The organism is Streptomyces tyrfis, assembly GCF_037034285.1.
Taxonomy (GTDB): Bacteria; Actinomycetota; Actinomycetes; order Streptomycetales; family Streptomycetaceae; genus Streptomyces.
The window spans coordinates 57384-172726 of sequence record NZ_JBAGJZ010000001.1; the positions used below are offsets into that span (position 1 = coordinate 57384).

Below are 115343 nucleotides of genomic sequence, written 5' to 3' on the forward strand. Positions count from 1 at the left end.
GCTGGAGCGGCGCCATCCGGAAGACCCGCTTGCCGGTCATCTTGAAGGAACCGACCTGGATGACCACGGACATGGTGATCATCACGAACAGGCCGCCGAGGATGGCCATCAGGAACTCCGTGCGGGAGCAGATCGCCAGACCGGCCAGCGCGCCGCCGAGGGCGAGCGAGCCGGTGTCGCCCATGAAGATCTTGGCGGGCGAGGTGTTCCACCACAGGAAGCCGAAGCAGGCTCCCATCAGCGCGGAGGCGACGACGGCGAGGTCGAGCGGATCGCGCACCTGGAAACAGGCGTCGGGGTTGGTCAGGGTCTGCGCGTTGACGCAGGACTCCTGGAACTGCCACAGCCCGATGAAGGTGTACGCGCCGAAGACCATCACCGACGCGCCGGTGGCCAGGCCGTCCAGACCGTCCGTCAGGTTCACGCCGTTGGACATGGCGAGGATCATGAACAGGGCCCAGACGACGAACAGCACCGGGCCGATCGACCAGCCGAAGTCCGTGACGAACGACAGCTTGGTGGAGGCCGGGGTGTTGCCGCGGGAGTCCGCGAACTGGAGCGAGAGCACCGCGAAGGCGATGCCGACGATCAGCTGGCCCGCCATCTTCGCCTTGGCCCGCAGGCCCAGCGAACGCTGCTTGACGATCTTGATGTAGTCGTCGAGGAAGCCGACGAGCCCCATGCCCGTCATGAGGAAGAGCACCAGCACGCCGGAGAAGGTCATCGGCTCGCCGGTGATCACCTTCGCCAGGAGGTACGCGATGATCGTGGCCAGGATGAAGGCGATGCCGCCCATGGTGGGCGTGCCCTTCTTCGACCCGTGGGTGCGCGGGCCGTCGTCCCGGATGAACTGACCGTATCCCTTGCGGGCCAGCAGCTTGATCAGCAGCGGAGTTCCGACCAGGGACAGGAAGAGCCCGATGGCCCCCGCGAAGAGGATCTGCCTCATCGGCCGGCGACCTCGCCCTCGGACGCGTTCTCCAGCAGTGCCATGGCGACCTGCTCCAGGCCGACCGACCGGGACGCCTTCACCAGCACCACGTCTCCCGGGCGCAGTTCACTGCGCAGCAGATCGACCGCGGCCTGTGCGTCGGACACGTGCACCGACTCCTCACCCCACGAACCCTCGTTGTATGCGCCCAGTTGCAGCCAGGAGGCCTCTTTGCCCCCGACCGCGACGAGCTTGCTGACGTTGAGCCGGACGGCCAGCCGTCCGACCGCGTCGTGTTCGACGAGCGAGGCGTCGCCCAGCTCGGCCATGGGGCCGAGCACCGCCCACGTGCGTCCGCCCTTCCCCATGGCTGCCAGCGCACGCAGCGCCGCTCGCATGGATTCGGGGTTCGCGTTGTAGGCGTCGTTGACGATCGTCACGCCGTCCGGCCGCTCGGTGACCTCCATGCGCCAGCGGGAGAGGGTGCCCGCCTCGGAGAGCCCTTCGGCGATCTCGTCTGCGGACAGGCCCAGCTCATGGGCGACGGCGGCCGCGGCGAGCGCGTTCGACACGTGGTGCTCACCGTACAGGCGCATGGTCACATCGCTGCACCCGGTGGGTGTGTGGAGGGTGAAAGCGGGGCGGCCGTCGTCGGTGAGACGTACGTTCTCGCCCCGTACGTCCGCTTCCGCGGCCTCGCCGAAGAGCAGGACCCGGGCCCGCGTGCGGGAGCTCATGGCGCGCACGAGCGGGTCGTCGGCGTTGAGCACGGCGACGCCGTCCTCGGGCAGTGACTCGACCATCTCGCCCTTGGCCTGGGCGATCTGCTCCCGGCCGCCGAACTCGCCGATGTGGGCGGTGCCGACGTTGAGGACGAGGCCGACCCGCGGCGGGACGAGCCCGGTGAGGTAGCGGATGTCGCCGATGTACCGCGCGCCCATCTCCAGGACGAGGTGGCGGGTGTCCCCGGTGGCGCGCAGCGCGGTGAGCGGCAGGCCGATCTCGTTGTTGAGGTTGCCCGCCGGGTAGACGGTGGGCCCCTTGCGTTCGAGGAGCTGGGCGATCAGGTCCTTGGTGGAGGTCTTGCCCGCGGAGCCGGTGAGGGCGACGACGGTGGCGCCGAGGCGGCCGACGACGGCGCGGGCGAGGGCGCCGAGGGCGGACACGACGTCGTCGACGACGATCGCCGGAACGCCGACGGGGCGGGCGGCCAGCACGGCTGCCGCGCCCGCCTCGACGGCGCGCTGCGCGTAGTCGTGGCCGTCGGCCCGTTCACCGGCGAAGGCGGCGAACAGGCTGCCGTGCTCCACCTCCCGGGAGTCGATGACGACGGGCCCGCTGACGACTGCTGCCGGATCGGGTATGTCGTGCGGCTGCCCGCCGACGATTTCGGCGATCTCGGCGAGGGAAAGGGCGATCACTTGGTCATCCCTGACTTTTGTTCTCGTGGGTGTGGGCGCGGTCGGCGGCGTTCTCGGCGCCGCCGTGTCCCAGGGAGTGTTCGATGGCCGCGCGCAGGACCACGCGGTCGTCGAAGGGGCGTACCACGCCATGGACGTCCTGCCCCTGCTCGTGGCCCTTGCCGGCGACCAGCACGGTGTCACCGGGCTCGGCACGGGCGACCGCGGCGGCGATGGCGGCGGCCCGGTCGGCGTCGACCAGGACGTCGCCCCGCTCGTGGACGGGCACCTCGGCGGCGCCCGCGAGCATGGCGGCGAGGATTCCGAGGGGGTCCTCGGAACGGGGGTTGTCTGAGGTCAGCACGGCGGTGTCGGCGAGCCGCGCGGCGGCGGCGCCCATCGGGCCGCGTTTGGTGGTGTCGCGGTCGCCGCCGCAGCCGAGGACGATGTGCAGCCTGCCGCGGGTGACCTTGCGCAGCGAACGCAGCACGGATTCGACGGCGTCGGTCTTGTGCGCGTAGTCGACGACGGCGAGGTAGTCCTGGCCCGCGTCGACGCGCTCCAGCCGGCCGGGGACGCCCGGGACGGCGGCGACGCCGTCGGCCGCGATCCGGGGGTCGACGCCCGCGACGGCGAGCGTGACGATCGCGGCGAGGGCGTTGGCCACGTTGAAGGGGCCGGGGAGCGGGGCCCGGGCGGCGATCCGCTCGTCCTCGGGGCCGACGACGGTGAAGGCGGAGCCGAGCGGCCCGACCTCGACGTCCTCGGCGCGCCAGTCGGCGTCCGGGTGGCCCTCGGCGGAGAAGGTGACGACGGGGACCGTCGCCTCGGTGACCAGCCTGCGGCCGTAGGCGTCGTCGAAGTTGACGACGCCCCGCCGGCTGCGGAGCGGGGTGAAGAGCCGCGCCTTGGCCTGGAAGTAGTCCTCCATCCCGGAGTGGAACTCCATGTGCTCCGGGCTGAGGTTGTTGAAGACCGCGACGTCGAAGACGCATCCGTCGACCCGGCCCAGCACCAGCGCGTGGCTGGAGACCTCCATGGTCACCGCCTCGACCCCGCGTTCGCGCATCACGGCGAGCAGGGCCTGGAGGTCGGTGGCCTCGGGGGTGGTGCGCTCGGACTTGACGCGCTCGTCGCCGATCCGGGTCTCCACCGTGCCGATCAGTCCGGTGGCCCGTCCGGCGCCGCGCAGGCCGCCCTCGACGAGGTACGCGGTGGTGGTCTTGCCGGAGGTTCCGGTGATGCCGATCCGCAGCAGGCCGTCGCCGGGCCGGCCGTAGATCTCGGCGGCGAGTTCGCCCATCCGGCCGCGCGGGTCCTCGGTGACCAGGACCGGCAGCCCGGTGGCGGCGGCGCGCGCGGCGCCGTCCGGATCGGTGAGGACCGCCGCCGCGCCGAGGCCGGCCGCCTGGGCGGCGAAGTCGGCGCCGTGGAAGCGGGCCCCCGGCAGGGCCGCGTAGACGTCGCCGGGGCGGACCGCCCGGGAGTCGTGGGTGATGCCGGTGACCTCGCCGGTCCCCGGTGGTTCGACTCCGAGCCGGGCTGCCAGCTCACCGAGGGGTGTCGGCCTGAGCCGATCCGGGCGGGGCGCTCCCGGGTAGTTCACGGGCGCGTCCTTCTGGGTGGTTTGGAACTGATCAGCGTGGGGCACGGCGGTGAGCGTACCGGGCTCACCGGGCCTCTCGCGAAGTGAGGGGCCCGGGTCCCGGTGGTTCCCGTTCCGGTTCCCGGGATCGGGGGTGATGGTCGTCACTGGTCGGCTCCCCGTGTTCACTCGCCGGGATCGAAGGAGACCGGCAGCCTGGCCGGGGGACTGCCGGACGGTGGCGTCTGGAGGGTCTTCAGCGCGAACTCCATGACCTGCTTGTAGATCGGCCCGCAGATCTGGCCGCCGAAGTAGCTGCCCGAGGTGGGGTTCTGGATCGCACAGTAGACCGTGATCTGCGGGTCGTCCGCCGGAGCGAAGCCCGCGAAGGACGCGGTGTAGCCGTGGTAGCCGCCGCGCACCGGGTCGACCCGGTTGGCCGTGCCGGTCTTGCCCGCCACCCGGTAGCCGGGGATCTTGGCCTTCGTCCCGGTGCCCTCCTCGTCGCCGACCACCGATTCCAGCATGGCGGCGAGCGTCTTGGCGGTCTTCTCGCTGACGACCCTCGTCCGTTCGGGTGCGGGGGCGGGCTCGAAGCGGCCGTCGGGCCCCTTGGCGCCGCGGACCAGCGTCGGCGCGATCCGGACGCCGCCGTTGGCGATCGTCGAGTAGATGGAGGCGGCCTGCATCGCGTTGAGCGAGAGGCCCTGGCCGAACGGGATCGTGTACTGCTGCGAGGTGGACCAGTCCCCCGGCTTGGCGAGGATGCCGGGCGTCTCGCCGGGATAGCCGAGGCCGGTCGGCGAGCCGATCCCGAACTTGCGCAGGTAGGAGTAGAGGACCCGGTTGGCCTCGGGCTGCGTCTTGCCGAGTTCGCCGGTGGCCAGGATGGTGCCGATGTTGCTCGACTTGGCGAGCACGCCGTTGAGCGTCAGGTACCAGGTGGCGTGGTCGATGTCGTCCTTGAAGAGCCGGTCGCCGCGGTGCAGCCGGTTGGGGACGGTGACCCGGGTGGCGGGGGTGGCGACCCCCTCCTCCAGCACCGCGGCCATGGACATGACCTTGCTGGTGGAGCCGGGTTCGTAGGCGTCCTGGAGCGCCGCGTTGCCCAGCGACGCCGCGTCGGCCTTCGAGAGGTCGTTGGGGTCGAAGCCGGGCGCGTTGGCCATCGCGAGGACCTCGCCGGTCCTGGTGTTCTGCACGACGACGTAGCCGCGGTCCGCCTTGGACTTCTTCACCTGGGCGGTGATGGCCTGCTGGGCGGCCCACTGGATGTCGCGGTCGATGGTCAGCTCGATGTCGGAGCCGGGGACGGCCGGCACCTCCTTGGTGCCCGCGGTGGGCACCCGGCGGCCGCCGGACTGGGCGTAGCTGATGGTGCCGTCCTCGCCGGCGAGCTGCTTGTTCAGCTGCGCCTCCAGGCCGCCCGCGCCCTTGCCCTCGGCGTTGACGTAGCCGAGTATCCCGGCGGCGAGTCCGCCGTTGGGGTAGACCCGTCTGGTGGTCGCCTCCTGGAAGACGCCCGCCAGCACGTTGCCCCCGGAACCGCCGGCCGCCTTGTCCCTGGCGGCCTTCTCCGCGAAGACGGACTTGAGGTCCCTGATCTGGTTCCAGACCTGCGGGGTCTGCCGGCGGGCCAGCACGGCGTAGCGGCCCTTTCCGGTCAGCTTCGCGGTCAGTTCGGCGACATCGGCGCCGAGGATCGGGGCGAGGAGCTCGGCCGCCTGCCGGGGCGCGTCGGGGATCTTGCTGAACTCGGGGGTGAACATCGACGGGTCGGCGGTGATGTCGTACGCGTCGACGCTGGTGGCCAGCGCGATCCCGCTGCGGTCGGTGATCTGGCCGCGCTCGGCGGAGACGGTGTGCTTGAGGTAGCGGTTCACCTTGGCTTTGGCCGCGTACGCCTCGGCGTCGACGGCCTGCACCTGGAGGAGCCGTACGACGAACACCAGCATGATGAGCGTCAGGGTGAAGCTGACCATGCGGAGGCGGGGGCGCGGGCTGCCGAGGCGGAGGCGGCTCGTGGAGCGGCCGCGGGGCGCCCGGGAGCGCGGCGCCGGGGGCGCGGACCGGCGTACGGCGGGCCGGGAGCGCCCCTGCCCGCCGGAGCCGCGGGGGCGCGCGGGGCCGGGGACCCGGCGGCGCGGTGGTTCCTTGGGGGGCACTGCGTCACCTGCCGGGGCTCGTCGGGGCCGGGCCGGCCGGGGTGCTCGGCCCGGTGGGCGGGGCGGTGGCGGCGCCCGTGGGGAGGGACGTCGCCGAGGGGGAGGCCGGGGCGCCGGTGGACGGCGGAGCCTGGGTCGTCGGAGCCTGCTGGGCGGCGGGCGGGCGCGGCGGCTCGGGGGTCGGTTCGGCGCTGGCCTCGTCGGGCACGCCCCGGACCTTGCCGTCCGGGCCGAGGAAGGCGGGGCTGCCGCCGGGCACCATGCCCAGTTCGCGGGCGCGCCGCTCCAGGGCGTCCGGTCGCGAGAGGCCGTCCACGTCGCGCTGGAGGGCCTGCTGCTCGTCGGTGAGCTCGGTGGTCCGCTTCTTCAGCTCGCTCAGCCTGAACGAGCCCTCGTTGAGGGACGAGTTGAGCACCAGCAGGGTGATGAGGCCCCCGCCGAGGAGCACCACCACCAGCAGGACGAAGGGGGTGCGGGCCGCGCCGGCGGGCCCGGACGGCATCAGCCGGGCGAGCCGCGCGGCCCGTCCCCTCAGCTGCCGGGCCGCTCCGCTCACCGTGCCGCCCCGGTCGTCGCGGCCGTCATGGTCGTCACGGCCGTCGCGTCCGTCCGGACGCCCGGACGCCGGGTGCTCATCGCTCGTCCTCGCGGATCCGCTCGGCGCCGCGCAGCCGGGCGGGGGCGGCGCGGCGGTTCTCCGCGATCTCCTCCTCCGTGGGCAGCTCCGCGCCGCGGGTCAGCAGCTTCAGCCGGGGCTGGTAGCGCTCGGGCACCACGGGCAGTCCGGGCGGCGCCGTGGTGGCGGCGCCCGCCGCGAAGACCTGCTTGACCAGCCGGTCCTCCAGCGAGTGGTACGAGAGGACGGCGATGCGGCCGCCCACCGCGAGGCTCCGCACCGCGGCCGGGATCGCCCGTTCCAGGACGGCGAGCTCGCCGTTCACCTCGATGCGCAGGGCCTGGAAGGTGCGCTTGGCCGGGTTGCCGCCGGTGCGCTTGGCGGCCTGCGGCAGCGCGTCGCGGATCAGCTCGACGAGCCGGGCGCTGTTGCTGAACGGCTCCTTCTCGCGCTCGCGCACGATCGCCGAGACGATCCGCTTGGCCTGCTTCTCCTCGCCGTACGCGCGCAGGATCCGGACCAGTTCGCCCGGCGGATAGGTGTTGAGCACCTCGGCGGCGCCGATCCCCGTGGTCTGGTCCATGCGCATGTCGAGCGGGGCGTCCTGGGCGTAGGCGAACCCTCGGTCGGCCTCGTCCAGCTGCATGGAGGACACGCCGAGGTCGAACAGCACGCCCTGGACCTTGGGGATGCCGAGCCGGTCGAGCACCTCGGGCAGCTCGTCGTAGACCGCGTGGACCAGGGTGGCGCGGTCGCCGTACGGGGCGAGCCGTTCGCCGGAGAGCCGCAGCGCCTCCTTGTCCCGGTCCAGCGCGACCAGCCTCGCCGAGGGGAAGGCGGAGAGCAGCGCCTCGCTGTGCCCGCCGAGACCGAGGGTGCAGTCGACGACCACGGGGTGGGGCGGCTCCGGCGCCTCCAGAGCCGGGGCCAACAGGTCCAGGCACCGCTGGAGCATCACCGGGACGTGTCGGGTCTGGCTCATGCGCCCTCTCAGGCTCAGGTCCCGTGCGGCGGACGTGCGGCCCGGTCCCCGCCCGCTCGACAGGGGAGGCCGACCGGCGCCGGGGAAGGGGGCGTCGGCCGGCCTCCCCTGCGAGCGGGAGAGGGCCGGGCCGTACGTACGCGGCGCACGGGGAAATTCCACGGAATGTGCGGGGTGTCGTAACTTCCCGTCACTTTAGTCCACCCTGCCATTCGATCGATTCCCGATCAATCAGCCGGACTGCGCGTCGCCGGGAGCCTCGCCCGCCCGGTTGTTCACTCGTCCGAAGGAACGGCTGTGAGACTTGTGGGTTAGCTCACAACAGAACTCGTTGACGTTCTTTGTCCCCTTCCACAGCACGACGCGGCCGACCTCGGGAGATAACGTCATAGCCATGTCGACTTCCGCGCACTCCCCCGCCGGGTCCTCCGCACCGGCCGCCGCCCCGGACCGCACCGGGGGCACGGTCACCGACCGCCTGGTCGAGGCGAACATCCGGTACGCCGCCGAATTCCGGGACCCGGGCATGGACGCCAAGCCGGTGCTGCGCGTCGCCGTGGTCGCCTGCATGGACGCCAGGCTCGACCTGCACGACGCGCTCGGTCTGTCGCTCGGCGACTGCCACACCATTCGCAACGCGGGCGGAGTGGTCACCGACGACGTCATCCGTTCCCTGACCATCAGCCAGCGCGCCCTCGGCACCCGCAGCGTCATACTGATCCACCACACGAATTGCGGTCTGGAATCGATCACCGAGGAATTCCGTCAGGAACTCGAGGTGGAGGTCGGACAGCGTCCGGTCTGGGCGGTCGAAGCTTACAAGGACGCCGACCAGGACGTGCGGCAGTCGATGCAGCGCGTGCGCACCTCCCCCTTCCTGCTGCACACGGACGACGTCCGCGGTTTCGTCTTCGACGTGACCACCGGGCTGCTGCGCGAGGTGTTCCCCGCCTCCTGAGGGCGCTCCCGCCGGTCCTGCCCCGGCGACGCACCTCCGCCCGGCCCCGCCCCGACAGCGCCCCGCCGGTCCCGGTCTCCCGGTCGCGTCCCGGCGGTCACGCGGCCCTCTTCCGGCTCCCCGGCGCCCTCGCGCGCCCGCCCCGGTCCGCGCCCGGCCGCCCGTGCGGCCTTCCCCGGTGCGCCCGGCGATCGCGTCGAATCCGACATACCGCCGCCAGTTGTCCACAGGCGAGTGACACGAAGCGTCACGGCAACAAGAATGCGCGTGTGACACCCCGCCGGAGTTCCGGCGAGGTGTCCGTGTTTCGGGGTGGGCCGGGCCGCGGTGCGCGCATTCGGTCCGTGACTGGGGTATCCCCTGCTCTGGCGAGCGTGGGGCAGGGCCGAGGAGGGCCGGGTGACGACCTATGACGATCGAGCGAGCCTCACAGATCTGACCGCGATCACGGAGCGGGTGCGCGGGTCGGTGGAGAGCGTGATCGAGGGCAAGCCCGAGGTCGTGCGGCTCGCGCTGACCGTGCTGCTGGCGGAGGGGCATCTCCTGATCGAGGACGTCCCCGGGGTCGGCAAGACGATGCTGGCCAAGGCGCTGGCCCGGTCCGTCGACTGCTCGGTGCGGCGCGTCCAGTTCACGCCGGACCTGCTGCCCTCGGACATCACGGGGGTGTCCGTCTTCGACCAGCGGCGGCGCGACTTCGAGTTCAAGCCGGGCGCGGTCTTCGCGCAGATCGTGATCGGCGACGAGATCAACCGCGCCTCGCCGAAGACGCAGTCCGCGCTGCTGGAGTCGATGGAGGAGCGTCAGGTCACCATCGACGGCCGCACGTACGAGCTGCCCGAGCCGTTCATGGTGGTGGCCACCCAGAACCCGGTGGAGATGGAGGGCACCTATCCGCTGCCGGAGGCCCAGCGCGACCGGTTCATGGCCCGGGTGTCGATGGGGTATCCGAGCGTGGACGCCGAGCTCCGGATGCTCGACACGCACGGCGGGACCTCTCCGCTCGACGGTCTGCGGCCGGTGGCGCACGCCCATGAGATCGCGAAGCTGATCGAGGCGGTACGGACCGTGCACGTCTCCGACCCCGTGCGGCGGTACGCCGTGGAACTCGTCGCGGCCACCCGCGACCACCCCGATCTCGGGCTGGGCGCGTCGCCGCGGGCCACCCTGCATCTGCTGCGCGCGGCGCGGGCCTCGGCGGCGCTGGCCGGGCGCGACTACTGCCTGCCGGACGACGTGCAGTCGCTGGCGGTCGCGGTGCTCGCGCACCGGCTGCTGCCGACGGCGCAGGCCCAGCTGAACCGCCGTACCGCCGAGCAGATCGTGCGGGAGATCCTCGGGCGGACGCCCGTGCCGGCGGCCGACGGCGGGGTGCGGATGCCCCGGCCCCAGCCGGGCCGTCCGGCGTACGACCGGGCGCGGCGGGTGTGATGGTCCCCGGGGAGCGGGACCCGTCGAAGGACGGCGAGGACCGCGGCGGGGGCGGCGGCCCGTGGGCGGCCCTGAGCGGGCTGACGACCCGCGGGCGGTCCTTCCTCGCGGCCGGTGTCGCCGCGGTGGCCTGCGCGTATGTGCTGGGTCAGCCGGATCTGCTGCGGGTCGGGCTGCTGCTCGCCGTGCTGCCGCTGGTGTGCGTGGTGGCGCTGGTGCGGACGCGTCACCGGGTCGTGGCCACGCGGTGGCTCACGCCGTCCCGGGTGGGCGCGGGCGCGGAGGCCCGGGTCGGGCTGCGGATGGAGAACGTCTCGCGGCTGCCGACCGGGCTGCTGATGCTCCAGGACCAGGTGTCGTACGTGCTGGGGCCGAGGCCCCGGTTCGTGCTGGACCGGATGGAGCCGGGCGGGCGCCGCGAGGTGACCTATCGGGTGCGCTCGGACCTGCGCGGAAGCTATCCGCTGGGGCCGTTGCAGCTGCGGCTGAGCGACCCGTTCGGCATGTGCGAGCTCGTCCGCTCGTTCCACGCGTACGACACGCTCGTCGTCCTGCCCCGGACCGAGCCGCTGCCGCCGGTGCGGCTGGCGGGCGAGGCCCCGGGATACGGCGAGGGGCGGCGGCGTTCGCCCGCCCTCACCGGTGACGACGACGTGATTCCGCGCGGCTACCGGCACGGCGACGACCTGCGCCGGGTGCACTGGCGGTCGACCGCCCGCCACGGGGAGCTGATGGTGCGCCGCGAGGAGCAGCCGCAGCGCCCGCAGTGCACGGTGCTGCTGGACACCCGGCGGTCCGCCTACCGGGGGGCCGGGCCGGACTCGGCCTTCGAGTGGGCGGTGTCGGGGGCGGCGTCCGTGCTGACGCACATGCTGGAGCGGGGGTTCTCCGTCCGGCTGCTGCTGGACGACGGGACGGCCGTGCCGGGCGGGACCGCGGGCGGTTTCGCGGGCGCGGCGCACGAGTCCGCCGAGACGGCGGGGCTGATGCTGGACACCCTGGCGGTGGTCGGCCACTCCGGCGAGGAGGGTCTGTCGCGCGCGTACGACGCGTTGCGCGACGGCGGCGGGCTGCTGATCGCGTTCTTCGGCGAGCTGGACGAGGAGCAGACGGCGGTGGCGGCCCGGATGCGGCGGCGCGGTGCGGGCGCCGTCGCGTTCGTGCCGGACGCCGCGGTCTGGGATCCGGAGGACGCCGCGCCCGCGGGCGTGCGGGAGGCGTTCGAGCGGCGGCTGCGGCTGCTGCGCGAGGCGGGGTGGACGGCGGTCGCGGTGGAGCCGGGGGTGGGTCTGGCCCGGTACTGGCGGCAGGCGGGACGGGCGGGGGCGGGCGACGGGCCCGCCGTCGTTGGCGGCACGGCGGGTTTCTCCGGGGGATGGTCATGAGCGGTCGTGGTCGGCTGACGTGGTGCGCCTTCGCGGCGACGCCGATGGCGGCGGCCGCCCTGCTGCCGTTGGTGGAACCGGCGGTGTGGTTCCCGCAGGCCGTGCTTCTGCTGGCCGCGCAGTCGGGGGCGGGGGCGGCGGCCCGCCGGGCGCCCGTGCCCCGGATCCTGGTGGTGGTCGCGCAGGCGCTGGTGTCGCTGCTGCTGCTGACGCTCGTGTTCGCCCGGGACCGGGCGGTGGCCGGTGTGCTGCCGGGGCCGGAGGCGCTCCAGCGGCTCGCGCATCTGCTGGGGTCGGGCGCCGAGGACGTCGCGAGGTACGCCACTCCGGCGCCGGCGACGGACGGCATCCGGCTGATGCTGATCGGCGGCGTGCTGCTGATCGGTCTGGTGGTGGACGCGCTGGCCGTGACGTTCCGCAGCGCGGCGGCGGCCGGTCTGCCGCTGCTCGCGCTGTTCTCGGTGGCGGCGGGGCTGTCCGACGGCGGGGCGGACTGGCTGTGGTTCCCGCCGGCCGCGGGCAGCTATCTGCTGCTTCTGCTGGCCGAGGGCCGGGACCGGGTCTCCCAGTGGGGGCGGGTGTTCAGCGGCGCCGGGGCCCGGGGCCGGCCGGGCGGCACGGGCCCGACCGGCGGCCGTCCGGCGGCCACGGTCCGCGCCGGGCGCCGCATCGGAGCGGTGGCGCTGGGGGTCGCCCTGGTAGCCCCGGCGGCGCTGCCCGCGCTCGACGGCGGTCTGCTGGCCGAGGCCCGGGCCGGCGGCGGCAAGGGCGGCGGGACCGTCTCCGCGGTGAACCCTCTGGTGTCGATGCAGGACAACCTGACCCAGCCGGACAACCGGCAGGTGATCTCCTATCGCACCGATTCCCGGGACCCGCAGGACTTCTATCTGCGGATCCTGGCCCTGGACACGTTCGACGGCAGCGCGTGGCGGCCCGCCACGCGCCGGCTGCGGGACGTGCCCGGACGGCTTCCGGCTCCGGAGGGTCTGGGCCCGGACGTCGCGGTCACCGAGATCAAGTCGAGCATCTCCGCCTCCCGTGCCTACCGGCAGACCTATCTGCCGCTCCCCTATCCCGCGACCGAGGTCAGGATCAGCGGATCCTGGCGGTACGAACCGGTGGGGCGGACGCTCGTCGGCGACGGCGGCGAGACGACGGGCGGCGCGCGGTACCAGGTCTCCAGCCTGACGGTCCGGCCGACCGCCGCCCAGCTGGCCGCGGCGGGTCCCGCGCCGTCCGCGCTGCGGCGGGAGTACACCGGCGTCCCGCGCTCGCTGCCCCGGGTGGTCGGCGACACCGCGTCCGAGGTGACCCGGGGCGCCCGCAACGACTACGAGCGCGCGGTGAAGCTCCAGGACTACTTCGCCTCGGACGGCGGCTTCGCCTACGACACCTCGGTCGACTCGGGCACCGGGAGCACCGCGATCGCCCGGTTCCTGGAGAAAAAACAGGGTTTCTGCGTCCACTTCTCGTTCACGATGGCCGCGATGGCCCGGACGCTGGGCATTCCGGCGCGGGTCGCGGTGGGCTTCACGCCCGGCACCGCGCAGTCCGACGGTTCGATGTCGGTGGGGCTGCGCGACGCCCATGCCTGGCCGGAGCTGTACTTCGAGGGCATCGGCTGGACGCGTTTCGAGCCGACGCCCACCCGGGGCACCGCCCCGTCCTACACGCGGCCGGACGCGCCCACCGACGACGCGTCCGCCCCGGCCGCGCCGGAGCAGGGCGCCTCGGCCGCCCCCGGCCCCGTGCCGTCCGCGACGGACAGCTGCCCGCCCCGGACGCGCGAGCAGGGCGGGTGCGACGATCCGGCGGCGCCGCAGGCGGCGGCTCCGACGGATTCCGGATCGTCCGGGGGCGCCGCTCCCGCCCTGACCGCGCTCGCCCTGGCGGTCCTGGCGCTGTCGGCGCTGCCCCTGCTCTGGCGGCTCCGCCTGCGCAGACGGCGGCTGGGGGTCGCGGTGGGCCGCACACCGGCGGACGCCGCCGGCACGCTGGCGGTCTGGCGGGAGGTCCTGGACACCGCCTGGGATCACGGGATCGAGCCGGACGAGTCCCGGACGCCGCGCGGCACGGCCGACCGCCTGGTGCGGCTGGGGCGGCTGGGGCCCGAGGCGGCCGCCGCGACGCACCGGATCGCGGGGGCGGTGGAGCGGGTGCTCTACGCCCCGGCGCCCCGGCCGGAAGCCGGGCTCGCCGAGGACGCGGAGACGGTACGGGCGGGCCTGCGGGAGTCGGCCGGCCGGGCGGCGCGGATCCGCGCCGTGGTGGCGCCGCGCTCTGCCGTTCGGGTGATCTGGGCGGCGTCGGAACGGTGGACGGCGTTCGCCGGGGAATGGGCGGCGCGCCGGGACCGCGTACGCCGGGCGAGCCGGCCGCGCGGACCGTCCCGGCAACGGGGCTGAGGCCGCGCCGGAACGGGCGGGGCGGGCCCGGCGCGTGCGCCTCCTCCCCGCCCCGCCGACCCCGCCGTGAGGCGCTCCGCGGGAGCCCGCGACAACCGTCGGGCGGCCTCGGGCCGCGGGTCCGTCGGCTGCCGGACGTCCCGACGGACCCGCGGACGCGCAGAACTGCGGACCCGCAGACCTGCTGCCAGACGTTCCGTCGGTCCGGGCCGACGGAACGGGGAACGGCCGGTCCGCCGCCGTTTCCCCGTGGACACCGTGCGCCGCGCGTCGCGCCGGGCGGACCCGCCCGGCGGGCACGCACGGGGGACGGCGGACACGCACGAGGGGCGACCGCGTGCGCGCGGTCGCCCCTCGTGCCAAGCGTGTTCCAGGCGCTAACGGCCCTGTTCGTCGCGGCGGCGCTGCCACCGCTGCTCGATCCGGTCCATCACCGTTCGGCGCTGCCTGGGTCGGCGGTTGGCACCGCCGGCTCCGGCCGCCGGTTGCTCCCCCGGCTTGGGCGCCTTGCGCCAACTGGTGACCGCGAGGACCGCGCAGCCCAGCATGACGAGGAATCCCACCACGCCGATCCAGATCTGCTGTGCGACCATCCCGGCCATGAGGAGCGCGATACCCACAAGGAAGCCTGCGACCGCCTGGTAGACCCGTCGCCGGGTGTACGTGCGCAGCCCGCTTCCCTCGAGCGCTGTCGCGAACTTGGGATCTTCGGCGTACAGCGCTCGCTCCATCTGCTCGAGCATTCGCTGCTCGTGCTCCGAGAGCGGCACGGAGTCCTCCTCGTCGTCGGCCGCAGGGGGGCGGCCGGTTTGCGGCCCTTCCAGGATAGGCAGGGAATCACCCCCGTGAAACCCGCCCTCTTACCAAACAGCCAGTCCGGGCCGCCACGATGGATCAGCTGTCGAGGCGTAGATTCCCCAACCGCCGATCCGTCATGCCGGATGCTGTCCTCCGATCATACGGGGCGAAGCCTCCGATCGGGCCTCCCAGGGCGTACTCCGTCTGCGGCTGCGTCCCTGATCAACCCCGCTGCCGGGGGAACCGCCCACCGGCCCGGACCGGCATCCCGTCGCCCCTCGGGTGGCGGTCAGGCGCGCTTCGTGCCCAGGACGTGCAGCTGCGTCGCCACCGAGTGGAACGCGGGCAGCTCGGCCGCCGCCGCCTCCAGCCTCAGCAGCGCCTCCATGGCGCCGGGCTCGGTGTCCACCAGGACGCCCGGCACCAGGTCGGCGAAGACCCGTACGCCGTGGACCGCGCCGACCTCCACGTCCGCGGCGGAGACCAGCTCGGTGAGCTGCTCGGCGGTGTAGCGCCGGGGGACCGGGTCCCCCGCGCCCCAGCGGCCCGCCGGGTCGCTCAGGGCCTGCCTCGCCTCCGTGAAGTGACCGGCCAGCGCCCGGGCCAGGACCGCGCCGCCGAGCCCGGCGGCGAGCAGGCTGAGCGCCCCGGACGGGCGGAGCGCGTCGACGGCGTTGCGGACGCCCTCGGCGGGGTCCTCCACGTACTCCAGGACCCCGTGGCACAGAACCGTGTCGAAGCCGCCGCGCTCGACCACGTCGAACAGGCCGTGGATGTCGCCCTGGACGCCGTGGACGCGGTCGGCGACCCCGGCCTCGGCGGCGCGGCGCTCCAGGGCGAACAGCGCGTTGGGGCTGGGGTCGACGACGGTGACCCGGTGGCCGAGGCGGGCGACCGGCACCGCGAAGTTCCCGGTGCCGCCGCCGGTGTCCAGGACGTCCAGGGCGTCCCTGCCGGTCGCCTTGACCTGGTGGTCGAGGGCGTCCTTCAGGACCTCCCAGACCACGGCGGTACGGAGGGAGGCGCGGGGGCGCAGCTGGTCCGACACGGCAGTTGACTCCTCGGCACGGTGCCGCCGGTGACGGCGGAGCGTGAACAGTGCAGGTGATTCAGGTGCTGTCCACCCTATTGCCTCGCGCCGCCGTCGCCGTCACCCCGCCTCGGCCCGGCCCTCGCGGGCCTGCGGAAGGACCGGCTGGAGCACCAGCATCCGCTCGACCAGGCGCAGGAACATCGCCGCGTCCCGCAGCAGGTCGTCCGCGTCGCGGCGGCCGGCCGCGCCCGGTATGCCGGCTTCCGCGCGGGCCCTGCGGCGGGCGCCGGAGGCGAAGAGGGCGCTCCATTCGGTCAGCTCGGGGGCCATTTCGGGCAGCACCTCCCAGGCGCTGCGGATCCGCGCCCGGCGGCGCGGGGAGGTCTCGGGGCGGCCCCGCGCGGCGAGCACCGCGGCGGCGGTGCGCAGGGCGGCCAGGTGGGCGGTCGCGTAGCGCTCGTTCGGCGCGTCGAGGAGGGCGGCCTCGTCGAGCCCGGCCCGGGCCTGGGCGAGCAGGTCGAGGGCGGCCGGGGGCGCCGAGGCGCGGCGCGGGACGGGATGGACGTCGCCGGCCGGACCGGTCGGCGAGGGGGCCGGGCCGGCTGCGCGACGTCGAGGCGTGGACGCCGCGGACGAGTGGGCCATGACGGAACCTCCTTGTCTCGTGCAACGAATCCATGGCCGTACGCCTCCATCGTGGCGGGCACCACTGACAATCGGCCCGATCCGGGCATCCACCTGGGCTTTTGCCTCGGTCCCGAGTTCCCGTTAATCTTTTTGCACTGACTAGTCAGTTCAAAAACGAGGAGAGCCTGTGGACAGTCCGCACGGGGCGGCCGTCGCCGCCGAGGGCTTCGGTCTGAAGGGGCCGCGCGGCTGGGTCTTCCGGGGCGTGGACATCGACGCCGGGCCCGGGTCGCTGGTGGCGGTCGAGGGGCCGTCCGGCTCCGGCCGCACCTGCCTGCTGCTGGCGCTCACCGGCCGGATGCGCCCCACCGAGGGCTGCGCGGAGGTCGGCGGGCTGCGCCTGCCGCGCAAGATGGCCGCCGTGCGCCGCCTCAGCGCGCTGGGCCAGGTGGCGGGGGTCAACGAGCTCGACCCCGCCTTCACCGTCGCCGAGCACCTGCGCGAACGGGCCCTGCTGCAGCACCGCTTCGACGGCGCGCTCCGCGCCCTGCTGCGCCCGCGCGCCGATCGCGTCGCCGCCGCGCGGGGACGGATCGACGCGGCGCTGGAGGCCGCCGGGCTCGACCTCGACGCCCTGCCCAAGGGCGAGCGGACCTCCGTGCGGGACCTCGAACGGCTGGAGGCGCTGCGGCTGTCCATCGCCCTCGCGCTGATCGGCCGGCCCCGGCTGCTCGCGGTGGACGACACCGACCTCAAGCTCTCCGACGCCGAGCGCGAACGGGCCTGGGAGCTGCTGCGGTCCATCGCCGACGCGGGCACCACCGTGCTCGCGGTGTGCAGTCAGGCGCCCGAGGGCGCCGTCACGGTGCGCACCGCGACCACGGTCACCCCGGCGCACGCCCGCACCTCCCCGGCGCGTCCCCGGGACGGCGCGGCCTCCCCGGCCCACGCCCGCAGGCGCGTCCCCGTCCCGGCCGTCCGCGCCCGGAGCGCCGCGGACGGCCCGGTCCGGCCCCGCGAGGCCGCGTCCGACGGGACGCCCGCGCCCGGGCGGCCCGCGGAGCCCGCGCCTCCCGCGCCCGCGACCCACGCGACCACGCCCGCCCCGGCCCGCCCGCGGGACGCCGGGGCCGACCAGACCACGACCCGGAAGGGACCGGCCGATGCGTACGCCGAAACTCGCCGCGCTTGAGCTGAAGCGTTTCGGCAGGGGAAAGCTGCCGGTCGCCGCGCTCATCGCGCTGCTGCTTCTGCCTCTGCTCTACGGCGCCCTGTACCTCTGCTCCTTCTGGGACCCGTACGGTCGGCTGGACAGGATCCCCGTCGCGCTGGTCAACGACGACAAGGGCGCCACCGTCGCCGGGAAGCGCGTCTCGGCCGGTGACGAGCTCACCGGCAAGCTCCTCGACTCCAAGACCTTCGAGTGGCACGAGGTGAGCTCCGCCGAGGCCCACAAGGGCGTGGAGAACGGCACGTTCTACCTCTCGCTCACCATGCCGTCGGACTTCAGCGAGCGGATCGCCTCCAGTTCGGGCTCCTCCCCCGAGACCGGCGCGCTCCAGGTGCGGACGAACGACGCCAACAACTACATCGTCGGACAGATCTCCCGGTCGGTCTTCTCCGAGGTGCGCACCGCCGCGTCCACCAACGCCTCCCGCACCTTCTACGACCGGATCTTCATCGACTTCTCCGATCTGCACGACGCGACGGCGAAGGCCGCCAAGGGCGCCGACGACCTCAAGGGCGGCATCGGCAAGGCGAAGAAGGGCTCGCAGGACCTCGCGGACGGGCTGCGGAACGCCAAGCACGGCAGCAGCGACCTGGCGGGCGGCATCGTCAGGCTGAACAAGGGCGCGGGCGACCTGGAGGCCGGCTCCCGGCAGGTCGCGAACGGCACCCAGGCGCTGGCCGACAAGGTCAACGGGGTGGCGGCCGACGTGCGCCCGTTCCTGAAGGACAACGGGAGGTCGATCGGCGACACCGCCCGGCTGGTCGCGGATTCCGCGCGGACCGTGCGCGACAACCTCGACCTGCTGGTGAAGGCGGCGCCCACCGCGGCCGCCGACGCCCGCACGGCCTCCGACGACCTGGCCGAGGTCCACCGCACCACCTGTACGGAACAGACGCCCGCCGACCCCGACGTCTGCCCGGCGCTGAAGCGCGCCAGGACCGCGGCGGCCGACGTCGCGAAGGTCGCCGCCGACGTCGAGGCGCTGGTCACGAACCAGAACGGGGACCTCAAGAAGCTGCGCTCCCAGCTGACTTCGCTCCAGGGACAGGCCGAGGAGCTGGCCAGGAGCGCGCCGCGCCTCGACGAGGACCTGAAGTCCGCCGTGGCGAAGGTCGACGCGCTCAACACCGGGGCCCACAAGGTCGCCGAGGGAGCGAACGAGCTGCACGCCGGCCTGATCACGGCCCGGACCGGCTCCGCCGACCTGGACACCGGCGTCGGCAACCTCAAGAAGGGCGCCACCGACCTGGACAGCGGCCTGGTCCGGCTCGGCGACGGCTCGACCAGCCTCGCCCAGGGCCTCAACGACGGCGTCGGCAAGATCCCCGACTACGACGAGAAGGACCGCGACGCCCGTACCGAGGTCATGGCCGACCCGGTGCGGCTGGCCTCCGAGTCGCTGCACGCCGCGCCCAATTACGGCACCGGCTTCGCCCCCTACTTCATCCCGCTCTCCCTCTGGGTCGGTTCGATGGTGGCGTACATGCTCATCCAGCCGCTGAACCGGCGGGCGCTCGCGGCCGGGGCCTCCGCCTGGCGGATCGCCTTCGCCGGCTGGCTGCCGGTGGCCGCGATCGGCCTGCTCCAGGTCGCCGCCCTGATGTCTGTGCTGCACTGGGGGCTTGGGCTGGAGATGACCAGGGCCGCCGGGACGATCGGCTTCCTCGCGCTGGTGACGTGCTGCTTCGCCGCGATCGTGCAGTGGCTCAACGCCCGGTTCGGGGCCGCCGGACGCATCCTGGTGCTGGCCGTGCTGATGCTCCAGCTGACCTCGGCCGGAGGCACCTATCCCGTCCAGACCAGCCCCGGGTTCTTCAACGCCATCCACCCCTATCTGCCGATGAGTTACATCGTCGACGGGCTGCGCAGGCTGATCACCGGCGGCGGGCTCGGCCCGGTCTGGCAGGGCTCCGCGGTGCTGCTCGCCTTCACGGCGGGATCGCTCGCCCTGACCGCGCTGGCCGCACGCCGCAAGCAGGTGTGGACCCTGGACCGGCTCCACCCGGAGCTGAGTCTGTGAGCGCGCCGGAACCTGTGAGAATCAAGGGCATGGAAAGCAGCAGCGGCACGCGCCGCCAGGCCACCCGGCAGAGGCTCTACGAGGCGGCTGTGACCCTCATCGCGGAGAAGGGCTTCTCGGCGACCACGGTGGACGAGATCGCCGAGCGCGCCGGGGTCGCCAAGGGCACGGTCTACTACAACTTCAAGAGCAAGACCGAGCTCTTCGAGGAGCTGCTGCGTCACGGCGTCGGGCTGCTCACGGCCTCGCTGCGCACCGCGGCCGAGGAGACGGAGGAGCGCGGCGGCACCCGGGTCGAGGCCCTGGACGCCATGATCCGGGCGGGCCTGGTCTTCATCGACCGCTACCCGGCCTTCACCCAGCTGTACGTCGCGGAGCTGTGGCGCACCAACCGGGCCTGGCAGTCGACCCTCCTGGTGGTGCGTCAGGAGGCCGTGACCGTGGTCGAGGAGGTGTTGCGCGAAGGGGTGGAGCGCGGTGAGCTCAGCGAGGAGATCGACATCCAGCTGACGGCCGCCGCGCTGGTCGGCATGGTGCTGGTGGCGGCCCTGGACTGGCAGGCGTTCCAGCCCGGGCGGTCGATCGACGACGTGCACTCGGCGCTGTCGCTGCTGCTGCACGGGCGGGTCAGCGGGCGCTGACCGGGCTCTCGCCGTACCGGTGCGCAAGAGCGCCGCACCGGTGCGCGAGGGCGTCCGGCCGGTGCGCAGGAACGTCTGACGGCGGAAGAGCGTCCGGCCGGCGGGCGAGAACGCGGGACCGGTACGCGAGGGCGCCGGTCCGGTGAGGCCCGATCCCCCGGGCCCGCGCCGGACCGGCGCTCCTTCGCTGCCGGAGAGCCTCCCCCGCGCCTCGTTCCCCCGTGGCGCCGGGCTCTCCGTCGTACTTCCCCCGTTCCGGAAGGGGTGCCGCGCCGGTTCCGCCGCCCCGTGTCGGCGGTGCCGTGCGCCGCGCCCCTGTCCGTGCCCTCCACTCTTCCGTCCGCGCCGACGGGAACCCATCCGCGTACCTACTCATCTCCCCGCCTAGGTACGGATACTCAGGCCTTCGCCCGGGATCCCGCCCGGCGGCGCGCGGCGTGTGGTTACGATCGCCCCGTGTCCGTACTCCCCCTGGTCTTCACGAGCGGCTGGGCGAGCGGGATCAACGCGTACGCGGTGGTCCTGCTGCTCGGCGTCTTCGGCGCGACCGGCCTCTCCGACGAGGTGCCCGCGTCGCTGCAGCGCACCGACGTCCTGATCGTGGCCGGCGTGCTGTTCCTGTGCGAGATGGTGGCGGACAAGATCCCGTACGTGGACACGGCCTGGGACGCGCTGCAAACCGCCGTCCGGCCGGTCGCCGGGGCGGTCGTGGCGGCGCTGCTGGCCGGGGAGAGCGGCTCGCTGCCGGAGCTCGCGGCGGCCGCCGTCGGCGGTTCCACCGCGCTCGTCAGCCATCTGGTGAAGGCCGGCGCCAGGATGGCGGTCAACTCGTCCCCCGAGCCGTTCAGCAACTTCGTGGTGAGCACCGCCGAGGACCTGGGCGTCGCGGGCATCGTCGTCTTCGCGATGTTCCATCCGGTGGCGGCCGCGGTCATCGCTGGGGCGCTGTTGCTGCTGGGTCTGGTGACCGTGGCCTTCCTGGCCTCCCGCATCCGCCGCTATCTGCGCCGCCGGGCCCGGCGGCGCGAGGAGAGGCGCCTGGCCGCGGCGGGTGTGCCCCAGCCGCCGGAGTGACTGTCGCAGGCGGCCGTTAAGGTCGCTGCCATGGCACGTATTGCGGTGATCGGCGCCGGAATGGGCGCGATGGCGGCGGCCGCCCGGCTCGCCGTGGCAGGCCACCGGGTGACGGTGTGCGAACGATCGGAGACCTTCGGCGGCTCGGTCGGCCGGTATGCCCATGAGGGCTTCTCGTTCGACACCGGGCCCGCCCTGCTGCACCTGCCCGCGGTCTACCGCGACCTGTTCGTGAAGACCGGCAGGGAGCCGCTGGAGCGGTGCGTCACGCTGACTCAGGTCGATCCGGCGAGCCGCCATGTCTTCGCGGACGGCACGGCCTTCTCGCTGCCGAACGCCTCGCGGGCCGGGGTGGTCTCCGCCCTGGACGCGGCGTTGGGCGGCGGCGCGGGCGCGGCCTGGGGCGCCTTCCTCGACCGGGCGCGGGACGCCTGGGACCGGTCGAGACGTCCGCTGCTGGAGGAGCCGCTGCGCCCCGACTGGCAGGTGCTCGGCCGTGATCCGTATCCCGCGCCGTCGCGGCGCAGGCTGCTGCGGCCGGCCCGCCGGGCGGGCACGGTGGCGGAGGTCGGCGCCTGGGAGCTGCCGGACCCCCGGCTGGCCGCCCTGCTCGACGGGTACGCCCTGTCGTACGGTCTGGACCCGCGGCGCGCACCGGCGGCCGCCGCCCTGCTGCCGTATCTCCAGGAGACCTTCGGCAGCTGGTACGTCGAGGGCGGGATCCGGGCCCTGGCCCGGGCGGTGTACGAGCGATGCCTGGCCCGGAAGGTGGAGTTCGCCTTCAGCGCCGAGGTCGTCCGGGTGATCGAGAAGGACGGCCGGGCGGCGGGCGTCGAGATGGCGGACGGCACGGCCGTCGAGGCCGATCACGTGGTGCTGGGGGTCCGGCCGCGTCCCGGTCTGGTGCCCGGCGGGGAGCTGTGGCGCGACGGCGACGTGACGGTGCAGCCGCGCCCCGGGGAGGCGCGGGGGCAGTCGCTGGCGCCGGGCCGCTTCCTGGTCATGCTCGCGCTGCGCGGCGCCCGGTCCGCGGACGCCGCGCACCGGACCCTGGTGCACCCGGCGGACGGCGCGGCGGAGTGCGAGGCGGTGTTCGCCGGGCGGGTGGCCGAGCGGCCGACGGTGACGGTGCTGCGCCCGGACGACCCGGCGACCCGCCCCGACGACGCCCACGAGGCGGTGACGCTGACGGCGACGGTCGCCCCGCAAGGGGCGGTGGACTGGACGGACGCCGCGGTCCGCGCGCGTTTCGCGGAGACCCTGATCGAGACGGCCGGAGCGGTCGTGCCCGGCGTCCGGGAGCGGTTGCTCCACGCCGAGGTACGGACCCCGGCCGAGACGGCGGCGGACACCGGAGCCGAGGGCGGTTCGGTGCCCGCGCCCGCGCTGGCGGGGGCCGAGGGGGCGTATCTGCATCCGGCCAACCGCACCCGGCTGCCGGGGCTTCTTCTCGCGGGCGGCTGGTCGCACCCGGGCGGCGGGCTCGCGCACGCCGGGATGTCGGGGGCGCTGGTCGCCGGGCTGATCGTGGAGGGCGACGGGTTCCGGGGCTCCCAGTGACCTCGCCCGGGCCGCGGCTCCGCCGGCCCGAGCGGCTCCGGGCCGGCCCCCCGGCCGGACGACGGCGGTGTCCTCCGGCCGGAGGACGGCACCTCGGAGACACCCCCTAGCGGTACCGCTCCCCGTCGTAGCCGCTGCCGTCGTGGTAACCGTTCGGGTACGGGGCGGGCTGTGCGGGCCGCTGCTCCGGGGGCGCGGCCGGGTACTGCTCGCCCTCGCGCTGCTGCGGCACCCAGACGCCGCCGGGCGGGGTGTCGGCGTACTGCTGCTGGGCGTACGGGTCGGGGGCGGTGTACTGCTGCTGCCGTCCGCCGAAGGCGTCGTAGCCGTCGCCGTAGCCGTCGTACGGGGCGGGGCCGCCCGCGGTGCCGGTCCCGACGTAGGGGTCGGAGTACGCGGCGTACTGCTGGTGTCCGCCGGCGCCGTAGTCGTACGTCCCGGCGGCGAAGGGATCCTGGCCGCCCGGGAAGTCCTGGCCGCCGGCCGACGGGGCGTGGCCGGCGAAGGGGTCCTGGCCGGGCGCCGCGTGGGCGGCGGGGTCGGCGTAGGCGTCGTACGCGGCGTACTGCGGCCGGTCGTCCCGGCCGTTCTCCCCCGCCGCGTGCCGGTGGCCGGAGTAGACGCCGTACTGGCCGGTGTCGTCGGGCAGCGGCTCCGGCGCGTAGACCGCCGTCGGGGGCTCGGTATCCGGCAGTGCGGGAGCCTGGGCCCGCCCGTCGTAGTCGTACGCGTGCCCCTGCTCCGCCGGTTCCGGAGATTCCGCCGGTCCCGCGGTGTCCGTCGTACCGGCGGACGGGGCGTCGGGGCCGGAAGCCCCGGCCGCCGCCCTGCGGCCGGCGCGGCCGCTCCCGCCGCGGCCCTTTCCGCCGCGGCGGCGCCGGCTCTCGCCGGGGCGTCCCCCCAGGGCCCAGCCGGTGGAGAAGCCCCGCCGGAACGACAGCGTGACGTAGGTCTGGCCGGTCGCGAACGCGATCGCGCCGACAGTGATCACGAACACGGACGGCGTCAGCACGCCGACGACCACGCCGAGGAAGCCGACGAAGGCGAGCAGTCTCCAGCGGAGGCGCGCCTTGTACTGCAGGAGCACCTCGCCGAGCAGCCACAGCGCGACGATTCCGAACGCGATGTAGAGGACTGTCCAGCCCATGCCCGCCCCCTCCTACGGCCTCCGCCGCGGGAGGGGGCGGGTACGGCCGGTCACAACTGCTTGTGCAGTCCGAGATTTTCGTGGATCTCGAGCGTCGCCGTCGAGTTGTTGAGCGTGATGAAGTGCAGTCCGGGCACGCCTTCGGAAAGCAGCCTCGCGCAGAACTCCGTTGCGAAGTCGATACCAATGGAGCGTACAGCGGCGGGATCGTCCTTGACCGCGAGGATGCGTTCCTTCAGGGCGGAAGGGAAAGCGGCGTTGCTCAGCTGGGCGAACCGTTCGAGCTGTTTGACGCTGGTCAGCGGCATGACCTCGGGAATGATGGGCGTTTCGCAACCCGCAGCGACTACCCGGTCACGCATGCGCACATAGTCGTCGGGATTGAAGAACATCTGAGTGATCGCATAATCGGCCCCGGCGCGGCACTTGTCCACGAAATGTCGGATGTCGGCGTCCCAGTCGGTCGAACGCGGGTGCATCTCGGGAAATGCCGCGACGCCGACGCAGAAATCGCCGGATTCCTTGATCAGGCGGACGAGGTCGGCCGCGTACCGCACGCCCCGGGGGTGCTCGACCCACTCGCCCATCGGGTCGCCGGGCGGGTCGCCGCGCACCGCGAGGATGTTCCGGATCCCGGCGTCGGCGTACTGCCCGACCATGTTGCGCAGCTCGGCGACCGAGTGGTTGACCGCGGTGAGGTGGGCGACCGGGGTGAGGGTGGTGTCGGCGGCGATCTCCTGGGTGGCCTTGACCGTCCCGGCCCGGGTGGAGCCCCCGGCGCCGTAGGTCACGGAGACGAAACTCGGCCGCACCGCCTCGACGCGGCGCAGGGCGTTCCAGAGGTTCCGCTCGCCCTTCTCGGTCTTGGGCGCCCAGAACTCGAAGGAGTACGAGGGCTCGCCGGTCGCGAGGAGCTCACGCACCGTGGGCGCGTGATCCGTCCTGGTGGTAGGTGTGCCAAGGGCCATACGGGCAGGTTAACCAGACGGCACGGGCCGTAGGACCAGACCAACCTCAAATGTCCGGATTGCGCGTTTGTTTGTCCATTCCTCGGACACTCGGTCGGACGTCCGGCCGATCACGCCCCGGTGCGGGCCCGGATTCTGCCGGCGAGCTCGGCGGCGGCCGCGGCGGGGTCGTCGGCCTCGGTGATCGCCCGGACGACGACCACCCGGCGCGCCCCCGCGTCCAGCACCTCGTCGAGGTTGCCCGCGTCGATCCCGCCGATGGCGAACCAGGGGCGCCGGACGCCGAGCGAGGCGGCGTACCGCACGAGGCCGAGCCCCGGGGCGGGGCGGCCGGGCTTGGTCGGGGTGGGCCAGCAGGGGCCGGTGCAGAAGTAGTCCACGCCGGGCTGGGCGACGGCCGCGTCGACCTCGGACGCGGCGTGGGTGGAGCGGCCGATCAGCACCTGGTCGCCGAGGACGGCGCGGGCCGCGGGGACCGGCAGGTCGCCCTGGCCGAGGTGGAGCACATCGGAGCCGATGGCGTGGGCGACGTCGGCCCGGTCGTTCACCGCGAGGAGCTTGCCGTGCCGCCGGCACGCGTCGGCGAGGACCGCGAGGTGTTCGAGCTCCTCGGCGGCCTCCATGCCCTTGTCCCGCAGCTGGACGATGTCCACCCCGGCGGCGAGGACGGCGTCGAGGAAGGCCGGGAGGTCTCCCTGGCGCCTGCGGGCGTCCGTGCACAGGTAGAGCCGGGCGTCGGACAGCTGCGCGCGAGGCGTGGGCATGGTGTGGTTCCCCCCGGGAGAGCGTTGGCGGAGCGGCGGCCGGGACGAGGACGGGGCACGGACCGCGCGGTCCGTGCCGCCGCCTCGCGGTCACCGGTTCAGACGGCGAGCGCCTGGGCGCGGCGCTTCACCTCCGTGCCGCGATTCTCGCTCAGCGCCTGGGCGGGGGTGCCCGGCAGGGTCGGGTCGGGAGTGAAGAGCCACTCCAGCATCTCTTCGTCGTCGAAGCCGTCGTCCCTCAGGAGGGTCAGGGTGCCGGAGAGGCCCTTGACCACCTTGTCGCCCGCGATGAAGGCGGCCGGCACCTGGAGCGCCCGGTTCTCACCGCGGCGCACGGCGATGAGCTGGCCCTCCTTGACCAGCTGCCGCACACGTGTCACCTCGACGCCGAGCATGTCGGCGATGTCGGGGAGGTGGAGCCAGGCGGGGACGAGAGCATCGATCTTTGCGTCAATCTCGGTCACAGGACAAGCGTGCCATCCCGGACCGACAGCCGGTAGCCGGGCCGACCGTACGAGGGGCGCCGGTACGCCGTCAGAGGGGCGTCGACTTCAGGGGCACGGAGGGATCGACGACCCGCGCCGGGTCCAGCGGCGTCCCCGCCTCGATGAGTCTGCGGCCCTGCGCCAGGTCGCGGGGGCGGCCGACGGCGAGGACGGCGACCAGGACGCCGTCGCGCAGCCAGCACACCGACCAGGCGGGTTCGGCGGGGTCGCCGCGCCACAGCAGGGTGTCGGCGGCCGCGTGGTGCCCCGCGTACTGCACGAACCGGTCGAACTGCTCGGACCAGAAGTACGGGACGGGGTCGTAGGCGGGCGGCGCCGGGCGGTCCCCGGCCGCGGCGACGATGTCGGCGGCGACCGTCCGGGGGCCCTGGAGGGCGTTGTCCCAGTGGTGGACGAGCAGGCGTTCGCCGTACCGGGCGGAGGGGAACGAGGCGCAGTCGCCGACCGCGTACACGTCGGGCAGCGAGGTGCGCAGCAGGCTGTCGGCGGTCACCGATCCGTCGGGGCCCAGCTCGACGCCCGAGCCGGCCAGCCAGCCGGTGGCGGGCCGGGCGCCGATGCCGACGACGACGGCCCCGGCCGGGATCTCCCGGCCGTCGGCGAGGACCACCCTGCCCGGTTCGACGCGGTCGACGCGGGCGCCGGTGAGGAGTTCGGCGCCGCTCTCGGCGTACCAGGCGGCCATCGGGGCGGCGACCTCGGCGGGCAGCGCCCCGGCGAGCGGCCGGTCGGCGGCCTCCAGGACGGTGACCGCGCAGCCGGCGGCGCGGGCGGCGGTGGCGAACTCGGCTCCGATCCAGCCCGCCCCGACCACCACCACGTCGTGCCGCCGGTCGAGGACGGGCCGCAGCCGGGCCGCGTCGTCGAGGGTGCGCAGCAGATGGACGCCGGGGACGCCCTCGGTGCCGGGCAGGACGACCGGCTCGGCGCCGGTCGCGAGCACCAGCACGTCGTAGGGGACGGGGCCCGAGGCCGTGTCCAGCTCGTGCGCCGCGGCCCGCAGGCCGGTGACGTCGAGGCCCAGCCGCAGCTCGACGTCCAGCGCCTCGAAGTCGATGTCGAAGGCGGAGTCCTCGGCCTTGCCGAGCAGCACCGCCTTGGACAGCGGGGGCCGGTCGTAGGGCTGGTGGGGTTCGGCGCCGATCACCGTGACGGGGCCGGTGAAGCCCTGTTCCCGCAGGGCCACGGCCGTCTGCACGCCGGCCATGCCCGCGCCTGCGATGACCACGCGGCGTCCCGTGTCCGGGTCCGGGCGTTCCGACTGCTGCTGATCGCTCACCCGTACACCTTAAACACCTGACGACACGTCAGGACAGGGGGAGTTGCTCCACGGCGCCGGCGCCGCCGCCCTCCCGCGGCTCCCGCTCCCCTGGCCCGTCCGGCCCGGTCCGGCCGTCCGGGAGTGCCACGACGGCGAACGGGCCTCGGCCGCCGCTCCCTTACCGGGCCGCGGGGGCGGGGTTTAGGGTGGCCACGGTAAGACACTCGCGGGAGCCCGCACGGAGCGGGCTGAGAGGGAGGCTGGGCGGCCTCCGACCGTACGAACCTGATCCGGGTCATGCCGGCGAAGGGAGGGGCTGGACGCCCATGCGTGTTTCTCGGAACGAGGAGCGGTCCGACGTTCCCGACGAAGGTCCCGGCGCGCCCGGCCGCGGTCCCGGCGCAGGTCCGGGCGTGCCCGCCCGCGGTCCCGGCGCGCCCGGCTCGGGTCGCGGCGTGCTCCGTGAGGCTCCCGGCCGGGCCGGCGCCGGTTCCGGCGGCTGCGACGTCCTCGTCGTCGGGGGCGGCGTCATCGGCCTGGTGACCGCCTGGCGCGCCGCGCAACGCGGTCTGCGCACCGCGGTCGTCGACCCCGAACCGGGCGGCGGGGCCGCGCTGACGGCGGCCGGGATGCTGGCCGCCGTCACCGAACTCCACTACGGCGAGGAGCTGTTGCTGGGGCTGAACCTGGCCTCCGCCGCCCGCTACCCGGACTTCGTGGCGGAGCTGGAGGAGGCGAGCGGCCGGGACACGGGCTTTCGCGCCTGCGGCACGCTGGCCGTCGCGCTGGACTCCGACGACCGCGCCCATCTGCGGGAACTGCACGCCCTGCAGCGGCGTTCGGGCCTGGAGTCGGAGTGGCTGACGGGCCGCGAGTGCCGCCGTCTGGAGCCGATGCTCGCGCCCGGGGTGCGGGGCGGGCTGCGGGTGGACGGCGACCACCAGGTCGATCCGCGCCGGCTGGCCGCCGCGCTGCTGGCCGCGTGCGAGCGGGCCGGGGTGGTCTTCCACCGCGCCCGGGCGGAGCGGCTGAGGGTGGTACGCGACCGGGCCGTCGGGGTCGTGCTCGCCGGGGGCGCGGAGCGCGCCGCCGACCAGGTGGTGCTCGCCGCCGGCAGTCTCAGCGGCCGGCTGGCGGGCCTGCCGCCCGGGGTCGCGCCGCCGGTGCGGCCGGTGAAGGGGCAGGTGCTGCGGCTGACCGTGCCCGCCCGGTACGCGCCCTTCCTCTCCCGGACGGTCCGGGCCCTGGTCCGGGGCGGCCACCTCTATCTCGTGCCGCGGGAGAACGGCGAACTGGTCGTCGGCGCCACCAGCGAGGAGATGGGCTGGGACACCACCGTCACCGCGGGCGGCGTCTACGAGCTGCTGCGGGACGCCCACGAGCTGGTGCCCGGCATCACCGAGCTGCCGCTCACCGAGGCCCGGGCCGGTCTGCGCCCCGGCTCCCCCGACAACGCCCCGCTGCTGGGCCCCACCGCGCTGCCCGGCCTCCATCTCGCGACCGGCCACCACCGCAACGGGGTGCTGCTCACGCCCGTCACCGGCGACATCATGGCGGCGCTGCTGGCCGACGGCGAACTGCCCGAGGAAGCCCGCCCCTTCACCCCGCACCGCTTCTCGCCCGCCGCCGACTCCGAAGTACGTCAGGAGCAGCCCGCATGACCGAGTCCGCGCCCGTCCCCGACTCCGCGACCGCCGCCGACCCCTCCCCCGGCCCGTCCCGCGCCCCCGTGCGCGTGACCGTGAACGGCGAGGTCCGTCTCCTCGACCCGGGCACCGCCCTGGACGTCCTCGTCGCCGGTCTGACCGCGGCCCGGTCCGGGGTCGCGGCCGCCGTGAACGAGAGCGTCGTGCCGCGCGGACAGTGGACGGCCACCGCGCTCCGCGACGGCGACCGGGTCGAGATCCTGACCGCGGTCCAGGGAGGCTGACCGTGTCCGACGACCTCTTCGCCCTCGGCGACGCCGTGTTCGGCTCCCGGCTGATCATGGGCACGGGCGGGGCGCCCAGCCTCGACGTGCTGGAACGCGCCCTCGTCGCCTCCGGCACCGAGCTGACCACCGTCGCGATGCGCCGCCTGGACCCGACCGTGCAGGGCTCGGTGCTGTCCGTGCTGCGGCGGCTCGGCATCCGCGTCCTGCCGAACACGGCGGGCTGCTTCACCGCGGGCGAGGCCGTGCTGACCGCCCGGCTGGCCCGGGAGGCCCTGGGCGCCGACTGGGTCAAGCTGGAGGTGGTGGCCGACGAGCGGACCCTGCTGCCCGACCCGGTCGAGCTGCTGGACGCCGCCGAGACCCTGGTGGACGACGGTTTCACGGTGCTGCCGTACACCAACGACGACCCGGTGCTGGCCCGCCGGCTCCAGGACGTGGGCTGCGCGGCGGTGATGCCGCTCGGCTCCCCCATCGGCTCCGGGCTCGGCATCCGCAACCCGCACAACTTCCAGCTGATCGTCGAGCAGGCCCGGGTGCCGGTGATCCTCGACGCGGGCGCCGGGACGGCCTCGGACGCGGCGCTGGCGATGGAGCTGGGGTGTGCGGCGGTGATGCTGGCGTCCGCCGTGACCAGGGCCCAGGAGCCGGAGCTGATGGCGTCCGCGATGCGGCACGCGGTGGCGGGCGGCCGGCTGGCCTACCGGGCGGGCCGGATCCCGCGCCGCCACTTCGCCGAGGCGTCGTCGCCGGTGGCGGGGCGCGCGGTGCTGGACCCGGAACGCCCGGCCTTCTGAACCGGCGCGCGACCGGCGCGCGGAGCCGCCGGGGCGGGCGCGCGCATCGTGTCCCTGTCACGGCTCGGCCGTGGTTCGGCCCCGGGGCCGTCCGGACCGTCGGAGGGGGTCCCCGGCTGCTCGTAGACTCGCTTGCGTGGATACGACCCTCCAGGACCCGCTCGTCGGGCAGCTGCTCGACGGCCGCTACCGCGTCGATGCCCGCATCGCCGCGGGCGGCATGGCCACGGTCTACCGGGCCGTAGACACCCGGCTGGACCGGGTGCTCGCCCTCAAGGTGATGCATCCGGCGCTCGCCACCGACGCCTCCTTCGTGGAGCGGTTCATACGCGAGGCCAAGTCCGTGGCCCGGCTCGCGCACCCCAATGTGGTCGCGGTCTTCGACCAGGGCGCCCAGGGGCAGTACGTCTACCTCGCGATGGAGTACGTCCCGGGGTGCACCCTGCGCGACGTGCTGCGCGACCGGGGCGCCCTGCAGCCGAGGGCCGCGCTGGACATCCTGGAGCCGGTGCTGGCCGCGCTCGGCTCCGCGCACCGGGCCGGTTTCGTGCACCGCGACATGAAGCCGGAGAACGTCCTGATAGGGGACGACGGCCGGGTCAAGGTGGCCGACTTCGGGCTGGTGCGGGCGGTGGGCTCCGCCACCGCCACCACCGGGTCGGTGCTGGGCACGGTCTCGTACCTCGCCCCCGAGCAGATAGAACACGGCACGGCGGACACCCGGACCGACGTGTACGCCTGCGGCGTCGTCCTGTACGAGATGCTGACCGGCGCCAAGCCGCACGCGGGCGACACCCCCGCCCAGGTGATCTACCGGCATCTCAACGAGGACGTCCCGGCCCCGTCGGCCCTGGTCCCGGACCTTCCGGTGGAGCTGGACGACCTGGTGGCGAGCGCCACCGCGCGCGATCCCGAGGTCCGCCCGTCCGACGCGGTGGCGCTGCTGGCCGAGACCCGCCGGGCCCGGTCCGCGCTCTCCGACGCCCAGCTGGACGCGGTGCCGCCGCAGGCCCTGGCCGAGGAGCGCGACGCCGCCGAGGACCGCACCAGCGTGATCCCGCGACCGGTCCCGTCCGGTCACGAGGTCACCGCGCAGCACACCAGCCGGCTGGCGCTGCCGCCGCGGGAGCCGTCCGGTCCGGCGGCCGGGCCGGACGCCGGACCGGGGCGTTTCCGGCGGCCCCGGCGCTCCGTCGTCACCGTGGTGGCGGCCGTGCTGCTGGCGCTGGGCATCGGCTCGGGCGTCTGGTACATCAACTCCGGGCAGTTCACCCGGGTCCCCTCGCTGCTGGGGCAGAGCGAGCAGAACGCCCGGCAGCGGATCGCGGACGCCGGTCTGGACGTCAAGGGCGTCGACGGCGCCTACAGCGACACCGTGGCGCGCGGCAAGGTGATCGACAGCGATCCGGCGTCCGGGGCGCGCATCCGGAGGAACGACGGGGTGCGGCTGGTCGTCTCGCGCGGTCCCGAGATCGTGAAGGTGCCCGACGTCCGGGGCCTCTCCCTCACGGAGGCCCGGCGCGAGCTGAAGAAGGCCGGTCTGGCGCCCGGCATGATCACCCGGGAGTTCAGCGAGGACACCGGTCGCGGCGACGTGATCCGGACCGAGCCCGGGGCGGGCGCCGGACGGCACCCGGACACCGCGGTCGCCCTCGTCGTCAGCAAGGGCGCCCCGGTCGAGGTCCCCGACGTCACCGGCCTGTCGGTCCAGGACGCCACGGACGCGCTGGACGAGCACGGGCTGAAGGCCGAGGTGCTGCCCGGCCGGATCAACGCGCCCGAGGTCTCCGGCGACATCGCCCGTCAGTCCCCGGCGAAGGGCGCGCGGGCCGCCGAGGGGGACACCGTCAGGCTCACGGTCTCCAAGGGGCCGCGGATGCTCACCGTCCCGGACGTGACCGGGAAGGACGTCGACGCCGCGAAGCGCGAACTGAAGGGCGCGGGCTTCGAGGTCGAGGTCAAGCGTCCGTTCCTGTCCTTCAGCGACACCGTGGCGGACCAGTCCGTCGAGGGCGGCGGGCAGGCTCCCGAGGGCAGCACCATCACCATCAGGATCAAGGGGCTCTAGTTCCACATGCGCAACCCAGTCGGCGGCCACGTTCCCGTGGCCGGCGGTCTCGCCAAGGTCGGCCTCGCCTACGCCCGGGAGATGGGCGCGGAGGCCGTGCAGGTCTTCGTCGCCAACCCGCGCGGCTGGGCGACGCCCGCGGGGAACCCCGCCGAGGACGAGCGGTTCCGCGCCGAGTGCGCCGCCGCGTCGCTGCCGGTGTACGTCCACGCGCCGTACCTGATCAACTTCGGCTCGCACACCGAGGCCACCGCGGAGAAGTCGGTGGAGTCGCTGCGGCACTCGCTGCGCCGGGCCCGGGCGATCGGCGCCCTGGGCGTGGTGGTGCACACCGGCTCCGCGACCGGCGGCCGGGCGCGCGAGCGGGCCCTCGCGCAGGTGCGCACGCGTCTGCGGCCGCTGCTGGACGAGCTGACGCACGAGGACGACCCGTGGCTGCTGCTGGAGTCCACGGCCGGTCAGGGGTCCTCGCTCTGTTCGCGCACCTGGGACTTCGGCCCGTACTTCGAGGCGCTGGACTCCCACCCCAGGCTCGGCGTGTGCCTGGACACCTGCCACATCCACGCGGCCGGCCACGACCTGGCGGCCCCCTCGGGCGTACGGCGGACCCTGGACCTGCTGGTGGACACGGTCGGGGCGGGCCGGCTGAAGCTGATCCACGCCAACGACTCCAAGGACGTGGCGGGCGCCCACAAGGACCGGCACGCGAACATCGGCGCCGGGCACATCGGCGAGGAGCCGTTCCGGGAGCTGTTCTCCCACCCTGCGACGGAGGGCGTGCCGCTGGTCATCGAGACCCCGGGCGGCAAGGAGGGCCATGCGGCGGACGTGGCCCGGCTGAAGGCGCTGCGCGACGGGGGCTGAGCGGGCGGGGCCGGGCGGCGGGGGCCGGGCCCCGCCGCGCGCGGCGGCCGTCCGCGTTCGATGCCGATCCCCCGTTGAGGAATACCCCTGGGGGGTATACGATTCCTGCTGTCCGAAGGAACCGCCACTCGGCATGGGGGATGATCATGCGGCACGAGACGGAGCACGAGCGGAGCGAGCACGACGGGCACGGCGAGCGGCCCGGACCGGGCGGGACGAACGCCCCGGACCGGCATCGGGACCACCACGCACACCGCACCGCGCACAGCGGGCACACCGGACACGGAGGCCGCTCCGCGCACTCCGGTCACCACGGAGCCCATCCGGGCCACGGCGGGGACGGCTCCGGCCACCCCGCCCGCCACGGCCGCGCCCACGGCGGGTCCGGCTGGGCCATGGCCGCCCGGGCCACCCTGCACTGCCTCACCGGATGCGCCGTCGGGGAGGTCCTCGGCATGGTGATCGGCACGGCGTTCGGCTGGGGCGGCTCGGCGACGATGGCGCTCGCGATCGTCCTGGCCTTCTTCTTCGGCTACACGCTGACGCTGCGCTCCGTCCGGAAGGCCGGCGTCGACTTCCGCACGGCCCTCCGGGTGGCCCTCGCCGCCGACACGCTCTCCATCGCCGCGATGGAGCTGATCGACAACGGCCTGATCGCGCTGTGGCCGGGAGCCATGGACGCCACGCTCTCCGAGGCGCTGTTCTGGGGAACGCTCGCGCTCTCGCTCGTCGTGGCCTTCGTGGTGACGACACCGGTCAACAAGTGGATGATCGGCCGGGGCAAGGGGCACGCGGTGGTGCACCCGTACCACTGAGACCGGCCGGGAGGACCGGCCGCCCGCCGGGTCAGAGCTCGGGGCCGTCCCCGAGCTCCTCCTGGTACGAGTAGCGCTGCTCACGCCACGGGTCACCGATGTTGTGGTAGCCGCGCTCCTCCCAGAAGCCGCGGCGATCCGCCGTCATGTACTCGACACCGCGGACCCACTTGGGCCCCTTCCAGGCGTAGAGGTGCGGCACGACGAGCCGGAGCGGGAAGCCGTGCTCGGCGGTGAGCAGTTCGCCGTCCTTGTGGGTGGCGAAAATCGTTCGCTCCGAGGCGAAGTCGGCGAGCCTCATGTTCGAGCTGAAGCCGTACTCGGCCCAGACCATGACATGCGTGACGTCCGGCGCGGGCGGCGCGAGCTCCAGGACCGTGCGGGCGAGGACCCCGCCCCATTCCGCGCCGAGCATGCTGTATTTGGTGACGCAGTGCAGGTCGGCGACGACCGTGGCGAACGGCAGCACCGAGAACTCCCGATGGTTCCAGCAGTGCTTCGCGCCGTCCGCCGTGGCGCCGAAGACCCGGAACTCCCAGCGGTCCGGCTTGAACTTGGGCACCGGGCCGTAATGGGTGACCGGCCAGCCTCGCTGGAGCCGCTGTCCCGGCGGAAGCTCCGACTGCTCCGACGCGCGATTTTCCCGGCTTTCCGGCTGACCCATGCCTCCATGGTGACAGACAGGCAGGGGTGGTTCCGACCAGGGTGTCGATAATTCCGGCAAATACCACTAAGCGTGTACTTACTGGACGATTACTGGGCGCGATGCGAGGATTCGGCCAACTTGCCGTATTCATTGACATTGACCGGCATTCACTGACATACGCCGACACTCACCCGTATTGGCCGGTACTCACCAGCCGGAAGGAGCCTCTCCGATGCAGGGCGATCCCGAGGTCATCGAGTTCCTGAACGAGCAGCTGACCGCCGAACTGACCGCGATCAACCAGTACTTCCTGCACTCGAAGATGCAGGAGCACCATGGCTGGCTGAAGCTCGCGAAGTACACCCGCGCCGAGTCGTTCGACGAGATGCGGCACGCCGAGATCCTCACGCACCGGATCCTCTACCTCGACGGACTCCCCAACTACCAGCGGCTGTTCCATGTACGGGTGGGGCAGACCGTCACGGAGATGTTCCAGGCCGACCTCCAGATCGAGGTGGAGGCGATCGACCGGCTCAGGCGCGGGATCGACCTGATGCGCGGGAAGGACGACATCACCTCCGCGAACGTCTTCGAGGCGATCCTCGACGACGAGGAGCACCACGTCGACTATCTGGAGGCCCAGTTGGCGCTCGTCGAGAAGCTCGGGGAGCCGCTCTACATCGCCCAGCAGATCGAGCAGCCGCACGACGAGGGGCACGGCGGACAGATGGGGCCGAAGGGGAAGACGGGCCGCGAGGGCTACTGAGTTCCCGGGAAGGCCGCTCCGGGAGCGGTCAGGCCGCTTCGGAGAACCGGACGCCCGGGGCGGCCGCCGGGACGGCCGTCGGCGTGTCCCCGTCGGCGCTCGGAGCGGCGCCCGGCGCGGCCCCGGGGACGGGGGCGGCGGAACCGGGCGCGTCGGCGCCGGATCCGGCCGTCCGCTTCCGGTCGAGCAGTTCACGGCGCGGGCAGGCGCCCCGGCCGAGCACGGCCTGGATGGCGCGGACGCAGCCGCCGCAGTCCGTGCCCGCCTTGCTGACGGAGGCGATCTTCCGGGGGGTGCAGGCCCCGGCTTCCGCATGCTCCCTGACCTGCTGCTCCGTGACGCCGAAGCACGAGCAGACGTACACGCGGTTCACCTCCCGACGGGTTCGGTCGTTGCTGCCAGACCGTCCCCCTACCCGGTGAGGCAAACCTAACCTTACCCGGCACGCAAGGCGCCGGGAACCTCCGGAAGGCGTGTGGGGCACGGATCACAGCGATCCGTGCCCCACCGTCGTACGCGTGTCACCTGCGGTGACGCCTACTGGTCCCGGTACATCTCGGCGACCAGGAACGCCAGGTCGAGGGACTGGCTCCGGTTGAGCCGCGGGTCGCAGGCCGTCTCGTAGCGCTGGTGCAGGTCGTCCACGAAGATCTCGTGTCCGCCGCCGACGCACTCGGTGACGTCGTCGCCGGTGAGCTCGACGTGGATGCCGCCCGGGTGGGTCCCGAGGCCCTTGTGCACCTCGAAGAAGCCCTTGACCTCGTCCAGGACGTCGTCGAACCGGCGGGTCTTGTGGCCGGAGGCGGCCTCGAAGGTGTTGCCGTGCATCGGGTCGGTCACCCACGCCACGGTGGCGCCGGAGGCCGTGACCTTCTCCACCAGCTCGGGGAGCTTGTCGCGGACCTTGTCCGCGCCCATGCGGACGATGAAGGTCAGCCGGCCGGGCTCCCGGTCCGGGTCCAGGCGCTCGATGTACTGGAGCGCCTCCTCCGCCGTCGTGGTCGGGCCGAGCTTGATGCCGATCGGATTGCGGATCTTCGAGGCGAACTCGATGTGCGCGTGGTCCAGCTGCCGGGTGCGCTCGCCGATCCAGACCATGTGGCCGGAGACGTCGTAGAGCTGCCCGGTGCGCGAGTCGACGCGGGTCAGCGCCGACTCGTAGTCCAGCAGCAGGGCCTCGTGCGAGGCGTAGAACTCGACGGCCTTGAACTCCGCCGGGTCCGTGCCGCACGCCTTCATGAAGTTCAGCGCGTTGTCGATCTCGCGGGCGAGCGCCTCGTAGCGCTGGCCGGAGGGCGACGACTTCACGAAGTCCTGGTTCCAGGCGTGCACCTGGCGCAGGTCGGCGTAGCCGCCGGTGGTGAAGGCGCGCACCAGGTTCAGCGTGGAGGCGGACGCGTGGTACATCTGCTTCAGCCGCTGCGGGTCCGGGACGCGGGCGTCCTCGGTGAAGGCGAAGCCGTTGACGGAGTCGCCCCGGTAGGTCGGCAGGGTGACGCCGTCGCGGGTCTCGGTCGGCTTGGAGCGCGGCTTGGAGTACTGGCCGGCGATCCGCCCCACCTTGACGACCGGCACGGACGCCGCGTAGGTGAGGACGGCGCTCATCTGGAGCAGCGTCTTCAGCTTGGCCCGGATGTGCTCGGCCGACACCGCGTCGAACGCCTCGGCGCAGTCGCCGCCCTGGAGCAGGAACGCCTCGCCCTTGGCGACGGCTCCCATGCGGGCGCGCAGCTGGTCGCACTCGCCCGCGAAGACGAGCGGCGGATACGACGCGAGTTCCGCGAGTACATCGCGCAGAGCCTCGGCATCGGGGTACTCGGGCTGCTGCGCCGCGGGAAGGTCTCGCCAGGTGTTGCCACCGGCGACGGAGGTATTGGCGTTCACGGTCACACCGACCACATTACGGGGTCGGACGGCGCGTCCATCCGAAAGCTCAATAGTTGAGACGCGCGCTCGGACGATCCCGTCATCCGCTAGGGTTCGGTGCATGTTCGCGCAGACGACCCAGAACTGGTGGTGGACCGCTCATCCGGCGGCCCACTGATCGATCGCGCGACAGACCACGCGAAGGCCGCCCGAGGGGCGGCCTTCTCCGCGTTTGGGAGCCGTTCCTCCTCATGGAAGGAACAGTCCCGTGCCCCAGCCCCCGTACCGCTCCCCGCGCACCGCCCTCGTCGTCGAACGGCTGCTCGGCGACGACTGCCCCCCGTTCGCCCTGCTGCGCAGGCGTACGCCCGGCCACGACCAGGACACCGTCGAGGTGCTGATCGGCCGGGTGCGGGAGGCGGACCGGCTCGCCGATCTCCCGGTCGGGCCGCTGCCCTCGCTGGCCCTGGTGCCGTTCCGGCAGATCGCCGAGCGCGGCTTCGACGTGCGCGACGACGGCACCCCGCTGTCGGTGCTGGTCGCCGACGAGGTGTACGAGCTGCCGCTCGCGGAGGTGCTGGAGCGGCTGCCGGAGCGCGAGGTGCGGGTCGAGAACGGCGGCTTCGACGTCCCCGACGAGGAGTACGCACGAATCGTCCGGCGGGTCGTCGAGGACGAGATCGGGCGGGGCGAGGGCGCCAACTTCGTCGTCCGGCGGACCTTCCGGGGCGAGATCCCCGGCTTCGGCCGGGCCGACGCGCTGGCCCTCTTCCGGCGGCTGCTGGCGGGCGAGCGCGGCGCGTACTGGACGTTCGTGGTGCACACCGGCGGCGCCGCCGGGGGCGGGCGGACGCTGGTGGGGGCCAGCCCCGAGGTGCATGTGCGGATGTCCGGCGACACCGTCGTCATGAACCCGATCAGCGGCACGTACCGCTATCCCGCCGAGGGGCCGACCGCCGAGGGCCTGCTGGACTTCCTCGCGGACGGCAAGGAGCGGGACGAGCTCTCCATGGTCGTCGACGAGGAGCTCAAGATGATGTGCACGGTCGGCGACATGGGCGGGGTGGTGGTCGGGCCGCGGCTGAAGGAGATGGCCCATCTCGCGCACACGGAGTACGAGCTGCGGGGGCGTTCCTCGCTGGACGTGCGGGAGGTGCTGAAGGAGACCATGTTCGCCGCTACGGTCACCGGCTCGCCCGTGCAGAACGCCTGCCGGGTCATCGAACGGTACGAGTCCGGCGGGCGCGGCTACTACGCGGGGGCGCTGGCGCTGCTGCGGCGGGAGCCGGACGGAACGCAGACCCTGGACTCGCCGATCCTGATCCGTACCGCCGACATCGCGGCCGACGGGCGGCTGCGGGTGCCGGTGGGGGCGACGCTGGTGCGCCACTCCGATCCGGCGGGCGAGGTCGCGGAGACGCACGCGAAGGCGGCCGGGGTGCTCGCCGCGCTGGGGGTGCGGCCGGGCCGGCCCCGGGCGGAGGCGGCGAGCCCGGCGCGACTGGCGGACGACCCCCGGGTGCGGGCCGCGCTGGACGCCCGGCGGGACGGGCTCGCCCCGTTCTGGCTGCGGATGCGGGAACGGTCCCGGGAGGTCTCCGGCCGTGCGCTGGTGATCGACGGCGAGGACACCTTCACCGCGATGCTGGCCCATCTGCTGCGCTCCTCGGGCCTGGAGGTGTCGGTGCACCGCTTCGACGAGCCGGGGCTGCGCGAGCGGGTGCGCGGCCACGCGGGGCCGGTCGTGCTGGGCCCGGGGCCGGGGAACCCGGGCGACACGGCCGACCCGAAGATGCGGCTGCTGCGCGGCATCGCCGCGGAGCTGGTCCGGGAGCACCGGCACGGCCTGCTGGGGGTCTGCCTGGGGCATGAGCTGATCGCGGCGGAGCTGGGGCTGGACATCGTCCGCAAGGCCGTGCCCCACCAGGGCGCGCAGGTCCGGATCGATCTCTTCGGCCGGCCGGAGACGGTCGGCTTCTACAACAGCTTCACGGCCCGCTGCGACGAGGGCGCGGCGGACGAGCTGGCGGCGCACGGCATCCGGACCAGCCTGGATCCGGCGACCGGGGAGTTGCACGCGCTGCGCGGCCCGGGCTTCGCGTCGGTGCAGTTCCACCCGGAGTCGGTGCTGACCCTGCGCGGCACGGCGATCGTGACGGAACTGCTCGCCGGGCTGCCGGTCGGCGGCTGAGGGGGGCGGCGGGACCCGGGGACCCGGGGAGAACCGTACGCCCGGGGCGGGGCCTGCGCCCGGGGCGGGGCCGGGGGCCGGGGCGGGGCCGGGGGCCGGGCCGGGGCCGGGGGCCCTGGCCCCCGCCCCGGGTCTCCCGGGACCTCAGTCCTTCGGGAGGGCGGGGACGAGGACGTTCTCGCTGCGGCGGCCGGCCAGGTAGTCGTCGACGTTGCGCACGGTGGCGTCGATGATCTGGCCCACGGCGTCCCGGGTGTAGTACGCCTGGTGCGAGGTCACGACGACGTGGGGGAAGGTGACGAGCCGGGCGAGGGTGTCGTCGTCGATCCCCTCCAGGGACTTGTCGAGGAAGAAGAGTCCCGCCTCCGCCTCGTACACGTCGAGTCCGACGCCCAGGAACCGGCCCGCGCGGAGCTCGGAGACCAGCGCGGTGGTGTCGATGAGACCGCCGCGGCTTGTGTTGATCAGGATCGCGTCGTCCTTCATCCGCGCCAGGGCGTCCGCGCCGATCAGGCGGCGGGTCGCGGGGAGCAGCGGCACATGCAGACTGACCAGGTCGGACTCGGCGAGGAGCCGGTCCTTCTCGACGTACTCCATGCCGAGGCCGACGCAGGCGGGGTTCCGCGCGACGTCCCAGCCGAGCAGTCTCATGCCGAAGCCGTGCGCGATCCGGGTGAACGCCTCGCCGATCTTCCCCGTGCCGATCACCCCGGCCGTGCGCCCGTGCATGTCCCGGCCGAGGAGGCCGTCGAGCCGGAAGTCGAAGTCGCGGGTGCGGCTCACGGCCCGGACGACACGGCGGTTGACCGCCATCGCGAGGGCCCAGGCGAACTCCGCGACCGCGTACGGCGAGTAGTGGGAGACCCGGGCCACCCGCAGGGCGAGCCGTTCGGCCACGTCGAGATCGATGTTGTTGAAGCCGGTGGAGCGCTGGGCGATCAGCTGCGTGCCGCCCGCCGCGAGCGTCTGCAGGACCCTGCCCCCCAGGTCGGCGTTGACGCTGCTGGAGATGATCTCGTAGCCCGCCGCGATGGGCGCGGTGTCCGCGTCGAGGAAGACGTCCAGGCACCGGACGGGGTGCCGTCCGCCGAAGGCCCGTCGGAAGGCCTCTTCGAGCAGCGGCCTCTCGTCGGACTGCACACCGAAGGCCAGGATCTCCACGACTGCTCCCGTTCGTCGCGCGGATCGGGGACCGGGGCCGGTCATCGCGAATATACGGCCCGCTCCCCCGGCACGCCGCCCGGCGCGGCCGGCCCTCCCCGCCGCCGGGCGCCGGTCGCCTCGGCGGCCCGAGGAGCCGACGGGCCGCCCGGGCCGGAGGGCTCAGGCGTCGTCGAGGCCGCGTTCGATCGCGTACCGCACGAGCTCCACCCGGTTGTGCAGCTGAAGCTTGCCCAGGGTGTTCTGGACGTGGTTCTGCACCGTGCGGTGCGAAATGACCAGCCGCTCGGCGATCTGTTTGTACGACAGTCCCTTGGCCACCAACCGCAGCACCTCCGTCTCGCGCTCGGTGAGCCGAGGGGCCTTGGGCTCGTCGGAGGCGGCGGGCGCCGGGTCCGAGGCGAGCCTGCGGTATTCGCCGAGGACGAGTCCGGCCAGGCCCGGGGTGAAGACGGGGTCCCCGGCGGCGGTGGACCGCACGGCCTCGATCAGCTCCTGCGTGCTGGCCGACTTGAGCAGATAGCCGGTGGCGCCGGACTTGACGGCCTCCAGCACGTCGGCGTGCTCGCCGCTCGCGGAGAGCACCAGCACCCGCAGCCCGGGGAGCGCGCCGACGACCTCCTTGCAGACCTGTACGCCGGGCAGGCCGGGCAGGTTGAGGTCGAGGACGAGGACGTCGGGCGCGACCGCCTTCGCCCTGCGGACCGCCTGCGGTCCGTCGCCGGCGGTCGCCACCACCTCGAAACCGGACTCGGACAGGTCGCGGGCGACCGCGTCGCGCCACATCGGGTGGTCGTCGACCACCATCACCCTGGTCGTCCGCGCCTCCGCCCCGGCGGTCCGCTCGTCGGCGACGCGGCTGTTCTCCGTACTCATCCGGCTGATCCTGCCTTCCCCCGTGAAACCTTCGGAACCTTCAACTCGACCTCGGTGCCCTGACCGGGCACGGAGACCAACTCGGCCGTGCCGCCCAGGTCACGCAGCCGGCCCCGGATCGACAGCGCGACCCCCATCCGGCCCTCGCCCTCCGCCTGGGCCAGCCGCCCCTCCGGGATGCCCGGCCCGTCGTCCCGGACCGTGACGATCACCTCGTCCGGCCAGTCCTCGACCAGGATCCACGCCCGGGCGTCCTCCCCCGCATGCACCCGCACATTGTCCAGGGCGGCGCCGACGGCGGCCGCCAGCTCCGCCGCGGTGGCGGGGTCGAGCAGCACGGGGGCCCCCGGCTCCGCGAAGCTGATCCGCGCGCCCGCGTGCGGGGCGAGCAGGTAGCGCAGGTCGCACGCGGCCGGCCCGGACGGCTCGTCGTCGACCTCCACGCTGCGGACCACCGCCCCCTCGGCGGCGTCCTCGGAGACCCGGGTGGCGGGCACCAGCCCGCTGGTGACCAGGGAGCGCAGGGCGACCTCCTGCTCCCCCGCCATCCGGCCCAGCTCCGCGGCCTCGCCGCCGAGCGCGGTGCCGCGCCGCTGCACCATCGCGAGGACCTGGAGGACGCTGTCGTGGATGTCGCGCGCCAGCCGTTCCCGCTCGCGGGTGGCGGCCTCGATCTCCAGGGCGCGGGCGAGGGTGCGCTCACTGGCCCGGGCGACCTCGACGACGTAGCCGATGGCGATGGAGGCGACCCAGACCAGCAGGACGTTGTGGAAGGTGTCCCGGCTGGGCTGGCCGCGCTCGACGATGTTGACGACGGCGACCAGGGTGGAGGCGAACGCCGCCCAGCGCCAGCCGCCCTTGAGCGCGAAGGCCAGCACCGAGCCTGCGGTCCAGATGGACGGCAGCGTGGGGCCGTCGACCCGCTGGGCCTCGAAGTCGGCGAGCGGGGTGAGGAGTATGCCGGTGAGGGCGACCGCCAGGTCGGCGCCGAGGAAGCGCTTGGTGCAGGCGGCCGCGCCCGCGACCTTCGGGAGGGTGACGACCGTCCAGACCGCCAGCACGGTCAGGAAGGCGACGGCGACCCACGGCCGGTCGTACCGTTCCCGCCCGAACACGGTGAGCAGCACCGCGTAGAGCATCGTCAGGACGCGATAGGCCGTCAGGGCGCGCCACAGCGGCTGCTCGACCGACATCCGTACGACGCGTTCGCGCCTGACCACTTCCCCACCCCCCGGACGGCACGGCGCGCGCCGTGCCGAACCGTTCCGTCAGCCCTGCGTTCCGTCAGCCCTGCGTTCCGTCAGTCCCGCGTTCCGGACCCGCCGGTCGCGCGCTTCTCCTCGGCCCGGCGCTTCTCCTCCTCGGCGCGGCGCTTCGCCTCCTCCGCGATCTGCCGCTTGGCGACGGTCGCGTAGATGTCGACGTACTCCTGGCCGGAGAGCTTCATGATCTCGTACATCACCTCGTCGGTGACCGAGCGCAGGATGAAGCGGTCGCCCTCCATGCCGTGGTAGCGGCTGAAGTCGAGCGGCTTGCCGATCCTGATCCCCGGGCGCATCAGCTTGGGGACCACCTTGCCGGGCGGCTGGATCTTCTCCGTGTCGATCATCGCCACGGGGATGACGGGCGCCCCGGTGGCCAGCGCGACCCGGGCGAGCCCGCCGGGCTTGCCCCGGTAGAGGCGGCCGTCGGGCGACCGGGTGCCCTCCGGGTAGATGCCGAACAGCCCGCCGCTCTCGATGACTTCGATGCCCGCCTTGATGGCGGCCTCGCCGGCGCCGCGGGTGCCCGAGCGGTCCACCGGGAGCTGGCCGACGCCCTTGAAGAACGCGGCGGTCAGCTTCCCCTTCACCCCGGGCGAGGTGAAGTACTCGGACTTGGCGATGAAGGTGACCTTGCGGTCCAGGACGGCGGGCAGGAAGAAGGAGTCGGAGAAGGACAGGTGGTTGCTCGCGAGGATCGCCGGACCGTGCGCGGGGATGTTCTCCAGGCCCTCCACCCAGGGCCGGAAGGCGAGCTTCAGCCCATTGCCGATGGAGAGCTTCATTGCGCCGTAGATCAACTCGGGTGCCTCCTGTGTGCTGTCCGACAGACCTTAACCCGTGCGGTCCTCGCCGCTCCCGCCCGGCACCGGACGTCGTGGCGGGCGGCGGCCGGGACGGCCCTGGCCGGTGTCGGTCCGGTCGCGTACGGTGAAGCAATCCTCTGCACTCCCCCTTTCGCTCCCCTTCGAGCCTCACGAACAGGAGACCCCCGGTGCCGGTCCTGCCTGGAGCCGAGCCGTTCCGCCACGAGGGCGGAGAGGTCGGCGTCCTTCTCTGCCATGGTTTCACCGGTTCCCCGCAGTCGTTGCGTCCCTGGGCGGATCATCTGGCGGAGCGCGGCCTGACCGTCTCGCTGCCGCTGCTGCCCGGGCACGGCACCCGCTGGGAGGACATGCAGGTCACCGGCTGGCAGGACTGGTACGCGGAGGTGGACCGGGAGCTGCGCGGCCTGCTGGAGCGGTGCGCCCGGGTCTTCGTCTGCGGCCTCTCCATGGGCGGCGCGCTGACGCTGCGGCTGGCGGCGAAGCACGGTGACGCGATCAGCGGCCTGGTGCTCGTCAATCCGGCGAACAAGGTGCACGGCCTGTCGGCGCACGCGCTGCCGGTCGCCCGCCATCTCGTGCCGACGACGAAGGGGCTGGCGAACGACATCGCGAAGGAGGGGTCGCCGGAGCTGGGCTACGACCGGGTGCCGTTGCACGCGGCGCATTCGCTGCGGAAGTTCCTCCGCCTGGTCGACGCCGAGCTGCCGCAGGTCACCCAGCCGCTGCTGTTGCTGCACAGTCCGCAGGACCATGTGGTGCCGCCCGCCGACTCGGCCCGGATCCTCAGCCGGGTGTCGTCGACCGACGTCGAGGAGATCCTGCTGGAACAGAGCTACCACGTCGCGACGTTGGACCACGATGCGGAGCGGATCTTCGACGAGAGCCACCGGTTCATCGCCCGTCTCGCTCCGAGCGTCGGGAAGAAGGGGAGCACGTCCGGTGGCTGAGCACGACGCGGAGCGCACGGAGAACGGCGAGGGGCGCGAGCCCCGTCCCGCCGGGGAGACGGCCGGGCCCCCGGAGGGCGCGGCCCCGTCGGCGGCGGGCACGCCCGAGGACGGCGCGGGCGCGGCGGCCGGGGCCCCGGCCGCCGGTGAGGAGGCGCCGTCGGCCGCCGGGGGCGCGCGCCCCGGCCCGTCCGGAGAGCCGGGTGGCGCGGGGATCGACGAGGAGGCGGCGTGGCGGGCGATCGTCGCGGGGTTCGGCGAGGAGCCGCCGGACCCGCCGGGCGCCCGGCCGTTCCGGTCGGTCGAGGATCTCGCAGGGCTGAACGACGACCGGTCGGACGTGCTGGATCCGGACAAGGGCATCGACAAGAAACCGCCGAAGCCGCCGGAGCGCCCGCTCGGCAGCTCGGTCGTGTTCGCGCCAGGCGTCGGCGGGCCGCGCGACTACGAGCTCGCGAAGCCGAAGGACGACGACCTCGACGAGACGGACGAGGGGCATTTCGTGCCCCCGGAGCCGCCGCCGCTGCCGGAGGCCGACGTCACGGCGAAGTTCGCCTGGCTCGGGGTCGTCGGCGGTCCGGTGCTGATGCTGCTCGCGGTCCTGCTGCGGTGGGAGGTCACCTGGTGGCTGGCCACGGTCTGCGTGGGCGGCTTCGTGGGCGGCTTCATCACGCTGGTGGCCCGGATGTCGGATGACGACGAGGACGACGACGACCCGGGCCGCGGGGCGGTCGTCTGATCCCGGCCCGCGCGGACGGACGTCCCTGGGACCGGTCGTGGAACCGGCCGGTCCGGGCGGCGGGACCGGCCGGCCTCGCGGCGGCCCGCCGCGCTCGCGCGATCAGGGCCTGAGCGCGGGCACCCGCAGCGCCGCCAGCACCGGCAGATGGTCGGTGGCCGCCCGCAGGTCCGCTTCGGTGACGCCCGGCAGCCCGGCGGGGACGCCGCAGCCGAGCACCTCGATGCCCTCCGTCGCGAAGACCGCGTCGACGCGCCGCCGGGGCCGGTCCGACGGAAAGGTGTCCTCGCCGCCCCACGGCCGGACCTCCCGGCAGTCCTGGAGCCGTCCGGCCAGCCGCCGGAACGCGGCCCCGCCCGGTGTCTCGTTGACGTCCCCGGCGACGATGGCGTGCTCGACGCCCATCGCGTCCAGTTGTTCCAGCACCATCCCGGCCTGCGCCCGCCGTTCCTCGGAGCGCAGGCTCAGATGGAAGCTCAGCAGGCCGATCCGGGTGCCCGCGATCCGCACCACCGATGTGGCGACGCCCCTGCGGTGCTGACCGGGCGTCAGCGGCAGCAGGAGGTCCTCCGTGCGCTCCACGGACGCCCGCAGCGAGCAGAGCAGCAGCGGCCCGGCCGCCGTGGCGCCCCCGCCGAGGACGACCAGACCCGTCCGGGCCGCGAGCCAGGCGGCGCGCTTGCGCCAGCGGAAGAAGCGCGGGGCCTCCTGGATGAGCACGAGGTCGGGGGCGCAGCCGCCGATGACGCGCGCCAGCGCCGCGCGGTCGTCGCGCATCGACCGGATGTTGTAGCCGAGGACCCTGATGACCGCCGAGCCGTCCGGCTCGGTGCGGGAGTCGGGCAGGGGCGTCGCAACCATGGGCCCACGATACGACGGACGCCCGCCGCGTCCCATGGGGCGCGGCGGGCGTCCGGGCCGTGCGTGACTGCGGGCGTCCGGGCCGTGCGTGACGGCGGGTCAGCCCTGGCGGGCCAGGTCCGCCGCGCCCACCAGTCCGGCCTTGCCGCCCAGCCGGGCGGCGAGCACCTGGGCGTGCGGGCGCCACTGGCTGCCGATCAGCCAGCGGCGGAACGACTTGCGGATCGGTTCGAGGACGAGCTCGCCCTCGTCCGAGACGCCGCCGCCGATGATGAACGCGGACGGGTCGAAGAGCGAGGCGAGGTCGGCGAGCCCGGCCCCGGCCCAGCGGGCCAGTTCGCGGAACGAGTCGATCGCCACCGGGTCGCCCTGCCGGGCGGCCTGGCTGATGTGGTGGCCCTCGATGCCGCCGATCGTGCCGTCGCCCAGCGACAGCAGGACCGCCGCGCTCTCCGGGGCGGCGTTGGCGCGCTGGCGGGCGTACCGGACCAGGGCGCGCCCGGAGGCGTACTGCTCCCAGCAGCCCTGGCTGCCGCAGCCGCAGAGCAGGCCGTCCGGGACGACCCGGATGTGGCCGAACTCGGCGGCCACGCCGAAGCGTCCGCGGCGCAGCTTGTTGCCGATGATGATGCCTCCGCCGAGGCCGGTGCCGAGCGTGATGCAGATGACGTCGTCGTGGCCCTGTCCGGCGCCGAAGCGGTATTCGCCCCAGGCGGCGGCGTTGGCGTCGTTCTCGACGACGACCGGGAGGCCGACGCGCTGTTCGACCTTGTCCTTCAGCGGTTCGTGCCGCCAGTCGATGTTCGGCGCGAACAGCACGGTGGCGCGCTTGTCGTCGACGTATCCGGCGGCGCCGATGCCGACCGCTTCGATCCGGTGTCCCTCGCTCGCGCCGGACACCGCCGTCGCGATCGCGTCCACGATGCCGTCAGCCGTCGGCGGGGTCGGCACCTTGAACGTGGTGAGGATGTGGCCCTCTTCGTCGACCACTCCCGCCGCGATCTTCGTACCGCCGATGTCGACGCCGATGGTGAGTCCCATGAATCCCTCAGTTTCGGTCTTGCCCCGCTGGGGCCCAACCGTACCCGAGCCCGGGACCGGGTCCTTCCGCGCAGGTCAGTCCAGGTCGATGTGCTCGCCGCCGCCCGGGCCGTCGTCACGCGGGTCGGCGGGGCCGCCGGGCCGCCCGTCCGGGCCCGTCGGCTCCTGGGCGTCCCTGGTCCAGCGGCGTTCCTGGCCCGCCACGGCGGAGCGGTAGGCGGCGAGGAGTTCGCCGCCGGCCGCGGCGAGGTGGCCGAAGACGTCCGGGTTGCGCTCGATGACGGGCTGGGCTGCGGACTTGGCCTGCTCGACGACCTGGCGCACGGTGTCCTGGGCCGCCTCGCCGAACAGCGGCGACGGAAGGGACGAGAGCCGGTCGGTCAAGGCGTCGATCAGCTTGCGCAGCTCCTCGGCCGCGCTCCCGGGCGGCGCGCCGTACCGGGCGCGGCGGCGGGCCTTCTCCGCTTCGAGGTCCTCGGCGCAGGCCCGCGCCCACGCGTCGTCGTCGGCGGGACGATCGGTGGCTTCGGTCATGGCGGACTCCTGCGACGTGACGGGCCCGCGGTCGCGTGTACCGGACCGTGCGGGCGGCTACTACCGACGTTACCCGAACGGCGCGGCGCCGTTCAGTCCGTGCGGGGCCACAGGCCGGGGTCCGGGGTGAACCTGACCCGAAGCACGCCGTCGGTGAGGGCGGCTCCGGAGACGGTGCAGCGGCGGAGCCCGGGCTCCAGGGGCACGATCCGGTGGAACGGGCCGACGGTGAGGAGGAGTTCGTCCCCGCGCCGCACGAGCTGCAGGTCGGACTTGACGGCCCCGGGCAGGGGCAGGCACCACACCAGGACGGGGTCGCCGTCGGCGGGCGGGGCGGCCACGATCCGGGCGCCGGGCGGCGTGGCGCGCCGTCCGCCGTGCGCGGCCGGGGCGTCGGGGTCCCCGGTCCACCAGGGGTCCTCGACCCACCAGGGGTCGTCGGCCCGGCCGGGGACCGGCTCGTCCGGTCCGGTGGCGAGTCCGTCGCCCGCCAGGCGGCCGTCGCCGGCGTCCGCCCCGGCGGCGGGGCGGGTCCCGTCGTCGAGGAGGGCGAGGTCGTCGAGACCACGGGGGTCGCGGCCGAGATGGGGCAGCGTGCGCAGGCCCGTCGTGGGCGCCCACTCCGCGCACCAGAGGGCGGCGGTCTTCTCCTGCTGCGCGGCGAGGGCGGCGAACCAGGGGTCGCCGGAGTGCGGGGGCAGGACCCGGTTCATGACGAGGGCGTCCACGCGCAGTCCGTGCAGGGCGAGACCGGTGCGGGCGGTGCGCAGGGCGTCCTCGGCGGCCGGTCCCGGCTCGGCGACCAGTCGGAGCGTGGTGGCGCGGTCCTCGATCAGGGCCTGGACCACGGCCAGCTCGGCGTCCTTGCGGGCGGCGGCCTCGTAGAGCCACTGGGCGGGCATGGGCACGCCGGCGAGCTGGGCGAGCATGGGGCGCAGGGCGCGCGCGGCCTGGCGTTCCGAGGGCAGCAGCCGGCGCAGATAGCGGCGGAGCTGCTCGGGGAGGGCGAGCAGGGCGATCGCCTCGCGCAGCGGCGGCAGGTCGACGACGACGAGGTCGAAGCGGCCGTCCGACCAGTCGCCCGCGGCGGCGCGGCGCAGCGCGTGCAGCAGGGCGAGCTGGGTGCTGCCGGGGAGTTCGGTGAGCTCCTCGCCGTCCATCCGGTTCCCGCCGAGCAGGTCGAGCACGCCGGAGGCCCGGTCCTGGAGGGCGAGGAGTTCGTCGCGGAAGTGCTCGCCGGAGTCGACGCGGGCGGTCCACAGTCCGTCGGCGGCCTCGGTGGGGCCGGCGCCGCCGGGGAGGCCGGGTACGGCGTCGGCGGAGAGCAGCAGGGCGCGGCGGCCCCGGCGGGCGGCGGCCAGCGCGGTCGCCGCGGCGACGGTGGTGCGGCCCGCGCCGCCGGGTCCGGTGACGAGAACCGTGCGCACCGGGTCAGGCCTTGCGGACGGACTCGACGCGCTTCTTCAGGCCGGCCAGGGCCCGGTCGATGATGACCTTCTCCGCCTTGCGCTTGATCATGCCGAGCATCGGGATCTTGACGTCGACGGTCAGCCGGTAGGTGACCTCGGTGCGGTCGCCCGCGCCGAGCGGGGCGAGCGCGTAGGAGCCGTCGAGGGAGCGCAGCATCTGCGACTTGACGAGGGTCCAGCTGACCTCGTGGTCGCCGGTCCAGGTGTACGCGAGGGTGTGGTCGTCCTTGATCGCGCCGGCGTCGAGGACGAGGCGGACCTTCTCGGCGCGGCCCCGGTCGTCGGTGGAGAGGACTTCGGCCTCCTTGACCTCGCCGGTCCACTCCGGGTAGCGCGCGAAGTCGGCGATCACGCCCATGACGTCGGCCGGCGACGCCTCGATCTCGATCGTCGAGCTGGTGTGTTCGGCCATCGCCGTGGCTCCTCCAGTGCGGTGTTCCGGTGCGCGGTACCGGATGCGTCGGCAGAACCCTGCCGTCAGAAGGCTATCGCGTGCCCGCGGTGCTCCGTCCCAGGGCCCGGCCCGGGACCGTCACCACTCCAGGGCCCATGGCCTGCCGGTGGACGCGAAGTGGCCGACGTTCACGCATTCGGTGGCGCCGATCCGCGTCCGGCGGACCAGCGGCTGGTGGACGTGGCCGAACAGCGCGTACCGGGGCCGGGTGCGGCGGATGGCGTCGAGCAGGGCCCGGCTGCCGCGTTCGAAGCGGCGCGCGACCGTGTCGTAGGTCAGCTCCGGCACCTCGGGCGGGATGTGGGTGCAGAGCACGTCGACGGGGCCGACCGCCTCGATCTTGGCCGCGTACTCCTCGTCGTCGATCTCGTACGGGGTGCGCATCGGGGACTTCAGGCCGCCGCCGACGAAGCCGAACACCCGGCCGCCGATCTCGACCCGGCCGCCGTCGACGACGGTGGTGCCGGGCCGGGCGTACTCGGCCCACAGACCGGGGATGTCGACGTTGCCGTAGGTGGCGTACGTCGGGGTGGGGAAGGCCGCGAAGAGTTCGGCGTACTGCTTGCGCACCGCCGAGACGATCGCGGCGTCCCGGTCCATGCCCGCCCACAGGGAGCGGCCGAACTCGCGGGCCTCCTCGAAGCGGCGCGCGGTGCGCAGGGCGACGATCCGGTCGGCGTTCTCCACGCCGAAGAGATCGGGGAAGATGCCGCGTGAGTGGTCCGCGTAGTCGAGGAAGAGGACCAGGTCGCCCAGGCAGATCAGGGCGTCGGCGCCGTCCCCGGCACGGGCCAGGGCCTCGGCGTTGCCGTGCACGTCGCTGACCACGTGGAGGCGGGTGCGCCGTGCGGCGGGTTTCTCTCGGGTGTCCGGGGCGGCGGCCATGGCCTCACCCTAGGCCGTGGCCCGGCACCGGCGTAGACCGCCCGGGAGGGCGGCGGCGAGAGGCCGGGCGTGACACACGGTGGACTACTGTGCGCGCAAGGATCACCGTTGTGTGTGACGCACAAGACATCTGGCCGGAACCCTCTATCGGGAACTGAGTACTGGTGGGTAACGTCCGGGCAGTCCGGTCGTGCTCATTTCACGTTTGAGCACCTGCCGGTCTTGGACAGCGGCCGGTGCGTCACACAGAGCCGTGGCACCGGAGCCCGATGAGGAGCAGCAGTCTTGCGCGAGTTCAGCCTTCCGGCCCTGTACGAGGTCCCCTCGGACGGCAACCTGACGGATCTCATCCGCCGCAACGCCGCTCAGCACCCGGACGTCGCGGTGATGAGCCGCAAGGTGGACGGCGCGTGGACGGACGTCGACGCCACCCGGTTCCTCGCCGAGGTCAGAGGGGTGGCCAAGGGCCTGATCGCGGCGGGCGTCGAGGCGGGCGACCGGGTGGCCCTGCTGTCCCGCACCCGTTACGAGTGGGTGCTGCTCGACTTCGCGATCTGGAGCGCGGGCGCGGTCACCGTCCCGGTGTACGAGACGAGTTCGCCCGAGCAGATCCAGTGGATCCTCGGCGACTCCGGCGCCACGCTGTGCGTCGTGGAGTCCCCGGCGCACCAGGCGTCCGTGGAGTCGGTCCGGGCGGACCTGCCCGCGCTGAAGAGCGTCTGGCAGATCGAGGAGGACGCGCTCGCCCGGCTGACGGCGACGGGCGCGGACGTCCCGGACGAGACCGTGGACCGGCGGATGCGGAGCGCCAAGGCGGACGATCCGGCCACCATCGTCTACACCTCGGGCACCACGGGCCGCCCCAAGGGCTGTGTGCTCACGCACCGCAGCTTCTTCGCGGAGTGCGGCAACGTGGTGGAGCGGCTGAAGCCGCTCTTCCGCACCGGCTCGTGCTCGGTGCTGCTGTTCCTGCCCACCGCGCACGTCTTCGGGCGGCTGGTCGAGGTGGCCTCGGTGATGGCCCCGATCAGGCTCGGCTGCGTACCGGACATCAAGCACCTCACCGATGAACTGGCCTCGTTCCGCCCGACGTTGATCCTCGGCGTGCCGCGCGTCTTCGAGAAGGTCTACAACGGGGCGCGCGCCAGGGCGCAGGCCGACGGCAAGGGCGGGATCTTCGACCGGGCCGCGAACACGGCGATCGCCTACAGCCGCGCGCTGGACACCGCGCAGGGCCCTTCGCTGGGTCTGCGGCTGAAGCACAAGCTCTTCGACCGGCTGGTCTACGGCAAGCTGCGCGCGGTGCTGGGCGGGCGCGGCGAGTACGCGATCTCCGGGGGCGCGCCGCTGGGCGAGCGGCTGGGCCACTTCTTCCGTGGCATCGGCTTCACCGTCCTGGAGGGGTACGGCCTGACCGAGACCTGCGCGGCCACCGCCTTCAACCCGTGGGACCGCCAGAAGATCGGCACGGTCGGGCAGCCGCTGCCCGGCTCGGTCGTGCGGATCGCCGACGACGGCGAGGTGCTGCTGCACGGCGAGCACCTGTTCACCGGCTACTGGGGCAACGAGGCGGCGACGGCCGACGCGCTGTCCGACGGCTGGTTCCACACGGGCGACCTCGGCACCCTCGACGAGGACGGCTACCTCGCGATCACCGGCCGCAAGAAGGAGATCATCGTGACGGCGGGCGGCAAGAACGTCGCCCCGGCGGTGATCGAGGACCGCATCCGGGGCCACGCGCTGGTCGCCGAGTGCATGGTGGTCGGGGACGGGCGGCCGTTCGTCGGGGCGCTGATCACCCTGGACGAGGAGTTCCTGCGCCGCTGGGCCGCCGAGCACGGCAAGCCGGCCGGGTCGACGGCCGCGTCGCTGCGGGAGGACCCGGAGCTGCTGGCCGAGGTGCAGCGGGCGGTGGACGACGGGAACGCCGCGGTGTCCAAGGCGGAGTCGGTCCGCAAGTTCCGCATCCTGTCCTCCCAGTTCACCGAGGAGGCGGGCCACATCACCCCGTCGCTGAAGCTGAAGCGGAGCGTGGTGGCGAAGGACTACGCGGACGAGATCGAGTCGATCTACCGCCGCTGACCGCCCCCTCGGCCCGAAGACCCGGAACGGGGCCCGCACCGGTGTGCGCGGCCCCGTTCGCGCATCCGGGCGCGGGCCCGACCGCGTGTCCGGGAACGGCCCCGACCGCACCGCGTGTCCAGGGACGACCTCGGTCCGCGTGTCCGGGCGCGGGCCCGACCGCGTATGCGCGCCGGGTCCGCCGGTCTCCCCGGCGGACCCGAGAAGGGCCGGAAACGGACCGGAGACCGCTAATCCGAGAAGGGCCGGAGACGGACCGGAGACTGCGGACCCGAGAAGGGCCGGAGACGGATCCGGAGAAGGCGGATCAGAGCAGCGCCTGCAACCGCTCCGCCAGCAGGTCCCAGCGCCACTTCTCCTCGACCCAGGCCCGCCCCCGCTCCCCCATCCGCCGCCGCAGCTCCGGGTCCAGCAGCAGGGTGACGATCCGGTCGGCGGCCTCCTCCGCGGAGCCCCCGCGCACCACCCAGCCGGTCTCGCCGTCGAGCACCGCGTCCGGTGCGCCGCCCGAGTCCCCGGCGACCACCGGCAGCCCGGTCGCGGACGCCTCCAGGAAGACGATGCCGAGGCCCTCCACGTCGAGGCCGCCGCGCCGGGTGCGGCACGGCATGGCGAAGACGTCGCCCGCGCCGTAGTGCGCGGGCAGTTCCTCCCACGGCACCGCCCCGGTGAAGCGCACCGACGCGTCGACCCCGGTCTCCCGGGCCAGCCGCTCCAGGTCGTCGGCGTACGGGCCGCCGCCGACGATCAGCAGGACCGCGTCCGGGACCCGGTCCAGGATCGCCGGCATCGCCCGGATCAGGGTGTCCTGGCCCTTGCGCGGCACCAGCCGCGACACGCAGACGACGACGGGCCGGCCGGCGAGCCCGAGCCGGGCCCGGACCAGGTCTCCGCCGGAGTCCGGGTGGAAGGTCTTCTCGTCGACGCCGGGCGGCAGCTGGACCATCCGGGCCGCCGCGGCGGGGCTGAGCGCGGCGGCGATCCGGGAGCGGGTGTACTCCCCCAGGTAGGTGAGGGTGTCCGTGCCGTCGCCGATCCGGCGCAGCAGCTGCCGGGCCGCGGGCAGCTGGGCCCAGCCGGCCTCGTGGCCGTGGGTGGTGGCGACCAGGCGGCGCGCGCCGGCCCTGCGCAGCGCGGGGGCCATCAGCCCGAGCGGGGCGGCCGCGCCGAACCACACCGAGGAGCAGCCGTGCTCGCGCAGCAGCCGCACCGCCCGCCGGGTGACCCGGGGAGTGGGGAGCAGCATCGTCGTGGAGTCCCGCAGGACGGTGAACGGCTGCTCGGCGTCGAAGGCGGCGGTGGCCGCGACGCCCTCGGGGGTCCGCTTCCAGGTGGAGGCGTACACGACGACCTTCGCGGGGTCCAGACGCAGGGCCATGTTGTGCAGGAACGCCTGGATGCCGCCGGGGCGGGGCGGGAAGTCGTTGGTCACGATCAAGGTCTTGTCCATCCCGGCCGACAGTACCGGGCGCATGTCCGCGAACGCCGAGGCAGGGGCGGCGGGGCATGATGGCTCCTCGTACCCGCGCATATCGGTGGAGTACGGCAAGGGAACGGACGGAACGGGTGAGGCGGCCATGACGGAATCGACCGGGGCGCGGCCGGCCGCCGCGGTGTGGGCCCTCACCAGGATCGGGCTGCTGCTCTGCGTCTCCCGGGTGATCGTCCTGCCCGGGCCGGACGTCACCGCCGACGTCTCGGTGATCTACCACGGCTGGTCCGAGGTCCTGAGGTCCGGCACGTACCCGCGTGCCGACGTCACCTGGCAGTACCCGCCGCTCGCCGCGCTCGCCGTGCTCTCCCCCGCCCTGCTGCCGGCCCTGGACTACGCCTCGGCCTTCTTCGTCCTGGCGGTGCTCTGCGACGGCCTGGTGCTGGCGCTGCTGCTGCACGCGGGCCGCCGCCGGGAACGGTCGGCGGCGGGGGCCTGGGTGTGGGTGGCCGGGGTGCCGCTGCTGGGCGCCACCGCGTACGCCCGCTACGACGTGATGGTGACGGCCGTGGCGGTGGCGGCGCTGCTGGCCGGGATCCGTCGTCCCCGGGCGCTGGGGGCGCTGGCGGCGGCCGGCGCGCTGCTGAAGGTGTGGCCGGCGCTGATCCTGGTGGGCGCCGAGCCCGGCGTCCGGACCCGCCGGGCGTGGACGGCCGCGGCGGTGACGGCGGCCGGGCTGCTGCTGTGCGCGGCGGCGGTGCCCGGGGCGTTCGCCTTCCTCGGCTTCCAGCGCGACCGGGGCACCGAGGTCGAGTCACTGGGGGCGCTGGTGTTCCATGTGGCGCGGTGGTTCGGCTGGCCGGGGCGGGTGGAGCTCCACTACGGCTCGCTGGAGTTCCTGGGGCCGGGGGTGGGGCTGGTGAGCGCGCTCGCCCTGGGCCTGTCCGCCGCCGCCCTCGGCTGGCTGCTGCTGTGGCGGCTGCGGGCGCGTGCGTTCCGGGCGAGCACCCCGGCGGACGCGGCGTTCACGGCGGTCCTGCTGTTCACGGCCACGAGCCGGGTGATCAGCCCCCAGTACATGCTGTGGCTGGTCGGACTGGCCGCGGTGTGCCTGGTCTTCCGGGACAGCGGCATGCGCCTGCCGGCCGTGCTGGTGCTGCTGGCCACGGGGCTCACCCAGGCGGAGTTCCCGTTCGGGTTCGACCATGTGGTCGCGAGTGACGCGACGGGGGTGGCGCTGGTGTGCGCCCGCAACGGCCTGCTGATCGCGGCGACGCTGATCGCCTGCCGGCGCCTGTGGCGGCGGACGGTGTCCGCCCCGGCGGACGCCCCGGCGGCGTCGGCGGACGCGCCGGAGCCCGGGACGTCCGCCGGGGACGTTCCCGCGCTCAGCCCAGCCGCGCGCGCAGATGGTCCCGCCAGCGCGCGGTGAACTCCGCGGGCGTGGTGTCCAGCACCTCCCGCAGGGCCGCCGCCACCGCCCCGTCCCGCTCCCGGTGCTCCGCCACGGCCCGGTAGAAGGCGGACAGTCTCCGCTCGCCCCACCGGTCGGCGATCAGCTCGCAGGCCAGCCGGGCGCCCTCGTACGCCCGCGCCAGGCGTGCCGCGTCGCCCGCGAAGCCGAAGTCCTCGTCGGCGGGCAGCGCGGCGGGCATCTCCCCGCGCCGGACGGCGTCGGCGAGTTCGGGCGCCGCCTCGGCGGCGGGGCGGTGCTCGGGGCGGTACGCGGCCCAGTCCGCGAAGCCCTCGGAGAGCCAGGACGGGGTGGCGCCGGTGGTGCGGGCCCGGGTGGCGACATGGGTGATCTCGTGGGTCAGGACGATCCGCCGCCCGAGGGCGTCGAGCGTGCCGTACGCCTCCGGGTTGACGATCACCCGGTCCGCAGGGGCCCGGTCCGGACCGCCGGGGAGGGCGGTGGTGACGGCCGCCAGGCCCCGGTAGTCCCCCGCCGGGCCGCCCAGCAGCCCCGCCACGCCGTCCGCGGTGCGCGGCACGAGCACCAGCACCCGGCCGGGCCAGCGCTCCGGCCAGGCGGCGGAGACCGCGGGCACCGCCCGGTCGGCGGCCGCGGCGATCGCGCGCAGCTCGCGCTCGGCGCGGCCGACGCCGAGGACGAGGCTGCGGGCGCCGCGCACCGCCCGGACCCGGCCCTGCCGCCAGAGCGGTCCGCCGTTCCCGTCCGGCCGGTCGGCGGTGATGTACCAGTGCCCGTCCGTCGTGTCCCGGCGCAGGTCGAGCACCCGGTCCTCGGTGGCCGGGGCCCGGTCGTAGCCCGTGATCCGGTAGTTCAGCCGCACGTCCGCGACGGCCCGGCCGGCGCCGTCCTCGGTGAGCCCGGTGACCTGGTACGTCCAGGAGGCCAGCGGCACGTCCGCGAGGTCGTCCAGCTCCCGGCGCTGGGCCGCGCGCAGCCCGGTGGCGCGGGGGTCGACGGCGGCCAGGTAGGCGTCCGGGTCGTGCGCCCGCACGGCGGCGGCGCGGCGCTCCAGCAGCGCCCGCACGGGGCGGGCGGCGGAGCCGGGGGCGGGGTCGTCGGGGGCCGCGCAGGCGGACGCGAGCAGCAGCGCGGCGAGCAGCGGCGGCCCCGCCCGCCGTCCCCGTCCCCATCCCCTGCGCGGGGTGTCCCGTCGGTCGCTCCAGATCACCCGGTCGAGGGTACGGGCCGGGCGCGGGCGGAAAGCCGGAAGGGGCGCGGCGGGCGTGGTCCCCGCAGCGTCCCGCCGTGTCCCGCCGCACCGGCGCCGTGTCGCGCCGTACCCGCTGCGTCCCGCCGGGCCCGGCAGGCGGTCAGATCCGGGTGACGGACGAGACCGGCATCATCCCGACGGGGTCGTAGCGCACCGGGGCCCCGGGATACGGGGCGTGGATGACCTGGCCGCCGCCGACGTACATCGCGACATGGCTGGCGTCGGCACGGTAGACGACCAGGTCGCCGGGGCGCGCCTCGGAGAGCGGCACCAGGCGTCCGGCGTGCCGCTGCGCCTGCGAGGTGCGCGGCAGGCTGACCCCGGCCCGGGCGTACGCCCACTGCGTCAGCCCGGAGCAGTCGAAGGCGGAGGGCCCGTTGGCGCCCCAGACGTACGGCCGGCCCAGCGCCTGACGGACCGCCAGGACGGCTGCCGCCGCCCGCGTGGAACCGGCCGGCAGCCCGAGGGCCGGCGCGATCATGTCGCCGCGGCCGGAGCGCGAGGCCCGGGCGAGGTCCGCCCGCTCGGCCCCGGAGAGCGTGCCCAGCAGCTGCCTGGCCCGGGCGAGTTTGCGTTCGACGGTCCGCTTGTGGCGGGCGGCGGCCTCCCGGTTGGTCTCCAGCTCGGTCAGGGCCCGGGTGGCCTCCGCGCGGATCTGCGCGAGGGAGCGCCGGGTCTGGCGGAGTTCTTCCAGTCGGGCGGTCTGGCGTTCGGTCAGCCGGTCCAGGGCGGCGGCCCGGTCGAGGTAGCCGTCCGGGTCGGAGGAGAGCAGCAGGGCGAGCGCGGGGTCCAGGGCGCCGGAGCGGTACTGCGCGGCCGCCAGCGAACCCAGCGCCGCGCGCGCCCGGTTGAGGCGTTCCTGGCTCCGGGCCGCCCGGTCGAGGGCCCGGTTCGCCTCGCGGCGCAGCCGGCCGGCGTTCTCGCCGGCCTCGTCGTACCGCTGGGTGGCCTGCTCGGCCTCGGCGTACAGCTGGTCGATCCGGGCCCGCACCGAACGGGACGTGTCCTGCGGGTCGGCGTGCGCGGGGACCGCCCCGAACGCGGCCGCGGCGGTCGCCGCCGCGGCGGACAGGACCGTGGCCCGGGCGCCCCGGTTGAGACCGGACTGTGTGGAACGGCGATGGGACACCACAGGACGCCGCGCTCCCTTCCGCTGTACGCAGATGTGCGCGGCCCCTGCCGCCCGGACGGGCGGACCGACGACGGGAGCCGCACAGCAGGCAGACAGTAGTCGTACGGCTACGGAGCGGCCAAGGACCTCGCGGGGCGGGTGGACGGCCGGAAAACGGCCGCCCCGCCGGTGACCTGTGGTCTCCGGCGGGGCGGGCCGATGTGCGGGGCGCGGGAATTCGCCCGTTCGGGCGTCGTCAGCCGACGCGCACGCCGAACTGGAAGCTGCCCAGGGTGTTCATCGACTCGTAGCGGACGTACGCGCCCGGGTACGGGGCGTGCAGGACGGTGTTGTTGCCCGCGTAGAGGCCCACGTGCGAGGTGTTGTTGAAGAAGACCAGGTCGCCCGGCTTGAGGGCGCTCCGGCCGATCCGGGGGCCGTCGTTGACCTGGGTGTACGTGACCCGGGAGATCTGGACGTTGGCCTGGGCGTAGGCCCACTGGGTCAGCCCGGAGCAGTCGAAGGAGCTGGGGCCGGTGTGGCCGGAGGCGTACGGCATGCCCACCCTGGTGGAGGCGGCGCTCAGGGCGGCGGCGCCGCGGGCGGAGGCGGGAGCCTCGTTGCCCAGTTCGACGCGGTCGCCGGCGGAGCGGCTGGCACGCCGGTCGTCCTCGCGCATCTTCTCGCGCTCGGCGGCGGTCAGCGTGTTGAGCAGGCGCTGCGCCGTGGCGAGCTTGCTCTGGAGCTGCTTCTTCTTCTCGCCGAGCGTCTTGCGGACGTCCGCGAGGTCGCCCAGCTTCTTCTGGGCCTCCTTGCGCTGCTGCGCGAGGATCCGCTGCTTCTCCTGGATCTTCCGGAGCGCCTCGGCCTGCTTGGCCGACAACTGGTCGAGCGCGGAGGCCTCGTCGAGGAAGGTGTCCGGGTTGGAGGAGAGGAAGAGCTGGACCGACGGGTCGAGACCGCCGGAGCGGTACTGCGCCGCGGCGAGCGAACCGAGGCCGTTGCGCAGGTTGTTGATCTCCTGCTGCCCCCGGGCCACCTTGTCCTGCAGCGCGCTGACTTCCTTCTCCAGCTTCTGCTGCTTCTCCTTGGCGCCGTAGTACTGCTCGTTGGCCGTGCTGGCCTCATGGCTGAGCTTGTCGACCTTCGCCTTGACCTCGCTCTTGGAGGGCTTGGGGTCGGCGTGGGCCGCCTGGGAGGTCAGGGCCACGGCTGCGGCGGCGGTCGCGGTGAGCACGGTCACACGGGCGCGGCTCGGCTGCTTGGGACGACGGTGGGACGCCACGAAGGCGAGCTCCTTCTTCCTCCGGCCGCCTACCGGGCTGTGGGGGCTGTAGCCCCGGCTCCGTGGCACGTCACGGACTCGGCGGTTCCTTCGCCGCCACCCCGGATGGGTGATCAACCGAGCGAAGGTTCGAGCCCTGACCCTAGTGACCATCTTGTGATCAGTTCAAATCCTCACCGGCAAAATCTCACCGGAACAGATACTTCTTTACCTATATCACACGGGGTGTAGCTGGGATCTGACGGTCCGTTCCCCGATATCCGCCGAGTCCCGGCCAAGCGTCAGGAGACGCGCGAAAGGCGCTTCAGGAGCAAGACAGACGCGACGGGCCGGGCGCCCGCCCTGGCCACCCCGTCGGCCACTTCGCGGTCGGTGGAGACCACCACGACCGGGCGGCCCGGCGGTTCGGCGCGCGCGAGCTGGCGGATGAGCTCGTCGGCGGTCACCCCGGGCTTGCTGAACAGCACCCGGACGCCGCGCGGCGGCGCGAGCAGCACCGGGGCGGCGAGTTCGGCCCCGTCGAAGACACAGGTCATCTCGGCGCCGGTCTGCGCCGCCAGCACCGCGAGCCCGCCCAGCAGCCTCAAGCGCTGCTTCTCCAGGGGTAGTTGGGGGTAGCCGGTCTTGGTGACGTTGTAGCCGTCCACGATCAGGTGCGCCTGCGGCAGCGCGAGCAGCTGGTCGAGCAGGGCCGGGTCGGTCTCCGAAAGGGCCCTGGCCGCGATGTCCTTGGGCGACATCCGGCCGGGCTCGACCGCGTCGACCCCGTCGGCCGGGCGTGTCGACGCCGGGGGCAGGGCCAGTTCCCGGCGCAGTCCCCGGGCCGCGTCCAGCACCGTGTCCAGCAGCAGCCGCAGCCGCATGTCCTCGACCGTGCGGCCCTCCCGGGCGGCCCTGCGGCCGGCCTCCGCGGACGCCTCGGCCTCGCCCAGCCGCGCCTTGAGCCGGCGGGTCTCGCTCTCCGCCGCCGAGAGCTCGGCGGCCGCCTCGGCGCGGGCCGCCTCCGCCTCGGCCCGGCCGCGGCGCAGCGCGGCCTCCCCGCGCCGGACCTCGTTGACCGCGCTGCGCAGCTTGCGCTGGAGCGACTCGTTCTCCTTGCGGGCGGCGTCCAGTTCGGCGCGGAGCCGTTCCGTCTCGGACTTCGTCTGGGCGCGGGCGCGGGCCAGTTCCTCGCGCAGCCGTTCCAGCTCGCGGCGGCTCGCCTCGTCGGCGCGCTCGGCGTCGGCGCGCTGGACCTCCTCGCCGGCGGCGGCGACCAGCTTCACCCAGCCCGCCGGGCGCAGCACATACGCGGCCGCGGCCACGTCGAGGGGGTCGGCGGCGGCGGGCGGCGAGCCGGCCTCCAGGGCGGCGGCCAGTTCGGGCTGCTGTTCCTGGAGCCGCTCACCGATGCGCCGGCGGAACAGCGCGTCGCTCTCCAGCGCGGCCGCCATCGAGTTCCCGGCGAACTTGGCGCGCCGGGTCGGGGTGAAGCGGGCGTACTGCCTCAGCGGGGCGGGGAGCTCGGCGATCGTCAGGGCGCCGAAGGCGTCCGAGACCAACGCGACGACCCGCCGCCGCACACCTTCGGGCAGCGGGCGGTCGAGCGCCTCGACGGCGCCGTCGGCCTCCTCGGCCGGCTCGGCGCCGCTAGCGGGCCGCTCCACCATCCCTCACCCCACATCATGTCTCTGTCCTCGCGGCTCCGGTCAGGAACCGGCGCCCGGCCTGGCGACCAGTTCGATCTGGTCCACCGCGTTGCACCAACGGCACCGCACCGACTCGATGGTCTCACTGACCACCTCGCGTTCCTCGACGGTGGCCTCCCCGGCCAGGTCGAGGTGGACGTACTCGACGACCTTGGAGGAGCGCGTGACGTCGAAGCGCGTGAGATTCCCGCAGAGCGTGCAGCGCCAGCGGGTCTCGTCCGTCGGCTGCGGAACCGTCGTCATCGTTGCGTCCTCTTTCGTCGAGCCTCGTGCCGTCTGCTTCAAGGATCTCGCGGTGCGCCGTCGAACTGCGGGTGTCCTGTTTTCCCGGAGGGGCCGGCGGCGGTTTCACGGGGACGCCGGCCTCTCTTTACCCTACGGCCTCTCCGTGCCCCTCCGACACGGCGAGGCGCTCTGTCCCGATCCCTCCGCTTGCGTCATGCTCTGCTCATGATCGATCTGCGAGGTGCGGCCACCAGGCTGACCAGCGGACTCCTGCGAACGATCGCCCCCGGCGGACCGCTGGTCACCCACAGCCTGATCGCCGGATGCTGTCTGATCTTCGCGCTCGGCCCGCTCTCCGGCCTGCGCCCGCCGCCCGGCGACGCCGAGGCCGTGCTCGCCGCCCAGACCGGGTACTTCGAACGCTGGGGAGTGATCCCGACCCAGCTGTGGCACGGCTCCGGGCACGCCCTGCTCACCCCGCTCACCGCGCTCTTCGTGCACGGCAGCTGGCTGCATCTGCTGGGGAACATGCTGTTCCTCCACGTCTTCGGGGCGATGACCGAGCAACGTATGGGCCGCGTCGAGTTCGTCCTCTTCTACACCGCCTGCGGCGGTCTCGCGCTGGTCGCCTACGCGGCGGCGCACGCCTCCTCCGACCAGACGCTGGTCGGCGCGTCGGGGGCCATCTCGGCGGTGCTGGGCGCCTTCCTCCGCTTCTTCCCCCGGGCCCGGGTCACCAGCCTGTTCCCGTTCCTCTTCTTCCTGCCGCTGCGCTTCCCCGCCTGGATCGTGCTGGTGTTCTGGTTCGTCCTGCAGTGGCTGGCCGTCCGGGACGCGGGCGACGGCGGGCCCGGGGTGGCCTATCTGGCCCATGTCGCCGGCTTCGCCCTCGGCTTCCTGTACGCCTGGGGGCGCTGTCGGCGTGCGGATAGAGTGAAGGCCCCAGCAGCGGCCACCGAGGGAGAGAACCAGCCGTGATCAGCGCGATCGTGCTCATCAAGACCAGCGTGGACCGGATTCCCGAGATCGCCGAGGCCATCGCCGCGCTGGACAACGTCAGCGAGGTCTTCTCCGTCACCGGCACCTACGACCTGATCGCCATGGTCCGGGTGGCCCGGCACGACGACCTGGCGGACGTCATCCCCGGCCGGATCAGCAAGATCCCTGGCGTCGAGGCCACCGACACCCACGTGGCCTTCCGCACGTACTCGCAGCACGACCTGGAGGCCGCCTTCAACATCGGCCTCGACGCGTAGGCGGCCCGCCCCGGCCCGGCGCGCGGGGAGCCCGTCCGGCGGAGGGCCGCCCCGCTCCGCCGGGTGTCGCGCGCCCCTCGGCACCGCCCTCAGTGCCGCGTCTCGGCCCGGTCCGGGACGCACCGGCCGCCCTCGGTGCGGTACGTCCACCGGGCGCCCTGGCCGACCAGTTCCCCGACCGCGCGCACGAAGCGCTCCACATGCTCGTCGGGGGTGCCGGCGCCGAAGCTCACCCGGATCGCGTTGAGCGAGAGCTCCCCCGGGCCGGCCTCGGGCGCGCCGCACTCGCCGGCCTCCCCCGGGTCGCCGCCCAGCAGGGTGCGGACCAGCGGGTGCGCGCAGAACAGCCCGTCCCGGACCCCGATGCCGTACTCGGCGGAGAGCGCCGCCGCGAAGTGCGAGCTGTTCCATCCCTCCACCACGAACGAGATGACCCCGACCCGGGGGGCGTCGTCGCCGAACAGCGAGAGCACCTTGACCTCGGGGATCCCCGCGAGCCCGGCCCGGACGGCGGCGACGAGCCGCTGCTCCCTGGCGACCAGCCGGTCGAAGCCCTCCTCCGTGAGCGCCTTGCAGGCGGAGGCGACGGCGTACGCGCCGATCACATTGGGTGAACCGGCCTCGTGGCGGGCGGCGGTGGTGTGCCACTCGACGTCCACGCCGCCGTCGGCGCGGCGGGCGACCTTGCGCGAGGCGCCGCCGCCCGCGAGGTAGGGCTCGGCGTCCTGGAGCCAGTCGGCCCGGCCCGCGAGCACGCCGCAGCCGAACGGCGCGTACAGCTTGTGCCCGGAGAACGCGACCCAGTCGACGTCCAGTTCGGCGATGTCGATCGGGTGGTGCGGGGCGAGCTGGGCGGCGTCGAGCACGATCCGCGCGCCGTGCGCGTGCGCGACGGCGGCCAGTTCCCCGACCGGCCACAGCTCGCCGGTGACGTTGGACGCGCCGGTGACGCAGACCAGCGCGGGGCCGACGGGGTCTCCCCCGCCGGGACGGAGTCGACCGCTCGGGGAAGGATCGCGGTCGGCGAGCGCCCGTTCCAGCGTCTCGACGGCCTGGGCCGGGGTGCGCGGGGCGTCCAGGTACGTCACCCGGGCGTCGCGCCACGGCAGCAGCGAGGCGTGGTGCTCGGTCTCGTAGACGAAGACCTGGCAGTCGGCCGGGACGGCGGCGGCCAGCAGGTTGAGCGAGTCGGTGGTCGAGCGGGTGAAGACCACCTGGTCGTCGGCGCGGCAGCCGAGGAACTCCGCGACGGCCGCCCGGCTGTTCTCGAAGAGGTCCGTGGAGAGCTGCGAGAGGTACCCGGCTCCCCGGTGGACGCTGCCGTAGTACGGGGCGTACGCGGCGACGTCGTCCCAGACGCGCTGGAGGGCCGGGGCGCTCGCGGCGTAGTCGAGCGCGGCGTAGGTGACTTCACCGCCCGTGACCAGGGGAACCGTTACATCCCGACCCAGAACCGGCAGAGGGGCACAAAGCGACTGGTCGGTGGCAGCGGTGAGGACAGACATGGCGAACTCCCGTAAGAGGCAGGCGAAAAGCGCGCGCCGACGGGTGCGCGCCGGCGCGGCGAAGACTTGGAGAAGGGTGCGCGGAGGGCTTTCGGCCCAGTGCTGTGGCCGGAGAAGGTCCGCCGGGGCGCTCGCGGCGTCCGGTGCGGCGCGTCGCGAGAACGGGTCCGCCCTCGTACGGGACGCACAGGGGCGGGACGAAGCGCGACGGGAACGGAACTCCCCCGCCCGGACCGAGCCGGGAGCCGGGGGACGTGCCGGGATGCCGCGCGCCGGTGGACCTTCCGGTCGCAGCACTAGCGCATTCGCGTGCTCACAAGAGACTCCCTAGGGACCAGGACCCCGGGGGATGGCATTCACTGATGCCGAGGGGCCCGCGCTTGCCGCGGGCCTCGCTGCCCACGGCCTGGTCTTCACCCGGGGCACCCCGCCACGGACGGAGGGTTGCCGGACAGCGGGCCGGGGCCGTAGTCGCTGTCACTCATGACCTGCCTGCATCTTGCCATATGCGCGGGAACGCGCAAGGGCGCGGTCCAGGATCCGGACCGCGCCCGCGTCACGTCCCGCCGGTGCGGAGGCCGTCGGGCGAGCCGCGTCCGATCCGCGGTCACCCGGCGTCCCCTCAGGCGTTGCTGGCCGCCACCCAGCGCTCCAGCGCCGCCCGGGCCGCCCCGGAGTCGATGGACTCGGCGGCCCGCACGACCCCGGCGGCGAGCTGCTCGTCCAGGGCGGCGTCCGTCGGGTCCAGGGCCACCAGCGCCGCGGCCGAGTTGAGGAGCACCGCCTCCCGCACCGGCCCGCCCTCGCCGGCCAGCACCCGCCGGGCCACGTCCGCGTTGTACGCGGGGTCGGCGCCGCGCAGCGCCTCGGCCGGGACCAGCCGAAGGCCGATGTCGCGCGGGTCGAACGCCTCCTCGCGCACCGAGCCGTCCCGAACCACCCAGATCCGCGAGGTCGCGGTCGTGGTCAGCTCGTCGAGGCCGTCGTCGCCGCGGAAGACCAGCGCCGAGTTGCCGCGCTCCGCGAGGACGCCGGCGACGATGGGCGCCATCCGCGCGTCCGCGACGCCGACGGCCTGGGCGCGCACCCGGGCCGGGTTGGTGAGCGGGCCGAGGATGTTGAACGTGGTCTGGGCGCCGAGCTCCTTGCGCGCCCGGGCGGCGTACCGCAGCGCGGGGTGGAACTTCACCGCGAAGCAGAAGGTGATGCCCGCCTCCTCGGCGACCTCGACGACGCGCGGGGCGCTGAGGTCCAGGTTGACGCCGAGCTTCTCCAGCACGTCGGAGGAGCCGCTCGCCGAGGAGGAGGCCCGGTTGCCGTGCTTGACGACCTTGGCGCCGGTGCCCGCGACGACGATCGCGGACATCGTGGAGATGTTGACCGTCTTGGCGAGGTCGCCGCCCGTGCCGACGATGTCGACCGTGCGGCCGGGCACGTGGATGGTGCGGGCGTGCTCGTACATGGCGCGCACCAGGCCGACCACCTCGTCGACCGTCTCGCCCTTGGCGCGCAGCGCCACCGCGAATCCGGCGATCTGCACGTCGGTCGCCTCGCCGCTCATGATGCGGTCCATCGCCCAGGCGGTGTCGTCCGCGCTCAGGTCCTCGCCGCGCAGCAGCGGGTTCAGCAGGCCGGGCCAGGTACGGTCCGCCACGCTGTCGCCGCCGATCGGGGTCGCAACGTTCATGGTCCGCTCCTGGGGGTCCACAGCCGGGTAAAGGGGTCGGCCCCACCCTATCGAGCGCCGGGGAACAGCGCGGAGCCCCGTCCAGCGAATGGACGGGGCTCCGGCTGTGGCGATCAGTTCAGGCGATCAGTGGTGACCGTGGCCGCTGGTGATCTCCTTGTACTCCTCGACGGTGGGCTTGGCGATCTGGTTGTTCTCGCCGTAGTAGCCCTTGCTGAGACGGGCACGGAGCTTCTGCAGTGCGGACACCTTGCGCTCGACGCCGTTCTCGTCGACCGTCGGGCCGATCTCGACCGGCTCGTACTGGTCGTGCGCGGTGAGCGTGTGCAGCTTCTCCGGGCTGAGCGGCTCGTGGATCTCCACGAACTCACCGTGCGGCAGGCGCTTGATGATGCCGGACTCGCGCCCGTGCAGCACCTTCTCCTTGTCGCGGCGCTGGAGGCCGAGGCAGATCCGCCGGGTGGCGACGAACGCGATGACCGGGCCCGCGAAGATGAAGATCCGGATGAACCAGGTGATGGCGTTGATCGACAGGTGGAAGTGCGTGGCCCACAGGTCGTTGCCGCCGCCGATGAAGACGATGACGTAGACGGTGATCCAGGCGACGCCGAAGGCCGTCCGGGTCGGGGCGTTGCGCGGGCGGTCCAGCAGGTGGTGCTCGCGCTTGTCACCGGTGACCCAGGACTCGATGAACGGGTAGACCGCGATGATCGCGAGTACCACTCCGAAGAGCGCCAGCGGGATGAACACGCCCAGGACCAGGGTGTGACCCCACAGGTTGATCTCCCAGCCCGGCATCACTCGGATCAGACCCTCGGCGAAGCCCATGTACCAGTCGGGCTGGGCGCCGGTGGACACCTGGTCCGGCCGGTACGGGCCGATGGACCAGACCGGGTTGATCGTGGCGATGGCCGAGATGACGGCGATGACGCCGAAGACCAGGAAGAAGAAGCCGCCCGCCTTCGCCATGTACACCGGCATGAGGGGCATGCCGACGACGTTCTTGTTGGTGCGGCCCGGACCCGCGAACTGCGTGTGCTTGTGGTAGACGACGAGGATCAGGTGCGCCACCACGAGGCCGAGCATGATGCCCGGCAGCAGCAGGATGTGGATCGAGTAGAACCGGGCGACGAAGTCGTGACCGGGGAACTCCCCGCCGAACAGGAACATGGAGATGTACGTGCCGACGATCGGCACGGACAGGATCGCGCCCTGGGTGAAGCGGATACCCGTACCGGACAGCAGGTCGTCCGGGAGCGAGTAGCCGGTGAAACCGGTGAACATGCCGAGCACGAACAGCAGGAAGCCGAACAGCCAGTTGATCTCGCGCGGCTTGCGGAAGGCGCCCGTGAAGAAGACGCGCATCATGTGCACGAACATGCCGGCCAGGAAGATCAGCGCGGCCCAGTGGTGGATCTGGCGGACCAGGAGACCACCGCGGACGTCGAAGCTGATGTCCAGCGTCGAGGCGTACGCCTCGGACATCCTGATGCCCTGCATCGGCTCGTAGGAGCCGTGGTACACGACCTCGTTCATGCTCGGGTGGAAGAACAGCGTCAGGTACACACCCGTGAGGATGATGATGATGAAGCTGTAGAGCGCGACTTCCCCGAGCATGAAGGACCAGTGGTCCGGGAAGATCTTGCGCATGTTGGCCTTGGCCAGGGAGTAGATCCCCAGACGGCCGTCCGCCCAGTCGGCCACCCGCTCACCGGCGGGCGCCTTGCGATTGCCCGGCGCCGAGGAGCCGGGGGCGTGCGTGGTCGCAGTACTCATCCGCGCTCCCAGAATGCAGGACCGACGGGCTCTTCGAAGTCACCGAGCGCTTCGAGGTTGCCCTCGCTGTTCACGCCGATGCGCAGCTGCGGAAGGGCGTGGCCGGCCGGGCCGAAGATGACGCGGGCGCCGTCGGAGAGGTCGAAGGTGGACTGGTGGCAGGGGCAGAGCACGTGGTGCGTCTGCTGCTCGTACAGGCTGATCGGGCAGCCGACGTGGGTGCAGATCTTGGAGAAGGCGACGATTCCGTCGTGCGCCCACTCGCGCTCGCGCTTGTCCTTGATGTCCTCCGGACGGATCCGGACGATCATCAGCGCGGCCTTGGCGATCTGGTTGTTGAAGTCCTCCGCGTCCTCCGTCAGGCCCTCGGGCATGGCGAACGTCAGCGAACCGACCGCGACGTCCTCGGGGCGCAGCGGCTCATTCGTGTTCATGTTGATGAGCTGCTTGCCCTGGGCCCACAGCGACTTGCGGAGCTTCTTCTCCGGCAGCGGGCCGAGGTCGCGCAGCAGCATCACACCGGAGAGCGGCACCAGGGCCAGCGCGCCGAACATGGTGTTGCGGATCAGCTTGCGCCGGCCGAGAGCGGACTCCCGGGCGCCGTCCGCGAAGTCCGCGAGGACCTTCGCCTTGACCTCGGGCTCCGCCTCGATGGGGTGCCGGTCGTCGGCGACCTCGACGTCGGACATCAGGGTGCGCGCCCAGTGGACGGCCCCGGCGCCGATCGCGAAGAGCGCCACGCCCAGGGTCAGGCCCAGGGAGAAGTTGAGCACGCTCACATGACCGAACGGCCAGATGTACACGATCTTGTCGACGGGGAAGACGACATACGAGGCGATGAAGCCGATCGTCGCCAGCATCGACAGCGTGAAGAGCAGGGCGACGGTGCGCTCGGAGCGCTTCGCGGCCCGCTCGTCGATGTCCTGAATGCGCGGCTTGTGAGCCGGCAGCCCCGGGTCGGCGAACGGGTTGTCGGCGACCTCTACCGCGCCGTGCGCGGTGTCCTGCGCGATGGACAGGTTCTCGTCTGGAATCTCTTGGCTACTCATGACTTCTTGGCCTTAGCGGTGTGGGCCGCGACCCAAACGGCAAGTGCGATCAGTGCGCCGAGACCGAAGATCCAGGCGAACAGGCCTTCGCTGACCGGGCCCAGGCCACCCAGCGCGAGACCACCCGGGCTCGGGGTGTCATCGCTGTTCACGGCCTTGACGTAGGCGATGATGTCCCGCTTCTGCTCCTCGGGCATCGTCGTGTCCGGGAAGGACGGCATGTTCTGGGGGCCGGTCTGCATGGCCTCGTACAGGTGCTTCGTGGACACGCCCTCGAGGCTGGGCGCGTACTTGCCGTTCGTCAGCGCGCCGCCCTGACCGGTGAGGTTGTGGCACTGGGCGCAGTTGGTGCGGAACAGCTCGCCGCCCTTGGCGGCGTCCGCGCCGGCGGGGTCGTACTGCTTCGTGGTCGGCGTGATCGGACCGGCGCCGAGCGACGCGACGTACGCCGCGAGCTGGTCGATCTCGGCCTGGGTGTAGATGACCTTCTTCTTCGGCACCTGGGCGCCCGGCTGCTGCGCCGGCATGCGGCCCGTGCCGACCTGGAAGTCGACGGCGGCGGAGCCCACGCCGACCAGGCTCGGCCCGTCGGTGGTGCCCTGACCGCCGGTCCCGTGGCAGCTGGCGCAGCCGACGGCGTACAGCTTCTTTCCCTCATCGATGGCGAGGGACTGGGCGGTGTCGTCGGCCTGCGCCTTACTCGCGGGCGCGAACGCGGCGTACAGCCCCCCAGTGGCCGCCAGCGCGAGGAGTAGGACGACGACCGCCGCCAACGGATGGCGTCGTCGTGCGGAGAGCTTTTTCACGGATTACCCCGGTGTCAGGATCTTCTGCGTCGATGCTGGATGTGGTTCGGGACGAGCCCGATTACTTGATCATGTAGATCGTGGCGAACAGGCCGATCCACACGACATCGACGAAGTGCCAGTAGTAGGACACGACGATGGCTGCGGTCGCCTGCTCGTGGGTGAACCTCTTGGCCGCGTACGTCCTGCCCAGGACGAGCAGGAAGGCGATGAGCCCGCCTGTCACGTGCAGCCCGTGGAAGCCGGTCGTCAGGTAGAACACCGAGCCGTACGGGTCGGAGGACAGCGAGAGGCCGTCCTTCTTCACCAGCTCGGTGTACTCGAAGATCTGGCCTCCGATGAAGATCGCACCCATCACGAAAGTGATCACGAACCAGGTGCGCAGCTTCTTCACGTCGCCGCGCTCGGCGGCGAAGACGCCGAGCTGGCAGGTGAGGGAGGAGAGCACCAGGATCGTGGTGTTCGTCGCCGAGAACGGGAAGTTCAGGGCCGAGGCCATTTCCTTCCAGTGCGCGGGTCCGGTCACCGATCGCAGGGTGAAGTACATCGCGAAGAGGGCCGCGAAGAACATCAGCTCGGAACTCAGCCAGATGATGGTTCCGACGCTGGTGAGGTTCGGTCGATTGACCGACGGGTGCGCGTGCCCGGTTTCTACTGTCGTTGCTGTCGCCACGACCGACATTATGTCGGTCGCTTATCCCGCCCTCACTCCGGGGGGTGCCGTTCGGTGTGTCAACCGGGTGTGCCCTCCTCGAACGGCCCATGAATCCACTGTCGCGGGCCGTGCTGACAGGCCGTCGGGCGGAGTACGATCCGCGCATCGGTTCATGCCCGGAAAGCCCCGCCGACACGGATGTCACGGAGGAAGAATGCAGCCGACCGCCAGGGTCCTGGTCTACAGCGACGACGCCCGCACCCGGGAGCAGGTGAGGCTGGCAGCCGGGCGCAGGCCCGCGGCCGACGTGCCGGAGGTGGAGTTCCTGGAGTGCGCCACCCTGCCCGCCGTCCTGGCGGCGCTGGACGGCGGCGGCGTCGACGTGTGCGTACTGGACGGCGAGACGGCGCCCGCGGGCGGCATGGGCGTCTGCCGGCAGATCAAGGACGAGATCTTCCAGTGCCCGCCCGTGCTGCTGCTGATCGGGCGCCCGCAGGACGCCTGGCTGGCCACCTGGAGCCGCGCGGACGCCGCGGTGACCCTTCCGGTGGAGCCGGTCGAGTTCGCGGACGCCCTGGCGTCCCTGCTGCGCCGCAGGCTCTGCGCGGGCGTCTGAGCCCGGCCCGTCCGCCCTGCCGAGGGGCGGCGCACGCCCGGGGCCGGTCAGACCTCGGGGCGCAGCCGGGCCGCCTGGATGGTGTCCGCGCGCTCCGGCTCGCCGCTCTTGCGCAGTGCGCTGCCCTTCTGCCATTTGTCCCAGGACAGGTTCCAGTCGCCGTAGCCGTTGTCGAACGGCGTCATCGTCTCGCCCTGGCTGCCCACGACCTGGACGATGTCGCCCTCGCGCACGGTGTTGAAGAACCACTCGGCGAGGGCGGTGGTCATGCCCGTGCAGCCGTGGCTGACGTTGGCGTACCCCTGCGCCCCGGTGGACCAGGGGGCCGCGTGCACGTACTCGCCGCTCCAGGTGACGCGGGTCGCGTAGTAGACCTGCAGGTCGTACGAGTCGTCCGAGCCCGCCGCGATGCCGATCGTCTCGCCGCGCATGCGTACGGAGTACTCCTTGCTCAGCACGACCTTGACGCCGTTGCGGGTGGAGAAGCCGGGCTTGCCGGTGGTGACCGGAATGGTGTTGATCACTTTGCCGTCGCGCTTGACGGTCATCGTGTGCGCGGCGGCGTCGGTGATGGCCTCGACGCGGTCGCCCGTGGTGAGCTTCAGCGCCTTCGTGGGCGTCCCGTAGAGCGTGTCGCTGACCTTGATGCCCGCCAGGCCGCTGGTGACGTCGATCGTGGCCCTCGCGGGCCAGTACTCCTTCGGGCGGTAGTGCAGGGTCTTGTCGTCGACCCAGTACCAGGAGCCGGTGACGGCGGGCGTGGAGCGGACCTGCAGGGCGCGTTCCACGACGGCTCTGGCCGCCCGGTCCTTGACCGGGACGCTCAGCTGCGCGGTGATGGGCTGTCCCACCCCGTAGGTGCCCGCCTTGGGCCCGAAGGCGACCTTCAGGGACTTCTTCCTGACGGCGTCGGTCTCGAAGGAGAGCGTGCGGCTGCCCGGTGATCCGTCGCCGTCCTCCATGCTGACCCGCACGGTGTAGCGGGTGCCGGCGGCGAGCGGGGAGGTGGAGCGCCAGCGTCTTCCGTCGGCGTCGAGTTCGCCCGCCAGGCGGCGTCCGGTCGCGTCCGTGGCGATCACGTCCGTGATCCGTCCGTCGTCGTCGTTGACGCCGACTTCGAGCGGACGCTCGGAGTCCGCCTTCTTGTCGCCCTCCGGGAGGTTGGAGGAGATCTCGTCGGCCGCGTCGTACGGCTTCGCCGCGAGGGGGTGGTCGTCGGAACCTCCACATGCGGCCGCACCTGCGACCAGGGTCGCGGCCAGCAGAGTGCTGCTCACTACGGGGCGGATGCGCGGAGTGTGGTCCATGAACACACGTTATGGATATTTCATCCCTTTTGGCGCGCCATATACGTGCAAACGGGGGCCCGTACCTCCTTTGGTGGAGAGGTACGGGCCCCCGTCAGACGGAGCCGGTGAAGCGGTGACGCGAGGTCACTGGGTGCGGTTCTCGCCGTGGTAGTACTCGAGGACCCAGCCGAGCAGGCCGATCAGGATCATCGGGGCCGAGAAGTACATCAGCCACCAGCCGAAGATGACCCCCAGGAAGGCGAGGGAGCCGCCGATGGCCAGGGAGAGCGGCTGCCAGCTGTGCGGGGAGAAGAACCCCACCTCGCCGGCCTCGTCCGAGATGTCCGCTTCCTTGTTGTCCTGGGCCATCGCGTCGACCCGCCGGGCCGTGAAGGCCAGGTAGAAGCCGATCATGACGCTCAGGCCGAAGGCCAGGAAGAGCGCGGTGGTGCCCGCGGGCTCCTTCGACCACACACCGTAGGTGATGGCCATGGCGAGCATGAAGACGCTCAGCCAGAGGAACATCTTGCCCTGGATCTTCACTTGCCCGCCTCCTTGCCGCCGGCGAGGGCCTTCTCACCCTCGGGGTGGAACTCCAGCTGCTCCAGGGCCGCGATCTCCGGGTGGTGCAGATCGAAGGCCGGCGATTCGGAGCGGATCCGCGGCAGCGTGAGGAAGTTGTGCCGCGGCGGCGGGCAGGAGGTCGCCCACTCCAGCGAGCGGCCGTAGCCCCACGGGTCGTCGACCTCGATCTTCTTGCCGTACTTGGCGGTCTTCCACACGTTGTAGAAGAACGGCAGCATCGACAGTCCGAGCAGGAACGACGCGATCGTCGAGATCGTGTTCAGCGCGGTGAAGCCGTCGGCGGCGAGGTAGTCCGCGTAACGACGCGGCATGCCCTCGGCGCCCAGCCAGTGCTGCACCAGGAAGGTGCCGTGGAAGCCCACGAACAGCGTCCAGAAGGTGATCTTGCCCAGCCGCTCATCGAGCATCTTGCCCGTGAACTTCGGCCACCAGAAGTGGAATCCGGCGAACATCGCGAAGACCACGGTGCCGAAGATGACGTAGTGGAAGTGCGCGACGACGAAGTACGAGTCCGAGACGTGGAAGTCCAGCGGCGGCGACGCCAGGATCACACCGGTCAGACCACCGAAGGTGAAGGTGATCAGGAAGCCGACGGCCCAGAGCATCGGTGTCTCGAAGGACAAGGAGCCCTTCCACATCGTCCCGATCCAGTTGAAGAACTTCACCCCGGTGGGCACCGCGATGAGGAACGTCATGAAGGAGAAGAACGGCAGGAGGACGCCGCCGGTGACGTACATGTGGTGGGCCCACACGGTCACGGAGAGGCCCGCGATGGCGATGGTGGCGCTGATCAGGCCGATGTAGCCGAACATCGGCTTGCGGCTGAAGACCGGGATGATCTCGGAGATGATCCCGAAGAACGGCAAGGCGATGATGTACACCTCTGGATGGCCGAAGAACCAGAAGAGGTGTTGCCAGAGCAGGGCTCCGCCGTTGGCCGCGTCGAAGATGTGCGCACCGAACTTGCGGTCGACCTCCAGCGCGAAGAGCGCGGCGGCGAGGACCGGGAAGGCCAGCAGGACCAGGACACCGGTCAGCAGGACGTTCCAGGTGAAGATCGGCATGCGGAACATCGTCATGCCGGGTGCGCGCATGCAGATGATCGTGGTGATGAAGTTGACCGAACCGAGGATCGTGCCGAACCCGGAGAAGGCCAGACCCATGATCCACATGTCGCCGCCGATGCCGGGCGAGCGGACCGCGTCGGTCAGCGGGGAGTAGGCGAACCAGCCGAAGTCGGCCGCGCCCTGCGGGGTGAGGAAGCCCCCCACCGCGATCAGCGAACCGAAGAGGTAGAGCCAGTACGCGAACATGTTCAGCCGCGGGAACGCCACGTCGGGCGCGCCGATCTGCAGCGGCATGATCCAGTTCGCGAATCCGGCGAACAGGGGCGTCGCGAACATCAGCAGCATGATCGTGCCGTGCATCGTGAACGCCTGGTTGAACTGCTCGTTCGACATGATCTGCGTGCCGGGACGGGCCAGCTCGGCGCGCATGAAGAGCGCCATCAGACCGCCGATGCAGAAGAACGCGAACGACGTGACCAGGTACATCGTGCCGATCGTCTTGTGGTCAGTGGTGGTCAGCCACTTGACGACGACGTTCCCCGGCTGCTTGCGCCGTACCGGCAGCTCGTCCTCGTACGAGTCGTCTGCTGCCGCGGCACCTTCGTTGAGGATGCTCACAGTTTGTTCGTCTCCGCATTCCTGGCCGGTTCAGTCTGCTTGATGCCGGCCGGCACGTAGCCCGTCTGGCCCTTCTTCGCCAGCTCCTTCAGGTGCGCCTGGTAGCGCTCCGGGGAGACGACCTTGACGTTGAAGAGCATCCGGGAGTGGTCCGCGCCACAGAGTTCGGCGCACTTGCCCAGGAAGGTGCCCTCGTGGTTGGGGGTCACCTCGAAGGCGTTCGTGTGGCCCGGGATGACGTCCTGCTTCATGAGGAACGGCACCACCCAGAAGGAGTGGATGACGTCACGCGAGGTCAGGACGAAGCGGACCCGCTCGCCCTTCGGCAGCCACAGGGTGGGACCCGGGTTGCCGGTCTGCGGGTTGCGCGTGCCCGGGATGCCGAAGTCGTAGACACCCTCGGCGCTCTTGGGGAAGTCCTTCCGGTACTTGTCCGGAATGGCGTCGAGTTCCTTGGGGATCTCGTTGCCCGTGGCGGCCGAGCCGTCCACGTTCTCGATGTAGTTGAAGGCCCAGCTCCACTGGTAGCCGACCACGTTGATGGTGTGGTCCGGCTTCTTGAGTTCGAGGAGCTTCGATTCATCGCGCGCGGTGAAGTAGAACAGCACCGAGACGATGATCAGGGGAACCACGGTGTACAACGCCTCGATGGGCATGTTGTACCTGGTCTGCGTCGGAACCTCGACCTTGGTGCGGCTGCGCCGGTGGAAGATGACGCACCACAGGATCAGACCCCAGACCAGTACGCCCGTGGCGAGCGCTGCCGCCCACGAGCCCTGCCAGAGGGAGAGGATCCGCGGTGCTTCTTCCGTCACCGGCGTGGGCATACCGAGGCGGGGGAAGTCCTTGTATGTGCAACCGGTGGCGGTTGCAAGAACCAGGCCCGCAGTCAGCACCTGCGGCAGCTTCCGCCGCATCGGGCGCCGCGACGAGCGGTCGGAGCCGTTGGGACTCACGTAGCGCCTTCCCGAGAGTCTCGCCCACGCGGTCGGCGCGGCCGGTCGTTCTGGTCGGTCGCCGCCCTGACGCGGGCAGGGGTTTGGATGTTTATGCGGACCAAACCCTACTGGACGCCATTTGAGGTCGCGCGGGGAGGGTGCCCAACGCGCCGCCCCACCCCCCGAAGAGGTGGAGTGGGGCTCGCCGGTCGCCATCTGACGCCCCCTTTCCCCCTCTTTCTCCCTGGCGGGCACCCTCTTCGTCCGGGACGGACGCCCTCCTCTCCCCCGGGCCGGCGGCCCTCCGCTTCCGGCTCCTGCCCGGTGGCGGAGGTCCGCCGGACCGGCGTTCTCCCCGGTGGCTGCGGGGGCTCCGCTTCCGGGCCGCTCCGGGCTCTGCGGGGTGTGGGGGCCACGGCAGGGCCGCGCCGGGCTAGCGTGGCGGTGTGCCCTACTTCGACGCCGCCTCCGCCGCTCCTCTGCACCCCGTCGCCCGCCAGGCGCTGCTCGCCGCACTGGACGAGGGGTGGGCCGACCCGGCCCGCCTCCACCGCGAGGGGCGGCGGGCCCGGCTGCTGCTGGACGCGGCCCGGGAGACCGCCGCGGAGGCCGTCGGCTGTCGTCCGGACGAACTCGCATTCACTCCTTCGGGGACGCTCGCGGTGCATTACGGAATGTCCGGCGCCCTCGCGGGGCGTCGGCGTGTCGGCCGCCATCTGGTGGTCTCGGCGGTCGAGCACTCGTCCGTCCTCCACGCGGCCGCCGCCCATGAGGCGGAGGGCGGGGAGGTCACCGAGGTCGCGGTCGACCGCTCGGGGGCCGTGGGCGCGTCGGAGTACGCGGGGGCGCTGCGCGCGGACACCGCGCTGGCCTGTCTGCAGTCCGCCAATCACGAGGTGGGCACCGAGCAGCCGGTCGCCCCGGTCGCGGAGGCGTGCCGGGCGGCGGGGGTGCCGCTGCTGGTGGACGCGGCGCAGTCGCTGGGCCGGGGGCCGGCGCCGGAGGGCTGGTCGCTGCTGGCCGCCTCCGCGCACAAGTGGGGCGGGCCCCCGGGGGTCGGGCTGCTCGCGGTGCGCAAGGGGGTGCGGTTCGCGGCCCGGCGACCGGTCGACGAACGCGAGTCGGGGCGGGCGCCCGGGTTCGAGAACCTTCCGGCGGTGGTGGCCGCGGCGGCGTCGCTGCGGGCCGTGCGCGCCGAGTCGGCGGACGAGTCGGCGCGGCTGCGGGTCCTGGTGGACCGGATCCGCGCCCGGGTCCCGGAGCTGGTGCCCGATGTGGAGGTGGTCGGCGACCCGGTGCGCAGGCTGCCGCACCTGGTGACCTTCTCCTGTCTCTATGTCGACGGGGAGACGCTGCTGCACGAGCTGGACCGGGCCGGGTTCTCCGTCTCGTCCGGTTCGTCCTGCACCAGCAGCACCCTGACCCCGAGCCATGTGCTCAGGGCGATGGGGGTGCTGTCGGAGGGGAACGTGCGGGTGTCGCTGCCGCGCGGCACCACCGACGAGGAGGTGGACCGCTTCCTGGACGTGCTGCCCCGGGCGGTGGCGGAGGTGCGGGAGCGGCTGGGGGCGCCCGCCCCTGCGGCGTCCTCCCCCGGCACGCCCGCGTCCCTGGTGGTCGACGCCCTCGGGAAGCGCTGCCCGGTCCCGGTGATCGAGCTGGCGAAGGTGATCGCGGAGGTGCCGCCCGGCGGAACGGTGACGGTCCTCTCCGACGACGAGGCGGCGCGCCTGGACATCCCCGCGTGGTGCGGGATGCGCGGGCAGGAGTACGTGGGCGAGGAGCCGGCGGACCGGGGCACGGCCTACACGGTCCGCCGGCTGGGCTGAGGACGGTCCGCCGTCTCGGGCCGAGGACGGTCCGCCGCCCGGACCGGGGCGGGCCGGGTCAGGCCAGGTGGGCGCGGACCTCGCCCGCGGCGTCGTCCCCGTACGCCTTGGTGAAGCGCTCCATGAAGTGGGCGCGGCGCAGCGTGTACTCCTGGGTGCCGACGGTCTCGATGACCAGGGTGGCGAGCATGCAGCCGACCTGGGCGGCGCGCTCCAGGCCGACGCCCCAGGCGAGGCCGGAGAGGAAGCCGGCCCGGAAGGCGTCGCCGACGCCGGTCGGGTCGACCTTGCTCTCCTCCTCCGGGCAGCCGACCTCGATCGGGTCGTGGCCGGCCCGCTCGATGCGGACGCCGCGGGCGCCGAGGGTGGTGACCCGGTGGCCGACCCTGGAGAGGATCTCCTCGTCGCTCCAGCCGGTCTTGGTCTCGATGAGCCCCTTCTCGTACTCGTTGGAGAAGAGGTACGCGGCGCCGTCGAGGAGGATGCGGATCTCCTCGCCGTCCATCCGCGCGATCTGCTGCGAGAAGTCGGCGGCGAAGGGGATGCCCCGGGAGCGGCACTCCTCGGTGTGGCGGAGCATGCCCTCGGGGTCGTCGGCGCCGATCGAGACGAGGTCGAGGCCGCCGACCCGGTCGGCGACGGACTTCAGCTCGATGAGCCGGGCCTCGCTCATGGCGCCGGTGTAGAAGGAGCCGATCTGGTTGTGGTCCTCGTCCGTGGTGCAGACGAACCGGGCGGTGTGCAGGACCTCGGAGATCCGGACCGAACCGGTGTCCACGCCGTGGCGGTCGAGCCAGGCGCGGTACTCGTCGAAGTCCGCCCCGGCGGCGCCGACCAGGATCGGGTCCGTGCCGAGCACGCCCATGCCGAAGCAGATGTTGGCGGCGACACCGCCCCGGCGCACGTCGAGGTTGTCGACCAGGAAGGAGAGCGAGACCGTGTGCAGCTGGTCCGCGACCAGCTGGTCGGCGAAACGGCCGGGGAAGGTCATGAGGTGGTCGGTGGCGATGGAGCCGGTGACAGCGATTCGCACGGCGGGGGTGCTCCTGCGGAGATCGGGGGGAACGAGTGGCCTCGGCCCCGGGGCTGCGTGACAGTTCACGCTACCCGTTCCCCGAGGGCGCCCTGAAGGGGAGAAAACTACCCGATAGTAGGACTTTCCTCTCAAGGCGTGTGCTGCCTACGGTGCCCTTATGCGGAACCACATCGCCCCGCCCGATTCCGAGGCCGGTCTGCCCGAGCTGCGCGGCGACTGCGCGCGGATGGCGCCGCGCTGGACCGCCCCGGCGAAGCCCGCCCCGGCCCGGGTCGCCCCCGACCGGATCCACGGCGTCACCGTGCCGGCCGCGTCCGTCCGGCTGGTCGACGGCATGCCGGAGTACGGCGGCCCCATGCCCGGACACGGCGACTGAACGCGCGGTTCCCCCGGGTGGAGTACGGCCTCCCGCCCGGGGGAACCGTGTGCCCTCGCGCCCCGTCACACCGTTGTCCCCGACCCGTGGGACGGACGGCAGACCGGTCGACGGTCTGCGACGGCAGCGCAGGCGAAGGAGCGGATCCGGTTGAGCACCGAGCGACCCGACAACGATGTGACCGCGCCGACGGGAGACGTTCCGCAGGGGGCGTCGGCCGCGGCGGGACGGCCGAGGCGGCGTGCCGCGCTGGCGGCCTCGGTGGCGGCGGCCGTGCTGCTGGCCGGGGGCGGCGGCGCGTACTGGGCGGCGACCGCCGCGGACGGCGACGGCGGCACGGCGGCCGCCAAGAGCCCCACCCCTCCCCCGCTGGCCCTGGACCCGGATGCGGACGGTCCGGGTCCGTCGCCGGACGGCCCCCCGCGGGGCATCGCGATCGGCGAGCCCGATCCGCACGGCGGCCGGGTGGTCCACCGCGCGTCCGGAGAGCTTCCGCAGGGACCGGGGCGGGCTCCGGTGCGGCGCGCGGCGGGGACGGTCACGGCGGCGGAGGTGACCCGGCTGGCGAAGGCGCTCGGCCTGGCGGGCGTCCCTCGGGCGGAGGGCGGGTCCTGGACGGTCGGCTCGGACAAGGACGGCTCGGGGCCGTTCCTCCGGGTGGACCGGAGGGCCCCGGGCGCCTGGACCTTCGACCGGTACGGCTCCGGGGGCACGGACGACTGCCGGGGCGTCTCGTCGTGCGCCGGCGGAAAGGCGGCCCCGGGCGGGGGGCCGGCTCAGGACGGCGGCGGCTCCCCGGTGGACGAGAGCGCGGCGAAGGCGGCCGCGGCCCCGGTCCTGAAGGCCACGGGTCAGGGCGGCGCCGCGCTGGACGCCGGCCAGCTCATGGGGTCCGCCCGGGTGGTGAACGCCGACCCGGTGGTGGACGGGCTGCCCACGTACGGCTGGTCGACCGGCATCCGGGTGGGCCCGGACGGCGAGGTGGTCGGCGGCAGCGGGCATCTGAAGGGCCTGGAGAAGACGGACGACTATCCGGTCATCAGCGCGGGCGAGGCCCTGAAGCAGTTGAACGGCTCGTCGTCGCGGGCGGGCGGGGGCGCCGGGATCGGCGGGTGCGCCGACCCCGTACCGCTCAAGGACGGCGTGAGGTCGCCGGGGGTCCGGTGCGGGGCGCGGACCGGGGCGGAGCCGCCGGTCACGACGGTCACGGTCGACAAGGCGGTGTTCGGCCTGTCGCTGCGCCGGGTGGGGGGCGAGCAGGCGCTCGTGCCGTCCTGGCTCTTCTCGGTGCGGCCCACCGCGGGCGGCACGGGGACGACGGTGGCGCGGGTCGCCGTGGATCCCGCGTACCTGGCGAAGGACGCGTCGGCGACGCCTCCGGGCGACGAGGGCGGCACGTCCGGGGGCGACGCGCCCGGGACCTCGCCCGCCCGGCAGATCCTGTCGTACGCCGCCGAGGGGCGGACCTTGTCGGTGACGTTCTGGGGCGGGGTGTGCAGCGGATACGCGGCGAGCGCCGTCGAGGACGGGAAGAGCGTGACGGTGACGGTGACGGAGTCCGGGCGGGACGCGAAGAAGGTCTGCGTGATGACGGCCGAGGAGCTGACCCGGACGGTCACGCTGGACGCGCCGCTCGGCGACCGGACGGTGATCGACGCGGCCTCGGGCGCCCGCGTGCCCCGCGGCTGACGGCGCGTACGCGGGCGCGACCGTACGCGCGGGTCGGCGCGGGCGGGGGCGACGGCTCCGTGACGGCCCGGACGCACGGCGAGGGCGGTGGTTCCGGAATCCGGAACCACCGCCCTCGCACGCTCTCTCCGTCCCCCGCCTTCGAATGACCGGCGTTCGGGACGCGCCCGCTCTCGGGGCTCAGCCGCCCTCGCGGCTCAGCTGAAGGAGTCGCCGCAGGCGCAGGAGCCCGTGGCGTTCGGGTTGTCGATGGTGAAGCCCTGCTTCTCGATGGTGTCGACGAAGTCGATGGAGGCGCCGCCCAGGTAAGGAGCGCTCATCCGGTCGGTGACGACCTTGACGCCGTCGAACTCCTTCACGACGTCGCCGTCGAGCGAGCGCTCGTCGAAGAAGAGCTGGTAGCGCAGGCCCGAGCAGCCGCCGGGCTGGACGGCGACGCGCAGCGCCAGGTCGTCACGGCCCTCCTGCTCCAGCAGGCTCTTGACCTTCGCGGCGGCGGCGTCGGACAGGAGGATGCCGTCGCTCACGGTGGTGGTGTCGTCCGATACGGACATCTGCTTCTCTCCCGGGTTGTACGGAGACTGCTTGCCGACGTTGCAACCGTCGGGCCCGCGGATTCATTCCGGGCCGAGCGCTTGCCTGTTCCCTTCATGCTCGCACACGGGTCCCGCCGGGGGATGCGTCACATCGACGCTATCGGTGTCGTCAAAGTGACATAAAGCAGATATGATAGATAACGTCATTTCGACGAAAAGGCTCCTCCGCAGAGAAGAAAGGGTGCGTGACGTGACCACGGCCCACCCCGTCCAGGATCTCGACGTCCAGCCGACGCCCCTCGCGTTGCTCCTCCTCGGCCGCGAGGCCGACCCGAGGAGCGAGCGCGGCGTCGAGTGTCCGGGCGACCTGCCCGCCCCGTCCGACCCGGACCTGGTGGAGCGTGCCCGGGCGGCCAAGGAGAAGCTCGGGGACAAGGTGTTCGTCCTCGGCCACCACTACCAGCGCGACGAGGTCATCCAGTTCGCGGACGTCACCGGCGACTCGTTCAAGCTCGCCCGGGACGCGGCGGCCCGCCCGGACGCGGAGTACATCGTCTTCTGCGGTGTGCACTTCATGGCCGAGTCGGCGGACATCCTGACCACGGACGACCAGAAGGTCGTGCTGCCGGACCTGGCGGCGGGCTGCTCGATGGCCGACATGGCCACCGCCGAGCAGGTCGCGGAGTGCTGGGACGTGCTGACCGAGGCCGGGATCGCCGACCAGGTGGTGCCGGTCTCGTACATGAACTCCTCCGCCGACATCAAGGCGTTCACCGGCCGGCACGGCGGCACGATCTGCACCTCGTCCAACGCGCGGCGGGCACTGGAGTGGGCCTTCGCCCAGCGGGAGTCGGGGACGGCCAAGGTGCTCTTCCTGCCCGACCAGCACCTGGGCCGGAACACCGCCGTCCGGGACATGGGGATGTCGCTGGACGACTGCGTCGTCTACAACCCGCACAAGCCGAACGGCGGGCTGACCGCCGAGGAGCTGCGCGACGCGCGGATGATCCTGTGGCGCGGGCACTGCTCGGTGCACGGCCGCTTCTCGCTGGACTCGGTCGAGGACGTGCGCGCGCGCATACCGGGCGTGAACGTGCTGGTGCACCCGGAGTGCAGGCACGAGGTCGTGGCGGCGGCGGACTACGTCGGCTCGACGGAGTACATCATCAAGGCCCTGGAGGCGGCCCCGGCCGGCTCGAAGTGGGCGATCGGCACCGAGCTGAACCTGGTGCGCCGCCTGGCGAACCGTTTCGCCTCCGAGGGCAAGGAGATCGTCTTCCTCGACAAGACGGTCTGCTTCTGCTCGACGATGAACCGCATCGACCTGCCGCACCTGGTGTGGGCCCTGGAGTCGCTGGCCGAGGGCAACCTGGTCAACCGGATCCAGGTCGACCCGGAGACGGAGAAGTACGCGAAGCTGGCGCTGGAGCGGATGCTGGCGCTGCCGTAACGGACACGGCGCCCCCGCCCCGACGCCGTACGCGTCCGCGGCCGCCGTCCCGGCACACAGGTGCCGGGACGGCGGCCGCGCCGCGTTCCGGGCCGGAAGCGTGGGTTCCGGAGTCGGGCCGGGGCCGGTCCGGTCACCGGACCGGTCAGCGGACCGGTCACCGGGCCCGCGCGGTCGCCGAGAGCGCACGGCCGCGACGGGAGACGCCCCGGAGCGGCCCAGTCGTGCGGCCGTTCCGGGGCGTCCTGTCTCGGCGGCGGGCCGAGGGGCGGGTCAGAGGCTGCCGACCGGCTCCGGGGCGGACTCCGCGGCCTCGGGCGGGGTCGGGGCGCCGGTCTTCCGGGCCTTCTTGGCCGCCTTCTTCTCGGCGCGGCGCTCCTTGCGGAGTTCGACCATCGCGTAGAGCGTCGGCACCAGGAGCAGCGTCAGCAGGGTCGAGGTGACCAGGCCGCCGATCACGACCACCGCGAGCGGCTGCGAGATGAAGCCGCCCTCGCCGGTGACGCCGAGCGCCATCGGGAGCAGGGCGAAGATCGTCGCGAGTGCCGTCATCAGGATCGGGCGGAGGCGGTGGCGCCCGCCCTCGACGACCGCTTCGACGATGCCCATGCCCTGGGCCCGGTACTGGTTGATCAGGTCGATCAGCACGATCGCGTTGGTGACCACGATGCCGATGAGCATCAGCATGCCGATCATCGCCGGGACCCCCATCGGGGTACCGGTGAGAATGAGCAGACCGATCGCGCCGGTGGCCGCGAACGGGATGGAGACCAGCAGGATCAGCGGCTGGACGAGGGACCGGAAGGTCGCCACCAGCAACATGAACACGATCGCGATCGCGGCCAGCATGGCCAGGCCGAGCTTCAGGAAGGCGTCGTTCTGGTCCTCGGAGACCCCGCCGATGCTCGCGGTGGCGCCGTCCGGGAGCTTCAGGGCGTTGATCTTCGTCTGGAGCGCGGCGTTGATCGCGCCGGTGTTGTCACCGACCGGACGGGCGGTGACGGTCGCGGCGCGCTGGCCGTCGATACGGGTCATCGAGACCGGTCCGGGGACCAGTTCGACGTCGGCTATCTGCCCCAGCTCGACCGGGCCGAGGGGGAGCTTCTTCAGCTCGGCCATGGTGGTGGCCGGGTGGGCGGAGGTGATGACGACGTCGCGCTCGGTGTCGCCCATGGTCGCCTTGCCGGCCGGGGTGCCGCTCACCGCTCCGGCGACGACCGCGCCCAGCGCGGCCTGGTCGAAGCCGGCCGCCGCCGCCTTGGCGTTGGCCCTGACGGAGATCCTCGGGACGCTCTGCGCGAGGTCGCTCTGGACGTCGGTGACGTCCTTCAGCTTCGCGACCTCGGCCCGCACCTGCTCGGACGCCTTCTTCAGGACGTCCGCGTCGGCGGCCTTGACCACGACGGCGAGGTCCTGGCTGCCGAAGCCGCCGCCCGCCGAGATGGCGGTGTCGCCGATGCCGTCGAGCTTGCCGAACTCGGTCTCCAGGCGCTTCTGCACGGCCTCGGCGTCGCCCGCGTCCTTCAGGGTGATCTGGTAGGACGCCTGGTTGGAGCCGGTGCCGCCGCCGAAGGCCGCCATGAAGCCGGAGGAGCCGACGGTGACCTGGTAGTCCTTGACGGCCTTGTCGTCGGTGAGGACCTTCTCGATCTTCCGGGCCGCCGCGTCGGTGGCGGCCAGGCTGGTGCCGGGGGCCATCTTCTGCTTGACGGACAGGACTTCCTGCTCGCCCTGGTCGAAGAAGTTGGTCTTGAGTAGCGGGGCCATGCCGAAGGTGCCGAACAGCACCACGACGGCGATGACGACGCTGGTAATCCGGCGCCGGGTGGCGAAGCGCAGGACCGGGACGTACAGCCGCTGGAGCCGGCTGCGGGCCTCCTTCTCCTCGGCCTCGCGCCGGGCCTCGTCCGGGTCCTGGGCGGTGCCCTTGGGGGCGCGCAGGAACCAGTACGACAGCACGGGGACGACGGTCAGCGAGACCAGCAGCGACGCCAGCAGGGCCGCGGTGACGGTCAGCGAGAACGAGCCGAAGAGCTCGCCCACCATGCCGCCGACGAGGCCGATCGGCAGGAACACGGCGACCGTGGTGAGGGTCGAGGAGGTGACCGCGCCGGCCACCTCCTTCACCGCGGTGATGATCGCCGTCCCGCGCTCCTCGCCGTAGCCGAGGTGGCGCTTGATGTTCTCCAGGACCACGATCGAGTCGTCGACGACGCGGCCGATCGCGATGGTCAGCGCGCCGAGGGTGAGCATGTTGAGCGACAGGTCGCGGCTCCACAGCACGAGCAGCGCGAGCACCACGGAGAGCGGGATGGAGACCGCCGTGACCAGGGTGGAGCGCAGCGAGGCGAGGAAGAGCAGGATCACCACGACGGCGAAGACCAGGCCGAGCGCGCCCTCGGTGGTCAGTCCGGAGATCGCCTTGGAGACGGCCGGGCCCTGGTCGGTGACGACGGTCAGCTCGGCGCCGGAACCGAGGTCCCTGCGCAGGTCGGGGAGCTTGTCCTTGACGGCGTCCGAGATGGCGACGGCGCTGCCGTCCTTGTCCATCGTGGCCACCACGGCGAGGCTGGGCCGGCCGTTGGTGCGGGTGAGGGAGTCCGCCGTGGACGGCTCCTGCTTCACGGTGGCGACGTCGCCGACCCGGACCGGCTTGCCGGACTTGCCCGTCGCCGGGTCCTTCGCGACGACCCGCAGGTCCTCGATCTGCTTCAGCGAGGTGAACGGCCCGCCCACCTGGACGGTGCGGCTCTTGCCCGACTCGGAGAAGGAACCGGCCGGGACCGTCGCCCCGCCCGTCCTGAGCGCCTGGGCGAGCGTCATGGCGTCGAGACCGGCCGCCGCGAGCTTCTGGTCGTCGGGGGTGACGGAGACCTGGAGGTCCCGCACCCCGCTGACGGAGACCTGGCCGACGCCGTCGATGTCCTCCAGCGCGGGCACGACGGTGCGGTCCAGCTGGTCGGCGAGGGCCTGCTGGTCCTTGTCGGAGGTGACGGCGAGGACGACGGTCGGGATGTCGTCCGTCGAGCCGGCCACGACCTGCGGGTCCACGGTGTCGGGAAGCATGGCGCGGGCGCGGTTGACCGCCTGCTGGATGTCGGCGACGAGCTGCTTGCTGCCCCCGCTGTCGAAGTCGAAGGACGCCATGACGACGGCATTGCCCTCGCTGGCGGTCGACGTGATGCCGGTGACGCCGTCGACCGCCTTGATGGAGTTCTCCAGCGGCTCGACGACCTGCTTCTCGACCACGTCGGGCGACGCGCCCTGATAGGGGGCCAGCACCGACACCATCGGCAGGTCGATGGTCGGCAGCAGCTGCTGCTTGAGCTGCGGGATCGAGATCGCGCCGAACACGAGGGCGACGATCGATATCAGTCCGATCAGGGCTCGTTGCGCGAGGCTGAATCTGGACAGCCAGGACATGGGTGATGTCTCTCTTCTGTGGCTTGCGCGGCAGATGGGCGGGCAGCTGGGGGACAGACCCGGCCACCTACACGATTCCGTATCGGCGGCGGCAAAAGCCTCGGCCCCAGGGTCGCTTTCTCATCCCGCGCATACCGCAGCTGGAGTACGCCGCCCCTCCACCCCCCTCCACCCCGGGGCGAGTCCGCCCCCCGCCTCCGCCGCGTCCGCCCCGCCCGTGCCGGCGCCGGTTCCCGGCACGGCGGTGCGGCGTCACTCCGCCCGGGGGCGCACCAGGCCCGATTCGTAGGCGATGACGACCAGTTGCGCCCGGTCGCGCGCGCCGAGCTTCGCCATCGCCCGGTTCACATGGGTCTTGACGGTGAGTGGGCTGACGGCGAGCCGTTCGGCGATCTCGTCGTTGGAGTGCCCGCCCGCGACCAGGACCAGCACCTCGCGCTCCCGGCCGGTGAGCGCGGCCAGCCGCTCGGAGTACGCGGCGGAGCCGGATCCGCCGTCCGCCGCGCCGCCGCCCTGGGCGAGGAAGGTGGCGATCAGGCCCTTGGTCGCGGCCGGGGAGAGCAGCGCCTCGCCGGCCGCCGCGATGCGGATGGCGTTGAGGAGCTCCTCCGGTTCCGCCCCCTTCCCGAGGAAGCCGGAGGCGCCGGCGCGCAGCGACTGCACCACGTACTCGTCCACCTCGAAGGTGGTGAGCATGACCACCCGTACGGCCGTGAGCTCCGGGTCCGCGCTGATCATGCGGGTCGCGGCGAGCCCGTCCGTGCCGGGCATCCGGATGTCCATCAGCACCACGTCGGCGCGGGTCGCGCGGGCGAGTTCCACGGCCTGGGCGCCGTCCGCCGCCTCGCCGACCACCTCCATGTCGGCCTCGGAGTCGACCAGCACGCGGAACGCGCTGCGCAGCAGCGCCTGGTCGTCCACGAGCAGCACCTTGATGGGCGGTGTCATGCGTTCCGGTCCTCCCCCGTCCGGCCCGCCGCGCCCGGCTGGTTCCCCGGTTCCGTCGTACGGGCCTCGACGGGCAGGATCGCATGGACCCGGAAGCCGCCGCCGTAGCGGGGTCCGGCGGTGAGGGCGCCGCCGAGCGCGGTGACGCGTTCCCGCATGCCGAGCAGGCCGTGGCCGCCGCCGTCCGCGTTGGGGGCGCCGCCGCCGGAGCCGTTGTCGATCACCGTGATCTCGACGGTGGCCCCGACCCGCACGACGCTGATCTCGGCCGTCGCGTCCGGGCCCGCGTGCTTGCGGACGTTGGTCAGGGCCTCCTGGATCACCCGGTACGCGGCCAGGTCGACGGCGGCGGGCAGCGGGGGCCGCCGGTCGGCGCAGGCCACCTCGACGGCGAGTCCGGCCCGCCGCACGGTGTCCACCAGCTCGCCGAGGACCGCGAGCCCGGGGGCCGGTTCGGTCGGCGCGGCCGGGTCGCCGGACTGCCGCAGGAGGCCGACGGTGGCCCGGAGCTCGTCGAGGGCGCTGCGGCTGGCCTCCCGTACGTGCGCCAGCGCCTCCTTGGCCTGGTCGGGCCGCCGGTCCATGACATGGGCGGCCACCCCGGCCTGCACGTTGACCAGGGCGATGTGGTGGGCGACGACGTCGTGGAGGTCGCGGGCGATCCGCAGCCGTTCCTCGGCGACCCGGCGCCGGGCCTCCTCGTCGCGGGTCCGCTCGGCGCGTTCGGCGCGCTCCCGGATCGCGTCGACGAAGGCGCGCCGCGAGCGGACCGCGTCCCCCGCCGCGCAGGCCATGCCGGTCCAGGCGAAGATCCCGAAGTTCTCCTGGCTGTACCAGGGGGCGGCGCCGAAGCACATGGCGGTGGCGGTCAGCGCGACCGCCGTCAGCAGGCCGACCCGCCAGGTGGTGGGCCGGTCGGTGCCGGCGGCGACGGTGTACAGCGCGATGGCGTTGCTCAGCACCACCGGCCCGGGCGGATCGGAGATCACCAGCTCGACGACGGTCGGCACGGCGGTGACCGCCAGCACCGCCATGGCGTTGCGCCGCCGCCAGACGAGCGCCGCGGCGCCGATCGCCATCAGCAGCACGTCGCTCGCGTGCGGGCCGCGGGGTCCGGGAACCGGCCGGTCCGGTGCGCCGGGGTGGGCGAACGACAGGGTGATCATGGCCACGAGCGCGGCCGCCGCGAGCGCGGCGTCCATCGCCCGGGGATGGCCGCGCAGCCAGTGCCGGGCGCGCAGAACGCCCGTTCCGAGGGTGGTCACGGCAGGCTACGTTACGGCGTGTCGCGCGTCGGCCGGCCGGGCGGTGCGAAGACGTCCGGCCGGTGTCCGCGGGCGGGTCCCGGCCCAGGAGACGGGCGCGCTTCCGCGTACGCCCGTGCCCCGGGCCGGTGGACCGGAACCGGGGCACGGACGGGCGCGGTGTGCTGGAGGAAGCGGGACCGCGGGGCGCCGAAAGCGCCTCAGCCGGGGATGAGACCGTCGTCGCGGAGCATCGCCCGCACCTCTTCGAGGGTCGCGTCGGGCGACGGCAGGATCAGCTCGGACGGCTCCAGGGAGTCGTCCGGGAGGGGCTCGCCGAGTTCGCGCACCCTGCCCAGGAGCGCGTGGAGGGTGGCTCGGAAGGCCGGGCCGTCGCCCTTCTCCACCTCGGCCAGCAGTTCGTCGTCGAGCCCGTTGAGCTCGGCGAGATGGCTGTCGGCCAGGGTGACCTGGCCCTCCCCCATGATCCGTACGATCATGACGCCGCCTCAGCTCTTGTCGAACTTGTGCGGGGACTGGGCCGCCTGCCGCTGCGCGGCGTCCTGCGATCCGCCCTCGATGGCCTGCTGCGGGGCCCCGCCCGCCAGCTCGGCCTTCATGCGCTGGAGCTCCAGCTCCACGTCCGTGCCGCCGGAGATCCGGTCCAGCTCGGCCGCGATGTCGTCCTTGGCCGTGCCGGTCGGGTCGTCCAGGGCGCCGGACGCGAGCAGCTCGTCGATCGCGCCGGCCCGGGCCTGGAGCTGCTGGGTCTTGTCCTCGGCCCGCTGGATCGCCAGGCCGACGTCGCCCATCTCCTCCGAGATCCCGGAGAACGCCTCGCCGATCCGGGTCTGCGCCTGGGCGGCCGTGTAGGTGGCCTTGATGGTCTCCTTCTTGGTGCGGAAGGCGTCGACCTTGGCCTGCAGCCGCTGGGCCGCGAGGGTCAGCTTCTCCTCCTCGCCCTGCAACGTGGAGTGCTGCGTCTCCAGGTCGGTGACCTGCTGCTGGAGCGCGGCGCGCCGGGACAGCGCCTCACGGGCCAGGTCCTCGCGGCCGAGCGCGAGCGCCTTGCGGCCCTGGTCCTCCAGCTTGGCCGACTGCCCCTGGAGCTGGTTCAGCTGCAGCTCCAGCCGCTTGCGCGAGGTGGCCACGTCGGCGACGCCGCGACGCACCTTCTGAAGCAGTTCCAGCTGCTTCTGATACGAGTAATCGAGGGTCTCGCGCGGATCCTCGGCCCGGTCAAGGGCCTTGTTCGCCTTCGCGCGGAAGATCATCCCCATACGCTTCATGACACCGCTCATGGGCTTCGCGCGCCCCCTTCTGACGGACTGAGCTCCAGCACCCAACAGAACCCACAGTACGGGCCCTACCTCTATTACCGCACTGTTCGAGCACGGATGTGCTCCTCCCCAAGGACGACTGCGCCCCGTCGCCGCTCCGGCCCAGGGAGTAGACGCCGGTCGGGGAGTCCCGGACGCGGCCTCCCGGCGGGGGCCGGTGCGGACCCCGGCCGCCGTCTCCCATGGAGGACGCGGTCCGTTGCCGGATCGTTCCCGGGCGGCCTGGGGTCGCGGCGATCGACCCCGTACCCTTGGGCCTTGTGTTCCGTAGCCGTTCGAAGGAAGAGAAGGCGCCCACCGATAAGGTGACGGCGGACCTCTCCAAGAAGCCCCGCGACCCGCAGGCCCCCAAGGGTCGCCCCACCCCCAAGCGCAGCGACGCCCAGTCGCAGCGCCGCCGTGCCTCCACCGGCGCGCCGATGGACCGCAAGGAGGCCATGAAGCGGCAGCGCGAGGCGCGCCGCGCCGACCTGGCACGGCAGCGCGAGGCCCTCGCCAACGGCGACGAGCGCTATCTGCCGGTGCGCGACAAGGGCCCGGTGCGGCGCTACGTGCGCGACTACGTGGACTCGCGCTTCTGCGTCGCGGAGTTCTTCCTGCCGATGGCCGTGATCATTCTGATCCTCAGCGTGATCCAGGTGCGGAACATCCAGAGCATCTCGCTGCTGCTCTGGCTCGCCGTGATCGTGCTGATCGTCATCGACTCGATCGGCCTGTCGTTCCGTCTGCGGAAGCAGCTGAACGCCCGCTTCCCCGACACCCCCAAGCGCGGCGCGGTCGCCTACGGGCTGATGCGCACGCTCCAGATGCGTCGGCTTCGACTGCCGAAGCCGCAGGTCAAGCGTGGAGAACGGCCCTGAGCGGAGATCTTCCCGGCCCGGTCGGCGGTCCGCCCGCCGGACGGCCGGACGACATCACCCCCGTCACCGGTTTCTCGGGAGTCTCCTCGGCGTGGCTGAAGGGGCTCGGCGGGCTGCGCAACACCGTCCGCCAGGAGCTGGTGGCCCGGCAGCTCGACGAGCAGATCGCGGCCCGCTTCCCGGTCGGTCAGCGGCTGCGCGTCCTCGACGTGGGCATGGGCCAGGGCACGCAGGCGCTGCGTCTGGCCCGTGCCGGTCACACCGTGACGGGTCTGGAGTCCGACGCGGAGATGCTGCGGGTGGCCCGGGAGGCGCTCGGCGGTGAGCCCGCGGGCATCCGGGAGCGGGTGCGGCTGATCGAGGGCGACGGGCTGGACACCGGGGTGCACTTCCTGCCCGGCAGTTTCGACGTGGTGCTCTGCCACGGCGTGCTGATGTACGTCCGGGAGCCCGACGCGATGCTCGCCGGGCTGGCCCGGATGCTGGCCCCGGGCGGGCTGCTCTCGCTGCTGGTGCGGAACGCCGACGCGCTGGCGATGCGACCGGGCATCGCCGGGGACTGGGACGCGGCGCTGGCCGCCTTCGACACGGACGCGTACACCAACCGCCTGGGCCTGGCGGTGCGGGCCGACCGGCTGGACGTCCTGACCGCCACGCTCGCCGGGATCGCGGCGCCGCTGCACGCCTGGTACGGCGTGCGCGTCTTCACGGACAACGTGAGCAACGAGGAGGAGCTGCCGGCCGCCGCCGAGCTGGAGCGGGTGCTGGCCGCGGAGGACCGGGCCGGACGGACCGATCCCTACCGCCGGGTGGCCGCGCTGCTGCACCTCTGCGGCGTACGCGGCTGAGCCCGTCGGGGCCTCGCCGCGACGCCCGGGGCGCGGTCCGCGCCCTGCCGCGTGCACCGGTGCGCGGCGGACGGCCGGGGCGGTCCCGTTCACCCTCACGGCGTACCGGTCCTGGGCCGTCCCGCAAGTCCCGCCCGCCCGTCCGGGACGGGCCTTTGGGGCCGGGCCGGGCGTCCCGGCCCGCCGAACCCGGCGGGCCGTCGGCGGGACGCGAGGCAATGATCCGGGCATGGACGCATTCCACTCCCGTCACCGTGCCCGTCGGCTGGTCCCGCCCATAGCCGCAGGTCTCTGCGCGATGGCCCTGGTGGGCGGCTGCTCGGGCGAGACCTCCGGCGCGCTGAAGTCCGGCGTCGCCGCGTCGCCCTCGTCGCGCCAGGGACCCGTCTCCCAGGAGTCCGGCGACGGGGACCTGCAGAGCCGGTACGAGACCGTGATCAAGAACGTGCTGCCGTCGGTCGTGCAGATCGAGGCGTCCAACAGCCTGGGCTCGGGCGTCGTCTACGACGCCAGGGGCCATATCGTCACCAACGCCCACGTGGTCGGCCGCGGCAGGACGTTCAAGGTCACGGTCGCCACCGGCGGGAAACCGCAGAGCGCCACCCTGGTGTACGCCTATCCGGACCAGGACCTGGCCGTCGTCAGGCTCGACTCGGTGCCGAAGGGGCTGAAGCCCGCGAAGTTCGGCGACTCGCAGAGGGTCGAGGTGGGGCAGATCGTGCTGGCGATGGGCTCGCCGCTCGGCCTGTCCTCCAGCGTCACCCAGGGCATCGTCTCCGCGGTCGGCCGGACCGTCAGCGAGAGCAGCGCGGGCGGCGGCACGGGCGCGACGATCGCGAACATGGTGCAGACCTCGGCCGCGATCAACCCCGGGAACAGCGGGGGCGCGCTGGTCAACCTGAACAGCGAGGTGATCGGCATCCCGACGCTGGCGGCGATTGACCCCGATCTGGGCGGCGGCGCGGCTCCGGGGATCGGGTTCGCGATCCCGGCGTCGATGGTGAAGACGATCGCCGACCAGATCATCAGGAACGGCCGGGTCGTCGACTCGGGCCGGGCGGCCCTGAACATCACCGGGCGCACCGTCGTCGACCAGAACTACCAGCCCGCCGGGGTGGCGCTGGTCCGGGTGACGCCGGACGGGGCCGCGGCGAGGGCGGGTCTGCGGCCCGGCGACATCGTCACCAGGATCGGTGACACTCCCGTCACGACGATCACCTCCCTGTCGGAGGCGCTGGCCTCGGACAAACCGGGCCAGAAGGTCACGGTGACGTATCTGCGCAACGGGTCGGAGCGGACGGCCGAGGTCACCCTGGGCGAGATCTGAGGGCCGTCCCGGACCGCCGCGAAGTGCGGCGGGACGAGCCGCCGCGACCGGAGAAGCCGCCGGAGGGGCCTTTCCGGTCGCGGGCCGGTCAGGACTCGTCGGCGCGCAGGCTCATGGGGCCGTAGACCTCGGAGCCGTCCTCGAAGAGCGTCGCCTGTTCCGCCCCGCCGTCGAGGAGTTCCTTCCAGTACTCCCCGATCCAGGACTCCGCGTCGCCCTGCGTGGTGAATTCCTCCGGCCGCAGGGCCGGCTCCGTCTCCGTGCCGTCGGACTTCTCGAACCGCCACGTCCACGCCATGTCCGCCTCCTGAGTCGCTCTGACTGCCCGCAGCCTAAGCCCTGTCCGGCCCTTCCCGCCCGGGTCCGCGACGCCCGGCACCGGACCTCGCCGCGGCCCGCCGTCCGCAGCGGGCGCGCCGGTTCGCCCCGCCCACCGCGATTCGGACCGGGACGGAAGAACGGCGGCCAGGGCACTCGATTCGATCGACGACAACAAATCACATAAGACGATCGATTCTCGGACCAAGGAGAACTCAACCAACCCCGATATCCGATCGAAATCCCCATTCGAATGGATCGCCACCCATTGAAAAACCGACGCCCGGGAACCCCCGCACCAAATATCCGCATTCGAGCCTTTATCGACTTTTGCGATACTTTAAATTCTCTCGCCGTCGGACGCCGGTCCGAGTAGGGTCGCTGCAGATCGATCACGGGCAACCCATTTCCGGGGGGAAATAAATGAACACTTCCATTCGCAAGCGTGCGGTGACCGTCCTCGCTGCTGCCGCCGTCATGTCGGGCGCCGCTCTGACGATGGGCGCGGGTTCCGCCTTCGCGGGCCCGAGCGGCGTCACGTTCTCCGTCAGCGCCATGGCGAGCGACGGCTCCCGCACCATCACCATCAAGACCGGCGGCACCACCGCCGGCACCGTGAAGTGGACGGCCAACGGGGACAAGCTGACCGCGACCGATTCCAAGGCGGACGGCTACGCCGTCTCCGGATATGTGACGGCCAGCCCCTACCTCATCGCCGACACCTCGGGGCACAACTCTCCGTACACGGCCACCGCGCACAGGGACCTGCCCGAGGACAAGGCCTACACGTTCTGGGCCTGCATCGGAAACAACAGCGTCGGACTCACCTGCTCCGACATCTACAAGGTCACTTCGTAACCACGGGAACACTTCATCACCACGGACCCGCACCCGACCGCACCCGGCGGAATGCCGTCGGCCGGACCGCTCGTCCGTCTCGGCCGGGGCCGTGCCGAAGGCTCGACCGTCCCGGAGAGGCCGACAGGGAATTCGTGGGCAGTGCCCTCGAATGCCCGAGGCGCTCCGTGAATGCCTGAAGCCCCTGGCAGGCGGGAATCGAACGAATTCCACCGCCTGCCAGGGGCTTCTGGCCGCCCACGGTCGCTGACCGCGACGACGCCCCTCGGACTCGTCCGCCCAGTGCCCGTGCCCGGTCGGGGTGAACAGGGCCGCGCCCGTCCGGACCCCGCACACGTCGCGCACCGGCCGCGCGGACGCGGGAGGATCGGAGGCGTGGAACTGACTCTGCTCGGCACCGGCGCCCCCGACGGGCTGCCGAGGCCCGAATGCCCTTGTGCCGCCTGCGCCACCGCCCGGGGGACGCGCTCGCGGGCGGCGACCGCTCTGCTGGTGGACGACGCGCTGCTGCTCGACCTCACCCCCGGCGCCGTGTTCGCCGCCGCCCGCGCGGGTCGCTCGCTGGCCGTCGTACGGCAGGTGCTGCTCACCCACCCGCACGACGGGCCCGCCGTGGAGCTGCCCGCCGGGCTGCCGCCCGCGGGCCGGGTGCCGGACGGGCGGGAGCTGACGCTGATCAGCGGGCACCGGGTGCGGGCGGTGGCGATGGACGCGCCGGGGACCGGCTACGAGGTGACCGGCCCGGAGGGCGTCCGGCTGCTCTATCTGCCGCCGGGGGCCGCGCCGTCCGGGCTCACGGAACGGGTGGCACGGCCGTACGACATCGTGGTCGGCGACGTGGTCGGGCGGCCGGACGCGGTGGCGCGGCTGCGGGCGGTGGGGGCGGTCGGCCCGCACACCGAGATCGTCGCCGTCCACCTGGACCACGACGCCCCGCCCGGCGCCGAGCTGGACCGGCGGCTCGCGGCGGCCGGCGCGCGGGCCGTGCCGGACGGGACGACGCTGGTGGTGGGCGAGTACCGGGCGACTCCGCCGGCGCCCCGGCGCACACTGGTGACGGGCGGCGCGCGGTCCGGGAAGTCGGTGGAGGCCGAGCGGCGTCTGGAGACGTTCCCCGAGGTGGTGTACGTGGCGACCGGGGGCCGCCGGGAGGGGGACGCCGACTGGGCGGACCGGATCGGGCTGCACCGGGAGCGCAGGCCCGCGGCATGGCGCACCGAGGAGACCTGCGAGCTGGTGGAACTGCTGGCGGCGGACGGCCCTCCGCTGCTGATCGACTGCCTGTCGCTGTGGCTGACGGACGCGATGGACCGGGTGGACGCCTGGGACGACACGGCCTGGGCGGGCGGCGGACGGAGCGCGCTGCGGAAGCGGACGGCCGAGCTGGTCGCCGCGGTGCGCGCGACGCGCCGCACGGTCGTCGCCGTGACCAACGAGACCGGTTCGGGCGTGGTGCCCGCGACGGCCGCCGGGCGGCGGTTCCGGGACGAGCTGGGCCGGCTGAACGCGGCGGTGGCCGAGGAGTGCGAACAGGTGCTGCTGGTCGTGGCCGGTCAGGTGCTGACGCTGCGCGGCTGACGACCCCGGGCCCCGGCCGGGGCCCCGACCGGGACGCGGAACGCCGGACGGCCGACGGCGCGGGCCGCGCCGGAACGCGTGGGAAACCGCGCGGGAAGAGGAACGCGGCGCCGCGGCGGAGACGGGACACGGCGTCCGAAACGGAATCACGAAACGGAATCACGGAACGGAGTCACCGAACGGAATCACAGGACGGAATCACAGGACGAGGAGTAGCGGTCATGGCACGGGTGCGGCCGAGGCTGAGCGGGGTCCCCGAGACCCTGTTGTGGACGCTCTACAACCGGGCGTACGAGGCGAAACAGCGCTATCCGGTGCTGGACGATCCGTTGGCGCCCCGGCTGGTGGAGGCCCTGGACTACCCCTTCGAGGAGCGGTTCGGCCGGCCGAGCGCGTTCTGGTCGCAGCTCCAGGGACTGCGTTCGCGCTGCTTCGACCTGGCCGTGCGGGAGTATCTGGCCGAACGGCCGCGGGCCACCGTGGTCGCCCTCGGGGACGGCCTGGAGACCGGATTCTGGCGGGTCGACAACGGCCTGCTGAACTGGCTGAGCGTGGATCTGCCGGAGGTCGCGGAGCTCCGCCGGGCGCTGCTGCCGGTCTCGGACCGGTCGCGCACCCTGGCCCGGTCCGCGACCGATCCGGCCTGGCTGGACGAGATCGAGGACCCGCGCGGCCGGGGCGTCGTGGTCACGGCGCAGGGGCTGCTGATGTATCTGCGCCCGCCGGAGGTGCGGGCGATCCTGGCGGCCTGTGCCGAGCGGCTGCCCGGCGGCGTCCTGGTGCTGGACTCGATGGGCCGCCGCGCCGCGGCCCACACGCTGACCGGACGGTGGAAGGTCGGCGGGATGACCATTCCGCCGATGCGCTGGGCGATGGACCCCGGCGAGCGCGACAAGCTGCGCGGTGCGCATCCGGCGATCACCGAGGTCCGGGCGCTGCGGCTGCCCCGGGGGCGCGGGGCGACGGGCGGGCTGATCCGGCTCCAGTCCCGGCTGCCCGGCCTGCGGGGCCTGACGCCCGCGATGACCCGCCTGCGCTTCGGGGACGGGCCCCGCTGACGGCCGCCGCCGGCCGGTGTCATTCGGCGGCGGCCGGTGACGTTCGCCGGCGGCCGACGGCGGCGGCCCGCTCCCCGCGCGGAGGAGGAGCGCTCCGGCAGGGGAACGGCGGGCCGCCCAGGGCCCCGGCCGGTCCCCCGCACCGGCCCGGCGCCCGGACCGGCGCCACTCCCCGTGCGGACCGGGGGCCGGAATCGTGACGGGTACTGTTCCGCAGTGAGCCCGCCGCCGGGCTCGCCGGACCCACTCGACGACGTATCGACCCCGCGAGGCAGAACCCCGTGAATCTGGACGACTTCTCCGACCTGATCGAGCGCCCCGACGGAGGCGTACGGCGCGACGCCGAGGAACGCCGGGAGCGCCTGGTCGTGCGGCCGGGCGCGCTCGGACGCCTGGACGAGCTGGGCGAATGGCTCTCCGCCGCCCAGCAGTCCGTGCCGGTCAAGGCGATCGAGCGGCCGCGCGTGGTGCTCTTCGCCGGGGACCACGGGGTCGCCGAGCTGGACGTCTCGGGCCGCCCGGCCGGCAGCGCGTACCGGCTGGTGCGGGCGACGCTGGAGGGCGCGACCCCGATCGCCGTGCTGGCCCGGCAGTTCTCCGTCCCGGTGCGGGTCGTGGACGCCGGTGTGGACTGCGATCCGGAGCTGCTGCCCGAGTCCGTGGTGCGCCACCGGGTGCGGCGGGGCAGCGGGCGGATCGACGTCGAGAACGCGCTGACGGCCGAGGAGGCCGAGCGGGCGGTGCGGCTCGGCATGGCGATCGCGGACGAGGAGGCCGACTCCGGCACCGACCTGGTGGTGCTCGGCGATCTGAGCGTCGGCGGCACCACGGCCGCGGGCACGCTGATCGCGGCGCTGTGCGGCACGGACGCCTCGGTGGTCACCGGGCGCGGCGGGGCGGGCATCGACGACCTGGCGTGGATGCGCAAGTGCGCGGCGATCCGGGACGCGCTGCGGCGGGCCCGGCCGGTCCTGGGCGACCAGCTGGAGCTGCTGGCCGCGGTGGGCGGGGCGGATCTGGCGGCGATGACCGGGTTCCTGCTCCAGTGCGCCGTGCGCAGGCTGCCGGTGATCCTGGACGGTGTGGTCTCGGCGGCCTGTGCGCTGGTGGGGCAGCGGGCGGCCTTCCGGGCGCCGGACTGGTGGCTGGCGGGCCAGGCGAGCGGTGAGCCGGCCCAGGCCAAGGCCCTGGACCGGATGGCGCTCAACCCGTTGCTGGACCACGGCGTCATCGTCGGGGAAGGCTGCGGAGCACTGCTCGCGCTCCCCCTGGTGCGGGCCGCCGCCGCGCTGGTGGCGGAGCTGCCCGAGCGCGCGTCCGCCGCCGACGAGGAGGACGGTGCCGGCCGGAGGGACGTCACCGACGGGGAGGACGTCACCGGTGGCAGGGACCGGGCCGGCGAAGGAGCCGGCGGCGGCACGACCGGCGCCTGACCGGCCCTGCGGGGCCGCGGCCGCCGGACGCCGGTCCGGCCGCAGCACGGTCCTCTCACTCGATGCGATGCACCATATGATCGCTTTTCATGGGAGAGGTCCGATTGTCCACCGTGGAATCCGGGCGGGACGGCACCCGGGCGCGGAGCACCGCCCGGTCGCGCAGGTGCGCCGCGTTCACCATCTGGTACCTGCGTGTCGTCTCGTTCATCAATTTCCTGAGCGCGGTCTGGGTCACTCTCGGCAACGACCTGCGTCGCCACAACACTGAGAACTACTTCACCCCCTACCTGCTCACCGCGGGCTTCTCCTCCGGGGTGGTCGCACTCTTCCTGGCGATCACCATGCGCCGCCGCAAGCGGGCCGCCTGGATCGTGAACATAGTGGTGAGCAGTCTGCTGTTGCTGCTCTTCGCCCTGGTGATCCCGTTCCCGGAGGTGCGGCGGTACCCGCAGAACTGGGTCTCGCTGGCGCTGACCGCCGTGTTCGTCCTGGCGCTGCTGCTCGGGCGGCGCGAGTTCTACGCGAAGGGCGACCGGTCCAACCCGAAGCTGGCCGCCGCCGTGGCGGGCGGCGGGCTGCTGGTCACCTCGCTGATCGCCGCGGGCCTGGTCACCCTCACCAACACCGCCCATGACGCGTACCGTTCGACCTTCCTGGACCGCTGGCGGTACGGGACGCTGCGGCTGGCGTCGATCGCGGAGAACGACGCCCACTACGCCGGAATCAGCACGCCGGGCTGGGTCGGCGTCACCATCAACATCCTCTCCACGCTGCTGCTGATCGCCGTCGTGTACGCGGCGTTCCGGTCCCGCCGGGCCGTCGACCCGATCACCGCCGAGGACGAGACCCGGCTGCGGGAGCTGCTGGACCGGCACGGGGAGCGGGACTCGCTGGGCTACTTCGCGCTGCGCCGGGAGAAGAGCGTCGTCTGGTCGCCGACCCGCAAGGCGGCGGTCGTCTACCGGGTGGTCGGCGGGGTGTCGCTGGCCTCCGGCGACCCGATCGGCGATCCGGAGGCGTGGCCGGGGGCGATCGTCCCGTGGCTGGCCGAGGCCAGGGAGCACGGCTGGGTCCCCGCGGTGATGGGGGCGAGCGAGGAGGGCGGCACGGTCTACGCGCGCCACGGCCTGGACGCCCTGGAGCTGGGCGACGAGGCGATCGTGGAGACCGCCGAGTTCACCCTGGAGGGCCGGGCGATGCGCACCGTGCGCCAGGCGTACAACCGGGTCAGGCGGGCCGGGTACGAGGTGACCGTGCGCCGGCACGCGGACATCCCGGACGACGAGATGGCCGAACTGGTGCGACGCGCCGACGACTGGCGGGACGGGCAGACCGAGCGCGGCTTCTCGATGGCGCTGGGCCGGCTCGGGGACCCGGCCGACGGCCGGTGCGTCATGGTCGAGTGCCGTGACGCGCCCGCCCCGGGGAGCGGCGGGCCCGGCGAGCTGCGGGCGCTGCTGAGCTTCGTCCCCTGGGGGCCGAACGGTCTCTCGCTGGACCTGATGCGCCGTGACCGGGACGCCGAGAACGGCCTGATGGAGTTCATGGTCATCGAACTCCTGCGGCGGGCCGGGCGGCTCGGCGTCGACCAGGTCTCGCTCAACTTCGCGATGTTCCGCTCGGTCTTCGAGCGGGGGTCGCGGCTGGGCGCCGGGCCGGTGCTGCGGCTGTGGCGCTCCATGCTCACGTTCTTCTCGCGCTGGTGGCAGATCGAGTCGCTGTACCGCGCCAACGCCAAGTACCGGCCGATCTGGGAGCCGCGTTTCATGCTCTTCGAGAAGAGTGCCGACCTGCTGCGCATCGGTCTGGCCGCGGGCCGCGCCGAAGGGTTCCTGGAGGCGCCCGGTCTGCCCAAGTGGCTGCACCGCTCGCAGCTCGGAGCCGGTGGATGAGACCCGGCCGCGCGCTGAGCGGGGCGGCCCGCCGCGAGTGGCGTCCGCTGCTGGGGACCGTGCGCGCGGGACTGACGGCCGCCCGGCTGCGCGCGATCCCGATGACGCTCGCCGCGGTCTGCCTGACGGCTCTGCTGCACGCGGTGCAGACCAGGTCCTGGGGGGTCGGGCCGGTGCGGGCGCTCGGGGCGGTCCGGGCCGAGGACCCGTTGTGGGCGGCCCTGCTGCGCACCCCGTTGTCGTTGTTCGTCCCGGCGCTGGACCTGCCCGTGTGGGGGGCGCTGGCGCAGATCCTGGTGGTGTTCGGGATCGCCGAGATCTGCCTGGGGCGGCGGCGCACGCTCGTGATCGCGTATGTCGCCACCCTGGCCGGGACGCTGTACGCGCGGATCGGCATCGCCGTCGGCCCGGACGGGCCGTTCGGGCTGCCCGGCTCCGACGCCCGGGTCGTGGACACCGGCCCGTCGGCGGCGGTGGTCGGACTCGCCGTGTACGTCTGCTGTGTCTACCGGGCGTGGTTCACCGGCGGGCTGGTGGTCGTGGCGATGGTGGTCGAGGTGCTCCTGAAGGACAACCTGGCCGGGAAGGAGCATCTGGCGGCGATCGCCGCGGTGCTGGCGCTGTGCGCCGCCGCGGTCGCCCGGCACCGGCGGCGGCGCCGCGCCGCGCCCCGCCCGCGTCAGGAGTCGCGCCGCCCGGGCGCCGGGGCCCGGTCCGGCGCGCCGCCGATGAGGTCCTGGAACCTGCGGCGCGGGCCCGCCCAGCGCACGTCGTGGTGGTAGGCGCGCAGCATCGCCCGGGCTCGGGCGCGGTGGCGGCGGCGGTGGAAGCGCCGCGCCCACGGCGAGGCCGGCCGGGCCGGCCGGAGCGCCCCGATCAGCGCGACGAACGGCACGAGGGTGCCGAGGACCGCCATCCGCGCCTTGCCCTTGAACAGGGCGATCAGCACGAAGCAGCAGTTGACCAGCAGGGTCAGGACGACGCCCGGCCTGTTCTCCTGCTCCTCGCTGCTGAGCTCGGTCACGCCGGGCGGCGAGAAGCCGGCCAGGACCAGCAGCACCAGCGCCGCCGTGAGCACCACGACCTCGACGCTCCGGCGCCCCTCCTCGGTCCAGTGGACGTCGTCGAGGTGGAGGATCAACGCGAACCCGTCCAGCACCAGCCCCGCGCCCGTGCCGAAGATCACCGCGCAGACCGGCGCTGACGCCGTGGCGTCCGCTCGCGACCGCCCCGAAGCCGCCGACGACGCTCAGCACCACGCCGGGCACCAGGTGGTGGACGTGCGTCCGCCCGTGGTGATGTCGCGGAACGGCCCCTTCCCCGCCCTGATCATCCGGGTGACCACCCGGGTCACGGCGAAGGTGAGCACGAAGGCGGTCAGCGCGAGGAGCAGGGGCAGCTTGCCCGGCTCGATGATGTTCCGGTCGAACCAGTGACCCATGCCACCCACCCCCGACAAGCCGCTTTCATCATGATTCGTCATATTCTTTCCGATCCATGGGCCGGGCGCAGCGATTAGCCTGCGCGCCGTGACCTTCCTGAACGGCCATGGCCTGCGTTTCGCCTTCGGCACCCTGACCGTGCTTCCCGTCCGCGTCACCCGCTGGGACCGGAAGACCGCCCGCGCCGGGATGCTGTGCGCCCCGCTCGCGGGTCTCGTGGTGGGGGTGTGCGCGGCGGCGGCCGGCGTTCCGCTGCTGCTGGGCTCCGGCCCGCTGCTGGCCGCGGTGGCCTCGACGGCCGTTCCCGCGGCGCTGACCCGGGGGCTGCACCTGGACGGTCTCGCGGACACCGCGGACGGCCTGGGCAGCGGCCGGCCGGCCGAGGGCGCGCTGCGGATCATGAAACGCTCGGACATCGGCCCGTTCGGGGTGATCACGCTGCTCCTCGTGCTGCTGGCCCAGGTGGCGGCCCTTCAGGAGCTGTACGGGCGGGGCTGGGCGCACGGCGCGGTGGCGGCGGTCGTCGCCGGGGCGGCCGCCCGGTCGGCGCTGACCCTGGCCTCCCGCCGGGGCGTGCCCGCGGCGCGCCCGGAGGGCCTGGGCGCGGCGGTGGCGGGGACGGTCCCGGCGGCGGCCGCGGCGGCGGCGGGCGCCGCGGTGGTCGCGGCCTGCGCGGGGGCCGGGGCGCTCCTCGGCGGGTACGGGGCGGGCCACCACGCCCTGGCCGCGCTGGCCGCGGCGGCCGCGGCCCAACTGCTGCTGCGCCACTGCGTACGGCGGTTCGGCGGGGTGACCGGCGACGTCTTCGGGGCGCTGGCCGAGACGGCGGCGACGACCGCACTGGTGGTGCTCGCGCTCGGCTGAGGGCCGTCCCGTCGCCCCCGGGGCGGGCGTCCGGCGCGCCCCGCCCTCCGGCGGGCGGTGCGGTCCCTCGGGCGCGCGTGGCCCTCTCCCTCGGGCGCGGCGGTCCCGAACGGCCTTGTGTCCAGCGCGTGTTCCCCCGCGGGGTCCCCGTCCCGGCCGGCCCCGGCGGCCGTCGCGGGCATCGGCGCGGGACGCCGACGGCCCGCCGCCGTGATCCCGCAGCAAAGGCGCGCGTAGGCTCATTCCCGGCACATTGCGGCGCCGTCTACGATGCGCCGGGCACGGCCGGCCCACCCTTCGGCCGCCAACGAACTCAACGGAAGCGAGAATTCACCACCGTGACTGCTCTCACTCTCAGCACTGCCGGTGCGGCGACGCTGCGCGCCGACGCACTCGTCGTCGGCGTCGGCAAGGGCGCCAAGGGGCCGGTGCTCGCGCCGGGCGCCGAGGCCGTGGACAAGGCGTTCGGCGGAAAGCTCGCCACCGTCCTGGAGACCCTGGGCGCCGCGGGTGCCGAGGGCGAGGTGACCAAGCTCCCCGCGCCCGACGGCCTCAAGGCCCCGGTCGTCCTCGCGGTCGGACTCGGTTCCGTCCCGGACGAGGACGAGGCGTACGACGCCGAGGCGCTGCGCCGGGCCGCGGGCTCCGCCGCCCGTGCCCTGGCCGGTGCGAAGAAGGCCGGCTTCGCGCTGCCCGTGGAGTCCGCCGAGGACGCCGGGGCGATCGCCGAGGGCGCGCTGCTGGGCGCGTACGCGTTCACCGTGTACCAGGGCGGCGAGGACAAGCCGGCGCCCAAGGACAAGAAGAACGGCAAGAAGCAGCCGCTGGGCGAGGTCGCCCTGCTCGGCGCCAAGCCGCGCGACAAGGCGTTCAAGGCGGCCGCCGAGCGCGCCGTCGCGCTGGCCGAGGAGATCAACCGCGCCCGCGACCTGATCAACACCCCGCCGAACGACCTGTACCCCGAGTCCTTCGCGGCCGTGGCCACCGCCACGGGCAAGGAGCACGGCATCAAGGTGCAGGTCCTCGACGAGAAGGCGCTCGTCAAGGGCGGCTTCGGCGGTCTGCTGGGCGTCGGCCAGGGCTCGGTCCACGGCCCGCGCCTGGTGAAGCTCGCCTACACGCACCCGAAGGCGGAGAAGACCCTGGCCCTGGTCGGCAAGGGCATCACCTACGACTCGGGCGGCATCTCGCTGAAGCCGGCCGGCCACAACGAGACGATGAAGTGCGACATGAGCGGCGCCGCCGCCGTGTTCGCGGCCGTCGTCGCCGCCGCGCGGCTGGGCCTCCGGGTCAACGTCACCGGCTGGCTGGCGCTGGCCGAGAACATGCCGTCGGGCAGCGCCACCCGCCCCGGCGACGTGCTGCGCATGTACAGCGGCAAGACCGTCGAGGTCCTCAACACGGACGCCGAGGGCCGTCTCGTCCTGGCCGACGCGCTGACCCGCGCCTCGGAGGAGAACCCGGACGCGATCGTCGACGTGGCGACGCTGACCGGCGCGATGGTGCTGGCGCTGGGCAACCGCACCTTCGGCATCATGGCGAACGACGACGCCTTCCGCGCCTCCGTCCACGAGATCGCCGAGGAGGTCGGCGAGGCGTCCTGGCCGATGCCGCTCCCCGCCGACCTGCGCAAGGGCATGGAGTCCCCGACCGCCGACATCGCCAACATGGGCGAGCGGATGGGCGGCGGCCTGGTGGCCGGCCTGTTCCTCCAGGAGTTCGTGGGCGAGGGCATCACCTGGGCGCACCTGGACATCGCGGGCCCGGCCTTCCACGAGGGCGCGCCGTACGGCTACACGCCGAAGGGCGGCACCGGTTCCTCGGTCCGCACGCTGGTGAGGCTGGCCGAGCGCACCGCCGCCGGCGACCTCGGCTGAGACCGCGTCACGCGGACGGCCGTCGGCCCCGGGCATACGCCCGGGGCCGTTCGCGTTCCCCCGGTGGCATCGCGGCACGACAGGGACCGCGGCGACGGAGGAGGGCGAGGCCCACGGCGAGGCAAGGCACGGACCGGACCGCCGTCCCCGGTGGGGGACGGCGGACCCGGGACGAAGGGTTTCGCTCTCGACGAAATCCGCACCTCACTACGCAGCGGTAACCCTCCGGGGCGGATGATCATCCGCCCCGGACCCGGGCCCCGCGTCCCGCCACCCGTCGACAAGTGCGAAGATGGGTTCTCGGCAGGACAGGGCCCCCACCACAGGGCCGACCAACAAAGCGGCCGAACACCAGCCGACCGGCCGGTCATCCCCCAGCGACGGGGCCCGGCGTACGGCGCACATGCATGGAGGACGTGACGTGGCGAACGACGCCAGCACCGTTTTCGACCTAGTGATCCTCGGCGGCGGTAGCGGCGGTTACGCCGCGGCCCTGCGCGGGGCGCAGCTGGGCCTGGACGTCGCTCTGATCGAGAAGGGCAAGGTCGGCGGCACCTGCCTGCACAACGGCTGCATTCCCACGAAGGCCCTGCTGCACGCCGGCGAGATCGCCGACCAGGCGCGCGAGGCCGACCAGTTCGGTGTCAGGGCCACCTTCGAGGGCATCGACATCGACGCCGTCCACAAGTACAAGGACGACGTCATCTCGGGCCTGTACAAGGGCCTGCAGGGGCTCATCGCCTCGCGCAAGGTGACGTACATCGAGGGCGAGGGCCGGCTCTCCTCCCCCACCTCGGTGGACGTGAACGGCCGGCGTGTCCAGGGCCGCCACGTGCTGCTGGCGACGGGCTCCGTGCCGAAGTCGCTGCCGGGCCTGGAGATCGACGGCAACCGGATCATCTCCTCGGACCACGCGCTGAAGCTGGATCGCGTCCCGAAGTCGGCGATCGTGCTGGGCGGCGGCGTCATCGGCGTCGAGTTCGCCTCGGCGTGGACGTCCTTCGGCACCGAGGTCACGATCGTCGAGGGCCTGAAGCACCTCGTCCCGGTCGAGGACGAGAACAGCTCGAAGCTGCTGGAACGCGCCTTCCGCAAGCGCGGTATCAAGTTCAACCTCGGCACGTTCTTCCAGAGCGCCGAGTACACCCAGGACGGCGTCAAGGTCACCCTGGCCGACGGCAAGACCTTCGAGGCCGAGGTGCTGCTGGTCGCCATCGGCCGCGGCCCGGTCTCGCAGGGCCTGGGCTACGAGGAGGCCGGCGTCGCGATGGACCGCGGCTATGTCCTCGTCGACGAGTACATGCAGACCAACGTGCCCACCGTCTCGGCCGTGGGCGACCTGGTCCCGACGCTCCAGCTCGCGCACGTCGGCTTCGCCGAGGGCATCCTGGTCGCGGAGCGCCTGGCCGGTCTGAAGACCGTCCCGATCGACTACGACGGCGTCCCGCGGGTGACGTACTGCCACCCCGAGGTCGCCTCCGTGGGCATCAGCGAGGCCAAGGCCAAGGAGCTCTACGGCGCGGACAAGGTCGTCGCCCTGAAGTACAACCTCGCGGGCAACGGAAAGAGCAAGATCCTGAAGACCGCGGGCGAGATCAAGCTCGTCCAGGTCAAGGACGGTGCGGTGGTCGGCGTCCACATGGTCGGTGACCGCATGGGCGAGCAGGTCGGCGAAGCCCAGCTGATCTACAACTGGGAGGCGCTGCCGGCCGAGGTCGCGCAGCTGATCCACGCCCACCCGACCCAGAACGAGGCGCTCGGCGAGGCCCACCTGGCCCTGGCCGGCAAGCCCCTCCACTCCCACGACTGATCCAGTCGACCGGGCGCGACGACCGACCACTTCCGCACTTTCGTAAGGAGCAACCGAAACCATGTCGGTTTCCGTAACCCTTCCGGCGCTCGGTGAGAGCGTCACCGAGGGCACTGTCACCCGCTGGCTGAAGGCCGAGGGCGAGCGCGTCGAGGCCGACGAGCCGTTGCTCGAGGTCTCGACCGACAAGGTCGACACCGAGATCCCGGCCCCGGCGTCCGGCGTCCTCACCGCCATCAAGGTCGCCGAGGACGAGACCGTCGAGGTCGGCGCCGAGCTGGCCGTCATCGACGACGGCACGGGCGCGCCCGCCGCCGCGGCTCCGGCCGCCGCCGAGCCCGCCGCCGCTCCGGCTCCGGCTCCGGTCGCCGAGGCCCCGGCCGCTCCGGCCCCGGCCCCCGTCGCCGAGGCTCCCGCCGCCGCTCCGGCCGGCGGCGCCGCCGGCACCGACGTCACCCTCCCGGCGCTGGGCGAGAGCGTCACCGAGGGCACCGTCACCCGCTGGCTGAAGGAGGTCGGCGAGGAGGTCACGGAGGACGAGCCCCTCCTGGAGGTCTCCACGGACAAGGTGGACACCGAGATCCCGGCCCCGGTCTCCGGTGTGCTGCTGGAGATCGTGGTCGCCGAGGACGAGACCGCCGAGGTCGGCGCCAAGCTCGCCGTGATCGGCGCCCCGGGCGCCGCTCCGGCTCCCGCCCCGGCCGCACCGGTCGCGGCTCCGGCCCCCGCCGCCCCGGCTCCCGCCCCGGCCCCCGCTGCTCCGGCCGCTCCGGCTCCGGTCGCGCCCGCCGCTCCGGCGCCCGCCCCGGCCCCGGTGGCGCCCCCGGCCCCGGCTCCGGCCGCCCCGGCCGCCCCGGCTCCGGCGCCCGCCCCGGCTCCGGTCGCCGCGCCGGCTCCGGCCGCGACCTCCGGTGACGACGGCGCGTACGTCACGCCGCTGGTCCGCAAGCTCGCCGCCGAGACCGGCGTCGACCTGGGCGCGGTCAAGGGCACCGGCGTCGGCGGCCGCATCCGCAAGCAGGACGTCGTCGCCGCCGCGGAGGCCGCCAGGGCCGCCGTCGCCGCGCCGGCTCCGGCCGCCGCGGCCCCTGCCGTCTCGAAGGCGCCGAAGCTGGAGGCGTCCCCGCTGCGCGGCCAGACGGTCAAGATGACCCGCATGCGCAAGGTCATCGGCGACAACATGATGAAGGCGCTGCACTCGCAGGCCCAGCTGACCTCGGTCGTCGAGGTCGACGTCACCAAGCTGATGAAGCTGCGCGCCCTGGCCAAGGACGCGTTCGCGGCCCGCGAGGGCGTCAAGCTGTCCCCGATGCCGTTCTACGTCAAGGCGGCGGCCCAGGCGCTGAAGGCCCACCCGGTCGTCAACGCCCGGATCAACGAGGACGAGGGCACCGTCACGTACTTCGACTCGGAGAACATCGGCATCGCCGTGGACGCCGAGAAGGGTCTGATGACCCCGGTCATCAAGGGCGCGGGCGACCTGAACATCGCCGGCATCTCGAAGAAGACCGCGGAGCTGGCGGGCAAGGCCCGCGGCGGCGGCCTGACGCCGGACGACATGTCCGGGGCCACCTTCACCATCAGCAACACCGGCTCGCGCGGCGCGCTGTTCGACACCGTCATCGTGCCGCCGAACCAGGTCGCCATCCTGGGCATCGGCGCCACGGTCCGCCGCCCGGTGGTCATCGACCACCCGGACCTGGGCGAGACGATCGCGGTGCGCGACATGACGTACCTGTCGCTCTCCTACGACCACCGTCTGGTGGACGGCGCGGACGCCGCCCGCTACCTGACCACGGTCAAGGCGATCCTGGAGGCGGGTGAGTTCGAGGTCGAGCTCGGCCTCTGAACATCGCGGCTGTAACCAGCCTCACCAGCGGGTGCCCCCGTTCGGACCACGTCCGGGCGGGGGCATCGCCGTATTGTCTAGTCATTCACCGGTCGCTCCGGCCGCCGTGATGGCGCAGACAGCACCGGTCCGCCCCGAAGGAGCTCCTCATGACCCCGCCCGTCGTCCACTCGCTGCGCGAACAGATCCGCGAGCACATCGTGGACGGGATCGTCAGCGGGCGCTGGAAGCCGGGCGAACGGATCGTGGAGCGCCGCATCGCCACCGAGCTGGAGGTCAGCCAGACGCCCGTCCGCGAGGCCCTGCGGGAGCTGGAGACGCTCCGGCTGATCGAGTCGGCCCCCAACAAGGGCGTCCGGGTCCGCAACCTCACCGCGGCCGACCTGGAGGAGAGCTACCCGGTCCGCGCCGGTCTGGAGCAGATCGCGGCCGAGCTGGCCGCCCCGGCCCTGGGCGAGGACTGCTCGCGCCTGGCCCCGCACGTGGCGGCGCTCTACGAGGCGGACCGGCTGGCCGACGGCGAGGCCCAGGTGCGGCACACCGTGGCGTTCCACCGCGAGATGGTGCGAGCCGCCGGGAACGCCGTGCTGCTGCACACCTGGGAGGGCCTGGGCATCGAGGTGTTCACCGCCCTGTCGATCCGCTGGCTGGGCACGGTGCAGAAGTCGTACGCGGAGGAGCACGAGGCGCTCATCGAGGCGTTCCTGCGGAAGGACCCGGACATCGGGGCGCTGGTCAAGGCGCACGTCCTGGGCTGCGCTCCGCGCGCCTGAGACGGTCCCGGGACGCCCCGCCCCGGGGCGGACGCTCCCCGAACGCCCCGGGGCCGTCGAGAGGCGTTTCGTAACGCGCCCGGGGCGGGTGGCGCATCTGTCGCGAGGGGCGCTCGCCCGTGCGGACGGCCGCCCTTTTTGCGCGCTAAATCCCGTCACTCCGTGCCCCGTTTCGCGGCACCGAATGCCAATTCCTTCATATCGAGAAGTTTTGCCCTTCATCCTTTGATCGATCATCGATCGGCGGCCTACAGTTCACTCGCGGGCTCACCGGCCCCATCGCCCTGTCCTGCCAGCCAGGGATTTTCTCCACCCCCTCCCACTCCGGAAGGCGGCGATCATGACCGACCCCGTAAAGCTTCCGAGCGAGCTCGACCAGCTCCCGGACCGCGACCCCGAGGAGACCGCCGAATGGGCGGCCTCCCTGGACGCCGTCACCAGGGCCGCGGGCCCGCACCGCGCCGCGTACCTGATGCGCCGCTCGCTCCAGCACGCCGAGGGCGCCGGCCTGGCGCTGCCCAAGCTGCTGGAGACGGACTACGTCAACTCCATCCCGACCGCCGCCGAGCCCGCGTTCGACGGCGACCTGGAGATGGAGAACCGGATCACCGCCTGGAACCGGTGGAACGCCGCCGCGATGGTCACCCGCGGCGCCCGGTTCGGCGTCGGCGGCCACATCGCCACCTTCGCCTCGGCGGCCTGGCTCTACGAGACCGGCTTCAACCACTTCTTCCACGGCAAGGAGGGCGACGGCTCCGGCGACCAGATCTACGTCCAGGGTCACGCCTCCCCCGGCATCTACGCCCGCGCCTTCCTCGACGGCCGGCTCAGCGAGCGGCAGCTCGACAACTTCCGCCAGGAGGCGGGCGGCGACGGCCTGCCGTCCTACCCGCACCCGCGGCGGCTGCCCTGGCTGTGGGAGTTCCCCACCGTGTCGATGGGCCTGGGCCCGCTCTCCGCGATCTACCAGGCGCGCTTCAACCGCTACCTGACCAACCGCGGCATCAAGGACACCTCGAACTCGCACGTGTGGGCCTTCCTCGGCGACGGCGAGATGGACGAGCCCGAGTCGACCGCGGCCCTCGCGCTCGCGGCCCGCGAGGGGCTCGACAACCTGACCTTCGTCATCAACTGCAACCTCCAGCGCCTCGACGGCCCGGTGCGCGCCAACTTCCGCGTGGTCCAGGAGCTGGAGGGCGCGTTCCGCGGGGCCGGCTGGAACGTCGTCAAGACGCTCTGGGGCACCGCCTGGGACGAGCTGTTCCAGCTGGACACCACGGGCGCGCTGGTCCGCCGGCTCCGGGAGGTCCCGGACGCGCAGTTCCAGACGTACGCCACCCGCGACGTCGCGTACATCCGGGAGCACTTCTTCGGCGCCGAGCCCGCGCTCGTCGAGATGGCGAAGCTGCTGACCGACGCGAAGATCGCCGAGTGCTTCTACACCTCGCGCGGCGGCCACGAGCCCCGCAAGGTCTACGCAGCGTACAAGGCGGCCCTGGAGCACAAGGGCGGCCCGACGGTGATCCTCGCCCAGACGGTGAAGGGCTTCACGCTGGGCAAGGGCTTCGAGTCCAAGAACGCCAACCACCAGATGAAGAAGCTGTCCGCCGACGAGTTCAAGGACATGCGCGAGCTGCTGGGGCTGCCGATCCCGGACAGCGCCTTCGTGGACGGTCTGGTGCCCTACGGCCACCCGGGCGCCGACTCCCCCGAGGTGCGCTACCTCCAGGAGCGCCGCGCCGCCCTCGGCGGTCCGGCCCCGGCCCGCCGGGTGCACGCCGTGGCGCTGCCCGAGCCCGAGGAGCGCGCGTTCGCCGCGCTGAAGAAGGGGTCCGGCAAGCAGGAGATGGCCACCACCATGGCCTTCGTCCGCCTCGTCAAGGACCTGATGCGGGACAAGCAGACCGGCAGGCGCTGGGTTCCGGTCGTGCCGGACGAGGCCCGCACCTTCGGCATGGAGTCGCTGTTCCCGTCGGCCGGCATCTACTCGCCGCTGGGCCAGACGTACGAGCCGGTCGACCGCGACCAGCTGATGTACTACAAGGAGGCCAAGGACGGCCAGATCCTCAACGAGGGGATCACCGAGGCCGGCGCCCTGGCGGACTTCATCGCCGCGTCGACGTCGTACGCGACGCACGGCGAGCCGATGATCCCCTTCTACATCTTCTACTCGATGTTCGGCTGGCAGCGCACCGGCGACCAGTTCTGGCAGCTCGGCGACCAGCTGGGCCGCGGGTTCGTGGTCGGCGCCACGGCCGGCCGCACGACGCTGACCGGCGAGGGCCTCCAGCACGCCGACGGCCACTCGCACCTGATCGCGTCCACCAACCCGGCCGCGCTCAACTACGACCCGGCGTTCGCGTACGAGATCGCGGTGATCGTCAAGGACGGCCTGCGCCGGATGTACGGCCCCGACGCCGAGGACGTCTTCTACTACCTGACGGTCTACAACGAGCCGAAGCCGCAGCCCGCGATGCCGGAGGGCGTCGAGGAGGGCATCCTCAAGGGCCTCTACCGCTTCAAGGAGGGCACGCCCGCGAAGGCGGACGCGCCGCGCGCCCAGCTGCTGGCCTCCGGCACGGCGATCCACTGGGCCCTGGAGGCGCAGGAGCTGCTGGCGGCGGACTGGGGGGTCACGGCCGACGTGTGGTCCGCGACCTCGTGGGGCGAGCTGCGCCGGGAGGCCATGGAGTGCGACGAGGCGCTGCTCCGCGGCGAGCAGCGGGTGCCGTACGTGACCCGCGCCCTGGAGGGCGCGCCGGGTCCGGTCCTCGCGGTCAGCGACTGGATGCGGCAGGTCCCGGACCAGATCAGCCAGTGGGTGGAGCAGGACTGGTCCTCGCTGGGCACGGACGGCTTCGGCCTCTCCGACACCCGTGACGCGGCCCGCCGCCACTTCGGGGTCGACCCGCAGTCGATCACGGTCGCGGTGCTGGCCCAGCTGGCCCGCCGCGGCGAGGTGAGCGCGACCGCGGTCAAGGAGGCCCGGGAGCGGTACGGGCTCTGAGCCCGGGGACCCTGGAAGGGGTTCCGGGACGGCGGCGGCCGGGTGCGCCCGGCCGCCGCCGTCCCGTTCCCCGGTGTGTACGAAAAGCCAGGCGCGGCCGGGCGCGTGCCGGGGCCCGGGGCGTGCGCGGGCGGGGGCCGGCGTGTGCCGGCGCCCGGGCGGGGGCGCGTGGCGAGCGGCCACAATGGGCCCATGCGTGCCGCCCGTCTCATCAGAATGGTGCTGCTCCTGCAGTCCCGCGCCGTCATGACCGCCGCCGAGCTGGCCCGGGAGCTGGAGGTGTCCGAGCGGACCGTCACCCGGGACGCGCAGGCGCTCTCCGAGGCGGGCGTCCCGGTGTACGCGGACCGGGGCAGGGCCGGGGGCTACCGCCTGGTCGGCGGGTACCGCACCGGCCTCACCGGGCTCGCCCGCGACGAGGCCGAGGCGCTGTTCCTCTCCGGGCTGCCCTCGGCCCTGCGCGAGATGGGTCTGGAGGACGCCGCGTCCGCCGCCCGGCTCAAGGTCTCGGCGGCGCTCCTGCCCTCGTTGCGGGACGCCTCCGACAGCGCCGCCCGGCGCTTCCACCTGGACGCCCCCGGCTGGTACCGGGAACCCGTGACGCCCGAGCTGCTGCCCGCCGTCGCGGAGGCCGTGTGGGGCGACCGGATCGTCCACGCCCGCTACCGCCGCAACGGCGGGGACGAGGACGTGGCGCGGGAGCTGGCCCCGTACGGGCTCGTCCTGAAGGCCGGAGTCTGGTACCTCTGCGCCCGGGTGGCGCCGGACCCCGCCCGGGCGGCGGAGGACCGTGCCCGGGCGGCGGAGGACCGTGCCCGGGCGGTGGAGGACGTCCGGGTGTACCGGATCGACCGGTTCTCGGCCGTCGCGGTGTCGGACGAGCGGTTCACCCGCGACGAGCGCTTCGACCTGCCGGGGTTCTGGGCGGAGCGGTCCGTCCGGTTCGCCCGCTCGCTGCTGCGGGAGGAGGTGACGGTCCGGCTGTCGGAGGAGGGCGTGCGCCGGCTGCCGCACGTGATGGACCGTTCGGCGGTCCGGGAGGCCCTGGAGGCGGCGGGTCCGCCCGACGCGCGGGGCCGGCGCACGGTCACTCTGCCGGTCGAGTCCCTGGACGTCGCGTACAGCCAACTGATGGGCCTGGGGCCGGAGTCGGAGGTCCTCGAACCCGCCGGTCTGCGGGCGCGGTTCGCCGCGGCGGCGGAACGCCTGTCCGCCCTGTACCGCTGAGCACGGCCGCCGCGCGCGCCGCCGGCCGCTCCCCGCGTCCGCGTGCGCGGTCCGCCGGCACGGCCGATGCTTGATCCGTGATGGACGAGACGGAGTTCTGGGAGATCGTCGACAGCACCCGGGAGGACGCCGAGGGCGACCCGGAGGATCAGGCCGACCTGCTCGTCGAGCGGCTGCTGCGGCTCGATCCGGAGGCCGTGCTGGATTTCGCCAGGCACTTCGAGGCCCGTTACAACCGCGCGTACCGCTGGGATCTGTGGGGCGCCGCCGCCGTGCTGCTGGGCGGGGCGGACGAGGACGCCTTCGACTTCTTCCGCTGCTGGCTGATCGGGCAGGGCCGGGAGGTCTTCGAGGGGGCGCTGCACGATCCGGACGCCCTCGCCGATCTCCTCGACGGCTTCGACGAGGAGATCGACGGGGACGGGGAGGATCTGGGCTACGCCGCCGACGAGGCGTACGAACAGCTCACCGGTCTGGTCGACCCGGACCTCGGGCTGCCGCCGCAGCCCGCCGAGCCGGAGGGCGTCCCGTTCGACGTCGGGAACGAGGCCGCCCTGGCGGAGCGTCTCCCCTCGCTCTGGCGGCGGTTCCGGGGCGACTGAGCGCCCGGAACGCTCTCCGCGCGGCCCGACGACGCGCTCCGGGCCGACGACGCGTCCGCGGCCGGGGGCGCGCCGGGCGGCCGGACCGGCGGCGCGGGCGCGCGCCGCCCGGGCGCACGGGCTCATGCCACCGCGCGCGCCGGGCGCGCCGACCGGCTCAGAAGTGGGTGCCGCCGTCGATCCGGATCTCGGTGCCGGTGATGAACGCCCCGTCCCGCGAGCCGAGCATCGCGACGACGCCCGCGACGGTGTCCGGGCTGGCGAAGCCCTGCCCCAGCGCCGGGGACAGCTTGGCGAAGAGCGACATGTCGGCGTCGGCGGGCAGGCCCGGGCCCGTGCCGCTGGTCATGTCGGAGGAGATCGAGCCCGGGGCGACGGCCACGACCCGCAGCCCCTGCTTGCTGTACTCGCTCGCCAGGGCGTGCGTCATCGCCTGGACGCCGCCCTTGCTCGCCGCGTACGCCGACATGTAGGGGTGCGCGAAGCTCGCCGAGGTGGAGGAGAAGTTCACCACGACCGGTTCGTCGCCCGCCAGCAGCGCCGGCACCGCCTCACGGACCATCAGGAACGTGCCGGTGAGGTTCACGGCGATGATCCTGTCGAAGAACTCCAGCGAGGTCCTGTGGGTGTGCTCGGACCGCAGGATCCCGGCCGCGTTGACGAGGACGTCCAGGCCGCCGAGGGTCTCCACGGCGGAGGCGACGCCCGCCCGGACCGAGCCCTCGTCCGCGATGTCGAGGACGAGGGTGGTGAGCCGGCCGGCGGCGCCGTTCGCCTCGGCCGTCGCGTACGTGGTCCTCAGCCCGGCCTCGTTCACATCGGCGGCGACGACCCGGCCGCCCTCCGCGAGGAGGCGGTGGACCGTGGCCTGTCCGATGCCGGAGCCGGCTCCGGTGACGAGCGCGCGGCGGCCTTCGTAGCGGTTCATGTCTGTTCTCCCGATCCCGGCGACTGCCGTCTTGAATATCCCGATATATCTCGAAGCCTTCTCTCACCGGCCCGATCGATGTCCACCGTACGCCCAGGTGGCACGTTTTGCCACGACGGCATTTCATGCATGCGCTGGTCCGGGCGGGGTAGTCTGCCGGGGTGAGCCCCAAGCCGAAGCAGCCGTCCCTCACCGAGCGCCGCAAGGCGGCGACCCAGCTGGACATCGCGCGCGCCGCCGCCGCGCTCTTCGCGGAGCGCGGACCCGACGGCACCACGGCGGAGGACATCGCCCGGCGGGCGGGCGTCGCGCTGCGCACCTTCTACCGGTACTTCCGCTCCAAGCAGGACGCGGTGGGGCCGCTGCTGCGGGGCGGCGCCGAGCGCTGGCGGGCGCTGCTCGAAGCCGCAGACCCCGGGGAGCCCCTCGCCGGGGTGCTGGAACGGGCGGTCTCCGAGGCGCTCCGGATGCCCGACGACCAGGCCGTCGAGGAGCTCGAACGGACGCGCGGGCTGCTGCGGGCGGCGGCGGACGACCCGGCGCTGCGCGCCGTCTGGTACCGGGTCAATCAGGAGTCGGAGGAGCAGCTGCTGCCGGTGCTGGGCCGGCTGGCGGGCGAGGACGCGGACCCGCTGGAGGTCAGGCTCGCCGCGGCCGCCGCCACGGACGCGGTGCGCGTGGCGCTGGAGTCCTGGGCGCGGACGGACGCGCCGACGAGCGGGCCCGGCTCACCCGCCGTTCTCGCCGTGCGTTGCCTGCGCGAACTCATCGGCGGCATGCGGCTGTTCGGTGGCCGGGCCGGGGACGGGGATCAGGCGGCGAGCGGGCGGCCCATCAGGATGTCGTCGACGTAGCGGCCGTCCAGGAAGAACTCGCCGGCCAGCACGCCCTCGACGACGAACCCCTCCGACTCGTAGAGGGCCCGCGCGGGCGCGTTGTGTCCGAGCACCCGCAGCGTCATCCGGTTGGCGCCCTCGTCCCGCGCCGCCGCGCACGCGGCCCGCAGCAGGGTCCTGGCGACGCCCCGGCCGCGCGCCCAGTCGGCCACGGCCAGGCCCTGTATCTGACGCACGTGCGCGTTGCAGGCCAGCGGGGTCGGCGGAACGACCCGGACGTACCCGGCGATCGCCGTCTCCCCCGCCTCGTTCGCGGCCTCGGCCACGAGCAGGTCCTCGGGGCGGTGGCGCTCGTCGAAGAAGGGCGGATACGGCGGCTGCGGCCTCGGCATCACCGCGTGGAGGGTCGACCAGGTGGCGCGGTCGAGCTCACCGAGCGCGGCCTCGTCGGCGAGGACCGCGGGACGTACGGAACACGCGGAGCGTGCGTGGATCTCTGACATGCGCGCCACTGTGCCACGCCCCGCCCCTGCCGGTCTGCTCCTTTACGGGGCGGCGGGGCCGTACCCCCGCGCTTCCCCGCCTCCCCCGCGCCCTCCCGGACGCAGCCTCACCCGCCCGTTCGGACCGGCCGGGGAGGCGTCCGGGAGCCGCTGCGGCAGGATGGGGGCCATGGTGCACTCCCGAATCGCCGTCAGCGGAGCGTCCGGACTCATCGGATCGGCGCTCGTGCGTTCCCTGCGGGCCGACGGTCACGAGGTGGTCCGTCTGGTGCGGCGCCCGGCACGGACCGGTGACGAGGTGGAGTGGGACCCCGGGCGCGCGTACGTCGACGTGGCCGGTCTGGTGGGATGCGACGCCGTCGTCCATCTCGCCGGGGCCGGGGTGGGCGACCACCGCTGGACGCCGGAGTACAAGCGGGAGATCCGGGACAGCCGGGTGCGCGGGACGACGGCGGTGGCCGAGGCCGTCGCCTCGCTGGACGTGCCGCCGAAGGTGCTGGTGTCCGGCTCGGCCATCGGCTACTACGGCGACACCGGCGACCGGGCGGTCGACGAGGGCGCCCCGGCCGGCGAGGGCTTCCTGCCGTCCGTCTGCGTGGAGTGGGAGGCGGCGACGGCGGCCGCCCAGGAGGCGGGCGTACGGACGGTGCACGCCCGCACCGGTCTGGTCGTCGGCCGCACGGGCGGGGCCTGGGGGCGGCTCTTCCCGCTCTTCCGGGCGGGGCTCGGCGGACG

The 115343-nt window shown here is 73.3% G+C and carries 101 protein-coding genes, 1 pseudogene and 2 riboswitches (2 of these 104 cut by a window edge); of the genes and pseudogenes, 48 read left to right on the forward strand and 54 right to left on the reverse strand.

The genetic code is table 11. The features are described from left to right. The 6 genes from mraY to rsmH form a co-directional block, all read right to left on the reverse strand. Window positions 1-949, reverse strand: the 5' portion of a protein-coding gene (mraY, locus tag WA762_RS00275) for a phospho-N-acetylmuramoyl-pentapeptide-transferase (protein WP_335931637.1). Its footprint begins 122 nt before the window's first position; 949 of the gene's 1071 nt are visible here — the first part of the coding sequence; the start codon lies at window positions 947-949; its stop codon lies beyond the left edge, outside the window. Beyond that, complete coding sequence (locus WA762_RS00280; RefSeq protein WP_335931639.1) at window positions 946-2352, reverse strand: UDP-N-acetylmuramoyl-tripeptide--D-alanyl-D-alanine ligase; 1407 nt, start codon at window positions 2350-2352, stop codon at window positions 946-948. Before WA762_RS00280 ends, mraY begins: the two co-directional genes overlap by 4 nt. 4 nt (window positions 2353-2356) lie before the next feature. Then, a complete protein-coding gene (locus WA762_RS00285) occupies window positions 2357-4084 on the reverse strand; it encodes a UDP-N-acetylmuramoyl-L-alanyl-D-glutamate--2,6-diaminopimelate ligase (protein WP_335931642.1) in 1728 nt (575 codons plus the stop codon). Window positions 4085-4101: 17 nt separating this feature from the next. Next, on the reverse strand, window positions 4102-6081 hold the full coding sequence (locus WA762_RS00290) for a peptidoglycan D,D-transpeptidase FtsI family protein (protein ID WP_335931644.1): 1980 nt from the start codon (window positions 6079-6081) through the stop codon (window positions 4102-4104). A 4-nt stretch (window positions 6082-6085) separates the two neighbouring features. Next, window positions 6086-6637, reverse strand: a complete 552-nt coding sequence (ftsL, locus tag WA762_RS00295; RefSeq protein ID WP_335931646.1) for a cell division protein FtsL — start codon at window positions 6635-6637, stop codon at window positions 6086-6088. A gap of 76 nt (window positions 6638-6713) precedes the next feature. Continuing rightward, window positions 6714-7679, reverse strand: coding sequence for a 16S rRNA (cytosine(1402)-N(4))-methyltransferase RsmH (gene rsmH / locus WA762_RS00300; protein WP_335931648.1), 966 nt, complete (start codon window positions 7677-7679; stop codon window positions 6714-6716). Between the two features lie 394 nt (window positions 7680-8073). On the opposite strand from rsmH, the gene WA762_RS00305 reads away from it, so the two are divergent. The 4 genes from WA762_RS00305 to WA762_RS00320 all read left to right on the forward strand — a co-directional run bounded on the left by WA762_RS00305 (window position 8074) and on the right by WA762_RS00320 (window position 13858). Beyond that, the gene (locus tag WA762_RS00305; protein ID WP_335931650.1) at window positions 8074-8637 is read left to right on the forward strand and encodes a beta-class carbonic anhydrase; all 564 of its coding nucleotides are present in this window, start codon (window positions 8074-8076) and stop codon (window positions 8635-8637) included. 399 nt (window positions 8638-9036) lie between these two features. Then, a complete protein-coding gene (locus WA762_RS00310) occupies window positions 9037-10068 on the forward strand; it encodes an AAA family ATPase (RefSeq protein WP_335931652.1) in 1032 nt (343 codons plus the stop codon). Then, the gene (locus WA762_RS00315) at window positions 10068-11453 is read left to right on the forward strand and encodes a DUF58 domain-containing protein (RefSeq protein ID WP_335931654.1); all 1386 of its coding nucleotides are present in this window, start codon (window positions 10068-10070) and stop codon (window positions 11451-11453) included. The genes WA762_RS00310 and WA762_RS00315 overlap by 1 nt, the downstream gene beginning before the upstream one ends. After that, on the forward strand, window positions 11450-13858 hold the full coding sequence (locus WA762_RS00320; RefSeq protein WP_335931656.1) for a transglutaminase TgpA family protein: 2409 nt from the start codon (window positions 11450-11452) through the stop codon (window positions 13856-13858). The genes WA762_RS00315 and WA762_RS00320 overlap by 4 nt, the downstream gene beginning before the upstream one ends. A 377-nt stretch (window positions 13859-14235) precedes the next feature. Here WA762_RS00320 and WA762_RS00325 read toward each other — a convergent pair whose 3' ends face one another. The 3 genes from WA762_RS00325 to WA762_RS00335 all read right to left on the reverse strand — a co-directional run bounded on the left by WA762_RS00325 (window position 14236) and on the right by WA762_RS00335 (window position 16334). Then, window positions 14236-14628, reverse strand: coding sequence for a DUF3040 domain-containing protein (locus tag WA762_RS00325; protein ID WP_335931658.1), 393 nt, complete (start codon window positions 14626-14628; stop codon window positions 14236-14238). Window positions 14629-14945: 317 nt separating this feature from the next. Then, window positions 14946-15704 carry a class I SAM-dependent methyltransferase gene (locus tag WA762_RS00330; protein WP_335931660.1) on the reverse strand — a complete coding sequence of 253 codons (759 nt, stop codon included), beginning with the start codon at window positions 15702-15704 and terminating at the stop codon, window positions 14946-14948. 102 nt (window positions 15705-15806) lie between these two features. Next, window positions 15807-16334: an SAV_6107 family HEPN domain-containing protein gene (locus tag WA762_RS00335; RefSeq protein WP_335931662.1), complete on the reverse strand. Its 528-nt coding sequence runs from the start codon at window positions 16332-16334 to the stop codon at window positions 15807-15809. Between the two features lie 169 nt (window positions 16335-16503). On the opposite strand from WA762_RS00335, the gene WA762_RS00340 reads away from it, so the two are divergent. From WA762_RS00340 to WA762_RS00360, 5 genes are all read left to right on the forward strand, one after another. After that, on the forward strand, window positions 16504-17508 hold the full coding sequence (locus tag WA762_RS00340) for an ATP-binding cassette domain-containing protein (RefSeq protein ID WP_335931663.1): 1005 nt from the start codon (window positions 16504-16506) through the stop codon (window positions 17506-17508). Further along, on the forward strand, window positions 17480-19567 hold the full coding sequence (locus tag WA762_RS00345; protein WP_335931665.1) for a YhgE/Pip domain-containing protein: 2088 nt from the start codon (window positions 17480-17482) through the stop codon (window positions 19565-19567). The genes WA762_RS00340 and WA762_RS00345 overlap by 29 nt, the downstream gene beginning before the upstream one ends. Before the next feature lie 29 nt (window positions 19568-19596). Further along, window positions 19597-20208: a TetR/AcrR family transcriptional regulator gene (locus tag WA762_RS00350; RefSeq protein ID WP_335931667.1), complete on the forward strand. Its 612-nt coding sequence runs from the start codon at window positions 19597-19599 to the stop codon at window positions 20206-20208. A gap of 456 nt (window positions 20209-20664) precedes the next feature. Then, window positions 20665-21282, forward strand: a complete 618-nt coding sequence (locus WA762_RS00355; RefSeq protein ID WP_335931669.1) for a DUF4126 domain-containing protein — start codon at window positions 20665-20667, stop codon at window positions 21280-21282. A 30-nt stretch (window positions 21283-21312) separates the two neighbouring features. Next, window positions 21313-22842, forward strand: a complete 1530-nt coding sequence (locus tag WA762_RS00360) for a phytoene desaturase family protein (protein WP_335931671.1) — start codon at window positions 21313-21315, stop codon at window positions 22840-22842. Window positions 22843-22948: 106 nt separating this feature from the next. On the opposite strand, the gene WA762_RS00365 is transcribed toward WA762_RS00360, so the two are convergent. The 5 genes from WA762_RS00365 to WA762_RS00385 all read right to left on the reverse strand — a co-directional run bounded on the left by WA762_RS00365 (window position 22949) and on the right by WA762_RS00385 (window position 27506). Then, entirely contained in the window at window positions 22949-23989 is a 1041-nt protein-coding gene (locus WA762_RS00365; protein ID WP_335931673.1) for a hypothetical protein, read from the reverse strand. A 50-nt stretch (window positions 23990-24039) separates the two neighbouring features. Further along, complete coding sequence (gene metF, locus WA762_RS00370; protein ID WP_335931676.1) at window positions 24040-24957, reverse strand: methylenetetrahydrofolate reductase [NAD(P)H]; 918 nt, start codon at window positions 24955-24957, stop codon at window positions 24040-24042. 110 nt (window positions 24958-25067) lie between these two features. Continuing rightward, window positions 25068-25721, reverse strand: coding sequence for a thiamine phosphate synthase (gene thiE / locus WA762_RS00375; protein WP_335931678.1), 654 nt, complete (start codon window positions 25719-25721; stop codon window positions 25068-25070). A 98-nt stretch (window positions 25722-25819) separates the two neighbouring features. Then, the gene (locus WA762_RS00380) at window positions 25820-26185 is read right to left on the reverse strand and encodes an Rv2175c family DNA-binding protein (protein WP_335931680.1); all 366 of its coding nucleotides are present in this window, start codon (window positions 26183-26185) and stop codon (window positions 25820-25822) included. A gap of 70 nt (window positions 26186-26255) precedes the next feature. Then, window positions 26256-27506, reverse strand: a complete 1251-nt coding sequence (locus WA762_RS00385; RefSeq protein ID WP_443080483.1) for an NAD(P)/FAD-dependent oxidoreductase — start codon at window positions 27504-27506, stop codon at window positions 26256-26258. A gap of 198 nt (window positions 27507-27704) precedes the next feature. After that, window positions 27705-27817, forward strand: a riboswitch (TPP riboswitch). A gap of 126 nt (window positions 27818-27943) precedes the next feature. Here WA762_RS00385 and thiO point away from each other — a divergent pair. The 6 genes from thiO (at window position 27944) to WA762_RS00415 (ending at window position 33962) form a co-directional block, all read left to right on the forward strand. Beyond that, window positions 27944-29149 carry a glycine oxidase ThiO gene (gene thiO, locus WA762_RS00390; protein ID WP_335931682.1) on the forward strand — a complete coding sequence of 402 codons (1206 nt, stop codon included), beginning with the start codon at window positions 27944-27946 and terminating at the stop codon, window positions 29147-29149. Next, window positions 29146-29418 carry a sulfur carrier protein ThiS gene (gene thiS, locus WA762_RS00395; RefSeq protein WP_335931683.1) on the forward strand — a complete coding sequence of 91 codons (273 nt, stop codon included), beginning with the start codon at window positions 29146-29148 and terminating at the stop codon, window positions 29416-29418. Before thiO ends, thiS begins: the two co-directional genes overlap by 4 nt. Window positions 29419-29420: 2 nt before the next feature. Further along, window positions 29421-30215 carry a thiazole synthase gene (locus tag WA762_RS00400; protein WP_335931685.1) on the forward strand — a complete coding sequence of 265 codons (795 nt, stop codon included), beginning with the start codon at window positions 29421-29423 and terminating at the stop codon, window positions 30213-30215. 136 nt (window positions 30216-30351) lie between these two features. Further along, entirely contained in the window at window positions 30352-32283 is a 1932-nt protein-coding gene (gene pknB / locus WA762_RS00405) for a Stk1 family PASTA domain-containing Ser/Thr kinase (RefSeq protein ID WP_335931687.1), read from the forward strand. Window positions 32284-32289: 6 nt separating this feature from the next. Beyond that, window positions 32290-33147 (forward strand): deoxyribonuclease IV, encoded by an 858-nt coding sequence (locus WA762_RS00410; protein ID WP_335931689.1) that lies wholly within the window; start codon window positions 32290-32292, stop codon window positions 33145-33147. A 146-nt stretch (window positions 33148-33293) separates the two neighbouring features. Then, a complete protein-coding gene (locus tag WA762_RS00415; protein WP_335931691.1) occupies window positions 33294-33962 on the forward strand; it encodes a DUF4396 domain-containing protein in 669 nt (222 codons plus the stop codon). A 31-nt stretch (window positions 33963-33993) separates the two neighbouring features. Here the strand turns inward: WA762_RS00415 and WA762_RS00420 are convergent, their stop codons facing one another. Next, window positions 33994-34626 (reverse strand): sulfite oxidase-like oxidoreductase, encoded by a 633-nt coding sequence (locus tag WA762_RS00420; RefSeq protein ID WP_335931692.1) that lies wholly within the window; start codon window positions 34624-34626, stop codon window positions 33994-33996. A 214-nt stretch (window positions 34627-34840) separates the two neighbouring features. On the opposite strand from WA762_RS00420, the gene bfr reads away from it, so the two are divergent. After that, window positions 34841-35374, forward strand: a complete 534-nt coding sequence (bfr, locus tag WA762_RS00425) for a bacterioferritin (protein WP_335931694.1) — start codon at window positions 34841-34843, stop codon at window positions 35372-35374. Window positions 35375-35402: 28 nt separating this feature from the next. Here bfr and WA762_RS00430 read toward each other — a convergent pair whose 3' ends face one another. Beyond that, a complete protein-coding gene (locus tag WA762_RS00430; protein WP_335931696.1) occupies window positions 35403-35738 on the reverse strand; it encodes a (2Fe-2S)-binding protein in 336 nt (111 codons plus the stop codon). A 173-nt stretch (window positions 35739-35911) separates the two neighbouring features. Further along, window positions 35912-37264: a class II 3-deoxy-7-phosphoheptulonate synthase gene (locus WA762_RS00435; RefSeq protein ID WP_335931698.1), complete on the reverse strand. Its 1353-nt coding sequence runs from the start codon at window positions 37262-37264 to the stop codon at window positions 35912-35914. 97 nt (window positions 37265-37361) lie between these two features. On the opposite strand from WA762_RS00435, the gene WA762_RS35615 reads away from it, so the two are divergent. Continuing rightward, window positions 37362-37418, forward strand: a complete 57-nt coding sequence (locus WA762_RS35615; protein WP_078513512.1) for a trp operon leader peptide — start codon at window positions 37362-37364, stop codon at window positions 37416-37418. A gap of 90 nt (window positions 37419-37508) precedes the next feature. Beyond that, window positions 37509-39431: an anthranilate synthase family protein gene (locus WA762_RS00440; RefSeq protein ID WP_335931700.1), complete on the forward strand. Its 1923-nt coding sequence runs from the start codon at window positions 37509-37511 to the stop codon at window positions 39429-39431. A 144-nt stretch (window positions 39432-39575) separates the two neighbouring features. On the opposite strand, the gene WA762_RS00445 is transcribed toward WA762_RS00440, so the two are convergent. The 4 genes from WA762_RS00445 to WA762_RS00460 all read right to left on the reverse strand — a co-directional run bounded on the left by WA762_RS00445 (window position 39576) and on the right by WA762_RS00460 (window position 43530). Then, window positions 39576-40592: a 2-hydroxyacid dehydrogenase gene (locus WA762_RS00445; RefSeq protein WP_335931702.1), complete on the reverse strand. Its 1017-nt coding sequence runs from the start codon at window positions 40590-40592 to the stop codon at window positions 39576-39578. A gap of 162 nt (window positions 40593-40754) precedes the next feature. Continuing rightward, complete coding sequence (locus WA762_RS00450; protein ID WP_443080489.1) at window positions 40755-41399, reverse strand: response regulator; 645 nt, start codon at window positions 41397-41399, stop codon at window positions 40755-40757. A gap of 65 nt (window positions 41400-41464) precedes the next feature. Continuing rightward, a complete protein-coding gene (gene macS, locus WA762_RS00455) occupies window positions 41465-42688 on the reverse strand; it encodes a MacS family sensor histidine kinase (RefSeq protein ID WP_335931706.1) in 1224 nt (407 codons plus the stop codon). 80 nt (window positions 42689-42768) lie between these two features. Then, window positions 42769-43530 (reverse strand): lysophospholipid acyltransferase family protein, encoded by a 762-nt coding sequence (locus WA762_RS00460; RefSeq protein ID WP_335931708.1) that lies wholly within the window; start codon window positions 43528-43530, stop codon window positions 42769-42771. A 194-nt stretch (window positions 43531-43724) separates the two neighbouring features. Here WA762_RS00460 and WA762_RS00465 point away from each other — a divergent pair, with 194 nt between their 5' ends. Then, entirely contained in the window at window positions 43725-44504 is a 780-nt protein-coding gene (locus WA762_RS00465; RefSeq protein WP_335931711.1) for an alpha/beta hydrolase, read from the forward strand. Next, a complete protein-coding gene (locus WA762_RS00470) occupies window positions 44497-45243 on the forward strand; it encodes a hypothetical protein (RefSeq protein WP_335931712.1) in 747 nt (248 codons plus the stop codon). The genes WA762_RS00465 and WA762_RS00470 overlap by 8 nt, the downstream gene beginning before the upstream one ends. 102 nt (window positions 45244-45345) lie before the next feature. Here the strand turns inward: WA762_RS00470 and WA762_RS00475 are convergent, their stop codons facing one another. From WA762_RS00475 to WA762_RS00500, 6 genes are all read right to left on the reverse strand, one after another. Further along, window positions 45346-46104 (reverse strand): endonuclease/exonuclease/phosphatase family protein, encoded by a 759-nt coding sequence (locus WA762_RS00475; protein ID WP_335931714.1) that lies wholly within the window; start codon window positions 46102-46104, stop codon window positions 45346-45348. A gap of 99 nt (window positions 46105-46203) precedes the next feature. Continuing rightward, on the reverse strand, window positions 46204-47145 hold the full coding sequence (locus WA762_RS00480; RefSeq protein ID WP_335931716.1) for an ROK family glucokinase: 942 nt from the start codon (window positions 47143-47145) through the stop codon (window positions 46204-46206). A 75-nt stretch (window positions 47146-47220) separates the two neighbouring features. Then, window positions 47221-47679, reverse strand: a complete 459-nt coding sequence (locus tag WA762_RS00485; protein ID WP_335931718.1) for a DUF5304 domain-containing protein — start codon at window positions 47677-47679, stop codon at window positions 47221-47223. A 92-nt stretch (window positions 47680-47771) separates the two neighbouring features. Next, window positions 47772-49106 carry an ArsA family ATPase gene (locus WA762_RS00490; protein ID WP_335931720.1) on the reverse strand — a complete coding sequence of 445 codons (1335 nt, stop codon included), beginning with the start codon at window positions 49104-49106 and terminating at the stop codon, window positions 47772-47774. Between the two features lie 4 nt (window positions 49107-49110). Further along, window positions 49111-49560: an SRPBCC family protein gene (locus WA762_RS00495; RefSeq protein ID WP_335931722.1), complete on the reverse strand. Its 450-nt coding sequence runs from the start codon at window positions 49558-49560 to the stop codon at window positions 49111-49113. Window positions 49561-49680: 120 nt separating this feature from the next. Then, entirely contained in the window at window positions 49681-50487 is an 807-nt protein-coding gene (locus WA762_RS00500; RefSeq protein WP_335931724.1) for a metallophosphoesterase family protein, read from the reverse strand. A 285-nt stretch (window positions 50488-50772) separates the two neighbouring features. On the opposite strand from WA762_RS00500, the gene WA762_RS00505 reads away from it, so the two are divergent. Then, on the forward strand, window positions 50773-52569 hold the full coding sequence (locus WA762_RS00505; protein WP_335931725.1) for an AMP-dependent synthetase/ligase: 1797 nt from the start codon (window positions 50773-50775) through the stop codon (window positions 52567-52569). Between the two features lie 307 nt (window positions 52570-52876). Here WA762_RS00505 and WA762_RS00510 read toward each other — a convergent pair whose 3' ends face one another. Continuing rightward, the gene (locus WA762_RS00510) at window positions 52877-54019 is read right to left on the reverse strand and encodes a glycosyltransferase family 4 protein (RefSeq protein WP_335931727.1); all 1143 of its coding nucleotides are present in this window, start codon (window positions 54017-54019) and stop codon (window positions 52877-52879) included. A gap of 127 nt (window positions 54020-54146) precedes the next feature. Here WA762_RS00510 and WA762_RS00515 point away from each other — a divergent pair, with 127 nt between their 5' ends. Next, on the forward strand, window positions 54147-55433 hold the full coding sequence (locus WA762_RS00515; RefSeq protein WP_335932263.1) for a glycosyltransferase 87 family protein: 1287 nt from the start codon (window positions 54147-54149) through the stop codon (window positions 55431-55433). Here WA762_RS00515 and WA762_RS00520 read toward each other — a convergent pair. The 5 genes from WA762_RS00520 to WA762_RS00540 all read right to left on the reverse strand — a co-directional run bounded on the left by WA762_RS00520 (window position 55390) and on the right by WA762_RS00540 (window position 61015). Further along, window positions 55390-56577, reverse strand: coding sequence for a hypothetical protein (locus WA762_RS00520; protein ID WP_443080490.1), 1188 nt, complete (start codon window positions 56575-56577; stop codon window positions 55390-55392). The two genes, WA762_RS00515 and WA762_RS00520, sit on opposite strands and share 44 nt — an antisense overlap. A gap of 211 nt (window positions 56578-56788) precedes the next feature. Beyond that, on the reverse strand, window positions 56789-57820 hold the full coding sequence (locus WA762_RS00525) for a C40 family peptidase (RefSeq protein WP_335931729.1): 1032 nt from the start codon (window positions 57818-57820) through the stop codon (window positions 56789-56791). Window positions 57821-58055: 235 nt separating this feature from the next. Continuing rightward, on the reverse strand, window positions 58056-59084 hold the full coding sequence (locus WA762_RS00530) for a C40 family peptidase (protein ID WP_335931731.1): 1029 nt from the start codon (window positions 59082-59084) through the stop codon (window positions 58056-58058). 281 nt (window positions 59085-59365) lie between these two features. Continuing rightward, a complete protein-coding gene (locus WA762_RS00535; RefSeq protein WP_335932267.1) occupies window positions 59366-60730 on the reverse strand; it encodes an NYN domain-containing protein in 1365 nt (454 codons plus the stop codon). A gap of 42 nt (window positions 60731-60772) precedes the next feature. Next, on the reverse strand, window positions 60773-61015 hold the full coding sequence (locus tag WA762_RS00540; protein WP_335931733.1) for a hypothetical protein: 243 nt from the start codon (window positions 61013-61015) through the stop codon (window positions 60773-60775). Window positions 61016-61222: 207 nt separating this feature from the next. On the opposite strand from WA762_RS00540, the gene WA762_RS00545 reads away from it, so the two are divergent. Beyond that, a complete protein-coding gene (locus WA762_RS00545) occupies window positions 61223-61975 on the forward strand; it encodes a rhomboid family intramembrane serine protease (protein WP_335931736.1) in 753 nt (250 codons plus the stop codon). Next, complete coding sequence (locus WA762_RS00550) at window positions 61972-62253, forward strand: Lrp/AsnC family transcriptional regulator (protein WP_073782239.1); 282 nt, start codon at window positions 61972-61974, stop codon at window positions 62251-62253. Before WA762_RS00545 ends, WA762_RS00550 begins: the two co-directional genes overlap by 4 nt. An 89-nt stretch (window positions 62254-62342) precedes the next feature. Here WA762_RS00550 and WA762_RS00555 read toward each other — a convergent pair whose 3' ends face one another. The 6 genes from WA762_RS00555 to ctaE all read right to left on the reverse strand — a co-directional run bounded on the left by WA762_RS00555 (window position 62343) and on the right by ctaE (window position 69758). Beyond that, entirely contained in the window at window positions 62343-63758 is a 1416-nt protein-coding gene (locus WA762_RS00555) for an aminotransferase class V-fold PLP-dependent enzyme (RefSeq protein ID WP_335931740.1), read from the reverse strand. A 371-nt stretch (window positions 63759-64129) separates the two neighbouring features. Beyond that, a riboswitch (SAM riboswitch) is annotated at window positions 64130-64247 on the reverse strand. A gap of 133 nt (window positions 64248-64380) precedes the next feature. Then, window positions 64381-65445 carry an anthranilate phosphoribosyltransferase gene (trpD, locus tag WA762_RS00560; protein ID WP_335931742.1) on the reverse strand — a complete coding sequence of 355 codons (1065 nt, stop codon included), beginning with the start codon at window positions 65443-65445 and terminating at the stop codon, window positions 64381-64383. A 126-nt stretch (window positions 65446-65571) separates the two neighbouring features. Continuing rightward, a complete protein-coding gene (gene qcrB / locus WA762_RS00565; RefSeq protein WP_335931744.1) occupies window positions 65572-67221 on the reverse strand; it encodes a cytochrome bc1 complex cytochrome b subunit in 1650 nt (549 codons plus the stop codon). Further along, window positions 67218-68270 carry a cytochrome bc1 complex Rieske iron-sulfur subunit gene (gene qcrA, locus WA762_RS00570; RefSeq protein ID WP_335931746.1) on the reverse strand — a complete coding sequence of 351 codons (1053 nt, stop codon included), beginning with the start codon at window positions 68268-68270 and terminating at the stop codon, window positions 67218-67220. The genes qcrB and qcrA overlap by 4 nt, the downstream gene beginning before the upstream one ends. Next, window positions 68267-69076 (reverse strand): cytochrome bc1 complex diheme cytochrome c subunit, encoded by an 810-nt coding sequence (gene qcrC / locus WA762_RS00575; RefSeq protein ID WP_335931748.1) that lies wholly within the window; start codon window positions 69074-69076, stop codon window positions 68267-68269. The genes qcrA and qcrC overlap by 4 nt, the downstream gene beginning before the upstream one ends. 61 nt (window positions 69077-69137) lie before the next feature. Continuing rightward, entirely contained in the window at window positions 69138-69758 is a 621-nt protein-coding gene (gene ctaE, locus WA762_RS00580; protein WP_335931751.1) for an aa3-type cytochrome oxidase subunit III, read from the reverse strand. A 187-nt stretch (window positions 69759-69945) separates the two neighbouring features. Here ctaE and WA762_RS00585 point away from each other — a divergent pair, with 187 nt between their 5' ends. Next, window positions 69946-70347 carry a DNA-binding transcriptional response regulator gene (locus tag WA762_RS00585; RefSeq protein ID WP_335931752.1) on the forward strand — a complete coding sequence of 134 codons (402 nt, stop codon included), beginning with the start codon at window positions 69946-69948 and terminating at the stop codon, window positions 70345-70347. Window positions 70348-70394: 47 nt separating this feature from the next. Here WA762_RS00585 and WA762_RS00590 read toward each other — a convergent pair whose 3' ends face one another. The 4 genes from WA762_RS00590 to ctaC all read right to left on the reverse strand — a co-directional run bounded on the left by WA762_RS00590 (window position 70395) and on the right by ctaC (window position 74862). Then, the gene (locus tag WA762_RS00590; protein ID WP_335931754.1) at window positions 70395-71654 is read right to left on the reverse strand and encodes a L,D-transpeptidase; all 1260 of its coding nucleotides are present in this window, start codon (window positions 71652-71654) and stop codon (window positions 70395-70397) included. A 126-nt stretch (window positions 71655-71780) separates the two neighbouring features. Next, complete coding sequence (locus WA762_RS00595; RefSeq protein ID WP_335931756.1) at window positions 71781-72179, reverse strand: cytochrome c oxidase subunit 4; 399 nt, start codon at window positions 72177-72179, stop codon at window positions 71781-71783. Further along, entirely contained in the window at window positions 72176-73906 is a 1731-nt protein-coding gene (gene ctaD / locus WA762_RS00600) for an aa3-type cytochrome oxidase subunit I (RefSeq protein WP_335931758.1), read from the reverse strand. Before ctaD ends, WA762_RS00595 begins: the two co-directional genes overlap by 4 nt. Beyond that, on the reverse strand, window positions 73903-74862 hold the full coding sequence (gene ctaC, locus WA762_RS00605) for an aa3-type cytochrome oxidase subunit II (protein ID WP_335931760.1): 960 nt from the start codon (window positions 74860-74862) through the stop codon (window positions 73903-73905). Before ctaC ends, ctaD begins: the two co-directional genes overlap by 4 nt. 428 nt (window positions 74863-75290) lie before the next feature. On the opposite strand from ctaC, the gene WA762_RS00610 reads away from it, so the two are divergent. Further along, entirely contained in the window at window positions 75291-76673 is a 1383-nt protein-coding gene (locus tag WA762_RS00610; RefSeq protein ID WP_335931762.1) for a cysteine desulfurase/sulfurtransferase TusA family protein, read from the forward strand. 58 nt (window positions 76674-76731) lie between these two features. Here WA762_RS00610 and WA762_RS00615 read toward each other — a convergent pair whose 3' ends face one another. Continuing rightward, window positions 76732-77706, reverse strand: a complete 975-nt coding sequence (locus tag WA762_RS00615; protein ID WP_335931764.1) for a carbohydrate kinase family protein — start codon at window positions 77704-77706, stop codon at window positions 76732-76734. Window positions 77707-77866: 160 nt separating this feature from the next. On the opposite strand from WA762_RS00615, the gene WA762_RS00620 reads away from it, so the two are divergent. Together WA762_RS00620 and WA762_RS00625 are read left to right on the forward strand one after the other, a co-directional pair. Beyond that, a complete protein-coding gene (locus tag WA762_RS00620) occupies window positions 77867-78085 on the forward strand; it encodes a hypothetical protein (RefSeq protein WP_335931766.1) in 219 nt (72 codons plus the stop codon). A gap of 150 nt (window positions 78086-78235) precedes the next feature. Next, window positions 78236-79774 (forward strand): hypothetical protein, encoded by a 1539-nt coding sequence (locus WA762_RS00625; protein ID WP_443080484.1) that lies wholly within the window; start codon window positions 78236-78238, stop codon window positions 79772-79774. Between the two features lie 197 nt (window positions 79775-79971). Here the strand turns inward: WA762_RS00625 and erpA are convergent, their stop codons facing one another. Then, entirely contained in the window at window positions 79972-80328 is a 357-nt protein-coding gene (gene erpA, locus WA762_RS00630; RefSeq protein ID WP_335931768.1) for an iron-sulfur cluster insertion protein ErpA, read from the reverse strand. Window positions 80329-80551: 223 nt separating this feature from the next. Between erpA and nadA the strand changes: the two genes are divergently transcribed. Then, entirely contained in the window at window positions 80552-81760 is a 1209-nt protein-coding gene (nadA, locus tag WA762_RS00635) for a quinolinate synthase NadA (RefSeq protein WP_443080485.1), read from the forward strand. A 273-nt stretch (window positions 81761-82033) separates the two neighbouring features. Here the strand turns inward: nadA and WA762_RS00640 are convergent, their stop codons facing one another. From WA762_RS00640 to WA762_RS00660, 5 genes are all read right to left on the reverse strand, one after another. Beyond that, complete coding sequence (locus WA762_RS00640; protein ID WP_335931772.1) at window positions 82034-85183, reverse strand: efflux RND transporter permease subunit; 3150 nt, start codon at window positions 85181-85183, stop codon at window positions 82034-82036. A 252-nt stretch (window positions 85184-85435) separates the two neighbouring features. After that, a complete protein-coding gene (locus WA762_RS00645; protein WP_335931773.1) occupies window positions 85436-86131 on the reverse strand; it encodes a response regulator transcription factor in 696 nt (231 codons plus the stop codon). Continuing rightward, entirely contained in the window at window positions 86128-87396 is a 1269-nt protein-coding gene (locus WA762_RS00650; RefSeq protein WP_335931776.1) for a sensor histidine kinase, read from the reverse strand. Before WA762_RS00650 ends, WA762_RS00645 begins: the two co-directional genes overlap by 4 nt. 200 nt (window positions 87397-87596) lie before the next feature. Further along, a complete protein-coding gene (gene pspAA / locus WA762_RS00655) occupies window positions 87597-87875 on the reverse strand; it encodes a PspA-associated protein PspAA (RefSeq protein ID WP_335931778.1) in 279 nt (92 codons plus the stop codon). A 9-nt stretch (window positions 87876-87884) separates the two neighbouring features. Then, window positions 87885-88664: a PspA/IM30 family protein gene (locus tag WA762_RS00660; RefSeq protein WP_335931780.1), complete on the reverse strand. Its 780-nt coding sequence runs from the start codon at window positions 88662-88664 to the stop codon at window positions 87885-87887. 311 nt (window positions 88665-88975) lie between these two features. On the opposite strand from WA762_RS00660, the gene WA762_RS00665 reads away from it, so the two are divergent. The 3 genes from WA762_RS00665 to WA762_RS00675 all read left to right on the forward strand — a co-directional run bounded on the left by WA762_RS00665 (window position 88976) and on the right by WA762_RS00675 (window position 91750). Beyond that, window positions 88976-89575, forward strand: coding sequence for a DUF3043 domain-containing protein (locus WA762_RS00665; RefSeq protein ID WP_335931782.1), 600 nt, complete (start codon window positions 88976-88978; stop codon window positions 89573-89575). A 140-nt stretch (window positions 89576-89715) separates the two neighbouring features. Further along, window positions 89716-90423, forward strand: coding sequence for a class I SAM-dependent methyltransferase (locus tag WA762_RS00670; protein ID WP_335931784.1), 708 nt, complete (start codon window positions 89716-89718; stop codon window positions 90421-90423). A gap of 229 nt (window positions 90424-90652) precedes the next feature. Next, window positions 90653-91750, forward strand: a complete 1098-nt coding sequence (locus WA762_RS00675) for a S1C family serine protease (protein WP_335931786.1) — start codon at window positions 90653-90655, stop codon at window positions 91748-91750. Window positions 91751-91838: 88 nt separating this feature from the next. On the opposite strand, the gene WA762_RS00680 is transcribed toward WA762_RS00675, so the two are convergent. After that, a complete protein-coding gene (locus WA762_RS00680) occupies window positions 91839-92048 on the reverse strand; it encodes a hypothetical protein (protein WP_335931788.1) in 210 nt (69 codons plus the stop codon). Between the two features lie 443 nt (window positions 92049-92491). Between WA762_RS00680 and WA762_RS00685 the strand changes: the two genes are divergently transcribed. The 6 genes from WA762_RS00685 (at window position 92492) to WA762_RS00710 (ending at window position 99672) form a co-directional block, all read left to right on the forward strand. After that, entirely contained in the window at window positions 92492-92926 is a 435-nt protein-coding gene (locus WA762_RS00685; protein WP_335931790.1) for a hypothetical protein, read from the forward strand. A 375-nt stretch (window positions 92927-93301) separates the two neighbouring features. After that, on the forward strand, window positions 93302-94504 hold the full coding sequence (locus WA762_RS00690; protein ID WP_335931792.1) for a bifunctional adenosylcobinamide kinase/adenosylcobinamide-phosphate guanylyltransferase: 1203 nt from the start codon (window positions 93302-93304) through the stop codon (window positions 94502-94504). Window positions 94505-94725: 221 nt separating this feature from the next. Further along, window positions 94726-95562, forward strand: coding sequence for a class I SAM-dependent methyltransferase (locus WA762_RS00695; RefSeq protein ID WP_335931794.1), 837 nt, complete (start codon window positions 94726-94728; stop codon window positions 95560-95562). A 281-nt stretch (window positions 95563-95843) separates the two neighbouring features. Further along, window positions 95844-96995 carry a nicotinate-nucleotide--dimethylbenzimidazole phosphoribosyltransferase gene (gene cobT, locus WA762_RS00700; protein ID WP_335931797.1) on the forward strand — a complete coding sequence of 384 codons (1152 nt, stop codon included), beginning with the start codon at window positions 95844-95846 and terminating at the stop codon, window positions 96993-96995. An 89-nt stretch (window positions 96996-97084) separates the two neighbouring features. Next, on the forward strand, window positions 97085-98890 hold the full coding sequence (locus WA762_RS00705; protein WP_335931799.1) for a phosphatidylglycerol lysyltransferase domain-containing protein: 1806 nt from the start codon (window positions 97085-97087) through the stop codon (window positions 98888-98890). Next, on the forward strand, window positions 98887-99672 hold the full coding sequence (locus WA762_RS00710) for a hypothetical protein (RefSeq protein ID WP_335931801.1): 786 nt from the start codon (window positions 98887-98889) through the stop codon (window positions 99670-99672). Before WA762_RS00705 ends, WA762_RS00710 begins: the two co-directional genes overlap by 4 nt. Here the strand turns inward: WA762_RS00710 and WA762_RS00715 are convergent. Next, a pseudogene (locus tag WA762_RS00715) lies at window positions 99570-100331 on the reverse strand (hypothetical protein). The gene WA762_RS00710 and the pseudogene WA762_RS00715 sit on opposite strands and share 103 nt — an antisense overlap. A gap of 88 nt (window positions 100332-100419) precedes the next feature. Between WA762_RS00715 and WA762_RS00720 the strand changes: the two are divergent. The 8 genes from WA762_RS00720 (at window position 100420) to WA762_RS00755 (ending at window position 112341) form a co-directional block, all read left to right on the forward strand. After that, window positions 100420-101196, forward strand: a complete 777-nt coding sequence (locus tag WA762_RS00720) for an adenosylcobinamide-GDP ribazoletransferase (RefSeq protein ID WP_335931803.1) — start codon at window positions 100420-100422, stop codon at window positions 101194-101196. 338 nt (window positions 101197-101534) lie between these two features. Next, complete coding sequence (locus WA762_RS00725; RefSeq protein ID WP_335931805.1) at window positions 101535-103073, forward strand: leucyl aminopeptidase; 1539 nt, start codon at window positions 101535-101537, stop codon at window positions 103071-103073. A 421-nt stretch (window positions 103074-103494) separates the two neighbouring features. Further along, window positions 103495-104883, forward strand: a complete 1389-nt coding sequence (gene lpdA, locus WA762_RS00730) for a dihydrolipoyl dehydrogenase (protein WP_335931807.1) — start codon at window positions 103495-103497, stop codon at window positions 104881-104883. A 61-nt stretch (window positions 104884-104944) separates the two neighbouring features. Further along, window positions 104945-106732 (forward strand): 2-oxoglutarate dehydrogenase, E2 component, dihydrolipoamide succinyltransferase, encoded by a 1788-nt coding sequence (sucB, locus tag WA762_RS00735; protein ID WP_335931809.1) that lies wholly within the window; start codon window positions 104945-104947, stop codon window positions 106730-106732. A gap of 149 nt (window positions 106733-106881) precedes the next feature. After that, window positions 106882-107505: a GntR family transcriptional regulator gene (locus WA762_RS00740; RefSeq protein ID WP_073782202.1), complete on the forward strand. Its 624-nt coding sequence runs from the start codon at window positions 106882-106884 to the stop codon at window positions 107503-107505. Between the two features lie 340 nt (window positions 107506-107845). Continuing rightward, window positions 107846-110512, forward strand: coding sequence for a pyruvate dehydrogenase (acetyl-transferring), homodimeric type (aceE, locus tag WA762_RS00745; RefSeq protein WP_335931812.1), 2667 nt, complete (start codon window positions 107846-107848; stop codon window positions 110510-110512). Between the two features lie 192 nt (window positions 110513-110704). Then, entirely contained in the window at window positions 110705-111739 is a 1035-nt protein-coding gene (locus tag WA762_RS00750) for a helix-turn-helix transcriptional regulator (protein ID WP_335931814.1), read from the forward strand. An 80-nt stretch (window positions 111740-111819) separates the two neighbouring features. Further along, window positions 111820-112341: a DUF4240 domain-containing protein gene (locus tag WA762_RS00755; protein WP_335932271.1), complete on the forward strand. Its 522-nt coding sequence runs from the start codon at window positions 111820-111822 to the stop codon at window positions 112339-112341. A gap of 157 nt (window positions 112342-112498) precedes the next feature. Here WA762_RS00755 and WA762_RS00760 read toward each other — a convergent pair whose 3' ends face one another. Next, the gene (locus WA762_RS00760; protein WP_335931816.1) at window positions 112499-113269 is read right to left on the reverse strand and encodes an SDR family NAD(P)-dependent oxidoreductase; all 771 of its coding nucleotides are present in this window, start codon (window positions 113267-113269) and stop codon (window positions 112499-112501) included. A gap of 161 nt (window positions 113270-113430) precedes the next feature. On the opposite strand from WA762_RS00760, the gene WA762_RS00765 reads away from it, so the two are divergent. Continuing rightward, window positions 113431-114123 (forward strand): TetR family transcriptional regulator, encoded by a 693-nt coding sequence (locus tag WA762_RS00765; protein WP_335931818.1) that lies wholly within the window; start codon window positions 113431-113433, stop codon window positions 114121-114123. Here the strand turns inward: WA762_RS00765 and WA762_RS00770 are convergent. After that, window positions 114081-114608: a GNAT family N-acetyltransferase gene (locus tag WA762_RS00770; RefSeq protein ID WP_335931820.1), complete on the reverse strand. Its 528-nt coding sequence runs from the start codon at window positions 114606-114608 to the stop codon at window positions 114081-114083. The genes WA762_RS00765 and WA762_RS00770 overlap by 43 nt on opposite strands. Window positions 114609-114777: 169 nt before the next feature. Between WA762_RS00770 and WA762_RS00775 the strand changes: the two genes are divergently transcribed. Then, window positions 114778-115343, forward strand: partial view of a TIGR01777 family oxidoreductase gene (locus tag WA762_RS00775; protein WP_335931822.1) — the 5' portion only. It continues 334 nt past the right edge of the window; 566 of the gene's 900 nt are visible here — the first part of the coding sequence; the start codon lies at window positions 114778-114780; its stop codon lies off the right edge, out of view.

What these genes read in the sequence shown, in the direction of transcription:
- WA762_RS00345 (WP_335931665.1), top strand. Translation starts at nt 17,480, where the DNA reads ATGCGTACGCCGAAACTCGCCGCGCTTGAGCTGAAGCGTTTCGGCAGG.
- WA762_RS00555 (WP_335931740.1), bottom strand. Translation starts at nt 63,758, where the DNA reads ATGTCTGTCCTCACCGCTGCCACCGACCAGTCGCTTTGTGCCCCTCTG.
- WA762_RS00320 (WP_335931656.1), top strand. Translation starts at nt 11,450, where the DNA reads ATGAGCGGTCGTGGTCGGCTGACGTGGTGCGCCTTCGCGGCGACGCCG.
- WA762_RS00410 (WP_335931689.1), top strand. Translation starts at nt 32,290, where the DNA reads ATGCGCAACCCAGTCGGCGGCCACGTTCCCGTGGCCGGCGGTCTCGCC.
- WA762_RS00685 (WP_335931790.1), top strand. Translation starts at nt 92,492, where the DNA reads ATGAACACTTCCATTCGCAAGCGTGCGGTGACCGTCCTCGCTGCTGCC.
- WA762_RS00480 (WP_335931716.1), bottom strand. Translation starts at nt 47,145, where the DNA reads ATGGGACTCACCATCGGCGTCGACATCGGCGGTACGAAGATCGCGGCG.
- WA762_RS00335 (WP_335931662.1), bottom strand. Translation starts at nt 16,334, where the DNA reads ATGGCCCACTCGTCCGCGGCGTCCACGCCTCGACGTCGCGCAGCCGGC.
- qcrB (WP_335931744.1), bottom strand. Translation starts at nt 67,221, where the DNA reads ATGAGTACTGCGACCACGCACGCCCCCGGCTCCTCGGCGCCGGGCAAT.
- metF (WP_335931676.1), bottom strand. Translation starts at nt 24,957, where the DNA reads ATGGCCCTTGGCACACCTACCACCAGGACGGATCACGCGCCCACGGTG.
- WA762_RS00590 (WP_335931754.1), bottom strand. Translation starts at nt 71,654, where the DNA reads ATGGACCACACTCCGCGCATCCGCCCCGTAGTGAGCAGCACTCTGCTG.
- rsmH (WP_335931648.1), bottom strand. Translation starts at nt 7,679, where the DNA reads ATGAGCCAGACCCGACACGTCCCGGTGATGCTCCAGCGGTGCCTGGAC.
- trpD (WP_335931742.1), bottom strand. Translation starts at nt 65,445, where the DNA reads ATGAACGTTGCGACCCCGATCGGCGGCGACAGCGTGGCGGACCGTACC.
- ctaE (WP_335931751.1), bottom strand. Translation starts at nt 69,758, where the DNA reads ATGTCGGTCGTGGCGACAGCAACGACAGTAGAAACCGGGCACGCGCAC.
- WA762_RS00420 (WP_335931692.1), bottom strand. Translation starts at nt 34,626, where the DNA reads ATGGGTCAGCCGGAAAGCCGGGAAAATCGCGCGTCGGAGCAGTCGGAG.
- qcrA (WP_335931746.1), bottom strand. Translation starts at nt 68,270, where the DNA reads ATGAGTAGCCAAGAGATTCCAGACGAGAACCTGTCCATCGCGCAGGAC.
- WA762_RS00680 (WP_335931788.1), bottom strand. Translation starts at nt 92,048, where the DNA reads ATGGCGTGGACGTGGCGGTTCGAGAAGTCCGACGGCACGGAGACGGAG.
- thiS (WP_335931683.1), top strand. Translation starts at nt 29,146, where the DNA reads ATGACCGAGTCCGCGCCCGTCCCCGACTCCGCGACCGCCGCCGACCCC.
- WA762_RS00740 (WP_073782202.1), top strand. Translation starts at nt 106,882, where the DNA reads ATGACCCCGCCCGTCGTCCACTCGCTGCGCGAACAGATCCGCGAGCAC.
- WA762_RS00485 (WP_335931718.1), bottom strand. Translation starts at nt 47,679, where the DNA reads ATGACCGAAGCCACCGATCGTCCCGCCGACGACGACGCGTGGGCGCGG.
- WA762_RS00620 (WP_335931766.1), top strand. Translation starts at nt 77,867, where the DNA reads ATGCGGAACCACATCGCCCCGCCCGATTCCGAGGCCGGTCTGCCCGAG.
- pspAA (WP_335931778.1), bottom strand. Translation starts at nt 87,875, where the DNA reads ATGATCGTACGGATCATGGGGGAGGGCCAGGTCACCCTGGCCGACAGC.
- WA762_RS00500 (WP_335931724.1), bottom strand. Translation starts at nt 50,487, where the DNA reads ATGGCCGCCGCCCCGGACACCCGAGAGAAACCCGCCGCACGGCGCACC.
- WA762_RS00360 (WP_335931671.1), top strand. Translation starts at nt 21,313, where the DNA reads ATGGCACGTATTGCGGTGATCGGCGCCGGAATGGGCGCGATGGCGGCG.
- WA762_RS00315 (WP_335931654.1), top strand. Translation starts at nt 10,068, where the DNA reads ATGGTCCCCGGGGAGCGGGACCCGTCGAAGGACGGCGAGGACCGCGGC.
- WA762_RS00450 (WP_443080489.1), bottom strand. Translation starts at nt 41,399, where the DNA reads ATGGTGGTCGACGACCACCCGATGTGGCGCGACGCGGTCGCCCGCGAC.
- bfr (WP_335931694.1), top strand. Translation starts at nt 34,841, where the DNA reads ATGCAGGGCGATCCCGAGGTCATCGAGTTCCTGAACGAGCAGCTGACC.
- WA762_RS00475 (WP_335931714.1), bottom strand. Translation starts at nt 46,104, where the DNA reads ATGGTTGCGACGCCCCTGCCCGACTCCCGCACCGAGCCGGACGGCTCG.
- WA762_RS00755 (WP_335932271.1), top strand. Translation starts at nt 111,820, where the DNA reads ATGGACGAGACGGAGTTCTGGGAGATCGTCGACAGCACCCGGGAGGAC.
- WA762_RS00660 (WP_335931780.1), bottom strand. Translation starts at nt 88,664, where the DNA reads ATGAAGCGTATGGGGATGATCTTCCGCGCGAAGGCGAACAAGGCCCTT.
- WA762_RS00350 (WP_335931667.1), top strand. Translation starts at nt 19,597, where the DNA reads ATGGAAAGCAGCAGCGGCACGCGCCGCCAGGCCACCCGGCAGAGGCTC.
- WA762_RS00415 (WP_335931691.1), top strand. Translation starts at nt 33,294, where the DNA reads ATGCGGCACGAGACGGAGCACGAGCGGAGCGAGCACGACGGGCACGGC.
- thiE (WP_335931678.1), bottom strand. Translation starts at nt 25,721, where the DNA reads ATGCCCACGCCTCGCGCGCAGCTGTCCGACGCCCGGCTCTACCTGTGC.
- WA762_RS00545 (WP_335931736.1), top strand. Translation starts at nt 61,223, where the DNA reads ATGATCGATCTGCGAGGTGCGGCCACCAGGCTGACCAGCGGACTCCTG.
- WA762_RS00770 (WP_335931820.1), bottom strand. Translation starts at nt 114,608, where the DNA reads ATGTCAGAGATCCACGCACGCTCCGCGTGTTCCGTACGTCCCGCGGTC.
- WA762_RS00640 (WP_335931772.1), bottom strand. Translation starts at nt 85,183, where the DNA reads ATGTCCTGGCTGTCCAGATTCAGCCTCGCGCAACGAGCCCTGATCGGA.
- WA762_RS00750 (WP_335931814.1), top strand. Translation starts at nt 110,705, where the DNA reads ATGCGTGCCGCCCGTCTCATCAGAATGGTGCTGCTCCTGCAGTCCCGC.
- WA762_RS00705 (WP_335931799.1), top strand. Translation starts at nt 97,085, where the DNA reads ATGGGAGAGGTCCGATTGTCCACCGTGGAATCCGGGCGGGACGGCACC.
- sucB (WP_335931809.1), top strand. Translation starts at nt 104,945, where the DNA reads ATGTCGGTTTCCGTAACCCTTCCGGCGCTCGGTGAGAGCGTCACCGAG.
- WA762_RS00710 (WP_335931801.1), top strand. Translation starts at nt 98,887, where the DNA reads ATGAGACCCGGCCGCGCGCTGAGCGGGGCGGCCCGCCGCGAGTGGCGT.
- WA762_RS00645 (WP_335931773.1), bottom strand. Translation starts at nt 86,131, where the DNA reads ATGACACCGCCCATCAAGGTGCTGCTCGTGGACGACCAGGCGCTGCTG.
- WA762_RS00760 (WP_335931816.1), bottom strand. Translation starts at nt 113,269, where the DNA reads ATGAACCGCTACGAAGGCCGCCGCGCGCTCGTCACCGGAGCCGGCTCC.
- WA762_RS00365 (WP_335931673.1), bottom strand. Translation starts at nt 23,989, where the DNA reads ATGGGCTGGACAGTCCTCTACATCGCGTTCGGAATCGTCGCGCTGTGG.
- WA762_RS00495 (WP_335931722.1), bottom strand. Translation starts at nt 49,560, where the DNA reads ATGGCCGAACACACCAGCTCGACGATCGAGATCGAGGCGTCGCCGGCC.
- WA762_RS00515 (WP_335932263.1), top strand. Translation starts at nt 54,147, where the DNA reads ATGACGGAATCGACCGGGGCGCGGCCGGCCGCCGCGGTGTGGGCCCTC.
- WA762_RS00675 (WP_335931786.1), top strand. Translation starts at nt 90,653, where the DNA reads ATGGACGCATTCCACTCCCGTCACCGTGCCCGTCGGCTGGTCCCGCCC.
- WA762_RS00510 (WP_335931727.1), bottom strand. Translation starts at nt 54,019, where the DNA reads ATGGACAAGACCTTGATCGTGACCAACGACTTCCCGCCCCGCCCCGGC.
- aceE (WP_335931812.1), top strand. Translation starts at nt 107,846, where the DNA reads ATGACCGACCCCGTAAAGCTTCCGAGCGAGCTCGACCAGCTCCCGGAC.
- WA762_RS00695 (WP_335931794.1), top strand. Translation starts at nt 94,726, where the DNA reads ATGGCACGGGTGCGGCCGAGGCTGAGCGGGGTCCCCGAGACCCTGTTG.
- erpA (WP_335931768.1), bottom strand. Translation starts at nt 80,328, where the DNA reads ATGTCCGTATCGGACGACACCACCACCGTGAGCGACGGCATCCTCCTG.
- WA762_RS00540 (WP_335931733.1), bottom strand. Translation starts at nt 61,015, where the DNA reads ATGACGACGGTTCCGCAGCCGACGGACGAGACCCGCTGGCGCTGCACG.
- WA762_RS00585 (WP_335931752.1), top strand. Translation starts at nt 69,946, where the DNA reads ATGCAGCCGACCGCCAGGGTCCTGGTCTACAGCGACGACGCCCGCACC.
- WA762_RS00305 (WP_335931650.1), top strand. Translation starts at nt 8,074, where the DNA reads ATGTCGACTTCCGCGCACTCCCCCGCCGGGTCCTCCGCACCGGCCGCC.